116 protein-coding genes (2 of these 116 cut by a window edge) are annotated in these 115343 nt (G+C 42.9%); 84 read left to right on the top strand and 32 right to left on the bottom strand.

The window, feature by feature from the left end:
• A protein-coding gene (locus tag H539_RS0102670) for an ArsB/NhaD family transporter (protein ID WP_180321039.1) crosses the window boundary here: on the bottom strand, positions 1 to 736 show its 5' portion. 626 nt of this gene lie to the left of the window's left edge; 736 of the gene's 1362 nt are visible here — the first part of the coding sequence; it begins with the start codon at positions 734 to 736; its stop codon lies beyond the left edge, outside the window.
• Between the two features lie 501 nt (positions 737 to 1237).
• Here H539_RS0102670 and H539_RS0102665 point away from each other — a divergent pair.
• Together H539_RS0102665 and H539_RS0102660 are read left to right on the top strand one after the other, a co-directional pair.
• Positions 1238 to 1681, top strand: coding sequence for a MarR family winged helix-turn-helix transcriptional regulator (locus H539_RS0102665; protein WP_026692229.1), 444 nt, complete (start codon positions 1238 to 1240; stop codon positions 1679 to 1681).
• A 366-nt stretch (positions 1682 to 2047) separates the two neighbouring features.
• On the top strand, positions 2048 to 3742 hold the full coding sequence (locus H539_RS0102660; RefSeq protein ID WP_026692228.1) for a M3 family oligoendopeptidase: 1695 nt from the start codon (positions 2048 to 2050) through the stop codon (positions 3740 to 3742).
• A gap of 82 nt (positions 3743 to 3824) precedes the next feature.
• On the opposite strand, the gene H539_RS0102655 is transcribed toward H539_RS0102660, so the two are convergent.
• Positions 3825 to 4334 carry an ATP-binding protein gene (locus H539_RS0102655; protein WP_218970909.1) on the bottom strand — a complete coding sequence of 170 codons (510 nt, stop codon included), beginning with the start codon at positions 4332 to 4334 and terminating at the stop codon, positions 3825 to 3827.
• A gap of 143 nt (positions 4335 to 4477) precedes the next feature.
• Here H539_RS0102655 and H539_RS0102650 point away from each other — a divergent pair, with 143 nt between their 5' ends.
• Complete coding sequence (locus tag H539_RS0102650; RefSeq protein WP_026692226.1) at positions 4478 to 5533, top strand: YkvI family membrane protein; 1056 nt, start codon at positions 4478 to 4480, stop codon at positions 5531 to 5533.
• A gap of 18 nt (positions 5534 to 5551) precedes the next feature.
• Here H539_RS0102650 and H539_RS0102645 read toward each other — a convergent pair whose 3' ends face one another.
• A complete protein-coding gene (locus H539_RS0102645; protein WP_155889924.1) occupies positions 5552 to 6241 on the bottom strand; it encodes a hypothetical protein in 690 nt (229 codons plus the stop codon).
• Between the two features lie 577 nt (positions 6242 to 6818).
• A complete protein-coding gene (locus H539_RS0102640; protein WP_026692224.1) occupies positions 6819 to 7010 on the bottom strand; it encodes a YkvS family protein in 192 nt (63 codons plus the stop codon).
• Between the two features lie 251 nt (positions 7011 to 7261).
• On the opposite strand from H539_RS0102640, the gene H539_RS0102635 reads away from it, so the two are divergent.
• A complete protein-coding gene (locus tag H539_RS0102635; RefSeq protein ID WP_026692223.1) occupies positions 7262 to 7456 on the top strand; it encodes a hypothetical protein in 195 nt (64 codons plus the stop codon).
• On the opposite strand, the gene H539_RS27605 is transcribed toward H539_RS0102635, so the two are convergent.
• The gene (locus H539_RS27605; protein ID WP_051348411.1) at positions 7426 to 7947 is read right to left on the bottom strand and encodes a sigma-70 family RNA polymerase sigma factor; all 522 of its coding nucleotides are present in this window, start codon (positions 7945 to 7947) and stop codon (positions 7426 to 7428) included. The two genes, H539_RS0102635 and H539_RS27605, sit on opposite strands and share 31 nt — an antisense overlap.
• Positions 7948 to 8252: 305 nt before the next feature.
• Between H539_RS27605 and H539_RS0102625 the strand changes: the two genes are divergently transcribed.
• The gene (locus tag H539_RS0102625) at positions 8253 to 8990 is read left to right on the top strand and encodes an SDR family NAD(P)-dependent oxidoreductase (RefSeq protein WP_026692222.1); all 738 of its coding nucleotides are present in this window, start codon (positions 8253 to 8255) and stop codon (positions 8988 to 8990) included.
• A 98-nt stretch (positions 8991 to 9088) separates the two neighbouring features.
• Here H539_RS0102625 and H539_RS0102620 read toward each other — a convergent pair whose 3' ends face one another.
• Positions 9089 to 9454, bottom strand: coding sequence for a PilZ domain-containing protein (locus H539_RS0102620; protein WP_026692221.1), 366 nt, complete (start codon positions 9452 to 9454; stop codon positions 9089 to 9091).
• Positions 9455 to 9859: 405 nt separating this feature from the next.
• Between H539_RS0102620 and H539_RS0102615 the strand changes: the two genes are divergently transcribed.
• The 6 genes from H539_RS0102615 (at position 9860) to H539_RS0102585 (ending at position 17348) form a co-directional block, all read left to right on the top strand.
• A complete protein-coding gene (locus H539_RS0102615) occupies positions 9860 to 10126 on the top strand; it encodes a phosphocarrier protein HPr (protein WP_026692220.1) in 267 nt (88 codons plus the stop codon).
• Entirely contained in the window at positions 10126 to 11844 is a 1719-nt protein-coding gene (gene ptsP / locus H539_RS0102610) for a phosphoenolpyruvate--protein phosphotransferase (protein ID WP_026692219.1), read from the top strand. Before H539_RS0102615 ends, ptsP begins: the two co-directional genes overlap by 1 nt.
• Positions 11845 to 12719: 875 nt before the next feature.
• Complete coding sequence (locus tag H539_RS0102600) at positions 12720 to 13862, top strand: ABC transporter ATP-binding protein (RefSeq protein ID WP_026692218.1); 1143 nt, start codon at positions 12720 to 12722, stop codon at positions 13860 to 13862.
• On the top strand, positions 13855 to 15417 hold the full coding sequence (locus H539_RS0102595; protein WP_035321811.1) for a glycine betaine ABC transporter substrate-binding protein: 1563 nt from the start codon (positions 13855 to 13857) through the stop codon (positions 15415 to 15417). Before H539_RS0102600 ends, H539_RS0102595 begins: the two co-directional genes overlap by 8 nt.
• 138 nt (positions 15418 to 15555) lie before the next feature.
• Complete coding sequence (locus H539_RS0102590) at positions 15556 to 16341, top strand: SDR family oxidoreductase (protein WP_026692216.1); 786 nt, start codon at positions 15556 to 15558, stop codon at positions 16339 to 16341.
• Between the two features lie 128 nt (positions 16342 to 16469).
• Entirely contained in the window at positions 16470 to 17348 is an 879-nt protein-coding gene (locus tag H539_RS0102585; protein WP_026692215.1) for an NAD(P)-dependent oxidoreductase, read from the top strand.
• Positions 17349 to 17707: 359 nt separating this feature from the next.
• Here H539_RS0102585 and H539_RS0102580 read toward each other — a convergent pair whose 3' ends face one another.
• The gene (locus H539_RS0102580) at positions 17708 to 18856 is read right to left on the bottom strand and encodes an aminotransferase A (RefSeq protein WP_026692214.1); all 1149 of its coding nucleotides are present in this window, start codon (positions 18854 to 18856) and stop codon (positions 17708 to 17710) included.
• A 150-nt stretch (positions 18857 to 19006) separates the two neighbouring features.
• Between H539_RS0102580 and corA the strand changes: the two genes are divergently transcribed.
• The 3 genes from corA (at position 19007) to H539_RS0102565 (ending at position 21596) form a co-directional block, all read left to right on the top strand.
• Positions 19007 to 20005 (top strand): magnesium/cobalt transporter CorA, encoded by a 999-nt coding sequence (gene corA, locus H539_RS27600; protein WP_035321810.1) that lies wholly within the window; start codon positions 19007 to 19009, stop codon positions 20003 to 20005.
• An 86-nt stretch (positions 20006 to 20091) separates the two neighbouring features.
• Positions 20092 to 20988 carry a chemotaxis protein gene (locus H539_RS0102570; RefSeq protein ID WP_026692213.1) on the top strand — a complete coding sequence of 299 codons (897 nt, stop codon included), beginning with the start codon at positions 20092 to 20094 and terminating at the stop codon, positions 20986 to 20988.
• Between the two features lie 50 nt (positions 20989 to 21038).
• Entirely contained in the window at positions 21039 to 21596 is a 558-nt protein-coding gene (locus H539_RS0102565) for an HD domain-containing protein (RefSeq protein ID WP_035321809.1), read from the top strand.
• 65 nt (positions 21597 to 21661) lie between these two features.
• Here H539_RS0102565 and H539_RS27595 read toward each other — a convergent pair whose 3' ends face one another.
• Positions 21662 to 22168, bottom strand: a complete 507-nt coding sequence (locus tag H539_RS27595; RefSeq protein WP_051348410.1) for a YkyB family protein — start codon at positions 22166 to 22168, stop codon at positions 21662 to 21664.
• A gap of 497 nt (positions 22169 to 22665) precedes the next feature.
• On the opposite strand from H539_RS27595, the gene H539_RS0102555 reads away from it, so the two are divergent.
• Complete coding sequence (locus H539_RS0102555) at positions 22666 to 24780, top strand: sensor domain-containing protein (RefSeq protein WP_026692211.1); 2115 nt, start codon at positions 22666 to 22668, stop codon at positions 24778 to 24780.
• 64 nt (positions 24781 to 24844) lie between these two features.
• Here H539_RS0102555 and H539_RS0102550 read toward each other — a convergent pair whose 3' ends face one another.
• Positions 24845 to 25696: a metallophosphoesterase gene (locus tag H539_RS0102550; RefSeq protein WP_026692210.1), complete on the bottom strand. Its 852-nt coding sequence runs from the start codon at positions 25694 to 25696 to the stop codon at positions 24845 to 24847.
• Positions 25697 to 25849: 153 nt separating this feature from the next.
• Here H539_RS0102550 and H539_RS0102545 point away from each other — a divergent pair, with 153 nt between their 5' ends.
• The 3 genes from H539_RS0102545 (at position 25850) to fadH (ending at position 27597) form a co-directional block, all read left to right on the top strand.
• Complete coding sequence (locus tag H539_RS0102545; RefSeq protein ID WP_026692209.1) at positions 25850 to 26059, top strand: hypothetical protein; 210 nt, start codon at positions 25850 to 25852, stop codon at positions 26057 to 26059.
• A 111-nt stretch (positions 26060 to 26170) separates the two neighbouring features.
• Positions 26171 to 26656: a GNAT family N-acetyltransferase gene (locus tag H539_RS0102540; protein ID WP_026692208.1), complete on the top strand. Its 486-nt coding sequence runs from the start codon at positions 26171 to 26173 to the stop codon at positions 26654 to 26656.
• 176 nt (positions 26657 to 26832) lie between these two features.
• Positions 26833 to 27597, top strand: a complete 765-nt coding sequence (fadH, locus tag H539_RS0102535; RefSeq protein ID WP_026692207.1) for a 2,4-dienoyl-CoA reductase — start codon at positions 26833 to 26835, stop codon at positions 27595 to 27597.
• A 77-nt stretch (positions 27598 to 27674) separates the two neighbouring features.
• Here the strand turns inward: fadH and H539_RS27590 are convergent, their stop codons facing one another.
• On the bottom strand, positions 27675 to 28409 hold the full coding sequence (locus H539_RS27590; protein WP_051348409.1) for a C39 family peptidase: 735 nt from the start codon (positions 28407 to 28409) through the stop codon (positions 27675 to 27677).
• Between the two features lie 145 nt (positions 28410 to 28554).
• Here H539_RS27590 and H539_RS0102525 point away from each other — a divergent pair, with 145 nt between their 5' ends.
• Both H539_RS0102525 and H539_RS29980 read left to right on the top strand, forming a co-directional pair.
• The gene (locus tag H539_RS0102525) at positions 28555 to 29760 is read left to right on the top strand and encodes an EAL domain-containing protein (protein ID WP_026692206.1); all 1206 of its coding nucleotides are present in this window, start codon (positions 28555 to 28557) and stop codon (positions 29758 to 29760) included.
• 164 nt (positions 29761 to 29924) lie between these two features.
• Positions 29925 to 30611, top strand: coding sequence for a DUF3993 domain-containing protein (locus H539_RS29980; RefSeq protein WP_051348408.1), 687 nt, complete (start codon positions 29925 to 29927; stop codon positions 30609 to 30611).
• 59 nt (positions 30612 to 30670) lie between these two features.
• Here the strand turns inward: H539_RS29980 and H539_RS0102515 are convergent, their stop codons facing one another.
• Complete coding sequence (locus H539_RS0102515; protein ID WP_026692205.1) at positions 30671 to 30907, bottom strand: glutaredoxin domain-containing protein; 237 nt, start codon at positions 30905 to 30907, stop codon at positions 30671 to 30673.
• Between the two features lie 314 nt (positions 30908 to 31221).
• Here H539_RS0102515 and H539_RS0102510 point away from each other — a divergent pair, with 314 nt between their 5' ends.
• The 5 genes from H539_RS0102510 to H539_RS0102485 all read left to right on the top strand — a co-directional run bounded on the left by H539_RS0102510 (position 31222) and on the right by H539_RS0102485 (position 36216).
• On the top strand, positions 31222 to 31461 hold the full coding sequence (locus H539_RS0102510; RefSeq protein WP_026692204.1) for a YkuJ family protein: 240 nt from the start codon (positions 31222 to 31224) through the stop codon (positions 31459 to 31461).
• Positions 31462 to 31981: 520 nt separating this feature from the next.
• Positions 31982 to 32428, top strand: a complete 447-nt coding sequence (gene cbpB, locus H539_RS0102500) for a cyclic-di-AMP-binding protein CbpB (RefSeq protein WP_026692203.1) — start codon at positions 31982 to 31984, stop codon at positions 32426 to 32428.
• Between the two features lie 124 nt (positions 32429 to 32552).
• Positions 32553 to 33425: a transcriptional regulator CcpC gene (locus tag H539_RS0102495; protein ID WP_026692202.1), complete on the top strand. Its 873-nt coding sequence runs from the start codon at positions 32553 to 32555 to the stop codon at positions 33423 to 33425.
• Positions 33426 to 34292: 867 nt separating this feature from the next.
• Positions 34293 to 35003 carry a 2,3,4,5-tetrahydropyridine-2,6-dicarboxylate N-acetyltransferase gene (gene dapD / locus H539_RS0102490; protein ID WP_026692201.1) on the top strand — a complete coding sequence of 237 codons (711 nt, stop codon included), beginning with the start codon at positions 34293 to 34295 and terminating at the stop codon, positions 35001 to 35003.
• Positions 35004 to 35088: 85 nt separating this feature from the next.
• Positions 35089 to 36216 carry an N-acetyldiaminopimelate deacetylase gene (locus H539_RS0102485; RefSeq protein WP_026692200.1) on the top strand — a complete coding sequence of 376 codons (1128 nt, stop codon included), beginning with the start codon at positions 35089 to 35091 and terminating at the stop codon, positions 36214 to 36216.
• A gap of 46 nt (positions 36217 to 36262) precedes the next feature.
• Here H539_RS0102485 and H539_RS27580 read toward each other — a convergent pair whose 3' ends face one another.
• Entirely contained in the window at positions 36263 to 37093 is an 831-nt protein-coding gene (locus tag H539_RS27580; RefSeq protein ID WP_051348407.1) for a mechanosensitive ion channel family protein, read from the bottom strand.
• 433 nt (positions 37094 to 37526) lie between these two features.
• Here H539_RS27580 and H539_RS0102470 point away from each other — a divergent pair, with 433 nt between their 5' ends.
• The 3 genes from H539_RS0102470 (at position 37527) to H539_RS0102460 (ending at position 41929) form a co-directional block, all read left to right on the top strand.
• Complete coding sequence (locus H539_RS0102470; RefSeq protein WP_026692199.1) at positions 37527 to 39278, top strand: ABC transporter ATP-binding protein; 1752 nt, start codon at positions 37527 to 37529, stop codon at positions 39276 to 39278.
• Between the two features lie 14 nt (positions 39279 to 39292).
• The gene (locus tag H539_RS0102465; protein WP_026692198.1) at positions 39293 to 41113 is read left to right on the top strand and encodes an ABC transporter ATP-binding protein; all 1821 of its coding nucleotides are present in this window, start codon (positions 39293 to 39295) and stop codon (positions 41111 to 41113) included.
• A 159-nt stretch (positions 41114 to 41272) separates the two neighbouring features.
• Entirely contained in the window at positions 41273 to 41929 is a 657-nt protein-coding gene (locus H539_RS0102460) for a potassium channel family protein (RefSeq protein WP_026692197.1), read from the top strand.
• Positions 41930 to 42261: 332 nt separating this feature from the next.
• On the opposite strand, the gene rnjA is transcribed toward H539_RS0102460, so the two are convergent.
• From rnjA to H539_RS30570, 4 genes are all read right to left on the bottom strand, one after another.
• On the bottom strand, positions 42262 to 43929 hold the full coding sequence (gene rnjA / locus H539_RS0102455) for a ribonuclease J1 (RefSeq protein WP_026692196.1): 1668 nt from the start codon (positions 43927 to 43929) through the stop codon (positions 42262 to 42264).
• Between the two features lie 6 nt (positions 43930 to 43935).
• Entirely contained in the window at positions 43936 to 44145 is a 210-nt protein-coding gene (locus H539_RS0102450) for a DNA-dependent RNA polymerase subunit epsilon (RefSeq protein ID WP_026692195.1), read from the bottom strand.
• Between the two features lie 578 nt (positions 44146 to 44723).
• Positions 44724 to 45275 (bottom strand): peptide deformylase, encoded by a 552-nt coding sequence (gene def / locus H539_RS0102445; protein WP_026692194.1) that lies wholly within the window; start codon positions 45273 to 45275, stop codon positions 44724 to 44726.
• Between the two features lie 147 nt (positions 45276 to 45422).
• Entirely contained in the window at positions 45423 to 45566 is a 144-nt protein-coding gene (locus H539_RS30570) for a YjcZ family sporulation protein (protein ID WP_081415764.1), read from the bottom strand.
• 305 nt (positions 45567 to 45871) lie between these two features.
• On the opposite strand from H539_RS30570, the gene H539_RS0102430 reads away from it, so the two are divergent.
• The 7 genes from H539_RS0102430 to H539_RS0102395 all read left to right on the top strand — a co-directional run bounded on the left by H539_RS0102430 (position 45872) and on the right by H539_RS0102395 (position 53635).
• Positions 45872 to 46528: a YkyA family protein gene (locus H539_RS0102430; RefSeq protein ID WP_035321808.1), complete on the top strand. Its 657-nt coding sequence runs from the start codon at positions 45872 to 45874 to the stop codon at positions 46526 to 46528.
• Between the two features lie 750 nt (positions 46529 to 47278).
• The gene (pdhA, locus tag H539_RS0102420) at positions 47279 to 48394 is read left to right on the top strand and encodes a pyruvate dehydrogenase (acetyl-transferring) E1 component subunit alpha (protein WP_026692191.1); all 1116 of its coding nucleotides are present in this window, start codon (positions 47279 to 47281) and stop codon (positions 48392 to 48394) included.
• Between the two features lie 3 nt (positions 48395 to 48397).
• The gene (locus H539_RS0102415; protein ID WP_026692190.1) at positions 48398 to 49375 is read left to right on the top strand and encodes an alpha-ketoacid dehydrogenase subunit beta; all 978 of its coding nucleotides are present in this window, start codon (positions 48398 to 48400) and stop codon (positions 49373 to 49375) included.
• 116 nt (positions 49376 to 49491) lie between these two features.
• A complete protein-coding gene (locus H539_RS0102410; protein ID WP_026692189.1) occupies positions 49492 to 50844 on the top strand; it encodes a dihydrolipoamide acetyltransferase family protein in 1353 nt (450 codons plus the stop codon).
• A gap of 3 nt (positions 50845 to 50847) precedes the next feature.
• Positions 50848 to 52257 (top strand): dihydrolipoyl dehydrogenase, encoded by a 1410-nt coding sequence (gene lpdA, locus H539_RS0102405; protein ID WP_026692188.1) that lies wholly within the window; start codon positions 50848 to 50850, stop codon positions 52255 to 52257.
• Positions 52258 to 52487: 230 nt separating this feature from the next.
• Positions 52488 to 52733: a hypothetical protein gene (locus H539_RS0102400; RefSeq protein ID WP_026692187.1), complete on the top strand. Its 246-nt coding sequence runs from the start codon at positions 52488 to 52490 to the stop codon at positions 52731 to 52733.
• A gap of 29 nt (positions 52734 to 52762) precedes the next feature.
• Positions 52763 to 53635: a polysaccharide deacetylase family protein gene (locus tag H539_RS0102395; protein ID WP_026692186.1), complete on the top strand. Its 873-nt coding sequence runs from the start codon at positions 52763 to 52765 to the stop codon at positions 53633 to 53635.
• Positions 53636 to 54044: 409 nt separating this feature from the next.
• Here the strand turns inward: H539_RS0102395 and H539_RS0102385 are convergent, their stop codons facing one another.
• On the bottom strand, positions 54045 to 54470 hold the full coding sequence (locus H539_RS0102385) for a DUF1885 family protein (RefSeq protein ID WP_026692184.1): 426 nt from the start codon (positions 54468 to 54470) through the stop codon (positions 54045 to 54047).
• A 251-nt stretch (positions 54471 to 54721) separates the two neighbouring features.
• On the opposite strand from H539_RS0102385, the gene H539_RS30560 reads away from it, so the two are divergent.
• Positions 54722 to 54847, top strand: a complete 126-nt coding sequence (locus H539_RS30560) for a GapA-binding peptide SR1P (protein WP_081415763.1) — start codon at positions 54722 to 54724, stop codon at positions 54845 to 54847.
• Positions 54848 to 54916: 69 nt separating this feature from the next.
• On the opposite strand, the gene H539_RS0102380 is transcribed toward H539_RS30560, so the two are convergent.
• Positions 54917 to 56389, bottom strand: a complete 1473-nt coding sequence (locus tag H539_RS0102380) for an aminotransferase class I/II-fold pyridoxal phosphate-dependent enzyme (protein ID WP_026692183.1) — start codon at positions 56387 to 56389, stop codon at positions 54917 to 54919.
• 300 nt (positions 56390 to 56689) lie between these two features.
• On the opposite strand from H539_RS0102380, the gene H539_RS0102375 reads away from it, so the two are divergent.
• Together H539_RS0102375 and H539_RS0102370 are read left to right on the top strand one after the other, a co-directional pair.
• Positions 56690 to 57646: an NAD(P)H-dependent flavin oxidoreductase gene (locus tag H539_RS0102375; protein WP_035321806.1), complete on the top strand. Its 957-nt coding sequence runs from the start codon at positions 56690 to 56692 to the stop codon at positions 57644 to 57646.
• An 80-nt stretch (positions 57647 to 57726) separates the two neighbouring features.
• Positions 57727 to 57996, top strand: coding sequence for a UPF0223 family protein (locus tag H539_RS0102370; RefSeq protein ID WP_026692181.1), 270 nt, complete (start codon positions 57727 to 57729; stop codon positions 57994 to 57996).
• A gap of 109 nt (positions 57997 to 58105) precedes the next feature.
• Here H539_RS0102370 and H539_RS0102365 read toward each other — a convergent pair whose 3' ends face one another.
• Positions 58106 to 58726: a YktB family protein gene (locus H539_RS0102365; protein ID WP_026692180.1), complete on the bottom strand. Its 621-nt coding sequence runs from the start codon at positions 58724 to 58726 to the stop codon at positions 58106 to 58108.
• Between the two features lie 197 nt (positions 58727 to 58923).
• Here H539_RS0102365 and H539_RS0102360 point away from each other — a divergent pair, with 197 nt between their 5' ends.
• Positions 58924 to 59133 (top strand): hypothetical protein, encoded by a 210-nt coding sequence (locus H539_RS0102360; protein ID WP_026692179.1) that lies wholly within the window; start codon positions 58924 to 58926, stop codon positions 59131 to 59133.
• A gap of 219 nt (positions 59134 to 59352) precedes the next feature.
• A complete protein-coding gene (locus tag H539_RS0102355; RefSeq protein WP_035321805.1) occupies positions 59353 to 60144 on the top strand; it encodes an inositol monophosphatase family protein in 792 nt (263 codons plus the stop codon).
• 289 nt (positions 60145 to 60433) lie between these two features.
• Here H539_RS0102355 and H539_RS0102350 read toward each other — a convergent pair whose 3' ends face one another.
• Positions 60434 to 60616 carry a YlaF family protein gene (locus H539_RS0102350; RefSeq protein ID WP_035321804.1) on the bottom strand — a complete coding sequence of 61 codons (183 nt, stop codon included), beginning with the start codon at positions 60614 to 60616 and terminating at the stop codon, positions 60434 to 60436.
• 115 nt (positions 60617 to 60731) lie between these two features.
• Between H539_RS0102350 and typA the strand changes: the two genes are divergently transcribed.
• The 3 genes from typA to H539_RS0102335 are packed head-to-tail and all read left to right on the top strand — an operon-like array spanning position 60732 to position 63204.
• Positions 60732 to 62576, top strand: a complete 1845-nt coding sequence (gene typA, locus H539_RS0102345; RefSeq protein ID WP_026692176.1) for a translational GTPase TypA — start codon at positions 60732 to 60734, stop codon at positions 62574 to 62576.
• A 26-nt stretch (positions 62577 to 62602) separates the two neighbouring features.
• Positions 62603 to 62923, top strand: a complete 321-nt coding sequence (locus tag H539_RS0102340; RefSeq protein WP_026692175.1) for a YlaH-like family protein — start codon at positions 62603 to 62605, stop codon at positions 62921 to 62923.
• Positions 62920 to 63204: a hypothetical protein gene (locus H539_RS0102335; protein WP_026692174.1), complete on the top strand. Its 285-nt coding sequence runs from the start codon at positions 62920 to 62922 to the stop codon at positions 63202 to 63204. Before H539_RS0102340 ends, H539_RS0102335 begins: the two co-directional genes overlap by 4 nt.
• Positions 63205 to 63414: 210 nt before the next feature.
• Here the strand turns inward: H539_RS0102335 and H539_RS30555 are convergent, their stop codons facing one another.
• Complete coding sequence (locus tag H539_RS30555) at positions 63415 to 63615, bottom strand: YlaI family protein (RefSeq protein ID WP_081415762.1); 201 nt, start codon at positions 63613 to 63615, stop codon at positions 63415 to 63417.
• Between the two features lie 139 nt (positions 63616 to 63754).
• On the opposite strand from H539_RS30555, the gene H539_RS0102330 reads away from it, so the two are divergent.
• Positions 63755 to 64210 carry a pyridoxamine 5'-phosphate oxidase family protein gene (locus tag H539_RS0102330; RefSeq protein ID WP_026692173.1) on the top strand — a complete coding sequence of 152 codons (456 nt, stop codon included), beginning with the start codon at positions 63755 to 63757 and terminating at the stop codon, positions 64208 to 64210.
• 234 nt (positions 64211 to 64444) lie between these two features.
• Positions 64445 to 65773 (top strand): PhoH family protein, encoded by a 1329-nt coding sequence (locus H539_RS0102325; RefSeq protein WP_026692172.1) that lies wholly within the window; start codon positions 64445 to 64447, stop codon positions 65771 to 65773.
• 105 nt (positions 65774 to 65878) lie between these two features.
• On the opposite strand, the gene H539_RS0102320 is transcribed toward H539_RS0102325, so the two are convergent.
• Positions 65879 to 66379, bottom strand: coding sequence for a hypothetical protein (locus tag H539_RS0102320; RefSeq protein WP_026692171.1), 501 nt, complete (start codon positions 66377 to 66379; stop codon positions 65879 to 65881).
• 182 nt (positions 66380 to 66561) lie between these two features.
• On the opposite strand from H539_RS0102320, the gene H539_RS0102315 reads away from it, so the two are divergent.
• Positions 66562 to 66843 (top strand): Fpa/YlaN family protein, encoded by a 282-nt coding sequence (locus H539_RS0102315; RefSeq protein WP_026692170.1) that lies wholly within the window; start codon positions 66562 to 66564, stop codon positions 66841 to 66843.
• Between the two features lie 547 nt (positions 66844 to 67390).
• A complete protein-coding gene (gene pyc / locus H539_RS0102310; protein ID WP_026692169.1) occupies positions 67391 to 70831 on the top strand; it encodes a pyruvate carboxylase in 3441 nt (1146 codons plus the stop codon).
• A gap of 64 nt (positions 70832 to 70895) precedes the next feature.
• Here pyc and H539_RS27570 read toward each other — a convergent pair whose 3' ends face one another.
• Positions 70896 to 71855, bottom strand: coding sequence for a COX15/CtaA family protein (locus H539_RS27570; RefSeq protein WP_035321803.1), 960 nt, complete (start codon positions 71853 to 71855; stop codon positions 70896 to 70898).
• A gap of 625 nt (positions 71856 to 72480) precedes the next feature.
• Here H539_RS27570 and cyoE point away from each other — a divergent pair.
• The 8 genes from cyoE to H539_RS0102265 all read left to right on the top strand — a co-directional run bounded on the left by cyoE (position 72481) and on the right by H539_RS0102265 (position 80127).
• A complete protein-coding gene (gene cyoE, locus H539_RS0102300; RefSeq protein WP_026692168.1) occupies positions 72481 to 73422 on the top strand; it encodes a heme o synthase in 942 nt (313 codons plus the stop codon).
• Positions 73423 to 73539: 117 nt separating this feature from the next.
• Entirely contained in the window at positions 73540 to 74622 is a 1083-nt protein-coding gene (coxB, locus tag H539_RS0102295; RefSeq protein WP_026692167.1) for a cytochrome c oxidase subunit II, read from the top strand.
• 107 nt (positions 74623 to 74729) lie between these two features.
• Entirely contained in the window at positions 74730 to 76598 is a 1869-nt protein-coding gene (gene ctaD / locus H539_RS0102290) for a cytochrome c oxidase subunit I (RefSeq protein ID WP_026692166.1), read from the top strand.
• The gene (locus tag H539_RS0102285; protein ID WP_026692165.1) at positions 76598 to 77224 is read left to right on the top strand and encodes a cytochrome (ubi)quinol oxidase subunit III; all 627 of its coding nucleotides are present in this window, start codon (positions 76598 to 76600) and stop codon (positions 77222 to 77224) included. Before ctaD ends, H539_RS0102285 begins: the two co-directional genes overlap by 1 nt.
• Before the next feature lie 3 nt (positions 77225 to 77227).
• Positions 77228 to 77563, top strand: a complete 336-nt coding sequence (ctaF, locus tag H539_RS0102280; RefSeq protein WP_026692164.1) for a cytochrome c oxidase subunit IVB — start codon at positions 77228 to 77230, stop codon at positions 77561 to 77563.
• Between the two features lie 185 nt (positions 77564 to 77748).
• Positions 77749 to 78675 (top strand): cytochrome c oxidase assembly factor CtaG, encoded by a 927-nt coding sequence (gene ctaG / locus H539_RS0102275; RefSeq protein WP_026692163.1) that lies wholly within the window; start codon positions 77749 to 77751, stop codon positions 78673 to 78675.
• A 308-nt stretch (positions 78676 to 78983) separates the two neighbouring features.
• Positions 78984 to 79445, top strand: a complete 462-nt coding sequence (locus tag H539_RS0102270) for a DUF420 domain-containing protein (RefSeq protein ID WP_026692162.1) — start codon at positions 78984 to 78986, stop codon at positions 79443 to 79445.
• Between the two features lie 181 nt (positions 79446 to 79626).
• Entirely contained in the window at positions 79627 to 80127 is a 501-nt protein-coding gene (locus H539_RS0102265) for a hypothetical protein (protein WP_026692161.1), read from the top strand.
• A 54-nt stretch (positions 80128 to 80181) separates the two neighbouring features.
• Here the strand turns inward: H539_RS0102265 and H539_RS0102260 are convergent, their stop codons facing one another.
• Entirely contained in the window at positions 80182 to 80547 is a 366-nt protein-coding gene (locus H539_RS0102260) for a YugN family protein (protein ID WP_026692160.1), read from the bottom strand.
• A gap of 202 nt (positions 80548 to 80749) precedes the next feature.
• Between H539_RS0102260 and H539_RS0102255 the strand changes: the two genes are divergently transcribed.
• From H539_RS0102255 to H539_RS0102235, 5 genes are all read left to right on the top strand, one after another.
• A complete protein-coding gene (locus tag H539_RS0102255; protein WP_155889922.1) occupies positions 80750 to 81862 on the top strand; it encodes a CAP domain-containing protein in 1113 nt (370 codons plus the stop codon).
• A gap of 40 nt (positions 81863 to 81902) precedes the next feature.
• The gene (locus tag H539_RS0102250; protein WP_026692158.1) at positions 81903 to 82112 is read left to right on the top strand and encodes a phosphotransferase-like protein; all 210 of its coding nucleotides are present in this window, start codon (positions 81903 to 81905) and stop codon (positions 82110 to 82112) included.
• A gap of 79 nt (positions 82113 to 82191) precedes the next feature.
• Positions 82192 to 82584 carry a YlbD family protein gene (locus H539_RS0102245; RefSeq protein WP_026692157.1) on the top strand — a complete coding sequence of 131 codons (393 nt, stop codon included), beginning with the start codon at positions 82192 to 82194 and terminating at the stop codon, positions 82582 to 82584.
• 18 nt (positions 82585 to 82602) lie between these two features.
• Positions 82603 to 82842, top strand: a complete 240-nt coding sequence (locus tag H539_RS0102240) for a YlbE-like family protein (protein WP_026692156.1) — start codon at positions 82603 to 82605, stop codon at positions 82840 to 82842.
• Positions 82843 to 83093: 251 nt separating this feature from the next.
• The gene (locus H539_RS0102235; RefSeq protein WP_026692155.1) at positions 83094 to 83537 is read left to right on the top strand and encodes a YlbF/YmcA family competence regulator; all 444 of its coding nucleotides are present in this window, start codon (positions 83094 to 83096) and stop codon (positions 83535 to 83537) included.
• A 66-nt stretch (positions 83538 to 83603) separates the two neighbouring features.
• On the opposite strand, the gene H539_RS0102230 is transcribed toward H539_RS0102235, so the two are convergent.
• Positions 83604 to 83942, bottom strand: a complete 339-nt coding sequence (locus tag H539_RS0102230; protein ID WP_026692154.1) for a hypothetical protein — start codon at positions 83940 to 83942, stop codon at positions 83604 to 83606.
• A gap of 516 nt (positions 83943 to 84458) precedes the next feature.
• Here H539_RS0102230 and H539_RS0102225 point away from each other — a divergent pair.
• Positions 84459 to 84734, top strand: a complete 276-nt coding sequence (locus H539_RS0102225; RefSeq protein ID WP_026692153.1) for a YlbG family protein — start codon at positions 84459 to 84461, stop codon at positions 84732 to 84734.
• Positions 84735 to 84840: 106 nt separating this feature from the next.
• Positions 84841 to 85110, top strand: a complete 270-nt coding sequence (locus H539_RS0102220; protein ID WP_026692152.1) for an acylphosphatase — start codon at positions 84841 to 84843, stop codon at positions 85108 to 85110.
• 40 nt (positions 85111 to 85150) lie between these two features.
• On the opposite strand, the gene H539_RS0102215 is transcribed toward H539_RS0102220, so the two are convergent.
• The 5 genes from H539_RS0102215 to H539_RS0102195 form a co-directional block, all read right to left on the bottom strand.
• Positions 85151 to 86380 (bottom strand): MFS transporter, encoded by a 1230-nt coding sequence (locus H539_RS0102215; RefSeq protein WP_026692151.1) that lies wholly within the window; start codon positions 86378 to 86380, stop codon positions 85151 to 85153.
• Entirely contained in the window at positions 86377 to 87066 is a 690-nt protein-coding gene (locus H539_RS27565) for an ArsR/SmtB family transcription factor (protein WP_051348406.1), read from the bottom strand. The genes H539_RS0102215 and H539_RS27565 overlap by 4 nt, the downstream gene beginning before the upstream one ends.
• Positions 87053 to 87892 carry a YheC/YheD family protein gene (locus H539_RS0102205; RefSeq protein WP_026692150.1) on the bottom strand — a complete coding sequence of 280 codons (840 nt, stop codon included), beginning with the start codon at positions 87890 to 87892 and terminating at the stop codon, positions 87053 to 87055. Before H539_RS0102205 ends, H539_RS27565 begins: the two co-directional genes overlap by 14 nt.
• Positions 87885 to 88274 carry an aspartate 1-decarboxylase gene (panD, locus tag H539_RS0102200; protein WP_026692149.1) on the bottom strand — a complete coding sequence of 130 codons (390 nt, stop codon included), beginning with the start codon at positions 88272 to 88274 and terminating at the stop codon, positions 87885 to 87887. Before panD ends, H539_RS0102205 begins: the two co-directional genes overlap by 8 nt.
• Positions 88275 to 88451: 177 nt before the next feature.
• Positions 88452 to 88841 (bottom strand): DUF7147 family protein, encoded by a 390-nt coding sequence (locus H539_RS0102195; RefSeq protein ID WP_026692148.1) that lies wholly within the window; start codon positions 88839 to 88841, stop codon positions 88452 to 88454.
• A 174-nt stretch (positions 88842 to 89015) separates the two neighbouring features.
• Between H539_RS0102195 and H539_RS31285 the strand changes: the two genes are divergently transcribed.
• The 7 genes from H539_RS31285 to coaD all read left to right on the top strand — a co-directional run bounded on the left by H539_RS31285 (position 89016) and on the right by coaD (position 97812).
• The gene (locus H539_RS31285) at positions 89016 to 89243 is read left to right on the top strand and encodes a hypothetical protein (protein WP_155889921.1); all 228 of its coding nucleotides are present in this window, start codon (positions 89016 to 89018) and stop codon (positions 89241 to 89243) included.
• A 579-nt stretch (positions 89244 to 89822) separates the two neighbouring features.
• Positions 89823 to 91508, top strand: coding sequence for a GAF domain-containing sensor histidine kinase (locus H539_RS0102185; RefSeq protein ID WP_245602111.1), 1686 nt, complete (start codon positions 89823 to 89825; stop codon positions 91506 to 91508).
• On the top strand, positions 91483 to 92124 hold the full coding sequence (locus tag H539_RS0102180) for a response regulator (protein WP_026692146.1): 642 nt from the start codon (positions 91483 to 91485) through the stop codon (positions 92122 to 92124). Before H539_RS0102185 ends, H539_RS0102180 begins: the two co-directional genes overlap by 26 nt.
• A gap of 160 nt (positions 92125 to 92284) precedes the next feature.
• Positions 92285 to 93697, top strand: coding sequence for a S8 family serine peptidase (locus H539_RS0102175; RefSeq protein ID WP_026692145.1), 1413 nt, complete (start codon positions 92285 to 92287; stop codon positions 93695 to 93697).
• A 202-nt stretch (positions 93698 to 93899) separates the two neighbouring features.
• Positions 93900 to 96374 carry a S8 family serine peptidase gene (locus tag H539_RS0102170; RefSeq protein ID WP_026692144.1) on the top strand — a complete coding sequence of 825 codons (2475 nt, stop codon included), beginning with the start codon at positions 93900 to 93902 and terminating at the stop codon, positions 96372 to 96374.
• Positions 96375 to 96705: 331 nt separating this feature from the next.
• Positions 96706 to 97257: a 16S rRNA (guanine(966)-N(2))-methyltransferase RsmD gene (gene rsmD, locus H539_RS0102165; protein WP_026692143.1), complete on the top strand. Its 552-nt coding sequence runs from the start codon at positions 96706 to 96708 to the stop codon at positions 97255 to 97257.
• A 63-nt stretch (positions 97258 to 97320) separates the two neighbouring features.
• The gene (coaD, locus tag H539_RS0102160; RefSeq protein WP_026692142.1) at positions 97321 to 97812 is read left to right on the top strand and encodes a pantetheine-phosphate adenylyltransferase; all 492 of its coding nucleotides are present in this window, start codon (positions 97321 to 97323) and stop codon (positions 97810 to 97812) included.
• A gap of 86 nt (positions 97813 to 97898) precedes the next feature.
• Here coaD and ylbJ read toward each other — a convergent pair whose 3' ends face one another.
• Positions 97899 to 99122 (bottom strand): sporulation integral membrane protein YlbJ, encoded by a 1224-nt coding sequence (gene ylbJ, locus H539_RS0102155; protein ID WP_026692141.1) that lies wholly within the window; start codon positions 99120 to 99122, stop codon positions 97899 to 97901.
• Between the two features lie 186 nt (positions 99123 to 99308).
• Here ylbJ and H539_RS0102150 point away from each other — a divergent pair, with 186 nt between their 5' ends.
• Both H539_RS0102150 and H539_RS0102145 read left to right on the top strand, forming a co-directional pair.
• The gene (locus H539_RS0102150; RefSeq protein WP_026692140.1) at positions 99309 to 100106 is read left to right on the top strand and encodes a patatin-like phospholipase family protein; all 798 of its coding nucleotides are present in this window, start codon (positions 99309 to 99311) and stop codon (positions 100104 to 100106) included.
• Positions 100096 to 101115, top strand: coding sequence for a SepM family pheromone-processing serine protease (locus H539_RS0102145; protein ID WP_026692139.1), 1020 nt, complete (start codon positions 100096 to 100098; stop codon positions 101113 to 101115). The genes H539_RS0102150 and H539_RS0102145 overlap by 11 nt, the downstream gene beginning before the upstream one ends.
• Positions 101116 to 101182: 67 nt before the next feature.
• On the opposite strand, the gene H539_RS0102140 is transcribed toward H539_RS0102145, so the two are convergent.
• Positions 101183 to 102379: a nucleotidyltransferase gene (locus H539_RS0102140; protein ID WP_026692138.1), complete on the bottom strand. Its 1197-nt coding sequence runs from the start codon at positions 102377 to 102379 to the stop codon at positions 101183 to 101185.
• A 185-nt stretch (positions 102380 to 102564) separates the two neighbouring features.
• Here H539_RS0102140 and H539_RS0102135 point away from each other — a divergent pair, with 185 nt between their 5' ends.
• From H539_RS0102135 to H539_RS0102075, 13 genes are all read left to right on the top strand, one after another.
• Positions 102565 to 103089, top strand: a complete 525-nt coding sequence (locus tag H539_RS0102135) for a YceD family protein (protein ID WP_026692137.1) — start codon at positions 102565 to 102567, stop codon at positions 103087 to 103089.
• Positions 103090 to 103155: 66 nt separating this feature from the next.
• Complete coding sequence (rpmF, locus tag H539_RS0102130) at positions 103156 to 103329, top strand: 50S ribosomal protein L32 (RefSeq protein WP_026692136.1); 174 nt, start codon at positions 103156 to 103158, stop codon at positions 103327 to 103329.
• Between the two features lie 102 nt (positions 103330 to 103431).
• Entirely contained in the window at positions 103432 to 104190 is a 759-nt protein-coding gene (locus tag H539_RS0102125) for an enoyl-CoA hydratase/isomerase family protein (RefSeq protein WP_035321800.1), read from the top strand.
• A 93-nt stretch (positions 104191 to 104283) separates the two neighbouring features.
• Positions 104284 to 104925, top strand: coding sequence for an RsfA family transcriptional regulator (locus tag H539_RS0102120; RefSeq protein WP_026692134.1), 642 nt, complete (start codon positions 104284 to 104286; stop codon positions 104923 to 104925).
• Positions 104926 to 105225: 300 nt separating this feature from the next.
• Positions 105226 to 106107, top strand: coding sequence for a 2-dehydropantoate 2-reductase (locus H539_RS0102115; protein WP_026692133.1), 882 nt, complete (start codon positions 105226 to 105228; stop codon positions 106105 to 106107).
• Positions 106108 to 106497: a DUF3397 domain-containing protein gene (locus H539_RS0102110; RefSeq protein WP_026692132.1), complete on the top strand. Its 390-nt coding sequence runs from the start codon at positions 106108 to 106110 to the stop codon at positions 106495 to 106497.
• 104 nt (positions 106498 to 106601) lie between these two features.
• Positions 106602 to 108224 carry a bacillithiol biosynthesis cysteine-adding enzyme BshC gene (gene bshC, locus H539_RS0102105; protein WP_026692131.1) on the top strand — a complete coding sequence of 541 codons (1623 nt, stop codon included), beginning with the start codon at positions 106602 to 106604 and terminating at the stop codon, positions 108222 to 108224.
• Between the two features lie 205 nt (positions 108225 to 108429).
• Complete coding sequence (gene mraZ / locus H539_RS0102100) at positions 108430 to 108861, top strand: division/cell wall cluster transcriptional repressor MraZ (protein ID WP_026692130.1); 432 nt, start codon at positions 108430 to 108432, stop codon at positions 108859 to 108861.
• 58 nt (positions 108862 to 108919) lie between these two features.
• Entirely contained in the window at positions 108920 to 109876 is a 957-nt protein-coding gene (gene rsmH / locus H539_RS0102095) for a 16S rRNA (cytosine(1402)-N(4))-methyltransferase RsmH (RefSeq protein WP_026692129.1), read from the top strand.
• Positions 109877 to 109966: 90 nt separating this feature from the next.
• Positions 109967 to 110320 carry a cell division protein FtsL gene (gene ftsL, locus H539_RS0102090; protein ID WP_026692128.1) on the top strand — a complete coding sequence of 118 codons (354 nt, stop codon included), beginning with the start codon at positions 109967 to 109969 and terminating at the stop codon, positions 110318 to 110320.
• A complete protein-coding gene (locus H539_RS0102085; RefSeq protein WP_026692127.1) occupies positions 110320 to 112524 on the top strand; it encodes a penicillin-binding protein in 2205 nt (734 codons plus the stop codon). The genes ftsL and H539_RS0102085 overlap by 1 nt, the downstream gene beginning before the upstream one ends.
• A 276-nt stretch (positions 112525 to 112800) precedes the next feature.
• Positions 112801 to 114723, top strand: coding sequence for a stage V sporulation protein D (locus tag H539_RS0102080; RefSeq protein ID WP_026692126.1), 1923 nt, complete (start codon positions 112801 to 112803; stop codon positions 114721 to 114723).
• A 296-nt stretch (positions 114724 to 115019) separates the two neighbouring features.
• Positions 115020 to 115343: the start of a UDP-N-acetylmuramoyl-L-alanyl-D-glutamate--2,6-diaminopimelate ligase gene (locus H539_RS0102075; RefSeq protein WP_026692125.1), read on the top strand. 1137 nt of this gene lie beyond the right edge of the window; the window shows 324 of its 1461 coding nt (coding positions 1–324); its start codon is at positions 115020 to 115022; its stop codon lies off the right edge, out of view.

Here is a 115343-nt window from a genome sequence, read left to right as displayed (position 1 = left end):
GGATTCTCCACATAAGCTTTGAATGATCTTTTGCTGTACCATTCCTGGGTCCATCCCTAAGCGGGTGGTATGACGGCAGGGTGAGTCCTGAAACTCTTGTCGGGATTTTTTTCGGGAGGATGCCGCGAAAGCGGAGGAATAAAAGCACAACTAAGAACAGTAAGCCCAGCGTTGCAGGGACAAACATCATAGCTGTCTGCAAGTAAAGAGTCATATGCACGATGTTCAATGAAATCAAATTAACAATATTACTGACACCGATCGGTGCGCTGGATGCGGTCGCAATCAGCCCGCCTGACAACAAGTAGGGTATTTTTTGGTTGTTTTTTAATCCCATATTGTTTAATAGCATCACCAAAATGGGTGTGGTAATCAATATACTGCCATCATTATTGAAAAAGAGTGTCATGAGAAAACACAAGAGATTGACATACCAAAAAAGGCGTATCCCTGATCCTTTTGCTTTGGCGGCAAGCAGCTCCGCAATCCAGTGAAACAAACCAATGCTTTCTAAAACATTCGCCATTACAATAGTGGCCATAATCGTTATGGCTGCGCCGCTGATTGTTGATGCAATGACTCCCAAATCTGAAACCGTAACACTCCCGCTTAGCAGGACAATGATTGCACCGGCAGCGGCGGGTATTGCCTCGTTAAGCCCCCTTGGTCTCCATAGGATCAATATAAGTGTACCTATAAAGGATAAAATGGTTATCCAAACCATCGGTTCTAACATAATTCTCCCCTTTCTTTCCGGGTGGTTGTTCCAGATGTCACAAAATGACGAATACTTGCCTCGTCATGGAGGGTACTTGTCCACCCTCTGCATTTGTACTTTTGGTATTGCTGTACTATATATATATGGTCATGCGGAAGAAGTGCCTTAGGTTCGTCCCCGTTTTTTTATAAATCCGCTAGAAAAAAACAGCCCAAACAAAAAAGAGGTCACGACAATCTTCTAAAAGCTAAATGGTGATTGCAGCTTCTTCGAAATCTCTGAAGTGGTTTCACGGGTGAAGAAGTTTATTATAGGACTCAAAGAGCTATGGTTGACTTTAAGGCGTTAGGCTGAAAAAACAGGAGTCTAAATCTATAAAATCCGCGAGCAAAAATTGGAGCGCATCATTGATCGCTTAAATTAATAGATGGATTTGACAAAAGTAAACTATTTTTTTATAATAACCTTGAATTCAAGATAATCGAAATTTATTCTATTTTAAAAAAGGCGGTGAAATGCATGAGCAGAGAAAGCATTCAGCAATCGCTTAAATTGTTTATTGTATTATCAAGAGCACAGCGATCGATTAATGACAGGGTGAATAAATACATTGCAGAACAGGGATTGAATCCTACAGAGTTTGCTGTTCTGGAGCTTTTATACCATAAGGGAGACCAGCCCCTGCAGCAGATCGGCGGCAAGATCCTCCTGGCAAGCGGAAGCATTACGTATGTAGTGGATAAGCTTGAGAAAAAAGACTTCCTTGTCCGGGTGGCATGTAAAGAAGACCGCCGGGTCACGTTTGCGAGGATTACGGAAAAAGGAAAAGAGTTCATTGAATCTGTTTTTCCCGAGCATGAACAAGGAATCGATGAATTGACCAGCATTCTTACAGAAGAAGAAAAAATGACTGCCATTGATTTACTGAAAAAATTGGGCAAGCATGCAGACGGCGTTAAATAAGCTTCATGATGCTCCGAAACCAAGACCTTTCGAAAACCGCGGCTTCTCATCCTGAATGAGGGGAGCGGATGAAGGTCTTTTTTGTTGTTTTTTCTCTGAGATAAGATGGTTCCTTCTGGTTGGTGTATAATGGAAATGCAGGTGGGAGTATGCTGCAATCGGTTAGAAAAACTTACTTTCTGCCAGCGATGGTTTATATCCTTCGTTTATAGCATTCGGCATTATATGAGAAGTGAATCGAATACATATACGGGTAGATGAGCCAGGGAAGTTTTCAAGGAATGCTGGCAGGGTGTATGGAAGATATGAAGAGCGGGGATATAAGCACAGTTGAATAAATAGACGGATGGGAAGGAATTGTTTTTCTTGAAATTTGAACAGTTTGAATATAAACGCCCGGATATATCAGAAATCAAAGAAAGTTTAACTCTTGCAATCGAGGAATTCAGCCATGCATCTACGGCTGATGAGCAAAACGAATGCATGCAGAGAATAAACAAAATCCGTAACGATGTAGATACGATGGTTAATATTTGCTACATCCGCCATACCATTGACACAACGGATGAATTTTATAAAGCAGAGCAGGATTACCTGGATGAAATCGAACCAGAGCTTGAAGAATTTGTATCCAAGTATTATAAGGCACTGACTGAATCAGCGTTCAGGAGTGAGCTTGAGGAAAAATGGGGCATCCAGTTGTTTGCCCTGGCAGAATATCAGCTGAAGACATTTTCACCTGATATTATTCCTCTGCTTCAGAAGGAAAATAAATTGGTATCGGAATATAAGCAGCTTATGGCTTCAGCAAAAATCATGTTTGAGGGGGAAGAGAGAACCCTGATTCAGCTCCAGCCCTTCGCAGAATCAGAGGACAGGGAAATGAGAAGGAGGGCCAGTGACGCCAGAAGCGGCTTTATGGCGGAAAATGGAGATAAGCTGGATCAGATATATGATAATTTGGTGAAAGTCAGGAACGAAATGGCTGTAAAGCTTGGCTACGAAAATTTTGTTGAGCTAGGTTACTACCGCATGGCACGTACAGATTATAATGCCGAAATGGTAGCAGAATTCCGCCGGCAGGTAAAAGACTATATTGTACCCCTGGCTGTAAAATTGAGAGAACGCCAGCAAAATAGGATTGGCGTGGATTCCTTGAAGTTCTATGATGAAAGCTTCAAATTCAAATCAGGAAATGCCGCTCCAAAGGGCGAACCTGACTGGATCATTGAGAACGGAAGAAAAATGTACAATGAATTGTCTCCGGAGACAGAAGAGTTTTTCAATAAAATGGCTGATGAGGGACTCATGGACCTTGTAGCAAAGAAAGGGAAGACCGGAGGCGGCTACTGCACAATCGTACGTAATTATGGTGCGCCGTTTATTTTCTCTAATTTCACCGGAACTTCCGGAGATATTGATGTTTTAACCCATGAAGCAGGGCATGCTTTTCAGGTCTATATGAGCAGGGACTATGAGGTTCCGGAGTACACCTGGCCTACACACGAGGCGTGTGAAATTCATTCCATGAGCATGGAGTTTTTAACATGGCCATGGATGGAGCTGTTTTTCCAGGGAGACACTGACAAATATAAATATACCCACTTAAGTGAATCACTGTTATTCCTTCCTTATGGAGTGGCTGTTGACGAGTTTCAGCATTTTGTTTATGAACATCCGGAGGCATCCCCAGCGGAAAGAAAGACTGCATGGAGAAACTTAGAGAGAAAATACCTCCCGCATAGAGATTATGATGGTGACGAGTATTTGGAAGCTGGAGGGTTCTGGCAGCGCCAGGGGCATATTTACAGCACCCCTTTCTACTATATTGATTATACGCTTGCCCAGATTTGTGCGTTTCAGTTCTGGAAAAGATCCAGGGAAGATCAGAAAAAGACTTGGAAAGACTATCTTGACCTGTGTAAACAGGGAGGCAGCAAATCGTTCCTGGCCCTTGTAGAAACGGCTGGCCTGCAGTCGCCATTCGAGGATGGATGTGTACTTTCTGTAGCAAGTGTCATTGATGAATATCTGCAGTCAGTGGATGACCAGGCCCTATAATAGAGCACGAATAAAGAGAGAGCTGAATCCCAGCTCTCTCTTTTTCTATGATATTATCAGTCATATTCGCGGGCTGATCACTCTATACCGATTCCATATGAGCTGCCGGAAGGGTAATTTCTATGCGGGTCCCGGAATTCACATGACTGGTTATGGATAATGCTCCTTTATGCTGGTGAATAATGCGTTCAGAAATCATAAGCCCGAGTCCTGTTCCGTCATCTTTGGTAGTGAAGAACGGTTTGCCAGCATCTTTAAGAATATGCTCCGGCATTCCCATGCCATCATCCTCGATGGCAATCACCACCTTTCCATTCCCATTGTTGATATGAAAACGTATTTGACCTCCAGCCGGCATGGCTTCAAGGCTGTTCTTCATAAGGTTAATAAAAACCTGTTTTAAGGCATTTCCTTCACACATGACGGGCAGTAAATCCTCATCATAAGAATACTTAATGTCCACATTTCTGTAGTGTGCCTCTGACTGGAACAAGAGGATTACTTCATGCGCCAATCCTCTGATATTATGAATCTTCAAATTTGCTTCATGCGGTTTGGAAAGGATCAAAAACTCCTGAATAATGGAATTCATTCTGATGATTTCTGAATTGATAATTGAAAAATAGTGCGTATGTTCCTTGTCCTGTTCACTAAGCATTTGAATTTGGAATGATGCAAAGATAGCCTGTCTAAATAGCTTCCTCCTATCATAGATATATGAGAGGGGGTGAAGCAATGCGTGTAAAATGGTCCGGTGCTATTCAAATTTCTGCAGTATATATTGGGACGGTTGTAGGAGCGGGATTTGCTACCGGCCGGGAAATTTATGAATTTTTCACCAAATATGGATTTATAGGGTTATTGAGTATCCTGACAGCAGGCATTCTCTTTATATTTACCGGGACTAAGCTGATGACAATGGCACTGAAATCAGGAGTCAGGTCATATGAAGAATTTAATATATTTATCTTTGGAAAAAAGGCTGGCCACATATTGAATATCCTCTTTTTTTTCATGCTCCTTGGGGTGACTTCTGTCATGTTCTCTGGAGCAGGAGCTGTATTTGAAGAGCAGCTGGGGATGCCAAAAGCAGCTGGAGTGCTGATCACCATGGCGCTGGCTCTGGCAGTGCTGCTTGGAGGAATTAAAGGGCTGTTTGCCGTGAATGTATTTGTGGTGCCCATCATGATTTTTTTCAGCATCATGATGTGCCTAATGTCTTTAAAAGGAGGAGAGGCAGCTGCTGTTATATTTAATAGTCCTCCCTTGACTAATTGGTGGGAGCCGGCTATTTCACCATTTTTGTACACAGCTTTCAATCTGGCCTTATCCCAGGCTGTACTTGTTCCGGTTGCCAGTGATATTGGAGATGAAAAAACGATCAAGGCTGGTGCTATACTCGGCGGCGTTTTTCTGACCCTCATCCTTATTACGAGCCACCTATCTCTGATCAGCCTTCCTCAAATAGGGATGTATGAAATTCCCACCGCTGAAATTATGAAAAGATTTGCTGAGCATTTTTACTGGATTTATATTTTTGTTTTATATGGAGAAATCTTCACTTCTGTGATTGGCAATATGTTTGGCTTAGAACGGCAGCTGAAATCTTATCTTAAACTTCGTCCGCTGCTGATCTTTCTTTTATTATTTTTATCCGCGTATATTTTGAGTCTGATTGATTATGGCAGTCTCCTCTCATATCTGTATCCGCTGTTTGGAAAAATAAGCCTGGCCTTTCTGGTCCTGTTATGGATTCGTGAAAAAAAAATAATGAAAAAAACGTTCAGGTAAATACCTGAACGTACAAAGTTATTTTTTTTCAGGGCTGACCAGAACGGTATTGGCCATCTGAATGAAAGCAGAGCGATAATCGGCTCCTTTTTTGGTAAACATGGTCACTTTAAATGGTGTCTTATCATCTTTGACCAGAATACTGGTTACCACATCAGTGTTATTGGCTGCTTCGAATGCTGCTGCATTTTTAAATGGAAGCTTCCCTAGCGTTGGAGTGGAGATATCCTTTGAAACGGCTCCAAGCTGGGCTTTGATCATTTCTTCCTCCGTAGTGAGGTCTGCACTATCAGACAGAATTTCAACCCTCATGAAGACACTGTCATCACTTTTTAGGAAGATATTATCCTTACCGGGTTCCTCTGATGTTAATTCGAATTCGGGAAGTATATACAACGAATAGCTTTGATTATCACTCTTTTTAAGAAAAGCTGTTTCAGTTTTGGATGCTCCATTCAGCTGAAAAGTAAGATTTTGTTCCATGACTCTTACTCCGCTTTGTTCAGCTGAGCTATTATCAGCCGTTTTCCCGTCCGACTGGGAACCAGCACTGCCGGACGCTTGTTCCGTTTTACCTGAAGGCTGTGCCGACGTTTGCTCCGCTTTTTTCTCCGGTTTCTTCCCAGCATCATTTGAAGTCCCGCAGCCTGCGAGTCCGATACAGAGCAGACCGGTCCCAATTAATAATTTGCTATACTTAATCATCATGTAACCCCCTTAATATGCTCACCTGAGATGCGCTTTTGTTCTAGGGTTTTCAGGCAGCAATTTTTGTTGTCTTTTGTATAGACGGAATCCAAAGGCGATTAGTTACGAGTAAAAGACTTTTTTGCGAAATTTCTTGTTTTTTAGAAGGAATCACAAACAGAAGTCTTACCTATATTATAAGAGAAATACATAAATATAAAAGGGGAGAATGGAAAAATCGATAAATTTTACCAAAATCCGACTTAGCGTGGGATTTTTAGGGGCAAATAAATGGTTGATAGTAAGGAATTAGATTAACAGTTCAATTCTTAAAGATGTCAGCCGTTTTCCAGTGTAAAGTTATGAAATGAAGTACTTGAATTCAAATAAATGTCCTTGGGTATTACCTGCCGCTGCATGGTTTCCTCTTGTATAGATTGAATAAAAATTATTTTATGAACCTGCCCGAGCGAAGCGCCTGGAACGGAACTCGGGCGCATCCCCGTATGAATAAGAAAATAATAGCAAACAACAAAGGGCTTGGAATGAAACCATTCCAAGCCCTTTGTTTAATCAGACTGAGCTGCAAGATAAAAGTTTATGCTTTTTCAGTGACTTTGATGATTTTATAGTTTTTGTGGTTGACCACCGTTTTCTGCTCAAGCTCGAGTTCACGGTAATTATCCATAAAGGTAAGATCTACAATTACGGAATTTTCATTCACCTTTTCCACAATGCCCTGTAATCCATCGCGAAATTCAATAACATTGCCAACTTCTGCTCTTTTCATTTGATCACAACCTTCTGCCTTAATGGATATTCTTTTACAATTTATAAATATTTTGCAATAAATTTGGAAAATCGTAAAGGGTTTTTATTATTTAGTCAATTTAAATTACTATCTATTATACCACTCTGTTTTTAAAAGAATAGTAGAAAAAGAAAGCGGTTTACTTTTTATTTTCCCAGTCTTTTTTTTAATGCTTTTAAATAAAGAATGCCATGTTACAATGGTAGCAGGATATATAAAGGAGAATACGTATGGATAAGCAAATGGCAGAAGAATTATTGGATAACCTGGCTTCAAAAGGAATGGATGAAGTGCTGGTAACCAAAGAAACCTTTTTAATCTTCCGCGCCTGCCTTGTAAAACGGCCGGACTTTAAACATTTCAGGGGGATTGCCCGCCAAAATGGTGAGGTTATTTATAAATATTTGGATGAACCAAGAAGCTGATGCTTCTTTTTTTTGTTGTAATAATACCTCCATTTTTGGATAGCGCCCTTTCTCCAGGATTTTATAACTTCCTTTGAAACCTGATAGTACTGGGCGACATCTTCTATTCTCCTGCCTTCGAAAAGACAGCCAACAGCCCACTTTTTTTGATTATCCGTCAGAACGCTTAAACTTTCCTTAATTTCTTCGTGGGGAAAATAGAGATCAAACACTGCGTCTGACAATCGGTCAGCCGTATCATTGGATTCGATAAGCAGGTGGCTGTCCCATCTGCTCTGTGTTTTAAGATAGTTTAATATTTTGCCTTTTACCGTAGAATAGGCATAGGAAGTGTAGGCGCCTTTTGAATTGGTAAAATTTTGTTCAGCTTCCCATAATGCTATTAATCCTATTTGATAATATTCATCCTGATCCTTATAAATATGGAGTGAGCGGATGATGCTGTAAATCATAGGAGTATATCTTTCAGTGATTTCTTCGAAATTGTCCATTAGGCTTTCCCATTTCTATAAGCATGCTTACACAGATTTACCGGCTGCTTTCAGGATATAAAAAGAGAAAATGGAATACGAAGTGAAGAAAACAGGTTTTCGTCTCTAAAAAAAGCAATATAATATGGAAAGACTGCTTGAAAAGTATAATATTTAAGAGGAATTTGCATAAAAGACAAGTTTCTTTTATTTTGTTGAAAATTCAGAAAAATTAACAATGAGTTAAAAATAGGTTAGTAAACCATCTATTAAGGAAATAATTAATATCGCAGGCACATTGATAAAGATAACAGGGGGAAGCAGTAATGAAATTCAGCGGAAAAACTGTGGTTGTAACCGGAGCCGGAAGTGGAATTGGCAAAGAAGTTGCCCGTGCCTTTGGAAAAAACGGCGCAAATGTGGTTATAGCAGAAATAAACGAAACAGGTAAAGAAACAGAAAGAATCATTACGGAGGAAGGCGGAAGGGCAAGGTTCGTACAAACAGACGTCCGGAATGAGTCTGAAATCATTCATATGCTGAAGACTGCTAAGGAACTCTTTGGCTCTTTGGATGTATTGATCAATAATGCAGGTGTATCAAGCTTTAAGCCAATTTTTGAACTTTCTGTTGCTGAATGGGACAATATCCTTAATATTAATCTCAGGAGTATGTTCATTGCTTCCAAGGAAGCCGCTAAAATAATGGGGCGGGGAGGGAAAATCGTCAATATCACATCTACTAGAGCATTTATGTCAGAACCAGACTCTGAGGCTTATGCGGCATCTAAGGGCGGTATTGCGGCACTCACCCATGCAATGGCAGCAAGTTTTGCGCCTCTTGGGATCAACGTCAATTCAATCAGCCCGGGCTGGATTGAAACAGGGGATTATGACGATTTAAGGCAGGTTGACCATGAACAGCATTTCTCAAACAGGGTGGGAAGACCAGACGATATTGCAAAAGCATGCTTCTACTTATGCGATCCTGAGAATGATTTTGTTAATGCAGAAAATATCGTGGTGGATGGCGGTATGACGAGAAAAATGATTTACGAGCATTAAAAAAAGGCTTATACCTAAAGCCTTCAGGGTAAATCGACTATTAACTCCGGCATGTTCTGTAAAAAGCCGGATCTGCAGGAGCAAAGATTACGTAACTCTTACTTTTTAATATAAAGCTTCAGTTCAGAAATGATCTGCTGCCTGATTTTTTCTTTCAATGATTCAGGCCCTTGTACCATAAAACCGTAATGCCATCTTCCGAGATGAATCTTTTTCCAGACGATGGAACCCGGGAGTTCCAGCAGGGTAGAGTTCAGAGTGAAATGGACCAGGATCTGGATATTTTCATCTAATGGCAGATTAAGAGTTGAACTGAACTTTAATCCATTGGGACTTATATCAAGGATTTCAAGGGCGCCGTATTTATCCTGATGGGCCGCTCCTTTGCGGGAAATAATGGCGAATTCACCTGTCACAGGGACCTTTAATGAAAACCGGAAGGATTCCTCTCTTTTGTATATCATGTGTTTCCTCCATAAACTCTTTATTCTTATTATTTACTAGATATATAAGGGAATTTCAACATATTTTTATGGTTAATCCGAAAGGAATCGCTTTCATTTCAGAGGGGTCATTCCGTTCCTTTTAAAGCACAAAGTTTTAGAATGTTAAAAAAATTATAAAATGAATCATTAAGATTGTCACTATATCTCCAAAGTGCTATTCTTTAGGGAAAGGAGAGTTTTTCTCCTTTAAAATGCTAAAGAAGCAGGTTTTGCAACGAACAATAATTTTTTCCATATAGGATAAAAATGATCAACATAGATTTGATCAAAAAGGGAAACATCTAGAAGTAAAGCTTTTTGGCCGTTACCTGAAGATAGTTGCATATCCTATTCTTACTATTATTTAAAAGGAGTCGTTATCAAATGGCAGAAAAAACATTTACAGTTACAGCGGAAACTGGTATTCATGCACGTCCAGCAACATTATTGGTTCAGGCAGCTGGCAAATTCGATTCAGAAATCAACCTTGAGTATAAAGGAAGAACCGTAAACCTTAAATCAATCATGGGTGTAATGTCTCTAGGAATCGGACAAGGTGCAGAAATTAAAATCACGGCTGAAGGCAGCGATGAGCAGGATGCTTTAAATACCCTTGAAGAAACTTTAAAAAGAGAAGGCCTGGCTGAGTAATGTCAACCATGCTAAAGGGGATTGCCGCATCAAACGGTATTGCTATCGCTAAAGCATACCGTCTGATTGAACCCGATCTAAAGGTTGAAAAACAGACGGCAGACAACACTTCCGAAGAAACAGCACGTTTCCAGGAAGCTCTGAAAGTGTCGAAAGAGGAATTACAGGCCATCCGTGATAAAGCTGACAAAGACCTCGGTCCAGACAAGGCAGCGATTTTCGATGCCCATCTTCTTGTGCTGAGTGACCCTGAATTAATTTCACCTATTGAAGATAAAATCAAGAATGAACAAGTAAATGCAGAGTTCGCATTAAAAGAAACTGCTGACATGTTCATTATGATGTTCGAGCAAATGGACAACGAATATATGAAAGAACGTGCAGCTGATATCCGCGACGTAACCAAGCGTGTGCTTGCACACTTATTGGGAGTTCAGATACCGAATCCAAGCATGATCTCCGAAGAGGTCATTATCATTGCTGAAGATTTAACTCCATCCGATACGGCTCAATTAAACCGTACATATGTTAAAGGGTTTACAACCAATATCGGAGGAAGAACCTCCCACTCTGCCATCATGGCCCGTTCTCTTGAAATCCCTGCAGTTGTCGGTACGAAAGAAGCAACAGCTTCTATTCAAAATGGAGATCTTGTCATCGTAGATGGATTAAATGGCGAGGTGCATATCAATCCAACCCCTGAACTTGTAACAAAGTATGAGCAAATGCATGCAGACTATGAAAAACAGAAAGCCGAGTGGGCAAAGCTGGTTAATGAAAAAACAGTTTCTGCTGACGGCCATCATGTCGAATTAGCTGCAAACATCGGGACTCCTGGTGACTTGGAAAGCGTAAAAAGCAACGGCGGAGAAGCTGTGGGCCTTTACCGAACCGAGTTTTTATATATGGGCAGAGACCAGCTCCCAACTGAGGATGAGCAGTTCGAAGCATATAAGGCAGTCCTAGAGGGAATGGAAGGAAAACCTGTAGTTGTCCGCACCCTGGACATCGGCGGAGATAAAGAACTTCCATACTTAGATCTTCCAAAAGAGATGAATCCGTTCCTTGGATTCCGTGCGATCCGGCTATGCCTTGAAGAACAGGGAATCTTCAGGACTCAGCTTCGTGCTCTGCTTCGTGCAAGTTCTTATGGAAATCTAAAAATCATGTTTCCAATGATCGCAACCCTTGATGAATTTAGACAAGCTAAAGCCATCCTGGAAGAGGAAAAGCAGTCTCTTATTGAAAGCGGCGTTAAAGTAGCTGGCAAAATTGAAACTGGAATCATGGTGGAAATCCCATCCACTGCTGTCATGGCTGACACTTTTGCCAAAGAAGTCGACTTTTTCAGCATCGGTACAAACGACTTGATTCAGTATACAATGGCAGCTGACCGTATGAATGAACGCGTTTCCTATCTATATCAGCCATATAATCCAGCTATCCTGCGCCTGGTTAAAATGGTCATTGATGCTGCGCACAAAGAAGGCAAGTGGGCTGGAATGTGCGGAGAGATGGCAGGCGACGAAACTGCAATCCCGCTTCTGCTTGGATTGGGCCTTGATGAGTTCTCCATGAGTGCAACTTCTATCTTGAGAGCACGTTCTCTTATCAGGAACTTATCACAGCCTGAAATGGAAGAATTAGCAAACCGGGTTCTAAGCATGTCCACTGCTGATGAAGTAGTACAAGCTGTACAGGCTGCGGTAGCTAAATAAGACAAAAGAGTTCGGGATGTCCCATTCCGGGCTCTTTTTTTGTGGTTTACTGGCTCCGGAGAAGCTTATGGCCAGAGGCGGGGGTATGCCAAAATGGAACAGGCTGGGGTAGGATTAGACGGGGCTGTAGGTTATAATCCGGAATTTTGAGTAAATGATCCGCTTTTTCACTTTTATGATCCGTTTTATTCAACAAATGAGCCAAAATCACTTATTAATGATCCAAAGTATATGTTGAAGGCCTGGCCGTTTTGTTAATGATCCGATCTGCAGGGGAATGGTCCAGAAGGTGTCTGAATGAGTTTTAACCTGAGCTGAACCCAAATAAAAATAAAAAAATGGATAAAGATGTTTATGCGGTTTATATCAGGGTAAACAATGAATAGCAACAATTTGAATGTGATCTAGTTTATGCAGCTTACATTCTCATTTCCCCCCTTTACCAGCTAATCTAAAGATTAGCTGGTTTTTTTATTCCTAATCTATTGAAAATAGAAAAAAGGTTTAGGCACAGATTAGAAAGGGTATTCAAAAAAATATTATTTTAATATTTTAATTTGCAGGGTAGCTGCTGTTATTTTTGAGGTTCATTCATCAATGCATATATGTTTCAGATAATTTTTATTGGGATTGTACAAAATAACACTAACACTGGGGCTTTAGGGAATTGTTATAAAGTGATTCGGAGCTAAGAATGTCATTACATCGTATACAGGATTCAGTCTGATTATCCTTATTTCCATTCAACATATCTAAACATCCTTTCCTCACCTTTCCTCCAACTAAGCACCAGCTGATCATATGCCCGCATTATGCAAACATACAGCTAAAAATATTCCTGCAAATTAAAAAAATCTATGAAGGGATTTATGCCATTGATTACATTTAAGCATGTACAAAAGAAATATCCAGATGGATTTATTGCCCTCAAGGACATTAATTTTGAAATTGACGAGGGGGAGCTGGTTGCTCTGATCGGGCCAAGCGGCTGCGGTAAAACCACCACCATGAAAATGATTAACCGTTTAATGGAACCTACAAGCGGGACCATCTTGATTAACGGGGAGGATACATCAAAGACTGATCCTGTACACCTTCGTCGGAATATTGGGTATGTCATCCAGCAGATCGGTCTCCTTCCCCATATGACCATCGAGGATAATATTACGCTTGTTCCCCGTCTAAAGGGGTGGGAAAAGGAACGATACATAAAGAAAGTAGACGAGCTGCTTAATTTGGTAGGCCTAGATCCAGAGGTATATAAAACCCGTTTTCCAGGAGACTTAAGCGGAGGACAGCAGCAGAGGGTAGGGGTTATCAGGGCCCTTGCGGCTGAGCCGCCTATTATCTTAATGGATGAGCCATTCAGCGCCCTTGATCCGATCAGCAGAGAGCAGCTGCAGGATGAATTGGTACAGCTGCAGGAAAATATTAAGAAGACGATTGTTTTCGTTACCCATGATATGGACGAAGCCATTAAAATTGCTGACCGCATTGCCATCATGAAAGATGGAGAAATCATTCAATTTGATACACCAGAGAGAATCCTGCGGCACCCGGCAAATGACTTTGTCAGGGGCTTCATAGGAGAGGAGAGGCTGGACAGAGAGATTAATTCCGGCCCTGATGCAAGCGACCTTATGCTGAAGAAAGTGATAACCGCAAAGCCAATCAGAGGGCTTGCGCAGTCTCTTAAAACCATGAGGACATATAATGTGGACAGCCTCCTTGTAACCGACCAGGAAAATCGGCTGCTCGGAGTGGCAACCATTGATGATGTCGAGCAATATTATAATGATGAAACGAAAACACTGAATGATATCATGAGGAAGAACTTCCTATCTGTACAGGCGGATACCCCTTATTCAGAGGTGGCTGGCCTTTTTGCTGGAGGAGCAGTCTCCATCCCTGTCCTGTCAAATGGAAAACTTGCCGGGCTGATTACAAGGTCCTCCATGATGAGAGGGCTTGCGGGCATAAAACCGTCAGCTGGGGAAGGAGGAAGTATAAATGAATAAAGAAAGCTTTTGGGGTTCGCTTATTGATACATTTCGCACAAGATGGCCAGATATTTTAGAGGGTCTTCAGCAGCATTTGTTTTTATCCGTAGTTTCCATTGCTATTGCAACACTCATTGCCATTCCTTTGGGTATTTTTATTGCCAGGAGGAAACGGATTGCCAACGGAGTGATCGGTGTTGTGTCTGTGTTCCAGACAATCCCGAGCCTGGCGCTTTTCGGATTTCTTCTTCCGGTATTTGGGATAGGTAGTGTTACGGCTATCATTGCCCTTACGATTTATGCCCTTCTCCCGCTGTTGCAAAATACATATACAGGTCTGACAGGTGTAGACAAGTCAGCAGTTGAAGCAGGAAAAGGCATGGGAATGACACAGGGGCAGATCCTTCGGATGATTGAGCTTCCGCTGGCCATGCCGGTTATTATGGCCGGGCTTCGTACCGCCACTGTTTTAACGATTGGAGTAGCCACTCTGGCTGCCTTTATCGGTGCTGGAGGATTGGGAGATTTAATCTATAGGGGCCTTTCCACGACAAGGAATGAACTTGTGCTTGCAGGAGCGATCCCTGCGGCTGTCCTCGCTATCGTAATCGACCTTATATTAAAGCGCATTGAAGCATCGTCCAATCCGCTTAACAGAAGGAAGTCTGTGTTTACGTGGAAAAAAGCTGCCTATGTTCTTGTCCCTATAGCCGCAGTCCTTCTGTTCTTGGGGTTCAGGGGAGGAACCTCAGATGATACGGTGGTCATTGCGGGGAAAAAATGGACTGAGCAATACATCCTTCCTTACATCATTTCAGAATATGTGGAAAATAAAACGGATTATAAAGTCCAGGTCAGAGAGGGACTGGGAGAAACGCCGATTTTGACCCAGGCTATCAAAAAAGGCGATATCGATATGTATGTGGAATATACAGGAACAGGGCTGCTTACTATTCTTAAGGAAAAATATGATCCAACTGATTCAGCGGATGATATCTACAGAAAAGTAAAACAGGGGTATCATGATAAATATAACCTTGAATGGATGAAGCCTCTCGGTTTTGAAAATACATATGCCTTGACCTTGAATCAGCAGGCATACAAAAAATTGAATGTAAAGACGATTTCAGAGCTTGCTTCAAAATCTCCTGATGTGATTTTCGGTGCACCGACTGAATTTTACGAACGAGAGGACGGATATACCGCCTTTGCCAAAGCATATGATCTGAACTTTAAGGACAAGCGCAGCCTGGATGCCAACCTCATGTACACTGCGGTGAAGGAAAATAAGGTGGAGGCAATCCCTGCGTTTACGACAGATGGAAGGATTGTAAGATTCCATTTGAAGACTATTAAAGACGACAAAAAGTTCTTCCCTCCATATTATGCGGCTGCCGTTATCAGAGAAGATACACTGAAAAAATATCCAAAGCTTAGAGCTGCGGTCAATGAGCTTGCAGGTAAAATTTCTGAAGGGGATATGGCTGAAATGAATGCCCAGGTCGATCTGGATAAAAAAGAACCAAGAGACGTGGCGCGTGCATTTTTGAAAAAGAAAAAGTTAATTGATTAAGGGATCAAGCTGACTCAAATGCGGGTCAGCTTTTCTTCTTCTCACAGCCTTTCTGTTTCTTCAAGTCATCCGTTTTGTAACCCTATAAAATATCAAGTAAAATAAAGATATAACACAAAAGGGAAGAGGAGGCAGAACATGAATTATCATTTGTCAGGAAAAACCGCGTTAGTTGCCGCTTCCAGCCAGGGGCTGGGAAAAGCCATCGCTGAAGCACTCGTAAAAGAAGGGGCCAATGTGGCGATTACGAGCAGAAGCGAAGAAAAACTGATGCAGGTGCAAGAGGAACTCAGTCAGCTTCAAAAAGGCCGGGTAGTCTACATAGCCGGAGATATCACGTCATCCGAAGATATTGCCAGGATTGTAGAAAAAACGGTAACAGAATTTGGGACGCTTGATATTCTGATCAATAATGCCGGCGGACCTCCGGCAGGATCCTTCGAAAGCCTATCAGATACGGAATGGCAGAATTCTTTTGAACTGAATTTATTGAGCTATATCCGGCTGATCCGAGAAGCGCTGCCTCATATGAAGAAAAATGGCGGCAGAATTGTGAATATTGCCTCATCTTCTATTAAAGAACCGATTCCTGGTTTAATTTTATCCAATACCTTTAGAACAGCCATTGTCGGCCTCTCCAAAACCTTGGCAAGTGAGCTTGCACCTTATAATATATTAATCAATACAGCGGCACCCGGGAGAATCGCAACAGACAGGGTGCGCCACCTGGATGAGGTGAATGCAGAAAAGTCAGGCCAGCCGGTTGAAACAGTGGAAGAGAAAATGAAGGGACAGATTCCGCTGGGCCGATATGGAAGGCCGGAGGAATTCGCCAATGTGGTGGCCTTCCTGGTATCTGATGCCAATACATATATGACAGGCAGCTCTTTCCTGATAGACGGGGGAATGGTCAAGTCCATTTAAAAGGCTCTTTTCTAAAAGATTGTTGTTTTTTAAAGAGTTGAAAAGCGATCCCATTACCAACGCCCTTGTTCCAAAGCAACAAATTTTGTCAAAACAGCTATTTTAGAAAATATAAAGGATGATAATAAATGACAAACACTGAAAATCTAGCTATTGGTTTTATCGGGACGGGAGTCATGGGCAGCAGCATGGCTGGCCAGCTGCTGAAGAAGGGACACCCTGTAGTGGTTTATACAAGGACAAAAGAGAGAGCGCAGGAACTGCTGGATAAAGGTGCCCAGTGGGCAGAATCGCCGCGGGCAATCGCAGAGCAGGCGCAGGTTGTCATATCCATTGTCGGGTATCCAAAGGACGTAGAAGAAGTGTATCTGGGAGAAGATGGTGTTGTTACCAATGGCAGAGAAGGGACCTATCTAATCGATATGACCACATCCACACCAAGCCTTGCCCGGAAGATTTATGAAGAAGCACGGAAAAAGGGCATGCATTCCATTGACGCCCCTGTATCCGGAGGGGATGTAGGAGCGAAAAATGCCTCTTTGAGCATCATGGCAGGCGGCGATGAAGAGGACTTTGAATTCCTGAAGCCTATAATGGAAGCAATGGGTAATAATGTTCAGTATCAGGGAAAAGCCGGAGCGGGACAGCATACGAAAATGTGCAATCAAATCGCCATTGCCTCCAATATGATTGGAGTGTGCGAAGCCATCGTCTATGGAGAAAAAGCAGGTCTGGATCCGGAGCATGTCTTGAAGAGCATATCATCCGGTGCAGCCGGAAGCTGGTCCCTCTCCAATCTTGCGCCTAGAATGATCCAGGGGAACTTCGAGCCGGGATTCTATATTAAGCATTTTATTAAAGATATGAAGATCGCGCTCGATGAGTCAGAAAAAATGGGACTGGAGCTGCCGGGCTTATCGCTCGCCAAGTCCATGTACGAAAAACTGGCTGCCTCAGGAGAGGAAAACAGCGGAACACATGCCTTATATAAGTATTGGGCACAGTAAAATAAAAGGGTTAGGAATGATCAATTCCCAACCCTTTTTTATATTCAGTTTTATAGTGGACTAATACTTGTATGGTACCAGAGTAATGTCTCTTGAATAAATTATGCGGCTCATTCTGCTTAACTTTTATGTGGTCTGCAAAGCACCGTTCTCCGCTTTTCTAAGCGGGATTAGCGGGACAGATGAGACCCCGCAGGCCAAGCCGGGGAGGCTCACCGCCCGCCCCACGGAAAGCGAAGCGCCTGGAATGGAACTCAGTCAGCTCATTTTTAAAGCAAGACCCATAAGAAAGACTGTAGACCAATTGATATGTTACCAAACGGTCTACAGTCTTTAATTAAACATTTTTCTGGCTTTTCTTACCTGTTTTTAAGAAATTCCTCCATCCTGTTCATGGCTTTTTTCAGGGTATCCATTGAATAGGCATAGGAGATCCTGACGTATCCTTCTCCTAGGTCGGAAAATGCGTCTCCAGGAACGACCGCCACCCTCTGCTCTTTTAGCAGCTGAAGGGCGAATTCCTGTGAGGATGAAAAGCCTTCCGGGATTCTCACAAAAAAGTAAAAGGCACCATCAGGCATGGTCACATCAAAGTTTAATTCTTTAAGTCGCTTATAGACAAAGTCCCTTCTTACCCTGTATTCCTCGCGCATGGCTTTTGCATCATCAAATCCGGCAGTAACGGCCTCATAAGCTGCCTTTTGCGAAATAGAAGACGCACAGCTTACATTATATTGATGCACTTTTAAAATGTGCTTGGCGATCGTTTCGGGAGCAAATAAAAAGCCGATCCTCCAGCCTGTCATAGAATGGGATTTGGACAGTCCGTTTATTAGAATGGTTTGCTCTTTTAAGAATTCCGCTATCGAGCTATGCTTCTCGGAATAAAGGAGTTCGCTGTAGATTTCATCAGCCAGGATAAAAATGCCTTTTCCCTTTACAAGCTCAGCTATCTCCTTAAGTTCTTCTTTCGTTAAAGTGACTCCGGTTGGATTGGAAGGGTAAGGAAGGATAATGCATTTGGTTTTCCCAGTCATACAATTTTCAATCACATCAGCTGTCATTCTGAAGCCGTTCTTTGTAATATCAGCATAAATTGGCTTGGCTCCGGCAAGCTTTACCAATGGCTCGTATCCTGGGTAGACCGGGCTTGGAAGAATGACTTCATCTCCCTGTGTGAGGATCGTCCTAAGTGCGATATCGATTGCTTCGCTTGCCCCTGTTGTAACAATGACCTCGGATTCCGGGTTGTAGGATACACCATATTTTTTCTTCATATAGCGGGAAACTGCATCTCGGAGCTCAAAAAATCCTGCATTATGGGTATAGCCGGTAAAATCCTCTTGGATGGCCTTCACTGCCGCATCTTTGATGTGCTGAGGAGTAGGGAAATCGGGCTGTCCGATGGTAAGTGAGACAACATCTTCATATTGGGAAACCATATTGAAAAATTTCCTTATTCCTGATAATTCTATTTCTGTCACCAATGAATTTAAGTGTTCTTCCATTATGTAATCCTCCTAGAAATCCTTACGCTAAAAGTGCATAATAATATTCTAGCACTTTTAGCGGGCAAGCGAAAAACAACTGTTCATTTTTTTATGATACATTCATAATAAGAATACTCTTTAAGCTAGGCTGAGGCAGGAGTGGAATGCGTGATTAAAACATTTGCAATAACAGAAAAAGGGGAGGTTCTTGAAAACCTGTCCCTCGAGGAAACACGGAAAGAAGATATTAAATGGAGCTGGACAGATTTTTCTAATGCGTCCAGAGAAGAATCTTTGTTTTTGGAATCCTTTTTTCATTATCATCCCCTGGCGGTTGAGGATTGTATTGATGATTTCCTCCAAAGGCCAAAGATCGACTTTTATGAGAATTATCAATTCATTGTGGTACATGCACTCGATCATTCTACACTTGAGGCGGAGGAAATTGATTTATTTATCAATGGAAGGGATGTCGTCACCTTCCATAAGAAGCCGCTGCCTGAATTAGAAAGGATCTGGGAAGGATTTAAGGAAGACACCCATAACCAAAAGGGTCCCTTTTTCGTCGCTCATTCGATAATCGATAAAATCGTGGATAACTTTTTCCCCTTAATGATGGATTTAGAAGAAATGCTTTCTGATCTGGATGACAATCCAAGCAGGAATTCGACTTCGGATGTTATGGAGGAATTGTTTGATTTGAGAGGCGACCTCAATAAAATAAGAAAGACCCTCATTCCAATGAGAGACTTATTTTACAGGATTATCAATTCAGAACGATTAAGCTTCCTAAAGGATCAAAAATTGTATTTCAATGATATTTATGATCATCTCCTAAAATTGGCAGAAATGCTGGATTCCTTCAGGGAACTTTCGTCAGATATTAGAGACAGCTACATATCCATGAATTCAAATACAATGAATAACATCATGATGACGCTTACTGTCATAACCACGATTTTTATGCCATTGACCTTCATTGCAGGCATATACGGAATGAATTTCGATAATATGCCGGAGCTGCATTATAAATATGGCTATTTCATTGTGCTCTTGGTCATGCTGCTTATCGGATGCTGCATGTTTTATTTCTTTAAGTTAAAAGGGTGGCTTGGGACAAAAAAAATCAGGGTACCCAAAACCAGAAGAACGAACAACTCGAGGTAGCCAGAGGGAAACGAGAATTCCTGCTAAAGAAAGAGGCCAAAAGTTCCGATAAAAAGGATATAACATTTATTTAGGAGCGAAAGACATTGAAGCAAAATGGAATCCTGCTTGAAAGCGGAACAAATGAAATAGAAGTGGTGGAGTTTTTGATTGGCCAAAGTAAATTTGGCATTAACGTGATAAAAGTAAAGGAAATTATCAACAGAGTCCCTGTAACCTTCATTCCCCAGATTCATGAAACGATTGAGGGAATCATAGAGCTGAGGGGAGAAATCATGCCTGTAGTCGATACAGCAAAAGCGCTGGGGCTGCCTCCTTCTGAAAAACCTGAGGAGGATAAATTCATTGTCACAGAGTTCAATAAGCAGAAACTAATTTTTCATGTTCATAATGTTACCCAGATTCACAGGACATCCTGGGCTTCGATTGAGAAGCCGGAAGGAATCTACCAGGGATCTGCCAGCCAGCTTACCGGCGTCATAAAATTGGGGGATGAATTTATTTTGCTATTGGACTTTGAAAAGATGGTGGCAGACATTCATCCGGATTCTGCCATCCAGGCAGACGAAGTTGAAAGGATGGAAAGCGGTGAGCGGTCGAAAAAGCGGATCATTGCAGTTGAAGATTCATTGCTGCTTCAGGGCCTTTTAAAGGAAACTTTGCATAAAGCTGGCTTTCAGCATATAACATTCTTCAATAATGGCGAGGAAGCCCTGAATTATTTACACTCCCTGAACAAAGCGGAAATCACAAAAGAGGTACAGCTTTTAATAACAGATATAGAAATGCCAAAAATGGATGGTCATTATTTGACGAAACAAATCAAATCCACTGAAGGGCTGTCCGATATTCCGGTTATTATATTTTCATCTCTTATCACGGATGATTTGAGGCATAAGGGAAAAATAGTAGGAGCGGACGGGCAGGTCAGCAAGCCGGAGATTGTTGAGCTTATCAATCTTATAGACCAGCTTGTTTTATAATTTCCGCTCGGAATCTTTTGCATTTGAACAATGAAGGGGGAGTGCCTGAAATGGATAGTGGATCTGATTTGATCACGGAAGCCAGGGACTTTTCGTTACAAGCCCATAAAGGGCAGATAAGAAAGCTTGGCAGTCTGCCATATTTTCAGCATCCGGAGAATGTCGCTCAAATACTCAAGGAAGCAGGGTTCCGGGATGAGGTGATCGCTGCAGCATATCTTCATGATGTGGTGGAGGATACAGCTTTTTCTTCCGGGGATATCGCCTTAAAGTTCGGTCCGGAGGTTGCGGCCCTTGTGGCGGGAAACACAGAGAATAAGACACAGAGCTGGGAAGAAAGAAAAAGTCATACAATCCGCTATGCAAGGACGGCATCACTGGAAGTCAAGGCACTGATTGCTGCAGATAAGCTCGATAATCTGAGAAGTATCCTTGAGGGATATAACATTCAGGGAGCGGCTGTGTGGAATTTCTTTAAAAGGGGAAAGGACAAACAAGCCTGGTATTATTCCGAAGCGGCAGCAGCTGTTTTAGAAAACTTGGGAGAACCGGACATTCCCCCGTTTTTTTACGAGCTGAGCAGGCTGGCAGCTGATTTGAAAAAATAAAAAAGACTGGATGCTAAGGGGGAGGTTAGTCCCTTTTGGCGTCCGGTCTTTTTAATATACTCCTGTTATCTTTTATAAAAGTTCAAATCATTTCCAAGGAAAGAGGATGCAAAGCAGTCGGGTTTCTTTTTCCATTGATCCCGTTTCCTTTTTGGAAAATCCTTTTTATTCTGCTGCTCTGTGTTTTCAATGCCGAGATATTTTTGAATGATCGCTCTTGCCTTTGAAAGTGATACCTGAGCCTTCGGATTTCGTTTTTCTGTCAGCCGGTTTCCTAAATGAGGAAGTGAAGTTTTGTCCTCTCTTGTAGGCGGCAGATGAAAAATATATTCACCGCATTCCACAATGACATCGGATTGCTGCCGGGAGTTTTTTGGGTTATCGGAAAAATGGAGTCCAACCTTTTTGGCTTTTCCTTCTTTAATTAACTGATTTAATGCTTTTTGCTTGAGATAGTAGAGGCTTTGGGGCTTCAAGGCAGTCTTTGCATGCTTATTGACTACAAATATCGCTTGAGCGAGTGTGTGAACAGCAATTGGTTCATTTGCAATGCCCCTGCTGGGCTGATCCATAACAGGCTCCTTTCAATTAATACAGTTTCTTTTTTTGTCATGTACACAAAGCTCGAGGTCGTCAGGTCTGTGCGATTTTAAGTCGTTAGAGGTGTCCGATAAAAGAGCCATTAATAATTATATCACTATTGACTTTAGTAAAGAGAAATAAATTTTCATGATTTTTAAAGATAATTTTTTATCAAGTGGATAAAATCTGTTCCTTCTCGGTTTGCCCTATATGCATAAGTATTAAACACAATTCCAAAAATTTGCTTCAAAAGTAGGGAATAAAAGCTTCTATTTACTTAAAAATAGACTAAATCCGTAAACTTTCACTTCATTTGTAACTTGTATTTTATATTGTGGGAGACCTGAGGAATAGAAAAAATGGGTAAAAAGAACTATTTATCGATCTTCTTTAAAATTTTTTTCGATAATATAGGTATTATCTTGTAAAATGACTGTATACAAAAACTAACAAAATTCGGATAATATTCCATCCTAGGTGCTGAATGATGAATAACTTAAATGCGCGGTTAAAAAAAGAGATTGGTAATTTTTCAAATAGAGAAACCATCGAAAAAATTATTTTTGATATTGTATTTAAACATGTAAAAGATATGCTTTTTATTATGAAGGCAGAAGGAAAAGGCCAGTTCCGCTATTTGTTTGCCAATAAAGTTGGAATTGAAAAGGCATCGCTGGATGCCGGATGCGCAGGCATGCTGATCCAGGAGGTTCTTCCACCAGAAAAAGCCGATGAAATTATTTATTACTATAATCAAGTCATCGAAACGGGAAGCATTGTCAGCTTTAAAGATAATGCGGCGGCTATGGATGGCAGTACTTTTTTTGGTGAATCCATATTGACTCCGGTCAGGGACGACAGTGGTGAGATTCAAATCATTGTAAGTGTGACACGGGATATAACTGAAACCGTACATGAGAAGCATGCACTCATTGAAAGCCAGGAACGATTCAGATCCATCATTGATCATAACATGGATTCCATTTTTTCTCTGGATTTAAAAGGAAGCATACTCAGCACAAATAACTCCGCTTATAGTACGACAGGATATACAGAAAAAGAACTTCAGGACAGCGAAATTTTTCTGTATTGGAAAGACAGTGACCGCCAGAACTTTAACAACCTATTTGAGCAGTCTATTAAAGGAAAGGCGCTTGAATCCTCAGAACTGGCATTCACTCATAAAAGCGGGGAGAAAATCCAGGTTCATCTAAGGACCATTCCTATTATCATTTCCGAAACGGTCAAAGGAATATACCTCATCATGAGGAATATTTCCTCCCAGCTGCACAATATCGAAACGATTAAGTATATGGCCTTTCATGATCAATTGACCGGACTTTTAAACAGGCCGGCATTAATCAGGGACCTGGATGAGATGATAGCAGCAGAAAGACTTCAGGCTAAAAAGGAAATTGCAATCTTAAGCATTGACCTGGATCGGTTTAAACTCCTGAATGATTCTCTGGGCCATAATATGGGCGATATCCTGCTTCGTGATTTTGCTAATCGGATAGCCGGCATTCCGGGGTATGATTATAGAGTCTACCGTCAGGGAGGCGACGAATTCACGATCCTGATAAAAAATGTAAATAAAGCAGAAACGGAGGAATTCGCCGGGATCTTATTCAAATTATTAAAATTCCCTTTTGTGTTAAATCGCCAGGATTACTATATCTCTTCAAGCATAGGAATCAGCATGTACCCCGGTGATGGGTTCGACAGCGAATCGTTAATCAGGAAAGCAGATGGAGCACTGCGGCAGGTCAAGGAAAGGGGGAAATCGCATTATCAATTTTACAGCAAGGAAATTCTGCTTCATCAGCCAAACATCGTAGTGATGGAGTCCAATCTCCGGAGAGCGATTGATAAAAGAGAATTGACCCTGTATTATCAGCCGCAGGTCAACTTACTTACAAATGAAATTGAGAGTTTGGAAGCGCTTCTGAGGTGGCATAATCCCACCCTGGGCTATGTCTCCCCAGCAGAATTTATTCCCCTTGCAGAGGATACGGCTCTCATCGTCCCCATCGGGGAATGGGTATTTGAAGAGGTGTGCAGGCAGATGGTCGAATGGGATGAAAAGGGCCTTAACGAACTAAAGGTTGCCATTAACCTGTCACCAAAGCAATTCTTACAGCCTCAGCTTGTGGATAAGATCAAGGTTACGATTGAAAAATACAGGATCCGCCCTTCAAGGCTGGAAGTGGAAATAACAGAAGGGGCGATCCAGGACATATCGGAGAGCCTGACCATTGTTAAAAGACTAAAAGAAATTGGATTGTCCATTTCTGTCGATGACTTTGGCACCGGCTACTCTTCTTTAAGTTATTTAAAGCAATTCCCTCTTGATACACTTAAGATTGATCAATCCTTTGTAAAGGAAATTCTTTCTGATCAAAAGGATGCAGCCATTACCACCACGATTATCCATCTTGCCCAAAGCCTGGGGCTGGAGGTCATTGCAGAAGGGGTAGAACTTCCGGAACAGGCAGGCTTTTTAAAGGATGCAAACTGCCAAAAAGTTCAGGGTTTTTTATATTCCCGGCCGCTGCCTCCAGCAGAAGTGGAGAAATTATTAAACCGTACAATCGCTCTTTAGATGAAGCCCGGAAGCTGGTCCAACTGTGGATCAGCTTTCTTTATCATAATAAGATGTTTTTGGTTCAGGCATTATGCAGCTCGAAAATGGAAATTTCCGGTCGTGATAAAAAACGGTATGGAAGCCGGGTGGTTCCCAGTCCTCTATTAACATAGAGCTTCAGTGACCTGATGTCATAAAAACCTTCAGGGTATTTTTTTCCGAATGGGGGAGTGACCAATGCCCCGTAAAAAGGGAGCTGCACCTGGCCGCCATGGCTATGTCCGCTGAGCTGGAGGTGTATATCATAGCTTGAAATTTCATCTGCAAGATCTGGAGCATGTGAAAGGATAATTTTATACTCATTTCCTGTCCCCTTTAAGGCGGCAGCAATATCGGGCTTTCCAAGCATGGCGTCGTCAATGCCCGCAATGATGATTTTGTCGGATGTCGGAAGGACAAGCTTTTCATGCTCATTTCTCAGCATAGTAAAACCGGACCCTTCCATGATATTCCTGTATACATCCGTTCCATAACCTCCATGGTCGTGATTTCCGTAAATGGAGTATTTTCCTTTTGCCTTAAGTTTACTTAAGACAGGAATGATTTCACTGCTGTTTTTATATTGATCCGGAGCATCCATGAGGTCACCCGTAAAAAAAATCAGGTGTGGCTGAATTTTATTTATTTCATCAATAATCGCCTTTAAATCTTTTAGCTCAAATTGAAATCCAAGGTGTGTATCACTGAACTGCACAATTCTGAGGCCGTTGAATCCTTCAGGGATAAGAGGATGGAATATTTTAAATAAGTTTGTCTCAAGCAAGTAGGGTTCTACACTCTCAGCGTAGTATCTGCCCCCGAGACCTGCTCCGGCCAGTGACAGCAGAGAACCGGCACCTGTTTTTAAAAAAGATCTTCGAGTGATTTTTTTCATTCCTATCAACCCAGCTACTTCGTATTTTCTTCTTTTTTAAAGACTAAAAAATACAGTTGAACATATACAGAAATAACCTCCGGATTTCCGGCCCTTTAGTTTTTATGGGAGACAAAAGGGGAAAAGGAATCAAAAAAAGTACCGGAGGAAGCTATGAGGAATCTTGATTATAAGGAATTGCTGCTGGTGCCTGCCAATATCGGCTTATTAAGATTCCACATCTATGGATTTGAGAGACCTGGTTATCCTGGGGAAGTATGTCTGTGCTATAAGGGATATTCCATTACCGTGAAAGGTGAGAATAAAAAATGGACGCTCACCCTTTCTCTATTAACATTAAATCAAATCCTTTCTAAAAAGTAGGATTGCATTATTTCTGGGATTCCCTGCAGAATTGAGGTAAAATAAATGAGCAGGAAGCGGTTCACACCTCTTTTCTGCTTTTTACTACTATACATAATTGCGGGTGGATTTATGTTAATTCGAACAGGTTTAGAAAAAGATTTACCTGCTCTGCTTGATATCTACAATGATGCCATTCTGAACACAACAGCAACATTTGATTTAGTCGAACAGGATATTGAGGAACGAAAAAAATGGTTCTCTAAATATGGAGAAGAATTTCCTTTGATTGTTGCCGACGTTGAGGGAGAGGCTGCAGGTTATTGCTGTTTATCTCCATTCAGGGATAAAAAGGCTTATCAGAAGACTGTGGAAATTTCCATATATGTATCAAAGCATCATAGAGGTAAAGGACTGGCAAGCAAGCTGCTGGCTGCCATCATTCCGATAGCAAGGGAAAAGGACTACCACGTGATCATGGCAGGCATTACTGCCGGCAATGATTCTAGTGTGTCGCTGCATAAAAAATTTGGTTTTGAGTATGCTGGATGTTTTAAGGAAGTGGGCTTTAAATTCGGAGAATGGCAGGATGTTTTATTTTACCAGCTGACTCTGTGAACGATTCCTTACAGCTTATAGAAGAATTGTGATACTACAGACTGCGGGCGGATTCGGTGAATACGGGTTTGCCTGCAGTCTTTTTTTTGCATTGTTTTGTTAGAAAATTTTGTTTTTAGATGATAAAATAGATAAATGAATAGTCATTCATTTTTTAGGGAGCGAGGAGAAGCTATATGAAGGATAAAGTGATCATCATAACCGGCGGTTCAAGCGGGATGGGAAAATATATGGCCCGGAGGTTTGCCAGTGAGGGGGCAAAGGTAGTCATAACCGGCAGGAATCCGGATAAATTAGAAGCAGCCAAAGAAGAGATGAATTCCCTTCCCGGCCAAATACTGCCCATTCAAATGGATGTTAGGGAAGTGGAGCATGTAAAGCATATGGTCCAGAGAACACTCGAAGAATATGGAACCATTGATTCTTTGATCAACAATGCAGCCGGAAATTTCATCTGTCCTGCAGAGAAGCTGAGTCCGAATGGCTGGAAGTCGGTCATTGATATTGTTTTAAATGGAACCTTTTATTGCTCTAGTGAAACAGGGAAGTACTGGATTGAAAATGGAATCAAGGGAAGCATCATCAACATGGTGGCTACATATGCCTGGAATGCGGGGGCAGGCGTCATCCATTCTGCAAGCGCCAAAGCGGGAGTGCTCTCAATGACGAGGACTCTTGCTGTTGAATGGGGAAGCAAGTATGGAATCAGGGTGAATGCCATTGCACCTGGTCCCATCGAAAGGACAGGCGGGGCTGAGAAACTTTGGGAATCCGATGAAGCCGCCAAAAGGACGCTGAACTCTGTTCCTTTAAGAAGACTGGGCACACCGGAAGAAATTGCAGAGCTTGCCCGGTTTCTGCTTTCTTCAGGTGCAGGCTATATAAATGGTGAATGTATTACGATGGATGGAGGCCAATGGCTGAATACGCATCCTTTTTAATCCGCATGCCCTCCACTTTCAAGGAGTATGTCTTCGAAAGTGGAGATTCTTTTTTTCTTCTTGCCTAAAACGGTGAGTTACTGATAGCTGACCGCTCTGCATCCAAGTGCTTTCCAGGATTGAATAAATACAGATTTTGGTACAGAAAGGCTTTTTTGTCCTGACAGCGGGTCATTCAGATACAGATACTGACTGTCATAACCGCATACGACCACTGCGTGGAGATCCATAGGAGTATGAATGATTTTATTTCCATGCTTCCATGATTCAGGGCGGTCCGGAACTCTGTAATCGCCGGTGGTCCAGGTAATGACCGGCGATCCATTCGAAAGGTGAAACAGGATGCTGCTGAAATCATTTTTGGTCAAATTAACCGTGCGTCCGGGCAGATACCGCTCCATCAGGTCCACAATGGGTTTATCATACACGGCATACCCTCTTTTGCTTACTCCCGTCATATCCCCGACAAACCCTTTTTCAGGATCTCCCCATCTGAGGATATTTCCACTCTTTGAAGTGATTAAGGGGTCGTTTTCTATTTTTATCTGCCGGGACAGGGTCATTTTATCCACATGGATTCCTGCGTACTGTAATACCATGGCCAGGCTGGTGATTTCACACCCGTATTTTAATTCAGGATTTTGTTTGACTAAAGGAACATCCAGCTTGACCGAGTTTTTTAAGGCCTGCTTTTTGGGGGAACCCTGCTCCATCACATTCATCCTGCTTCCTTTATGGGGGCTGCTGCTATGGTCCGGGCTGCATGAGCCTAATATAACTGCCGCCAGCAGAATCGAAACGGTATATCTCATTTAGTACTCCTCCATTAACCGCATTTCTTGTTAGGGTTTCACTGCAGGTGCTGCGTAATGTTTGGTAAGAATGGGTAAGTGCATTCTCTTTTGACCGATTTAAATGGTAAAATAGAAAACATCATTGGAGGGTGGGGGAGAGAATATGGATGCAGTTGAGGTTTTAACAAATATGGATAGAATTAAACCCTATTTTCAACCAATATTCAGTGCGGATGAACATCTTGTAATCGGATATGAACTATTAGGCAGATTTCAGGAAGAAGATGAGATAAGAAGCCTTGGCCCCTTTTTCTCGGATGGTTCCATACCAGAGGAATATCGGCTTGAGGTGGATAACTATCTTCTAAGGCTTGCCCTTGGGAAGTTTAACGAGCAACAAGACGATCCCTTTATGTTATTTATCAATCGGGATCCTAACCTTCTAATGCTGGATCATGGTGAGGAATTTTTGCGGATATTGCAGGAGTATGTTCCGCAAGAGCAATTAAACAGAATCGTGATCGAAATATCTGAAGCTGCTTATAAGGGAGAACTGGATCCCTTGTACCATATGCTTACATACTTCAAGACTTATGGCATTAAACTTGCGATCGATAGGCTGGGGGAAAACAGCCACATGGATAGAATTGCCCAGCTTTCCCCGCATATTCTGAAAATTAATCTGAAAACCCTGCAAAACTCTGGGGATTCTTCCCGGGATATTCTTTATTCACTTGGGATGCTGGCGCGAAAAATGGGGGCCATCCTCCTGTATGAATATATAGAAACAAATTATGGGATGCATTATGCATGGAAGAACGGCGGAAGGTATTATCAGGGCCATTATTTGCTGCCCCCAGAGGGCCAGTTTGTACCTAGGAATTTATTAAGAGACCAATTTAAAAAGGAATTCCACCAATTCATTCTTCTTGAAAAGGAAAAGCTTGAGGCTATATACGACCTCACTGCCAAATTCCATACCCATCTTCAGGAACTCCTTGCCAGGCATAGGAAGCTGCCATTCGGAACAAGTCTTCTTAAAATACTTGGGACAGAACTGCAGTTCATGTGTTTCAGATTATATATTTGTGATGAGGAAGGGTTTCAAAAATCCCCAAATCTCTTTTATAGCGGAGGAGAATGGAGGATACAGGAAGAATATGTCGATAAAAACTGGAGCTGGAGGCCTTATTTCCTAGAAAATATTATTAAGATGAGACATGAGAAAAAAGGATTTCTTTCCGATTCGTATAGCGATATTGAGACCGGGGAAACAATACGAACATTTTCATTCCCTTTAAATGATCAAAAGTATTTATTCCTGGATTTATCCTATTCGTATTTATACGAAAATGATGTTTTATTATAGCCGTGGTCCCAAATGGGTTCCATGGCTTTTTTCTATATATTAAGAAAAGGAAAAAGCTTTAAATATGGAGAATGACGTTTTTGTATGTCTGTGCGGGGTATACCTTGATTAACAAACCTTGCATTTATATTAGTCATTTGGAATTTTATTGAAGGAGTGATAGTATGAAGAAGTTTTTTTGTTCATTCCTCGGTGCACTTTTTATAATGGCAGGAAGCAGCGGCCTGGCAAGTGCAGACACTGGATTGGATAAGGAGTCGGCAAATAATCTATTAATCGAGGCTTTTGCAGCGCAGGTATCCCTCAGTTATGAAGGCCAGAGTTTAACGGCAGTAAAAGAAAGGCTGCAGCCCTATTTTACAGAAAAGTTCATCGATGTTTTTATGAAGGAAAATATAGTGAAAATTAACGGTACATATCAGACACTTGGATCAGATACAGCGCATTATTATATCCCCTTTTTTGATTATGACAATCATACAAAGGTTATCCCAAAAAAGGATTCCACGATCGTGACACAGCACTTCGAAGCTCAAAATGGCGGTCCTGTCAGCTATGAAGCACATGATGAAAGCGTGGTGCTGATCAAGGATAAAGATGTGTGGAAGATCGATAAAATTACGAATAGCGCTATTCCTGAAGATGAACCTGCTGCAGCGGACAGCACTCAGAAAGCAGCAACTGAAAGTGAAGAAAACCATGTGAATGCAGAAAAAAAAGGAAATAAGCCATTCTTCAGCTGGGCGGAAGAAGCTCCGCGGAAGTCTTTTGAAGGGACAAACCTTGCCATGATAGACTTCAGCTTCTTAAGTGAGGGATATGACACCATGCAAAAGCTCCTTCTTAAATGAGGGAAAATTAAAGTGTCTTAGGAAGGGGGATTCCTTCCTAAGACATTTTTTATAGACCGTTAAATATTCAATACCGCTTTAATCTCATCGAACTGGGCGGCGGTATAAATCGTTTGGTCAATCAAGATTCCGGGAGTAGAAAAGATCTGATATGTTTTTGTCAGTTCTTGTCGAGCCCTGGAATCTTTTTTTATGTCTTTTTCTTCAAAAGGAATATTATTTTCCTTAAAAAATAACTTTATAAATTCACACGGCGGGCAGTCCGGCTGTGTGTAAAGGATGATAGTTGGCTGCATGCTTTCACTCCTATCGGCAAGACTTCAAGCTCTGATTATAGTTTTATCCTGAATGATCCCAGACGACAAATAGTTCCGGTCCTATTTTCTATTTTATATAAATAATCCGTCCTTGCAACTCATATAGAATTTTTGCAAAACATTTAATTTTTCTATATTGAACAATTATTATGTACAAATTTGTCACATTAATTTATTCTGATTATATGGGCATGGTTACTAAATTGTGAATTTGGACATGCAGCAAGTGATTAGAATCTTAAAATTTGTGAACCCTATTTTTAAGGTCTTACATAATGGAAAGGAGTGAGCACATGTCTCAGTTGCAGGGAATTCTGACAAGATTAAAAAATCTTCAGGATCAAGCGAAAGAAACTGAACAAGCTCAGCGTTTTTTTGAAGTAGATGGAGTAAGAGTATGCCAGGTTACTTTCTTCAATAAGACGGAAACATTCGAACTTGAAGTTTTCAACGATAAAAGCAAATCATCCAAGTATCAATTCGACAATATCGATATGATCGCAATTGAAATTTTTGATTTACTGCTTCCATAAAAAGAGCCCTTCCAGGGCTTTTTTTTATTGGCTATTCCACACACTGCGGATAGGCACCTGATGTTCTATTGTATTCCTCGAAGGGAAGCCATCAGTCATTTTTAGGATTGTGGACTGCCGGGCCACAGAAAGGATTAGGTGGAGTTCCTGCCGCATATGATGGTACAATAAAGAGGGATCAGCCTTCTTTCCTTTGTTTTAAGAAGGTTCAATTGGATATTATTTTATTGGAGCCGAGAGGATTTTCTGGTATATTCCCGCCCCGTTCCTGCACTCTACTAATAAGGAGGAATGGGATATGTTAGATTTTCCTATAGTCAGGTGTCCGAAATGCAGCACGGAAGCTGAGATGGACAGCCGGGTGTTAACAGCCCAATCTAATCAGAATATCATTTATAGATGTCCTTCGTGCGATTTCATAAAAAAGAATATAGAAACAAATAAAGGATAACCGCCCATGCTGCGATGGGATTAACCCAGTGAGCAGCGGGCATTATCCGAAGGGTGAGGAGATACAAACATGATTAGCCTTCATAATGAAGATATACTGGAAGTGGAAATAAAAGATTTTCTTATTCCATCAGAACGGGTGGCACACGTTCAAGTGTCAAATAATTTAGAACATGCCTTATTGGTATTGACCAAAACAGGATATACAGCGATTCCAGTTTTGGATCCGCAATACAAACTCCACGGTCTATTAAGCACACCCGCTATCTTAGATTCCATATTGGGACTGCAGAGAATTGAGTTTGAACAGCTTGAGAACAAGAAAGTTCATGAAGTAATGAACAGCAGCATCCCGAGGCTGAAAATAACAGACCGGCTGAAAAAGGGCCTGGATCTGCTCATTGACCATCCATTTATCTGTGTGGAAAATGAGGAAGGAATATTCGAAGGAATCCTGACAAGAAGGACTCTGCTAAAAAAATTCAACCAGGCCATCCATCAGCAAAAAAAGCAATAAGCTCCCAGATGGGGTGCTTATTGCTTTTTTTGCTTGGCCATCCCTTCCTAAGAGCATGGCTTGTGTTGTCTATACTGTTAATAGATAATAAAAAGGATAAAGATAAACTTGAAGGAGAATAAAGGTGGCATTTACGGAATTTCAGCTTTTATCAGTATTGGCACAGGAAATGAATATGAGGAAGGCGGCAGAAAGGCTGTTTGTTTCGCAGCCTGCCTTATCACAGCGCCTGCAGTCCATTGAAAAAGAGTGGGGGGCCAAGCTGTTTTTACGGTCACAAAAGGGGTTGACTTTAACACCTGCTGGAGAATCTGTCGTAAAGCTTGCCAATGAATTTTTAGAAAAGGAAGAAAGGATTAAAGAGGAAATCCAAACCCTTGATTCCAAGGTCCATGGAACGCTAAAAATCGCATGTGCCTCCATTGTTGGCTTAAATTGGCTGCCAAAGGTGTTAAAAAAATTTCTGAACAAATATCCGCAGGCAAAAATATCTTTGATCACCGGCTGGAGCAGCGAGATTCTGAAAACCTTATACGAAGGACATGTACATATTGGAATTATTAGAGGCACGCCCGATTGGAAGGGAGTCAAAAAACATCTGTTCAAGGATCCATTATTTCTGGTGGACACAGAAATGAATCAATTAGAGCAGGTCACAGATACTGACAGGCCCTTCATTCAATTTAAAAGCGATTCCAGCTATCATCAGGAAATCCATGACTGGTGGCACCGCCAATTTCAGTCAACACCCAAACGGACCATTGTCGTTGACCAAATTGAAACATGCAAACAAATGGCGATGAATGGAATCGGATATGCAATCCTTCCCGCAATCACCCTAACCGAAAATGAGAGAAATATATACAAAATCCCCCTTCTGGATGAATTCCAGCAGCCGATTGAAAGGGACACCTGGCTTTTGGGTTATGATTCCGCCTTTGAGCTAAAACAAGTAAAGGCATTTGTGGAGGTAGTGCAGGAGTTTCTGCAATCATAGGATCCAGCTTTCTGTCTGGACCTCCTGGGGAGGAAGAAAGCGCAGCTTATTCAGTCAGGATGCGGCCCAAGGAAGAAAGTGACCGAATGAGGATGCTGCTATTCGGACAGGTTTAGCCGCAGGGGAAGAAAGCAGTCCGAATAGATTGCCTGTGGATAATGGATCTATTTATCCAATCAGGTGTCTGCTTTTCAATTAGTATTGTTTTTAAAATAACCTGAATTTCATCAAAGTGCTCCAAAAATTTCTGTTTTGAAAAGCACCGTTCTGCGCTTTTAATGATATCCAGCTCCGAACTCCCTTCCTTCCGTCATAAGCCAGGCCGTCCATGGGAAGGAAGGGCACTTCCCATGGACGGCCCGTCTTATGCTAGTCGGAAGGCTGCTTTTCAAATAGTATTATTTTTTAATAGATGATCTGCATCAAGGTTCTCCGAAATTTTCTACTTTGAAAAGCACCGTTCTGCGCTTTTAATGATATCCAGCTCCAAGCTGAGACCCTCGAGTCATAAGCCAATCAGTCCATGGGAAGAAAGGCGCTTCCCACGGCCTGCTCGTCTTATGCTTGCACTAAAGTATAAGTGCGACTAAGCTTCTGTCTTCGCTATCGCTCGCCTATCAGCAAGTCTTCTTTATCGGGTCTCTGCCTTCCATTTAAGGTAGGATATTCTAATAAGTTGATGAAAACATGGAGCTATAATAAAGTATAGAGAAGGAAGGCACCGCTTTCCGCTTTTAATTGTTGAATTTACCTTTTTAGTTTGTTAAAGTAAAAAAATGATAGGCTTGTGGAGTGAGGCTGTTTTGGTTTTTTGGGGCAGCCGGTCCAGGGGCGAAATTTGGATACATATTAGGAGGAAGTTGTAGAGTGAAGATGATGGACGCTAATGAAATTATTTCTTTTATTCAAAATAGCAAGAAGTCTACGCCTGTTAAGGTTTATATAAAGGGAGATCTTGAAGGGATTAATTTCGGGGAAGCTTCCAAGGTGTTTGTGACCGGAAATACGGGAGTTGTATTTGGTGAATGGGCTGAGATCCAGGAAGCAATCACTGCGAATGAGTCTAAAATTGAGGATTATGTGGTAGAGAATGACCGCCGCAATTCTGCGATTCCTCTTCTTGATATGAAAAATATTAAGGCGCGCATTGAGCCGGGTGCGATTATCCGTGACCAGGTTGAAATCGGGGATAACGCAGTCATTATGATGGGTGCATCCATCAATATCGGTGCAGTCATCGGTGAAGGTACCATGATTGATATGAATGTGGTTCTAGGCGGCCGTGCTACTGTAGGAAAGAACTGCCATATTGGTGCAGGCTCTGTCTTGGCTGGTGTTATTGAGCCTCCTTCTGCAAAGCCAGTGGTTGTGGAGGATGATGTAGTAATCGGCGCCAATGCTGTTGTATTAGAAGGTATTACTGTTGGTAAGGGTGCGGTTGTTGCAGCTGGTGCGATTGTCATTGAGGATGTTCCTCCATACACAGTCGTTGCCGGTACTCCAGCACGAGTCATCAAAGAAATCGATGAGAAAACCAAATCTAAAACAGAGATCAAACAAGAGCTTCGTCAGCTGTAATTTAGATTTTCTTAATGGGGCCGGCTCCTTTTAGAGCCTGGCCCTTAATATTTTGAAGTAGGAACGAAATGGGGAGGCAGCGGCTATGGAAATGAATCCTTTTGTTGCAATTAGGAGAGAGCTTCATATGATTCCTGAACTTGGGTTTCAGGAATATAAGACACAGCAGTACCTTCTTAATTACCTTGGAACCCTTCCGGCAGATCGGATGGAGATCGAGACCTGGAAGACGGGTCTTTTTGTAAAAGTAAAAGGACAGAACCCCGGGAAGCTTATTGGTTATCGGACAGATATGGATGGCCTTGCCATTACGGAAGAAACAGGGCTGGAGTTTGCCTCCTCCCATGAAGGCAGAATGCACGCCTGCGGACATGATTTTCATATGAGTATTGCACTTGGAGTTTTGACTCATTTTGTGCATCACCCTGTACAGGATGATCTGCTTTTCATCTTTCAGCCTGCAGAGGAAGGACCAGGCGGTGCCCAGCCCATGCTTGAATCGGACATCATGGCCAGATGGATGCCGGATATGATATTTGCCCTTCATATAGCTCCTGAATATCCAGCCGGTACAATCGCTGTTAAGGAGGGCATCTTGTTTGCCAATACCTCTGAATTATATATCGATCTTAAAGGGAAAGGCGGCCACGCAGCATACCCGCATCTCAGCAATGATATGATCGTGGCTGCCGGCCATCTGATCAGCCAGCTCCAGACTATCATTTCCCGCAATGTAGATCCTCTTGATTCTGCTGTTATTACACTTGGCAGGATTTTGGGAGGTACTGCGCAGAACATAATAGCTGAATCGGTCCGTCTGGAAGGAACAATCAGGACGTTTTCTGATGAAAATATGAAAAAGGTTAAACAAAGGATTGAACAGATTCTCAAAGGAGTCGAGGAGGGCTTCCAATGTACTGCCTCCCTTGACTACGGTGCCATGTATCACCAGGTCTTTAATGAGGAGAAGCTGACCAGGGAGTTCATGGATTTTGCCTCTAATCAGGAAGGAATCCATGTGCATGAATGCCGGGAAGCAATGACAGGAGAAGACTTCGGCTTCATGACCGCAAAAATCCCGGGATTCATGTTTTGGCTTGGAGTAGATTCCCCATTTGGCCTTCATCATTCAAAGCTTAATCCTAGAGAAGAAGCAATTGAAAAGGCTATAGGACTTGCGGTAAATTACCTGGAGTTCAAAGCCAATCAATAACATGCACAAGGCTGTCTCCTATGATGCGAGACAGCCTTGTGCATGTTTATTGTATTTCATTTTGATGGGTCTGCAGTGTTTCATGGAGAAGCTGTAAAAGCTTTTCCTTTATTTCATTCCTCTGGCCGCTGACCACTCTTGCGAGGATTCTCAGGCTGTTGTCCGACTTGCCTGGAGTCTCTTCTGCAATGACACTTGGCCCGTCCAAAATCGCCGTATTTTCGTTCTTATAGTCATTAAATACTTTTTGGACAAGCTCCTGGGCAGCATCCAAGTTATGCCGGCAGGGGACTATGACATCTATGACATCCTTCATATTGGCTCTGGAATGGTTGCTTACGTTTGTGATTCCCCGGTTTTGAACGAAATACAGGGTGCCGTCGAAGCCCCTGATAAGAGTGGTCCGAAGTCCGATCTGCTCGACGATCCCTGTGAAATTCCCGATGGTGACATGCTCTCCGACCTCTACCTGCCTCTCAAGGAGCAAAAAGAAACCTGTGACCACGTCGCTGACCAGCCCCTGCGCCCCGAATCCGACTGCAAGGCCAACTACCCCTGCTCCGGCCAGCACAGCAGTTGCTTTAATTCCCAGTACTTGCAGGATGGTTACAATCAAGATAAAAATAAAGACATAGCCGGCTACATTCTGTGTCAGGCTTTCTAAGGTTCTGACCCTTGCGGCAGATACCTTTTTTCCGGACTGAAGCGTGCGGAAGCTTTTATGTATGATTTTTAAAGCAATTGCCCTGACTGCATAAAGAATAATAATGATCGCCAGGATCTTGAGTACCATCACCCCGAAACTAATGGCCATTGCTCCGTAATCAAATTTTTCAAGACCTTGTATGAAATGGTTCCCCTGTGCGTAATCCAGCATAAAATCTTATCACCTTTCTTCAGCCCATTAAGCTATTTAAAACTCTTAGTTATTAACGTACATCAACATGGTAAAAAAATTCAAGGACCTTTATGCGCAGCAGATAGCCCAATTTTATACTTTTCCGGAAAGAAATGCTTTTTCCGGCTGATCAGTCAGACATGCATCATCGAGAGATTGATAATACATTCTACTATACCTAAACATAGGCAATCCTGGCAAAAACAAAGCAGATTTCAGCTGGAAAAATATATGGTTCGCCAGAGGGAATCAAATTTATTCGGATTATCTCCAGAAAAAAGCATATTTTTAAAAAATAGGGAAAATTTCAAAAAAACAGTGGAAAATTATTTCGAAACTCGTTATATTTAGTATTACGCGTTCATTGAAATAGGCCGTGAATGCCTGCTTATAAATGAAAGGGGGAAACTGTTTGGAAACCTTTAAAAGGCTGAAACAGTTTTATTGGCCGTACAAAAAGTATTTTATTATTTCGCTTACCTTTTTACTCCTGGTTACGGGCATCACAGTCCTGTATCCAATCCTTCTTCAGATTACGATTGATGATGTAGTGATGGATAAAAAGTACAACTGGATTCCAATCTTGGCTGTATCCTTTATTGCACTTATGGCTGTAAAGGGCTCTGCAACATACATAAATCAATACTTTGGGGATATATTCGGGATTCTATCCGTCTATAAACTTCGAAACTCCCTGTATGAAAAACTTCAATATCTTCCTTACCGCTATTATGATAACGCCAAAACCGGGGATTTGATGTCAAGACTGACGGCGGATGTTGAGGGCTTTCGCTTTTTCCTTTCCTATGGCTTTTCTGAATTGCTCCGGTTCTTTTTATTGATAGGAATCAGTCTCGGAGTCATGTTTTTTTATTCTGTCCCGCTCACGCTTGTCACGATCCTTTCACTTCCTTTTTTAGTGATTGTCGTTTATAAATTCGATAAAGCCGTTCACCCGGCTTTCAGGGGAATCAGAAAGTCCTTTGGAAGATTGAATACCAATGTACAGGAAAATATAAGCGGTATCAATACAGTGAAATCTCTCTCCCGTGAAGAATTTGAAATAGGGAAGTTTAACTCATCCAATCGCGATTATAAAGACCAATACCTGGCTGCCTCCAGCATCTGGGCAAAGTATTTTCCCTTAATGGAGTTTCTGGGCAATTTATCAGTGGTCCTGCTCCTGTCCTACGGCGGCTATCTTGTGATCAGCAGCTCCCTGCAGCTGGGGGAATTAGTCGCCTTTTACAGCCTGGTCTGGTATATCATCTGGCCGATCGTCAACCTGGGTTTTGTCATTAATATGTTTTCCCAGGCAAAGGCGTCAGGTGAAAGGCTGCTGGAGATCCTTAGTAAGAAACAAGAAGTTACAGAAGCTTCCGAGCCAATCAAGAAGGGTACGTTGAATGGAGAAGTAGAATTCCAGAATGTTACTCTCCGATACACGGAGGAAGATCAGCCCGCCTTAACGAATATCAGCTTCCATGCAGAGCCTGGCAAGGTAATCGGCCTGATTGGACCTACCGGAAGCGGGAAGACCTCAATTACGCAGCTCCTAACCCGTTTTTATGAACCGCAGGAGGGAAAGATCCTCATCGATAAAAAGCCGGTCACCGATTATTCCGTCGAAACCCTAAGGCGCAGCATAGGTTTTGTCCTGCAGGAAACATTCTTATTTTCTTCTTCTATAAAAGCTTCCATTTCTTACGGCAATCCGGACGTGTCTATGGAAAGAATCGTAGATGCAGCCAAAAGGGCACAGGCACATGATTTTATTATGGAGCTGCCTGATGGGTATGATACGATTCTGGGTGAAAGGGGGATGGGCCTTTCTGGAGGACAGAAGCAGAGGCTTGCGATTGCGAGGGCCATATGCATCAATCCAAGCATTTTGGTATTGGACGATGCTACCAGTGCCGTGGATATGGAAACTGAGTTTAAGATCCAGGAAGCGCTGCAGGAGGTCATGACGGGACGTACCACCTTTATCATTGCGCACCGCATTTCGTCCGTTAAGCATGCAGATGAAATATTGGTCCTCGACAGCGGAAAAGTGGCTGAACGTGGGACTCATTCAGAGCTTCTGGAAAAAGAGGGGCTCTACCGAAGAATCTATAATATACAGTATCAGGATAGAGAAAAGATCCTGCTTGAATCCAGATAAGAGGGAGGGGCAATATGAAGGAAAAACGGGTAAATCCAAGGGTGCTGGAACGGTTTCATTATTCTACAGAGGAATTGATTGAAAAGCCCTTTAACTGGGAACAGATGATACGGCTCCTTGGCTATATCAAGCCGTACTCAAAAAATCTTCTGCCGCAGGCCATTTTTATGGTGCTGCTGACAACGGCTGTCAAATTGATCGTACCGACATTAATAGGGGTATATACACTGGATCATGCCTTAAAGAATAAAGACATGAATCAGTTGATAGGATTGGTGAGCCTTTTAGCCTTCCTGTACATTCTCTCCTATATCGCCAATATTTACAGGGTGAAATGGATGAATCATCTTGGGCAAAATATCATTTATGACTTGAGGAAAGCGTTGTTCACACATGTACAGACGCTTTCACACCGATTTTTCGATCAGCGTTCGGCCGGCTCCATCCTGGTCAGGATTATGAATGATATCAATTCCCTGCAGGAGCTTTTTACAAACGGAGTTATAAATTTAATGATGGATATGGTTTTATTGCTGGGAATCATCGTGATTCTTTTTACGCTAAGTCCTCAGCTTACCCTGGCCATCATGGTGATTCTTCCCATTATGTTCTTTATCTCCACGAGCCTCAGAAAGAATATCCGGAGGAGCTGGCAGATTGTAAGGCTGAGGCAGTCCAAGCTCAATTCTCACCTGAATGAAAGCATACAGGGAATCAGAGTGACCCAGGCTTTCACACAGGAGCCTGAAAACATGGCTTTTTTTGATGAAGTGAACAAAGAAAACTATGAAAGCTGGAAGTCAGCCTCGAGGAAAAATGCCATGTTCCGTCCCCTTGTTGAAATGACCAATGCAGTGGGGACGGTCGTACTCATTTGGTATGGGGCAAGCCTCATTCAAAATGGAACCATTTCGCTAGGTATTTTTGTTTCGTTTGCTTTTTACCTCGGTATGTTTTGGGACCCGATATCCCGTATGGGCCAGGTCTATAATCAGCTGCTGATTGGTATGGCTTCATCTGAACGGATCTTCGAATTTCTGGATGAGAGGCCGCTGGTATCGGAAAAGGAAAATGCACGTGAATTGGGCGAAATCAAGGGGCATATCGTATTTAGGGATGTAGAGTTTTCGTATGATAAAAAGAGAACCGCATTAAATAGGATTTCACTCGAAATGAAGGCCGGTGAAACGATTGCGCTCGTCGGTCACACGGGCTCCGGCAAAACTACCATCGCCAATCTGATCAGCCGGTTTTATGATCCAACAGGAGGAGCTGTTTCCATCGATGGGTATAATTTAAGGGATGTGAGCCTGTCCAGCCTCAGAAGGAATATCAGCATCGTCCTGCAGGATACATTTATTTTTTCTGGTACCATCATGGAAAACATTAGGTTCGGAAATCCGGAGGCGACCGATGAAGAAGTTCGATCAGCGGCCAGATCAGTCGGTGCTCATGAATTTATTGAAAGGCTGCCAAATGGATATGAAACAGAAGTCCAGGAAAGAGGGAACATCCTGTCAGTAGGAGAGAGGCAGCTTCTATCTTTTGCAAGAGCGCTGCTTGCAGATCCAAGAATCCTGATCCTTGATGAGGCAACTGCCAGTATCGACACGGAGACTGAGATGAAGATCCAGGAAGCCCTAAAAACACTTCTTCATGGAAGGACATCCATCATCATTGCACACAGGCTTTCAACCATCCGGGATGCAGATAAAATATTTGTCTTGAAATCGGGAAGCATCCTGGAGGCAGGAAGCCATGAACAGCTCATGAACCATAAAGGTGAATATTATAAACTGGTGAAAGCACAGTTTAATATGCTGGATGCCGGATAGGCTAACCAGCAGCCGCTCTTATTTTCGAAGAGCGGTTTTTTTCTTTGTACCCTATTGTTTTGTTCCTTTCTGGCAGACAGGCTCATATTTTGTGTAAAATAAGAAGGCGGCCATATAGCCTGGGATAGAATACGCATCGATTCGGGAGGAGATCATAAATTGAAGAAAGAGTTTGCCATTATCGGCCTGGGGCGCTTCGGAGGCAGCATCTGCCGGGAATTGTCCGAACAGGGAATGAATGTACTTGCAATCGATATAGATGAAGAAAGAGTCAACGAATTCGCCAATATTGCCTCGCATGCCGTAGTCGGCGATACTACGGATGAAGCAGTGTTAAAGAGCCTTGGCATACGCAATTTCGATCACGTAATTGTAGCGATCGGAGACAATATCCAATCCAGCATACTAACCACCCTTATCCTCAATGAGCTTGGAGTCTCAAGTATAACGGTCAAAGCACAGAATGATTATCATGAAAAAGTCCTGAAAAAAATCGGTGCACACAAAATTGTCCACCCTGAAAGGGATATGGGCAAAAGAATTGCCCACAGCATGGTCCACACAAGTGTCCTTGACTATCTTGCCGTATCTGACGAACATTCCATCGTCGAAATCAAAGCAGGAAAGAAAATCGCCGGCCATTCCATAGTAGAAATGAATGTTCGGGCACAATACGGCCTTAATATCGTTGCCATCAAACGAAACAAAGATATCATCGTCTCCCCAAGCGCCGAAGATTACATCCAGGAAGAAGACATCCTCATCGTAATCGGAGCCGACAAAGACATCACCGCATTTGAAAAAAAAGTGAATTAAAGCGAAAAGCGAAGAACGGTGCTTTTCAAATTAAAAATATATAGAGAACATTGATGAAGTACAATTAATTTAAAAGCCCGTCTTATTGAAAAGCAGAGACCCGACAAGCATAAGACGAGCAGAACGTGGGAAGCGCTTTTCTTCCCATGGTCTGATTGGCTTATGACTCGAGGGTCTCAGCTTGGAGCTGGACACCACGAAAAGCGGAGAACGGTGCTTTTCAAATAATTGAGGAACTATGAAAAATCAATCTTAATAGCCAATTGGACTAATTGAAAAGCAGACACCTTACATGCAGTAAAAGACCCCCATCTACTGATGGGGGTCTCCTTTTATACTTCCATAATAATAGGAAGGATCATCGGTCTGCGCTTTGTTTTTTCATAAAGGAACGGAGCAAGCGTGTCAGTTATTTCATTTTTAATTTCTGACCACTGTGTTGTTTTTCTTTCCATTACTTTATTCAAGTGTTTGGCAATAAGGCTCTGGGCGTCATTGATTAGATCTCCAGATTCCCTCATATAGACAAATCCTCTGGAAATGAGATCAGGACCGGCAGAAATCTTAAAGTCTTTCATATTGATGCTCACGACAACCACTACAAGGCCTTCCTCTGAAAGAATACGGCGGTCTCTTAATACGATGTTGCCGATATCTCCAATTCCGCTTCCATCGATATAGACATTTCCGGAAGGAATCTTTCCTGCGACGGCTGCTTTATCCTCGCTGAGGGCAAGGACTTCGCCGTTATCCATAATAAAGCAGTTTTCCTCTTGGACTCCGCAGTCGACAGCAAGCTTTACATGCATTTTCTGCATTCTATACTCACCGTGGATCGGCATGAAAAATTTCGGCTTGATCAGGCGAAGCATCAGCTTTTGCTCCTCCTGGCCGCCATGCCCTGAAGTATGGATGTCACTAAGAGGACCATGGATGACTTCCGCTCCTGCACGGGAAAGCATGTTAATGGTACGGGAAACACTGATATTATTCCCTGGGATAGGTGATGATGAAAAGACGACTGTATCTCCAGGAATGATTTGAATCTGACGGTGTGTGCCATTAGCGATCCTTGAAAGAGCCGCCATCGGCTCACCCTGGCTGCCTGTACATAAAATGGTCACCCTGTTTGCGGGCAGACGGTTTATGGATGCAGCATCAATAAAGGTATCCTTCGGGCAATTGATATAGCCAAGGTCCTGACCAATATCGATTGCGGCTTCCATGCTTCGTCCGAAAACGGCGACTTTGCGTCCATGCTCCACAGCAGCCTCAATAACCTGCTGAAGGCGGTGTATATTGGAAGCGAACGTAGCAAAAATAACACGGCCGTCTACTTTACGGAAGATATCCTGAATGCTGTCCCCAACCCGGCGCTCGGACATGGTGAAATTAGGAATTTCACTGTTGGTGCTGTCTGAAAGGAGGCACAGGACGCCTTCTTTTCCGATTTCAGCCATTTTGGTAAGGTTGGCAGGTTCGCCAACAGGAGTGAAGTCAAATTTGAAATCTCCTGTATGGACAATTTGTCCGTTTGGTGTTTTTACAACGATCCCGTAAGAATCTGGAATGCTGTGAGTGGTCCGGAAGAAGGTAACAGAAGTTTTACGGAACTTGATTACATCGTCTTCCTTGAACTCAATCAGCTTGGTCTGCCTGAGCAGGCCGTGTTCTTCCAGTTTATTTTTTATCAGGCCAAGGGCCAGCTTGCCGCCATAGACAGGAATGTTGATCTGTTTCAGGAGATAAGGAATCCCCCCGATGTGGTCTTCGTGCCCGTGCGTAACAAATAGTCCTTTAATCTTATCTTCGTTTTTAACCAGGTACGTATAATCAGGAATCACGTAATCGATTCCAAGCAATTCGTCCTCAGGAAACTTTATACCTGCATCTATCAATATGATTTCATCCTGGAATTGAACAGCATATGTGTTTTTTCCGATTTCACCCAGTCCGCCTAAAGCGAATACAGCTGTCTGGTCATTTTTTACAAATTTCATAAATCATCATAGCTCCAATACTTTAAAATCTTCATTCTGCTTTTCATAATTAAGATAATTTCCGCTTATCTCTTCGACAAATTGAATATTATGGTTTCTTTCAGATATCTTACGGATGACTTCCCGCTTAGATTCTCCCTCTACATAAAGAGTTTTTGTCATTTCACGTACAGGAACCTCACTTGCTGATTCTTGATAGTATACTTTAAAAATCATTTCCTTCTCTCCTAACATCCTTATTTTAATATATTTAATAAATATTATTTGCTTCGTACCGTCATTTTCTTCCCTCATGCATCAGGGGAGAACCCAATTTTTCCGAAACTCACATCATTATGTATATTATATAGAAAAAAAGGGAATTTTTCATGTTTTACAATTATTTTCACTGCGAAAATATTTAAACGCAGAATTTTATATATACTAAAGTACTTTACAATAAGGAAAGAGCCCTTCGCAAGTTTTGAAGGGCTTTTTTTTAAAAAGTTTTATGCAATTGTTTTTTTTCTAAGTAAATCCTTCCACTGTTCGGCAAGCTTTCTGCGCAATCGTTTTAGCATGGCGGATCACTCCTTACTTATAATATTACCTGATGTATCCACGGAATTAAACAAAACTTTTTACTTGAGGGGAAATAATAGAGTCATTTCTAGTATGTTATGCGTTCTGGCATAAAAATAATAAGGATGTTTTTGGAATTTATAAAAGAGTGAACATTCAAAATTGGGAGGGGAGGGGCAGGATGGAAATCCAAAAAAAGAGGCCCCCGGTAATTATGGGGGCCGAAGATACCATTAGCGCTCGATCGCAATGCCATCGATAGCTGCAAATGGATTGGACGGATTTATATGATCGTAGAACATAATTCCATTTAAATGATCAATCTCATGCTGGAAGCAAACAGCTGGCAGGCCCTTTAGGCGGAGTTTTATTTTTTCCCCTTCAAGGCTGGTTCCTTCTACTGTGATGCGGGCATATCTTGGAACATAGCCAGGAATTTCACGGTCAACGGACAAGCAGCCCTCACCGGAGGTTAAGTAGCTCTTTTCCACGGAATGGCTTACAATCTTTGGGTTGAACAGAGCCTGGCTGATGACACCGCCTTTCTCGTCGGGTACCTTCACGGCAATCATTCTTTTGCTGACATTGATTTGCGGAGCTGCAAGACCAATGCCTGGACGGAGTCCGTACTTTTCAGCAGTTTCAGGATTTTGGCTGTTTTCTATATATTCCATCATTTCCTTTAGTGTAGCTTTATCTTCTTCAGAGGCAGGGAGCTCTACGTTTTTTGCGACTTCTCTAAGCGCAGGATGCCCTTCCCTGATGATGTCTTTCATTGTAATCATTTTGTTCCCCCCTAAAACTAAGGCAAAAATATGTAGTAATAGTGTAGCAAATAAATTTGTAAAAGTTAACCGATTAAGAGGTTTAAAAGCGTATGCGGTCCGAGTAATGACTCTCGGACCGCGCATGATTATTGTAAATGAGACTTATTAAAATGGGAAGCATGCACCCACGATGATCAGCAATATAAATAGAACTACAAGTAAAGCGAAGCCTCTTCCGAATCCACCGCATCTTCCATAAGCAACCGGATAGCAGCATCCGCCATATCCATATCCGCCAAAACCGTACATAAGAAATTCCTCCTGTCTTTTTATCGCCTGATCATTGATTCTTTGCCTTCATCCAGGTTTAAATGAGGCTGATTCAAGGAATAGAGAGCTATGAATCATCATCAGGTTTACTATAGCCTATGCACGTATAGTCCTTATGTGCAGGCTATCGCCCAGTAAAAAGGATGTCCACCTAATTTTTATCTGCGGAATGCTATAATAGGGCTGAACCTAAAAAGATTACCTTGGAGTGGATCTTGGGTGCAGCATCATACATAATGACGGGTACATAATTCGATATTTAAATGACAGGGAGGGAAAGGGGCATGCAGAAAAAAACTTTAAAAAGCATAACGATTGCCTTGACGGCAGGATTGCTCCTCAGCGGATGCATGGGCGGTGGAAATGCTGAGGAGAAGGTCCATGAGGCGTTTGGGAAAATCCAATCTGCTGAAAGCGGGTTTTCAAAGGAACAAAGTACACTGGCAGATTTAGAAAAAAAGGAAAACGGCCTCTATAATCAAATTATACAACTAGACATGAAGGATTATGCCGCGATTACAAAGCTGTCGGATCAGGCCCTCGACAATCTTTCACTTCGCAGAAAAGAGATTGACAAGGAAAACAAGATGTTCGGCAAGTCGCAAAAGGAGTTTGAAAACCTTAAGGAGAACAAGCCGCAAATGGAAGACAAAAAAATCAAGAAAAATACAGAGCGTGTATTCACGCTAATGAAGGACAGGTACATGAGCCACAGCAGGCTGGTGCAAGTTTATAAGGAAAGTTTATCCCAGGATGAGACACTTTATAGGATGCTGAAGAAAAAGGATTTAAAAGCAGAAGAACTGCAGTCGCAGATCCAGAAAAATAATGGATTGTATGACCAGGTAAAACAGGAGAATGAAAACTTCAACAAATTAACGGCCGATTTCAACAACAGCAGGGATGATTTGCTTAAAGCCATCGAATCTAAGAGCAATTGATGTGCCCTGAAAATAATCCAAAAAAGGTTCGGAATATACTGATTCCGAACCTTTTTGATTTGATCACTCCTTTTCTGAAATGGATGACGGGAACTTGTCTATTGAAGCCATATAGATTATTTATCAAGAGAGAATTGCGGCCCTGCAAAGCTGCCTGGGAGGCCTGCAGGCCTCCCTGGGAAAGCAAAATACCAGGAACCGAAAACGATTCCCGGAACGACATTTCGCCTTACATTGTGAGTAATGGAGCTCACTTGAATAGGGGTTAATTTTTCTGCGATAGGAAAAATTAGAAGAGTATGGTATAGAGCCTAGATTGCAGGGAATCTTCCGGCATTTTTATCCTTTTAACGAGTTCCTGTCGGTGACCGGACAATATTTTCAGGAGGGGATCTAATATAGTACAGTTGTTAATCTGATATGAAACAGATGTGTGGACATTCGATGTAAAATGAGTCCTTAAAAGATAGTTATTGTTTTAAATTCAAGTGTTTGACTAGATCAAATAAGTTGTTGTACACTGTTATAGGAAATAAAGCATTGTATCATTCTTTTATATAATTCTATAGATACAGGGTAATTTCAAATGCGAGATTAGAAGCGGTAATGTTTCGGTCCTTACTATGGTGGAAAATAGTGTAATGGCACTGTACGGATAAGGAATACGGATTTCCGGTTAGTCTTGTGAAAGTCTCATAAAAAATGCTTTATATTATAAAACCTTTTAATTTGAAAGGATAGGTGACACAGATGGCTGGTAAAGCTCAAAAAGCTCAGTTTGATGTCAAAAAAACGCTTAAGGCTGTTGAAGAGCAATTTGAAACGCTTCAAATTCTCAATGAAGAAGGAGAAGTAGTCAATGAAGCCGCTATGCCTGAATTAACAGATGATCAGCTTCAAGAACTTATGACGCGCATGGTGTATACCCGTATACTTGACCAGCGATCCATTTCATTAAACCGCCAGGGGCGCCTTGGATTCTATGCACCTACTGCTGGACAGGAAGCGTCACAGCTGGCTTCTCAATTCGCTCTTGAAAAAGAAGACTTCATTCTTCCAGGATACCGTGATGTACCTCAATTAATCTGGCACGGACTTCCTCTTTCACAGGCGTTTTTATTCTCGCGCGGACACTTTAAAGGGAACAAGATTCCTGAAGGTGTAAACGTTATCTCTCCTCAGATCATCATCGGTGCACAGTATGTTCAGTGTGCGGGCGTTGCTCTTGGGATGAAGAAAAGAGGAGCCAAATCCGTTGCGATTACATATACAGGGGACGGCGGTGCTTCACAGGGTGATTTCTACGAGGGAATCAACTTTGCGGGCGCTTTCAAAGCTCCGGCGATTTTCGTTGTTCAGAACAACCGATTCGCAATCTCCACTCCGGTTGAAAAGCAGTCTGCTGCCAAAACAATTGCCCAAAAAGCGGTTGCTGCCGGAATTCCAGGAATTCAGGTAGATGGTATGGATCCACTTGCCGTATATGCTGCAGTCCGCGAAGCACGCGAACGCGCTGTAAACGGGGAGGGTCCTACATTGATTGAAACCCTTACTTACCGCTACGGCCCTCATACCATGGCTGGTGATGATCCTACCCGCTACCGTACTTCAGATCTTGATAATGAGTGGGAAAGAAAGGATCCGTTAGTCCGTTTCCGTAAATTCCTTGAAGGCAGAAATCTTTGGAATGAAGAGATGGAAAATGAAGTGATCGACCGTGCTAAGGAAGATATCAAGAACGCTATCAAAGAAGCGGACGATACACCGAAGCAAAGGGTTACTGATCTTATGGAAATTATGTATGAAGAAATGCCGGCTCACCTAGAAGAGCAGTATGAAATTTACAAAGCAAAGGAGTCGAAGTAAGCCATGGCTCAAATGACAATGGTTCAAGCAATCAATGATGCATTGCGCAATGAACTTAAAAACGATCCGAATGTATTATTATTTGGGGAAGACATCGGAGTTAACGGTGGTGTATTCCGGGTAACTGACGGACTTCAGAAGGAATTCGGAGAAGATAAAGTTTTTGATACCCCGCTTGCAGAGTCTGGAATCGGAGGACTTTCTATCGGTCTTGCCCTTCAAGGATTCCGTCCTGTACCTGAGATCCAATTCTTTGGATTTGTATTCGAAGTAATGGATTCCATTGCAGGCCAGATGTCACGTATGCGCTATCGTTCAGGCGGACGCTACAATATGCCTATTACTGTCCGTTCTCCATTTGGCGGCGGTGTTCATACACCAGAATTGCATTCAGACAGCCTTGAAGGACTTATGGTCCAGACACCAGGCCTGAAAGTGGTTGTGCCATCAACACCTTATGATGCAAAGGGACTTCTCATTTCATCCATCCGTGATAACGATCCTGTCATCTTCCTTGAGCACTTAAAGCTGTACCGTGCTTTCCGTGAGGAAGTGCCTGAAGAAGAATATACCATTCCATTAGGCAAAGCAGACGTCAAGCGCGAAGGTACCGACCTTTCGATTATCACTTATGGCGCAATGGTCCATGAATCTTTAAAAGCTGCAGAGGAGCTTGAAAAAGAAGGGCATTCCGTTGAAGTCATTGACCTGCGCACTCTAATGCCCCTTGATGTGGATACAATCGTGGCATCTGTTGAAAAAACAGGCCGTGCAATTGTAGTACAAGAAGCACAGCGCCAGGCAGGCGTTGCAAGCCATGTCATTGGAGAAATTATGGAGCGTGCAGTATTAAGCCTTGAAGCACCGGTATTGCGTGTGGCTGCTGCTGATACCGTGTATCCATTCTCCCAGGCGGAATCCGTATGGCTTCCTAACTACAAGGATGTCATCGAAACGGCCAAAAAGGTTCTTACTTTTTAATTTAACCAGTAAAAAGCTCTCTGAAACAGAGAGCCTTTTACATGAAAATTATATATAGTCAGACTTTTTTATTTTCTTTAATGCGAAATTTACGATAATATGAGGAGGTTAAATCCATGTCATTTCAATTTAAACTTCCGGATATCGGTGAAGGTATTCATGAAGGCGAGATCGTGAAATGGTTTGTAAAACCTGGAGATAAAGTTCAAGAGGACGATGTTCTTTGCGAAGTACAAAATGACAAAGCAGTCGTTGAAATCCCATCTCCTGTAGAAGGAACAGTGGAAGAGATTAAAGTGGAAGAAGGCAGTGTGGCTGTAGTAGGCGATGTTCTTATTACTTTTGATGCCCCTGGCTATGAAAACATTCAATTCAAAGGCGATCACAGCGAGGACGAAGGGAAACAGAAGACTGAGGAACAGGTACAGTCCACAGGTGAAGCAGGAAAAGCTCCAGAAGCTGCAACTGCGCAAGAATCTGCTCCTGCTCCAGAAGCCATTGCTCCAGCTGGAAATCAGCCGAAGACCGATGTGGATCCTAACCGCCGCATCATTGCGATGCCATCCGTGCGTAAATATGCGCGTGAAAAGGGTGTAGACATCCGCCAGGTAGCTGGATCGGCTGATCATGGCCGCATCCTGAAAAGCGATATCGATGCTTTTGCACAGGGCGGACAAGCGGCACCTCAAGCAGCCGAAGCTCCAGTTCAGGAAGCAGCTGTACAGGAAGAAAAAGCTCCGGCAGCACAGGCAATTCCGGAAGGAGAATTCCCAGAAACCCGCGAGAAAATGAGCGCTATCCGCAAAGTGATCGCTAAGGCAATGGTGAATACCAAGCACACTGCTCCTCACGTAACCTTGATGGATGAGGTAGATGTAACCAGGCTTGTTGCACACCGCAAGAAGTTCAAGGAAGTGGCAGCAGAAAAAGGAATCAAACTTACATTCCTTCCTTATGTAGTAAAAGCATTGACTAGTGCCTTGCGTGAATTCCCGGCACTCAACACATCCTTTGATGAGGCAGCAGGGGAAATCATCTACAAGCATTACTACAATATTGGAATCGCAGCGGATACTGAAAAGGGTCTATTAGTTCCTGTTGTTAAAAACGCAGACCGCAAATCAGTGTTTAGCATTTCAAATGAAATCAATGAACTTGCAGGCAAAGCGCGTGAAGGTAAATTGGCTCCTGCAGAAATGAAAGGTGCTTCTTGCACAATCAGCAATATCGGTTCAGCCGGCGGACAATGGTTCACACCGCTCATTAACCAGCCTGAGGTTGCAATCCTTGGAATCGGCCGAATTGCAGAAAAGCCTGTTGTACTGAATGGGGAAATTGTTGCTGCACCAGTACTTGCCTTATCTTTAAGCTTTGACCACCGCATGATTGACGGAGCTACTGCTCAAAACGCATTAAATCATATAAAACGTCTATTAAACGATCCAGAACTATTGTTAATGGAGGGGTAACAAATGGTAGTTGGAGATTTCCCAATTGAAACAGATACTCTTGTCATCGGTGCAGGCCCTGGCGGTTATGTAGCCGCTATCCGCGCAGCACAATTAGGACAGAAAGTTACAATCGTTGAAAAAGCAAATATGGGCGGCGTGTGCTTGAATGTCGGCTGTATTCCATCAAAAGCATTGATCACGGCTGGACACCGCTATGAGCATGCGCTTCATTCTGAAGACATCGGTATCACTGCGGAAGGCGTAAAAATTGATTTCTCTAAGGTGCAAGCCTGGAAATCAACTGTCGTCAACAAGCTTACAGGCGGAGTGGAAAGCCTTCTAAAAGGAAACAAAGTGAATATTGTCCGCGGTGAAGCTTACTTTGTGGATGAAACCAGCATCCGTGTAATGGATGAAAATTCTGCACAGACTTATACGTTCAAGAATGCAATCATTGCTACAGGTTCAACTCCAATTGAACTTCCAGCATTCAAATATTCTAAGCGTGTCCTTAATTCTACAGGAGCTCTTGCGCTTCCAGAAGTTCCTAAGTCATTGGTAGTCATCGGCGGAGGCTACATTGGTACAGAGCTTGGCGGAGCATATGCTAACTTTGGCACAAAAGTGACAATCCTTGAGGGAATGGACGATATTCTTGCTGGATTTGAAAAGCAGATGTCTTCACTGGTTGCCAAGAACCTTAAGAAGAAAGGTGCCGAGATTGTTACCAAGGCACTGGCTAAAGGCGTGGAAGAAACTGAAAATGGTGTAGTCGTTACTTATGAAGCAAAAGGTGAAACTAAAACAGTTGAAGCTGATTATGTACTTGTAACGGTTGGACGCCGTCCAAACACGGATGAGCTTGGTTTGGAGCAGGTCGGCATCAAGAAGACTGAAAGAGGCCTTATTGAAATCGACAAGCAGTGCCGTACAAGCGTTAAAAATATTTTTGCAATCGGCGATATTGTTGAGGGACCTCCTCTTGCCCACAAAGCTTCTTATGAAGGAAAGATTGCTGCTGAAGCAATTGCGGGCCAGCATGCAGAAATCGATTACCTTGCCATTCCGGCTGTAGTATTCTCAGATCCAGAATTGGCGTCTGTAGGCTATACGGAAAAGCAGGCTAAAGATGAAGGCATTGAAATCACAGCTGCTAAATTCCCATTTGCCGCCAACGGCCGTGCACTGTCTCTTAACAGCACAGACGGCTTCATGAAGCTCATCACTACAAAAGAAGACGGAGTGGTCATCGGCGCACAAATCGCTGGAGCAGGCGCTTCTGACATGATTTCTGAGCTTGGTCTTGCCATTGAAGCTGGTATGACTGCTGAGGACATAGCGATGACAATCCATGCTCACCCAACTCTTGGGGAAATCACTATGGAAACTGCAGAAGTTGCTCTTGGACTTCCGATCCATGTTATGAAATAATCTTTAAAATACAAGGCTGGCATTCTGCCAGTCTTTTTTTATGCTTAAAACAGGCAAGAAAAGGGTAGTACGTATAAGTGGAGAAACGAACTGGGGATTTATTGGAAGGAGGACAGGGTTATATTCATTAGGGAAAAAGGCAGGCTTAAAAAAAGAAGGACAGCCTTTCATGAATCTCGCTGGCCAAAAATATATTTTTAGTAAAGCCTTCAGATTGGAGCTGGATTCCCATGAAAACCTATATTGTTTTTCTTTTTCAAACCATGGTCTGGAGCGGTTATTCTTTGGCAGAATGGCTGTCGAGTCATGACCGGATCATTTATAAGACGACCATGTTCATCATTTTTTGTTATCTGGCGCTGATGATAGGAAAGACCATCTTAAAATCCAATAGAAGAACATTGTTGATCACCTGTTTGAGCCTGGTCAGCTATGGGATGATCACCCTTTGCCTCAGCAGGTTTATTCCGGTATAGCACTTAATTGTTATGAAAGGAGAAGAAGAATGCTAAAGAAATTCCTTTACATACTCTGTATGGCAGCCTTCATTGTCTCAGCGGGCTGTTCAGGTACTGGAACAAAAGAAGCAGCAGATCACATACATAAGGAAGGGACTCAGGCTAAAAAAGCAAAGCCACAGACAAAGGAAGCGCAGAAAGAACCCGAAGTGAAGAATCAGGATACCCATGGAACTGAAAATAGTCCAGACGCCCAGAAGGCCGATCCCGTGGTAAAACCGATCACTCCCCAATATCGCATCAATCCAAATAACTGGTCAATCGTTCCGTTGGAGAAATCGGATAAAAAAGAAGTTCTTCTTACCATTGATGATGCTCCCGACAAACATGCAGTTGAAATGGCTAAAACCTTAAAAGGTCTCGGCATCAAAGCCATCTTCTTTGTGAATGGGCATTTTATCGATTCTCCTGAAGGTCAGGCCAAACTGAAGGAACTTCACGATCTCGGCTTTATAATCGGCAATCATACCCAAACTCATGCAAACCTGACTCAAATACCAGAAAGCCAGCAATATAAAGAAATTGTGCCGCTGAACCAGAAGATTAAAGCGGTTACAGGGGAAGCCCCGAAATTCTTCAGGGCCCCGTATGGTGCCAATACAGCTTATTCCAAAAAGCTTGCAGCACAAGAAAAAATGGCAATCATGAACTGGACTTTTGGATACGATTGGGTGAAGGAATACCAAAATAAAGACGCACTTACCAAGATTATGATAAGCTCTCCCTATCTCTCAAATGGTGCCAATCTGCTCATGCATGACAGGACGTGGACGATGGAAGCCCTCCCCGGAATCATAAAAGGCTTTCAGGATAAAGGATACTCCTTTATTGATCCTGCCTTGATCGAGGTACCGAAGTAAGAAGGACCGGAGAGATGCCGGTGTTTTTTTAGCAGAAGTAAATCATGGTTCGTACATCCACAATTAAAATGTTTGATGATAATAAGTTCTTCTTTCCCTGAATTCAAATATTTTTTTTAACATCCTGGCTGAATGACAGACTCTCTCCATGCTTTTGTAATTGGAGGAAGACTTAATGATGCTGGACGGGCTGCTGATTATAATCAGAGTTCCACAGGGAGCGAGGGATACCCAATTGAATGGAGCCAGGAAACGCCAAACTCCCATATGATTGCAGAGATCACTTCTATCTCTTAACTTTGCATCGCGCCAGCCCAAATCGCCTCTGTAATACCAAAATGCCTGCTGGATTATATGAAACCCACTGATATCATTTTCATTTAAAAAGCCGCAGGGCACCCCCGCAGCCTTACCGTCTAGGATAATAATACATAACCCGGCCATTAAAGAGGTGCAGCTCTCCTTTTAATTTTTTTGCGAGGTATTTGCAGAATTCATTTGCTTTTCCTTTGTCTCCGTATGTAGAGCTTTCTGGAAGGGTGACCTGTATATAAGATTGGATTTTTTCGGATTCGTCATCTAGGGTGATTTTTTCTTTGGATATGCCGAGGATGATATGATTGTATTTGTCGTGGGATGAGGATAAGTAAAATCGGTCGTGTGCCATTTCTTTAATGTCATAAGGAAATGCTTTAACACTGTAATCCCAGTTCAGCTGGTCTCCAGTTTTGGAAGTGATTTGCTTGTAATAGTGAAACAATTCTTTCAGATCCCCGAGAGTCAGGGTCTGGCGGTCGGAACCTTCGACAAGCTTGATATACGCATTTTCAGACAAGCCACAGTCCTCCTAATAGATATTTTATTTTATAGTACCACTGCCGGGAAGATATGCACAGGCAGAAGTATTGTATTATATGTCCTTATTCATCTTACAAGCCAATTAGAACTGAAAAAGTAAAAGTGAATTTAAATGTTACATACAATTTATGGTTGATAAATTAAATGTGTTATATTATTATAGAGTATACAAAGGATTAAAACGCTTTCAATAGCGGACACAAAACTTTATTAAAGGAGTTTGAAAAAATGGGGACTATTGTTTGTCAAACTTGCAACAGCACGATTGATCATTTTGATGATGAAAAGGTAAATGTTTTGTATTCCACTAACTGCGATTGCTGCAGTGATGAGGGCGTTCAAGAACAGAGATAATCTAGGCAGGCTTTGGGGGTAAATATAGATAAAAAAAACCTTGTCAACCGGACAAGGTTTTTTACTGTGCTAGATAATGGCCTTATGTTCTTTAATGACCCGCAGGTGCTTTAAATCATAGTCTTCCGGTCCCTGGACAGGAAGGCCGGCCTCAAGGTTTTTCTTAATATAGTAAAGATTTTCCCTGGTAATGATCTCACCCGGTATGAAAATTGGTATCCCTGGAGGATAAACCATGATGAACTCTGCTATGATCCGTCCCTCGGATTCTTCAAAGGGGACGGTTTCGGTATCTGCGTAAAAAGCATCTCTCGGAGTCAATGCAAGTCCCGGGATCTCGGGAAGCAAAACAGGTGTTTCTTTGTGCTCTTCCGAATAGTGCTCGAATTCCTGGGCAAGACCCCGCATGGCATGAATTAAAGCATTGGCATCCTGAAGCGTATCGCCAGGTGTTATAATACAAAGGATATTATATAAATCAGAGAGCTCAACCTCGATATTGTGTGTTTCCCGAAGCCACTTTTCAACATCATATCCATTAAGCCCAAGCTTCTTAATTGAAATAATCAGCTTGGTTGGATCATAATCGTAAGTAGCCTTGCTTCCCAGAATTTCTTCTCCGACACAATAAAGCTTTGGAATGGCATTGATTTCCCTGCGGATATAATTGGCCAAGTCTATCGTCTTCTCTATCAGTTCTCTTCCTTGTGTGGCCAATCTTTTTCTCGCTACATCAAGGGAAGCAAGAAGGATATAGGACGTAGACGTAGTGGTCAGCATGCTTAGGATGGACTTCACCCGGTTTACGGAAACCAGTCCTTCCCTTACATTCAGGATCGAGCTTTGTGTAAGAGAACCGCCAAGCTTATGAACGCTTGTGGCGGATAGGTCCGCACCAGCCTGCATGGCAGACATCGGGAGCTTTTCGTGGAAATGGATGTGCACCCCATGGGCCTCATCGACAAGGACTGGAACACTGTAAGAATGAGCAATTTCCACAATCCTTTTCAGGTCTGCCGAAATACCAAAATAAGTTGGGTTAATGACCAAAAGTCCTTTAGCATCCGGATGCTGATGAAGGGCCTTCTCCACAGAATCCGTTGTAATCCCGTGAGAAATCCCGAGGTTATGATCAATCTCAGGATGGATAAAAATCGGCACAGCTCCTGCAAAAACAATCGCTGACATGACTGATTTATGGACATTCCTCGGGACGATGATTTTATCTCCAGGTCCGCAGACAGACATAACCATGGTCATGATGGCTCCGCTTGTGCCCTGGACAGAAAAAAAGGTGTGATCAGCACCAAATGCTTCAGCAGCAAGGACGTGTGCTTTATGGATCATACCTTTTGGAGAGTGCAGATCATCAAGCGGTGCAATATTTATTAAGTCAATGGAGAGCGCATTTTCTCCAATAAATTCTTTAAATTCCGGATCCATTCCCTGTCCCTTTTTATGGCCGGGGATATGAAATTGAACAGGATTACGCTTCGCATGTTCAAGCAGTCCGGTAAAAAGGGGTGTTTCATTCTGTGTCAATTGCTTTAACACCTCTTTACTCATTGATTTTGATATCATTTATAGTATTAACAAAACAAAAGAATTATAGCATTTGTAGCATGCTTTGCAAAGGGAAGAATGTGCATTATAGCCATTTTTATTCAAGGCTGTTTTTGAAGTATGTATGACTTTGGAGCAAACAGGCTGATTTTAGCTCAAAATGTCTCGACACTTACGCTCCAATCAATCTGTTTTGACAACAGAATCACCTCATATGAATCATTAAAAATAGCGAACATTGAGGCATAACGTGGATATTAAATAGAGGAGGTCCAAAACATGTGGCAGACGAGAGTATCTGAGCTGCTTACGATTAAGTACCCGATCATACAGGGCGGACTGGCTTATCTCGCCTATGCGGAGCTTGCAGCCGCTGTCTCGAATTCCGGGGGACTTGGTCAGATTACAGCTATGTCCCTGAAGAATCCAGATGAATTGAAGAAGGAAATCAGGAAGGTCAAACAGTTAACGGACAAGCCTTTTGGAGTAAACTTCGCAATCGGCCAGAATGGCAGACCATTTGAGCATTTTGTGGAGGCGGCACTGGAGGAAGGGGTATCCATCATGTCTGTTACCGGAGGCAATCCAGCCGGGTTCTTCAGCATGCTTGCTGGTACGAATGTGAAAAAATTGGTACTTGTGGCTGCAAAAAGACAGGCTCAAAAAGCAGAAGAGCTCGGAGCCGATGCTGTAATGGTTGTGGGTCAGGAGGGAGGCGGCCATCTTGGTAAAAATGATATCGGGACCATGGTGCTGATTCCCCAGGTAATCGATTCTGTGTCTGTCCCGGTAATCGCCTCAGGAGGAATAGGGGACGGCAGAGGAATGATGGCTGCATTCTCACTTGGAGCTGAAGGGATAGAAATGGGTACCCGTTTCATTGCAACGAAGGAATGTGTCCATGCCCATCCATTATATAAGAAGGCTTTGATTGACGGGACAGAAAATGATACAGTGGTGATTAAACGTTCATTAGGGGCACCGGCAAGGGCAATTTCCAACAGCTGGACAGAGAAGCTCATCAGACTTGAAAAGGCTGGGGCCGGATATGAAGAGCTCAAAGAATACATAAGCGGTGAAGCCAACAAAAAGTATATTTATGAAGGAGAGCCTGATAAGGGATTTGCATGGGCTGGGCAGGTCATGGGCATCATCCGTGACGAACCGTCCGTGGATGAACTTTTTAGGGAAATGATCCTGGAAGCTGAAAATATCAGAAAAAAATGGGCACTTTAAAGGTATAGATACATTAGCTTTTTTTAACAAAAAGATTCTTAGGAACAGCAGACTGCAAGGTAAAGGAAGGGGCAGCGGAGATGGATTATCAATATCCGATTGATTACAGCTGGGAGACAGAAGAAACAATTGATGTATTAAAGTTCTATGAATGCATAGAGCAGGCATATGAAAAAGGGATACAAAAAGAAAAACTGACAGCGGCTTACCGTCGTTTTAAGGAAATCGTACCAGGTAAGGCGGAGGAAAAGAAGCTGACGGCAGAGTTTGAAGAGATCAGCGGATATTCTGCTTATCGTGTGATCCAAAAAGCAAAAAATGAAGAAACAGAAGCGCTTATCACCATGTAAGTGCTGATTGCCTCATGAGAAAAAAAGGCGGTTCCCTGGATTGAGGAAAAACAGAGCCCGGCACGAAAAAGACCGTTTATGGTCCCAATTTGTGCCGGGCTTCCTGTGTTTAACTTAATTTATAAAGGGGTATTAATTTTTCAAACACATTATAAACAAGCTCTACTAGTTTTTCAGCAGGCATGCTGATAGCCTCATCCCGGGTAAGATGATATCCGCAAAGGATTTCGGCACTTTTTACGGACTGCATCCTCTGAAATAAATGTAAAAGCTTTTCAGGAACGAGGTCCTTATGTGGTGCAGCTTCAGGAACAGTATGATCTTCTGACCATACAAAGTCAGCGGGAATGGATGCAGTTATCTCGTCAAGGTTTTGTTCCAAGGCTTTCCCGATTGCTTCTTTATTGGGTGCCTCATAAATGACTGCAAACCAGATGAACAGATGCGTCTCCCACAAGCCGATCTGGAAGTGAGGAACCATCTTATATCCTCTTTTGTTAGCCGCAAACGCTACCCACGTATCGTTTGGAGGATTTTTGGTCCGCCGGGCATGTTTGGCAACATGATAAAAAATTTCTTCGCCTGTTAAATGGGACAGCTCTTTTGAAAAATGCTGTCCGAGGGCTTCTAATTTCGGCCTGATTCGTTCTTGTAATGCAGACATCCTGTCTTCCAGGCCATTTATTTTAAATACATTAAAGTCGGAAGCTGTAAATCCGTTAAATTCCAATCCGAGTCCTCCTTGCAATGCTGTTTGCAAGTTATTTTACCATAGCAGCCAAAAAATCTAAAAGGCTTGGCTCCGGGAGGATGAGAAGCTGGGTTCTTGCACAATTTAGTTGCAGTTTTTTCTAAAGAAACATATTATAGTAAAAATAATATCTGAAAATTTAAATAACTTTATTATTTAAGAAGGGGTGTCCTTTTATGAAGCAGGTTATGAATCAGGCTTTAAAAGCGAAAGAAGTCGAGAAGCATAGAACCGCTGTCTTACGGCTGGAAATGGATTATGAGCTGGCGACTCTTTATGAAGCGATGGCAGAACAAAATGACGAAAAGAAAAATAGATGCAAGCAAAGGTTAGAAAGAATCCGCCAGGAGCTTCTCCGGTTAAAAGGTTTTGCAGCAGCGAACTAGAATAGGAGTCATATTTGAATAAATGGATAATTTAAATACCTTGCAAAAGAAGAATCCTTAGCGGGCTTTGATGGAATAATTTTATCGGAGCCCGTTTTTATCATTTTGCCTGATCAACACCGGGTGGAAAAACTTGAATGATTATAAAGGTTGTCATAAGCTAAAATAAAAAGTGATTTCCAATAAGTACAAGCAAACTAGAGTATGGAGGGAGCTTCAATGAACTGGAAGGAAATAGATACATACGCTAAACACTGGATTAAAGAAGCAGGAGAAAGAATCAGGGCATCTTTTGGATTGGAGCTCACCGTTGAAACAAAGTCCAATGCAAATGATTTGGTCACAAATATGGACAAGGCTACGGAAGAATTTTTTTATGAAAAAATTAATCAGCAATTTCCAGAGCATAGAATTCTCGGTGAAGAGGGAGTAGGCGAAATTATCCAAGATTTGAAAGGGATTGTCTGGATCATTGACCCAATAGATGGAACCATCAACTTTGTCCATCAGCAGCGGAACTTCGCCATCTCTATTGGGATTTTTGAGGATGGGGTGGGTAAAATTGGCTTGATATATGATGTTGTGCATGATGAACTCTACCATTCCTTTAAAGGCGGGGGAGCCTTTATGAATGGTATCAGGCTGCCGGATCTGAAGCCGGTCCCCGTGAAGGAAACAATCCTCGCAATCAATGCTTCCTGGATTAATTCCAATAAATTAATTCCAAAGGAAAAGCTGATCAAGCTGGTATCCGATGTGCGGGGAACACGTTCAACAGGATCCGCAGCTTTGGAGCTTGCCTATGTGGCTGCCGGAAGGTATGACGCTTATGTAACGCTAAGATTGTCTCCATGGGATTATGCTGCCGGCCTGCTTCTGGTCCAAGAGGTCGGTGGAGCTGTGACTGATGTTTATGGAAATGATATCGACTTCTTGAAGAAAAGCTCCATTTTTGCTTCACGCCCAGGACTGCATGAGGAAATGATTGATACGTATTTTAAGAACGAGTGATAAGGAAGAACGCCTGGGCAGAATTCTGGCCAGGCGTTCTTGTTGTTCAGCTGTTTCATTAAAGCTGTAAATTTTTTTACATTCTTTACTAAAAAGAGGAATGACGTGAGAAGCATAGGGGGAGATTGTAATATACTCACTTTCAAATGAACGCATATTCTTAAGGGAGCTTGCATCAGGAGACTGGGCGGATGTTCATAATAGTGTTTTGGAGCATGAATGGCAATAGCTAAAAGCTCCTGCAAAAGGAAAGGGAACCCGCCATATCTACGAGTTCCCTCCATGCTTTCTATAATTCTCCCCGTTCTCTAAGCCTTCTTTTAAGGCTGAATCCAGAGCCCATAATGACCACCAAAGCCACGATGCAGAAAACGACAGCAAGGATGCTTTCTTCCGCAATGGAAATTCCGATTCCTGCAATGCTGGAAGCAGCAAGTATGGATAATAATATAAATATTCCCTTGTGTTTCATCAATATCACCTCTATACTTCCTATTGTACTTAATTTCAAATTTTGTTTCTACAATCTTTGTGATATAATATGTAAGTTAATGGTTGAATCTAAATATAACTAGGAGTGAAAATTTTTGAATCTTCGCAGTGATATACGTAATATAGCAATTATCGCCCACGTTGACCATGGTAAAACTACGCTGGTTGACCAATTGTTGAAGCAATCTGGGACGTTCCGCTCAAATGAGCACGTTGAAGAAAGAGCAATGGACTCTAATGATCTAGAGAGAGAACGTGGAATTACCATCCTGGCAAAAAATACTGCCGTTTCATATAAAGGTACTCGCATAAACATTCTTGATACTCCTGGACATGCCGACTTCGGTGGTGAAGTGGAACGTATCATGAAAATGGTAGATGGCGTGGTTCTTGTTGTCGATGCCTATGAAGGCTGCATGCCTCAGACTCGCTTTGTATTGAAAAAAGCATTGGAGCAAAAAATTGCCCCAATCGTAGTTGTCAATAAAATCGACCGTGACGCTGCAAGGCCGGAAGAAGTTGTGGATGAAGTTCTTGACTTGTTCATCGAGCTTGGTGCAGAAGAAGATCAGCTAGAATTCCCGGTTATCTATGCTTCAGGTATCAATGGAACAGCAAGTGTGGAACCAGATCCAGCAAAACAGGAAGAAACAATGGAACCGCTTTTTGAAGCGATTGTTGAAAACATTCCAGCACCGGTCGATAACCGCGATGAGCCGCTTCAATTCCAAATCGCTCTTCTAGACTATAATGATTATGTTGGAAGAATTGGTATTGGCCGTGTATTCCGCGGAACGATGAAGGTAGGGCAGCAGGTTGCGCTAATGAAATTGGACGGAAGTGTAAAGCAATTCCGTGTATCCAAAATCTTTGGTTTCACTGGTTTAAAGCGTGTTGAGATTGAAGAAGCCTTTGCTGGTGACCTTATTGCTGTTTCTGGTATGGAGGATATCAACGTAGGTGAAACAGTTTGTCCATCTGATGCACAGGAAGCACTGCCTGTTTTACGAATTGATGAACCGACTCTTCAAATGACTTTCCTTGTTAACAACAGTCCTTTCGCCGGCCGGGAAGGCAAGTATTTGACTGCGAGAAAAATTCAGGAAAGATTGGACCTTCAGCTTCAGACTGATGTCAGCCTTCGTGTTGAAAATACTGACTCTCCAGACGTTTGGATTGTATCAGGACGCGGGGAGCTGCACCTTTCCATCTTAATTGAAAACATGAGAAGGGAAGGCTATGAGCTTCAGGTTTCTAAGCCGGAGGTAATTGTTAAGGATATTGATGGAGTACGCTCTGAGCCTATAGAAAGAGTCCAGATCGACGTACCTGAAGAGCATACTGGTGCTATCATGGAGTCTTTAGGAGCAAGAAAAGGTGAAATGGTTGATATGATCAATAACGGAAGCGGCCAGGTTCGTATGATATTCATGGTTCCTGCACGCGGATTGATCGGCTATTCAACTGAATTCCTGACTCTTACACGCGGCTACGGTATATTGAACCATACTTTTGACAGTTATCAGCCGATGGCACAGGGCCAGGTAGGCGGACGCAGCCGAGGTGTACTTGTTTCTATGGAATCAGGTAAAACTTCTCAATACGGAATTATGCAGGTTGAAGACCGCGGTGTCATCTTTGTTGAGCCGGGAACTGAAATTTATGAAGGCATGATTGTCGGCGAGCATAACCGTGAAAGTGACATCACTGTCAATGTCGTAAAGATGAAGCAGATGACAAATATGCGTTCTGCAAACAAAGATCAGACAACGACCATGAAAAAACCAAGAATCATGTCTCTTGAGGAAGCTCTTGAATACTTGAATGATGATGAGTACTGTGAAGTTACTCCAGAGTCCATTCGTCTTAGAAAGAAAATCCTGGATAAGAACGAACGTGAGAGAATGGCTAAAAAGAAAAAATACGCTGAACAAAACTAACCAGCGAGTATAGGGGAGGGGACCATATGGATGGGATGGAGCACTTAAGCCCTGCGACAAGACTGTTTGTTGACCTGTTTGGTACAAAAGCCGGGACTGATGTTCTATACTTTGTTATTGTGATTCTTTCTGTATTAGTTTACAATTTAGGCTTTGCGAAGAAATTACCAATACTGAAAAATATAGTCATTTACGTACTCCTTGCTCTAGGATGCCTAATCTTGACCATACTGGCCATACAATTGCCTGTTGTAGAATCCCTCCTTGTGGCGACCTTTATCCTGGGGATTTATAAGATCAGGCTTCATCAGCAAAAAAGGAATGAAGCGGCGGACAGCCGCTCATGAGATCACTCCAGGATGCCCTATATAATTGGCTGTCCATTAAGGTGGTTTGTGATGCAAGGCCTGAAGACACAGCAGCACAGGAAACACAGCAGCTGTTTCATGCCATGCTTGTCGAAGACCATAACATCAGCTCCATCGAAATCAGCAGGGAAGAGCCCATGTATTATCTAACTTATGATAAAGACGGCGAAACTCATAAAACACGATTTCCAATTGAGCTGATTGATGCCATGCTCAACCAAATTGAGCAGGAACCTGAAAGATATAAAAATTTCAGCTAAAAAAGGCTGAATAAGACCGTAGATTAACTCTGTATGAAACTGAGTTTGTCTGCGGTCTTTTTTTGCTGGCGACAAATATCATAGAGTGAGTTAGTTTATGAGTCTGAAAGGGGCCGTTGATTTCCGGTTCAGGCACTTAATTCAGCCTCCAAAAAAACAGAAAAAGAGCCGGTTTTCCGGCTCTCCTGCTTTTTGTAAAAGTATATCTGCTCACCAATCATCTGATTTTTTTGGAGTCCGGTACAGTTTGAAATTACCGGTAGACATTCTCTCCTGGGTACGCAGTTCGATACGGTCATAGCAGTCCTGGCACATATATGTATGGATCGGCCGATTGCGCAGCCGTTTTGCCAGCAGTGTATCACTATTTAAATTTTCTATTTTTTCACAAAGTACACATTTTACTTTCATACGGCACCCCACTAGCCAATCATATTCACATTACCAGTATACCATCTTTTAAAAGGAAGGAATAATTGAAATAAGGAACTCCGAGCCATATAATGGAGTTAACATGGAGGGCTGAACTCAGTTGAAGGAGGAATGAGAGATGGCTAATGAGGTTGAAAGTGAACTGGTAGGACCATTATTTGAGGCTCTCCAGAAGGAGCGTTTTTGTTTTTTATCAACTGTTGATTATGAATCAGGAGGGCCGAATACTGCCGCGCTTTCCTGGCTGCTCGCTGCAGATATCAGAACCATCCGCTTTGTAATTGAGCAGAAATCGAGGGCCTTCCATAATGTACGGAAAAACCAGCAGGCCTCCATAACCGTGATGATGAACGAGTCGGCGTATTCCATCACCGGCAAAGCTTTTGTAAAGGATGAGCAGATCCCGGGGATCCCGCTGAAGCTCTCCCTTATAGAACTGAAAATAGCCGAGGTAAGGGATATCATGTTCTATGGAGCAAGGATCATTAAGGAACCTCAATATGATAAAACGTATGACAAAAAGGCTGCTGACAAACTTGATCAGCAGGTAATGGATGCTTTAAGGATGGCCTGAGACGATAAGTCATGGACCTATTTCCTACTGTGAAATTTCTTTGTTCGAAGGCGGCAGACCAGACTCCGTTCTCTGTTTTTCCTGCCCCGCTTAAACCTCTGATTTTTAAAAGAGCATATTTCGACTTCTATCCGGGTGCCATAGGTCATATATTTTAGCAACGGTCTTGTCCTTTTCATAAACTAATATCAAAGCACCCTTTAGCTTTTGATATCTTAGGCAGGAGGCACCCAATTGACGAAAATCTATATTTTGGATACCAATGTACTATTGCAGGATCCATACGCGATATTTTCTTTTGAGGATAATGAGGTCGTGATTCCCGCAGTGGTCCTTGAAGAAGTGGATTCAAAAAAGAGATACATGGATGAAATAGGAAGGAACGCGAGGCAAGTATCAAAGCTGATTGACAGCTTTCGCGAGAAAGGCAAACTGCATGAGAAAATCCCGCTCCATAATGGAGGCAGCCTGCGCATAGAGCTGAATCACCGTTCCTTTCAGCAGCTTCAGGAAATATTTGTAGAAAAGACAAATGATAACCGGATCCTGGCCGTTGCGAAGAACCTTTCCATTGAAGAGGAGACGAAACAAAATGGGAAGATCGTAATTTTGGTGAGTAAAGACGCTTTGGTAAGAGTGAAGGCTGATGCGATAGGTTTAAATGCGGAAGATTTCCTTAGCGACAGGGTCATTGAGACAGATCATATATACAGCGGTTTTCAGACGCTTTTTTTGTCTGCTGAGCAAATGAATCATTTTTATCAAAAAGGTGAACTTGGACTCACAGATGTTTCATCCGCAAAATTTTATCCCAATCAATTCCTTATTATGAAAAATGCACTTGGCGGATCTTCCTCAGGTATCGGTATGGTGGATTCAACAGGGAAACGGGTAAAAAAACTCGCATGCGATTTGGATCATGTCTGGGGAATCAAACCAAGAAATGTTCAGCAGACCATTGCTTTCGAACTCCTTCTCAGGCAGGATATCCCCCTGGTCACACTTATTGGGAAAGCGGGGACAGGTAAGACGCTCCTCGCATTGGCTGCCGGCCTGATGCAGGCGGAGGATATGGGGATATATAAAAAGCTTCTGGTGGCACGGCCGATAGTGCCGGTAGGGAAGGACCTGGGATTCCTTCCGGGAGAAAAAGACGAAAAACTGCGTCCATGGATGCAGCCGGTTTTTGATAATCTTGAATTTCTTTTTAATACGAAAAAACCAGGGGAATTAGATGCAATTTTAGCGGGGATGGGTTCCATTGAAGTAGAGGCACTGACTTATATCAGGGGAAGGAGCATCCCTGACCAGTTCATTATCATTGATGAAGCACAAAATCTAACAAAACACGAAATTAAAACCATTCTTACCCGGGTTGGTGAAAGAAGCAAGATCGTCTTGATGGGAGATCCTGAACAGATTGACCATCCATATCTTGATGAATATAATAATGGTCTTACCTACGTCGTTGAGAAATTCAAAGACCAGCAAATTGCGGGGCATGTAAAATTAATCAAGGGAGAGAGATCGGGGCTGGCCCAGCTGGCTGCAGACTTATTATAATCAAGCTTTTGCGATTAGGCACCAGGGCATTGGTTTGAAATAAGTATTCCACAACTAAAGCAAAAAATAAAAACGGCAAATCGCTGCCGTTTTTTTATGGGCTTCCTATTCTACATAAAAACCCTGGACATTCTTGATTGGATCAGTATAGTTGGAACCATCTTTGAAGTAGACATATATGGGCCCATCCTCTTTTAGAGGCTTCCCATCCTTTGAAAATCCTAGTATGAATCCGAAAGCATCCTCCAGGCTGAAACGGAGGGATTCATCCTTCGTTTCAATAATGAAATGCCCTGCTTCCTCCAAAGGAATGGCATTTGTCAAAAAGGGACGGAGTTCAATTCCGAATGTTCCCGTAAGAACTTTCTCTTTTTCATACTTCTTTTCGGTTTTTAATGTAGGCGGAAAGATTGCGCCCTCTGTAATTTCTCGATCCCAATGCTTTGAAGCGCTTTTTGTGTATTCTTCCAGCTCGTTCTTAGCCTGTTTACCGCCAGAGGCGAAAAACTCATCCAGGTCTAGCTTGCGGTCGTCGAAGATCCAAACACCCGGATCGAGTGTAATGGGGAATTTGACTCTTCCTTTAATCAGTATGATTGATTCCAAAACAATACCTCCTATTTCCTGCTGTCTCTTTCTAGTATAAACCTTTTTTTTACTTCGCGCCGAGCTAATGAATGTTTCCTTTGAAAATAGTGAAGTTCTGCTCATTGCCTTGCTTTTTTGATGAACTAAAGGTAGAATTTATAGATAAGATTGTCAATCGCTCTGAAACGGGGGATTCTAGAATGGCTTCAGATATGCTGGTAAATTATCGCGATAAAGCATTTACTTTGTTACAGGCAGATGCTGACAAGATATTAAAATTGATAAAAGTGCAGATGGATAATTTGACTATGCCTCAATGTCCTTTGTACGAAGAGGTTTTAGATACACAAATGTTCGGTTTGTCACGAGAAATTGATTTTGCAGTTCGTTTAGGCCTTATTCCTGAGCAGGAAGGGAAGGCGCTGCTTGATACTCTTGAACGGGAGCTGTCAGCATTGCATGAAGCTTTTTTAAGGAAATGAACTGCTTCACGCTGCAGCCCCAAAAGGCAGAAACCAGTTATTATATTTTGGTAAGAAGGCTCCGGTGCAGTCCGGGGCTTTTTTTATTTTGGTTTTAGAGCTCGAATCTGTATAAAAAAAGGATCTAGTTTCTTCCGGACTGTCATGGCGGGGATGCATATTCTTTGCTAGCTAAGAAGAGTCTATTGTTATCAGTAGAAATTAAACTTTCGGGACAGTAAATCAACCTGGATGAGCCCATATATGGATACCCAGGAAACTTTACCTTGGCAGCAGGTCTTTTTTTAGTAACACAAAAAGTGAGGAATCAAAGTTTGTAATAAAAAGCAGCAAGCTTTACAAAAAAATAGGTCTTTTTTGAAGCTTCTTTAATGAAGTGATATAGTAGTATAGTGTAAGAATATACGAGTTTATTCTTCCGTCTCATCTTCGAATAGGAGGAAGTTCCTGCCAATATTTGTCGGAATTTTTCAACAATGATGGTTATTGGAATGAAAGAGCGGATTTTCGCTCTTTTTCAAAATACATAGGTTAGAGGTGCTTTCAATTGAACAGACGAATTACTAAGGTTCTTGCTGCGAACCGCGGCGAAATAGCAATCCGTGTCTTTAGGGCCTGTACAGAGCTTAATATCAGGACTGTAGCTATCTATTCCAAAGAGGATTCAGGGGCCTACCATCGTTATAAAGCGGATGAAGCCTATCTGGTTGGAGAAGGAAAAGGTCCTATAGAGGCTTATCTTGATATTGAAGGTATTATTGCAATAGCTAAAAAGAGCGGAGTAGATGCCATCCATCCTGGATATGGCTTTCTGTCCGAGAATATTGAATTTGCAAGAAGATGTGAGGAGGAAGGCCTGATTTTTATCGGACCTGAAACCAGACATCTGGATATGTTTGGAGACAAAGTAAAAGCCAGGCATCAGGCTGAACTTGCCGGAATCCCGGTTATTCCAGGCAGTGACGGACCTGTTTCAAATCTTGCCGAAGTGGAGGCTTTTATCGAAAGAGAAGGATATCCAATCATCCTAAAGGCTGCCCTTGGAGGCGGTGGCCGCGGAATGAGGATTGTAAGGGGGCAGGAAGAGCTTTCCGAATCCTTTGATCGTGCTAAATCGGAAGCAAAAGCAGCGTTTGGCAATGATGAAATTTATGTGGAAAAGCTGGTTTTGAATCCCAAGCATATTGAGGTTCAGATCCTGGGAGATTCTGAGGGAAACATTGTCCATTTATTTGAGAGGGATTGTTCCGTTCAGAGACGCCATCAAAAGGTAGTGGAAGTAGCTCCATCTGTTTCGCTTCCTGATGAATTGCGCAATGATATATGTCATGCGGCAGTCACGCTAATGAGAAACGTAGATTATTTAAATGCTGGTACAGTAGAATTCCTCGTGTCCGGCAATAAATTTTACTTTATAGAAGTCAATCCAAGGGTGCAGGTTGAGCATACCATCACCGAAATGATAACAGGGATCGACATCGTGCAATCCCAGATTTTAATTGCCTCAGGTGAAGGCCTTCATGGAGATAAGGTGGCAATTCCGAGCCAGCATGAAATTAAAACTCATGGCTTTGCCATTCAATCAAGGGTAACGACGGAGGATCCTTTGAATAATTTCATGCCTGATACCGGGAAAATTTCCGTATACCGCTCAGGAGGCGGCTTTGGGGTAAGACTGGATGCCGGGAATGGGTTCCAGGGGGCTGTCATCACCCCATACTATGATTCTCTGTTGGTTAAGCTGTCCACCCATGCGCTCACGTTTGATCAGGCCGCAGCCAAGATGGTAAGGAATTTGAAGGAATTCAGGATAAGAGGCATCAAGACAAATATCCCTTTCCTTGAAAATGTGGTGAAGCATGAAAACTTCCTGACAGGAAAATATGATACAGGATTTATTGACAATACTCCTGAACTGTTCTTATTCTCTTTAAGGAAAGACCGCGGGACAAAGATGCTGAATTATATCGCCAATGTAACGGTGAACGGTTTTCCGGGAATCGAAAAAAAGAAAAAGCCAGTGTTTGAGAAAGCGAGAATCCCATCCGTTACAGAGGAGTATTTTCATGGAAGCAAGCAAATCCTCGACAATGAAGGCCCAGAGGGTGTTGTCAACTGGATAAAAGCCCAGAAGCATGTCCTCCTGACAGACACCACCTTCAGGGATGCCCATCAATCGCTTCTTGCCACCAGGGTCAGGACTGCCGATCTGCTTAATATAGCTAAACCGACCTCAGAGATCATGAAGGATTTGTTTTCGCTTGAAATGTGGGGCGGAGCAACATTTGATGTGGCATACAGATTCCTAAAAGAGGATCCATGGGATCGCCTGCTGAAATTAAGAGAGCAAATTCCAAATCTTCTATTCCAGATGCTTCTGCGTGCTTCCAATGCCGTTGGATATAAAAACTATGCAGATAATGTAGTGAGGGAATTCGTCAATCAATCTGCCTCTGCCGGCATTGATGTGTTCCGTATCTTTGACAGCCTGAATTGGGCAAAAGGCATGGAAGTGGCCATTGATGCAGTAAGGCAGTCAGGAAAAATTGCCGAAGCCGCTATCTGCTACACGGGTGATATCCACGATCCATCCAGAAGAAAGTACAATATAGATTATTACAAGAACCTTGCCAAGGAACTGGAAAACCAGGGAGCCCACATACTGGCCATCAAGGATATGGCGGGCTTGTTAAAGCCTGAAGCTGCCTATAGGCTGATCTCGGAGCTGAAGGATACTACCAGCCTGCCGATTCATCTTCATACGCATGATACAAGCGGAAATGGCATTTATATGTATTCCAGAGCGATTGAAGCCGGGGTGGATATCATTGATACGGCTTTGGGATCCATGGCCGGATTCACATCACAGCCAAGCCTGAATTCCTTGTATTATGCCCTGGATGGAAAAGAGCGCCGTCCAGAGATCAATATCGCAGGGATGGAGCAGCTGGGCCATTATTGGGAAGATATAAGAAAGTATTATAGTGATTTTGAATCAGGAATGAATGCCCCCCACTCTGAAGTATACAGACATGAAATGCCTGGCGGGCAGTACAGTAATCTAAAGCAGCAGGCAAAAGCGGTCGGACTGTCTGATAGATGGGAAGAAGTTAAGGAGATGTACCGCAGGGTCAACTATTTCTTTGGGGATCTGGTAAAGGTGACTCCTTCATCCAAGGTTGTAGGGGATATGGCGCTCTTCATGGTACAGAATGACCTGGATGAAGAGGCTGTTCTCGAGAGAGGAAGCACCATTGATTTTCCCGATTCTGTGATAGAATTTTTTGAAGGATATCTGGGGCAGCCCGAAGGAGGATTCCCGGAGGAATTACAGCGTGTGGTCCTAAAAGACAAAAAACCGATTACAGTCCGGCCTGGGGAATTAATTAAACCGGTGGATTTTAAAGCCCTGAAAGAGGAGCTGTTCAATGAATTGGGCAGACAAATCACTTCGTTTGATCTGATGGGATACGCCCTGTATCCTAAGGTTTTCCTCGAGTACTCGGCCATGTTTGATTCGTTTGGGGATATTTCCCCTTTGGATACACCGACTTTCTTATACGGCATGAGGCTGGGGGAAGAAATCGAGGTGGAAATCGAGACTGGAAAAACACTGATTGTGAAGCTCATTTCCATCAGCCAGCCGCAAAATGACGGCACCCGCGTGGTATACTTTGAGCTTAATGGCCAGCAGCGTGAGGCTGTGGTGCGGGATGAAAGCATCAAGTCTGCTGTTGCGGCCAAACTGAAGGCAGATCCGAAAAATCCAGAGCACATTCCAGCCACAATGCCAGGAACAGTCGTGAGGGTATTAGTTGAAAAAGGAGAAAAAGTAGAGCGGGGCGACCATATCATGATCACAGAAGCCATGAAAATGGAAACTACTGTACAGGCTCCTTTTACTGGAACAGTGAAAGAAATCCTGGTCTCTAACGGTGAGGCTATTCAAACGGGGGACCTTCTGCTGGAAATAACAAAAAACTCATAAAAAAGAGGCCGGCCCAGTTCAACTGGACCGGCCTTGACTGTGTTTACAGAGATGGCACTGGGTATTAAATGACAGAGTCCATCCTTCCTGCTGCTGCTTCCCTCTCAGCCCGATACATGATTTCATTCTTCCGGCTTCTAGAAGCGAGGATGGATAAATAGCTGAGTATTCCGAATAAACAGGATATAAATAATGCATGGGAAAGAGCGACAAATAAATTCAGCTTAGTCAGAATAATAAGGGCCCCGGACAGCACCTGCAGAGAGGCGAGGGTGGCAGCGGCAAACCAGGTCCAGACCACGACCTTTTGCTCTTTATAATTCCTCCACGCTCTATTTGCAGCATAAAGGATCCAGATGAATAGGAGCCCTGCAGCCGTTCTGTGCCCCATTTGCACCCACTGGTACATATTGGCGGGAAGACTGAAATCGCCGTTTTTGCACATCGGCCAGTCTGAGCAGACCAGGCTTGCTTTAAGATGCCTGACAAGCGCTCCGGAATAGACAATTAGGAAGCTGTATGTAATGATGCCATAAATATGGAATTTCATGTCCTTTTCGATTATTACCTTCTCAGCCTTGAATTTTTTATCTACTTCAAATATCAGAAGTGTCAGCAGAAAAACAGCAGCAAAGGAAATCAAGGAAATACCAAAATGGAGTGCAAGGATAAAGTCGGATTGGCCCCACTTTACAGCCGCAGCCCCAATGAGGCCCTGCAGAACCAGAAAGAAAAACGCCATGAAGGATAAAAACTTCGATTCACGAATATGACCGATATTTTTCCAGCTCCAGATGGAGAGGAGCAGGATCAGGATTCCCACTGCTCCCGAAACAAGCCTGTGGGCCAGTTCGATGGCCAGAGCAGGAGTGATCTGGGTCGGCATGAATTGTCCATTGCAAAGCGGCCATGTGCGGCCGCAGCCCATGCCAGAGTCGGTTTTAGTTACCAATGCACCTCCAAGCAGGACAAGAAGCATCCCTGCCGTGGAAAGTACAGCAAGCCATTTAATTCTTCGCTGCAATTTTCTCACCCTCTTTTTTAAACTTCGGTGTTTGTAAGGATTGCATATTCCAAGGGCCCTTAAGTCAAAAGCACAAAAAAAGAGAAGGCTTACAAAAGGGTGTGCGGCAGGATGAAATACAAGTTTTTTGAATACAAAGTGATTTTAAAAAGTATATGTAATAGTATAGCAAAAAATTTAGTATGACACGCACTCGATATTACACAATTCTGCCTTTTTTTACAAGAAGAAGAAAGATAATTTTGAAAATAGTTGAAACTTAACTCGTAGTCTGATAGAAATATAGAGGATGAATATGGCATTACTTATAAAAAAAGGAACAAATCATCCTTTTTCCTTCCTCCTCCAAGTATTCTGAAAATTATGGGTTTTGTGATACGGAATCTGTTCTGGAAATAGACTGTATGGAAACCATAAAATGGCAGACATTCACTAAAACGTCAAAAGTTAGCCAAAAAAAGTTCACCAAAAACTAGGAAGTTATGTTTTAATAGACAGAGAATAGACTATTTTTCAGTCTTAAATCAACTCTTGAATTCAGGTGGACAACCACTGAATGGAATATAGCTAGTTGGTTATACAGAGTGTCTAGAGTGTTTGGAAAATGCAGGAGGAGGAATACATTATGTCAAATTCAAGGGCTCTAGCAGATGCTGATCTTAAAGACAGCGATACAGGCCTTCAAGATACTGCCGAACAACAAGTGTCAGTCTGGAAGGATTTTCTTTCCGTTATCAAAATAGGGATTGTCAATTCAAATGTTATCACAGCATTTACAGGTATCTGGCTGGCACTCCATTTTACAGGCCAGGGATTTCTGACCAACCTGGATACCGTGCTGCTGACGATTGCAGGATCTGCTTTTGTTATTGCGGGCTCCTGTGCCTTAAATAACTTTATAGATATTGATATTGATCCGCTTATGGAGAGCAAAAAAGAAAGGCCAACTGTAACCGGGCGCTTCAGTCCAAAAGTGGTGCTTTCGTTAGGGATCTTCTTTCTTGCTGCGGGGCTGATTCTGTTAGCTTTTACTACTTTGACAGCAGCTGCAATTGGTGCTTTCGGTGCATTTGCCTATGTGGTGATCTACTCGATGTGGGCTAAACGAAAGCTGGTTTCGAATACAATCATCGGCAGTTTTTCTGGTGCTGTCCCTCCGCTTATTGGATGGGCTGCTGTGGAACCTAAGCTTTCTGTGCTGGCATGGATGCTTTTTTTGGTTATGTTCATCTGGCAGCCGCCGCATTTTTATGCGCTGGCTATGAAAAGATGTGAAGAATATAGAGCTGCAGGGATTCCTATGCTTCCAGTGGTCAAGGGATTTAAAGCCACTAAAAGAAGCATGATGCTTTGGGTAGCTGCACTGCTTCCGCTTCCATTCTTTATGATGGATCTTGGATATTCTTTTGTCATTCTTGCGACTATCCTTAATATCGGCTGGCTGACTCTGGCCATCAAGGGTTATAGATCAAAAGATGATCTAAAGTGGGCAAGGATTATGTTTGTGTATTCTCTGAACTATTTAACGATTCTTTTTGTTGCTATGGTTATTGTAACTTCTCTGTAGAGTTCTATTAAGGGGTGGAATTCTTTCTTTTTTTTAAAGAAGTTTATATATAGAGAGAATTGAAGCAGTTAAACTGCTGCAAACAAGACATTTTACGAAAGAGGGGTTTCATTAGCTATGAGAAAACGGCTTCACAAATGGCGTCTGATTTCGATTTTTGCAATCCTGGCGCTTGCTCTGTCAGGCTGTGGAAAACCATTCCTGTCAACCTTAACACCGGCTGGTGAAGTTGCACAGAAGCAGTATGACCTAACGATTTTGAGCACAAGCATCATGGTTTTGGTCATCATTGTGGTAACTGTCATTTTCATCTATGTAGTTACCCGTTTCCGCCGGACAAAGAAAAACGAAAACAAGATTCCGAAACAGGTGGAAGGGAATCACACTTTAGAAATTATTTGGACTGTTATACCTATTCTTTTATTATTAGTCCTGGCTGTACCAACGGTATCCTACACGTTTAACCTGGCGGATGTAGGGCCGATGAAGCAGAAGGATAAGCAGGGGAAAACAAAGGATGCTCTTGTGATCAATGTGAGGGCGAACCTGTATTGGTGGGAGTTTGAATATCCTGATGAAAAAATCATCACGAGCCAGGACCTTGTTGTTCCTACAGACAAGAAAGTATACTTCAATGTTAAATCTTCAGATGTAAAGCACTCCTTCTGGATTCCTGCTGTCGGGGGAAAGACCGATACGAATCCTGAAGGAGAAAATCAATTCTGGCTTGAGTTTGACAGTAAAAGCGCTGCCAAAGTCAAAAACCAGTTTTATGGAAAATGCGCTGAGCTTTGCGGACCTTCACACGCTTACATGGATTTTAAGGTAAGAACGATGTCTCAGGATGATTTTTCAGCATGGACAAAAGAGATGCAGAATGTGAAGAAGCCTGTGGCACAAGGGGATTTGGCCAAAGAAGGCGAAGCGATCTTCAATAAAAGCTGTATCGGCTGCCATGCTAACACACCTAACGACAGCAGGCCGGAAAAAGCACGTACGGCTCCTAACCTGGCCACTTTTGGCGATAGGGAAAGAATAGCAGGGATTCTTCAGCATAACGAAGAAAACCTTAAACGCTGGCTGAGAGATCCTGAAAAAGTAAAGCCAGGGAACTTAATGACTGGTAAATACCAAAAGCTAAGTGAAAGCCAGCTCGACGCGTTAACCGCTTACTTAATGGGGCTTAAGGTTGAGCAATAAAAAACAGACATCAAACAGCGATATAAGTCGCATAGAGTTTCTGCAGCATAAGAGAGTCATTGATTACATAAAAGGCGGCTTTACGATTTACAAAGGGAGGTTTAAACGTGAGTACGATTGCTCAAAAAAAGGGGTTTGGCGCAACCGTATGGGATTACTTAACCACTGTAGACCATAAAAAAATCGCCATTCTATACCTGATGGCCGGGGGAATTTTCTTTTTGGCCGGTGGTTTGGAAGCGCTTTTCATCCGCATCCAGCTGGCAGTGCCAAACAATGATTTTGTCAGTGCCGGTCTTTATAACCAGATTTTAACCATGCATGGAACCACTATGATATTCCTGGCAGCCATGCCTCTGATTTTCGCTTTTATGAACGCGGCTGTCCCTCTTCAGATCGGAGCGCGGGACGTTGCGTTTCCATTCGTCAATGCTTTGGGATTCTGGCTCTTTTTCTTCGGCGGGATCTTCCTGAATTGTTCCTGGTTCCTTGGCGGAGCACCTGATGCAGGCTGGACTTCATATGCCTCGCTTACATTGAACGCGAAGAGCCATGGTGTCGATTTTTATATCCTGGGTCTTCAGATTTCAGGTATCGGTACACTAATTGGGGGCATTAACTTCCTCGTTACCATTGTTAACATGAGAGCACCGGGTATGACATATATGAGGATGCCATTATTCACCTGGTCATCATTTGTAACGTCTGCACTCATCTTATTTGCTTTTCCTGCTCTGACAGTAGGATTATTCCTCTTGATGTTTGACAGGATGTTCGGCGGCAATTTCTTTGATGTTTCAGCAGGGGGGAATACAATCATCTGGGAACACCTCTTCTGGATATTTGGTCACCCTGAAGTCTATATTCTTATACTCCCAGCTTTCGGCTTATTTTCCGAAATATTCGCAACTTTTTCGCGCAAAAGGCTGTTTGGATATTCTTCCATGGTTTTTGCAACTGTGCTGATTGGATTTTTAGGATTCATGGTCTGGGCCCACCACATGTTCACGGTCGGTATGGGGCCGATTGCTAACGCTATATTCGCTGTCGCTACTATGGCCATAGCCGTGCCGACAGGTATCAAAATTTTTAACTGGCTGTTTACGATGTGGGGAGGAAGCATTAAATTCACCACTCCCATGCATTATGCTGTAGCCTTTATTCCGTCATTTGTTGCCGGAGGAGTTACCGGGATCATGAATGCAGTCGCAGCAGCCGACTATCAGTATCATGACAGCTACTTTGTAGTAGCCCACTTCCATTATGTTATTGTCGGCGGTGTAGTATTGGCGCTTCTTGCAGGTACACATTATTACTGGCCGAAAATGTTTGGAACCATGCTCAGTGAAGTCCTGGGGAAAATTACGTTCTGGCTCTTCCTGATCGGTTTCCATTTGACCTTCTTCATTCAGCATTTCCTTGGCTTGATGGGGATGCCGCGCCGTGTATTTACATATCTGCCTAACCAGGGCTGGGATACAGGAAACATGGTGAGTTCAATTGGTGCCTTTTTCATGGGAATCGCAGTTATTATTATGCTTATCAATGTTGTAGTAACCCAGGTCAAAGGTGTGAAGGTAGGAAATGATCCATGGGGAGACGGACGTTCTCTTGAATGGTCCATCCCATCTCCGCCGCCATTCTATAACTTTAAGCAGCTTCCTCTCGTGCGCGGTTTAGACCCATTCTGGATTGAGAAGATGGAAGGGAAGAAGGGCATGACGCCTGCTGAACCGCTTGGTGACATTCATATGCCGAATGCTTCATTCCTGCCTGTCACTATTTCGTTCGGTTTATTCGTTGCAGCATTTGGGATTCTGTTCCATGTGGATGACAAGCCATGGGCACTTCCAGTGATGATTATAGGGCTTGGCATTACTCTGGTATCCATGCTTATCCGTTCTGTGAAGGACGATCATGGATTCCATATTCATAAAGAAGATCTTGAGAATGAGGACAAGGGGGTTAAGGCATAATGCAAGCAGAGGAAAAATTCACTGAAATGACATGGCCTGCCTCGCCTGAAAAAGCAACCCTTGAAGCAAAAAATAAATTTTTGGGCTTTTGGTTTTTCCTGGGCGGTGAAACGGTACTTTTTGGCTCTCTTTTCGCAACCTATCTTGCCTTAAAGGATAAGGTGCCTGATTCCAGCCATCCGCTGGCAAAGGATCTCTTTGAAATGCCCCTAACTTTCTTGGCTACCATGTTTCTATTGGTCAGTTCGCTGACTAGTGTGTATGCGATGTATCATATGAAAAACTACAGCTTTCAGCGGATGCAGGCATGGCTTCTGATCACTGTGTTCCTGGGAGCCTGCTTCCTGGGTCTGGAGGTTTATGAATTTAGAAATTATGTCCATGAGGGGCATACCTTTACCTCGAGTGCATTTGGCTCTGCCTTTTATGCGCTGGTAGGCTTCCATGGAGGGCACGTGGCCTTTGGTTTGTTATGGATCCTCTCGCTCATGCTTCGGAATGCAGGCAGGGGGCTCAATCTGTATAATGCACCAAAATTTTATGTAGCAAGCCTTTACTGGCATTTTATCGACGTTGTATGGGTATTTATCTTTACTGTAGTATACTTAATGGGAATGGTGGGATAACTCATGGAGAATACTAGGCAGACTTCAGCAAACCCAAGAATCGACCTGAAATACAGACGCAAAAAAAATGCGGAGGAAATGAGATATCAGATCATCTCGTTTGCCCTGATGATCTTCCTTACGCTGATTGCGTTTGGAGCGGTTTATTATGAAGGATTTTCTCACTGGTTTGTAGTGCCGTTTATCATGCTTCTGGCAGCGATACAAGTAGTCTTTCAGCTGTTCTACTTTATGCACATGAGCCATAAAGGGCATGAAACACCAGCGCTTTTCCTATTTTCTGGCTTGACGGTTGCATTGATCACGATTCTGACGTTTTTGACCATTACCTGGATTTAAGAGATCCAGGGCACAAAACCAGACATTGCCGGGCTAAAAAAACCCGCAGCGTCTGGTTTTATCATTTCCCGGCATAAGTTTAAACAGCCGGACATTTATGAGGTGTAAATGGGAATTGCATGGGAAACGTGAATGACTTCATGTATAATGGTAGTAACACTAAACACGAGCTTGGAGGGAGTAATTTGCTGCTGGATATGTTCAGTTTCCGGGCTTTATGGAATCCTTTTTTTATGCTGGCCCTTATAATAACCGCTCTTATCTTTTTTGGACTGGCACTCAGATACAGATCTTTATTTCCTGGTGAAGAAAAGCTCACAAAAAAACAGTCTGTTCTTTTTATATCCGCCATTCTGATTCTTTATATCATTAAAGGCTCTCCTTTTGACTTATTAGGGCATATCATGTTCAGTGTCCACATGACACAAATGGCACTGCTTTATTTACTCGTTGTTCCTATGCTGGTTGCTGCGGTCCCTTCTTGGATGTGGAGCAGGATTCTGAAGCCGGCATTCATTAATCGGCCATTTCTGTTCTTTACAAAGCCGCTGATTGCGCTTTTAGTATTCAATGTCTTTTTCTCGTTCTATCATATTCCATTCGTATTTGACTTTCTAATGAAGAATATGCTTTATCACAGTCTATCTACCGTGTTCCTTTTTATCACGGCAATCTTTATGTGGTGGCCGGTCATTCAGCCGGATGGAAAGGATAAAGAGCTTTCAGGTTTGCAGAAAATAGGATATATTTTCGGGAATGGAATCCTGCTGACACCAGCTTGTGCACTTATCATTTTCACCAAGCATCCTTTGTATGGGACTTTTAGTGACCCAGCATCCTGGATGCAGATGATGTCGATGTGTGTTCCAGCTTCATCCTTAAAAGGCATGGGAATCAGCGGCCCTGAACTGCTTAATTGGCTGCCGCTGCTTGAGGATCAGCAGCTCGGCGGAGTGATTATGAAGATCATCCAGGAAATTGTGTATGGATCCATGCTCGGCTATATCTTCTTTGACTGGTACAAAAAAGAAAATAAAAAATCCAGCGAAGAAACAGAAAACCTGTACGAACCGCGTGAAGGCTACTTTCAGGCAGGATCACAAAAAAGCTGATAGATCTCCATAAGGGTGCCTGCGAATAGGCACCCTTTAATTTGACCATTACTAATTAAGCTGGTGCGGGAATCAACCTCCTTGTTCCAAGGCAATAAAGGTAATACATATAGGCCGATAAAAAATCTAACATTGAATTTAATTGTGTCAGCTTTCAAACAATTGGCATTTAAGGCAGGTTATTCTGCTGCTATATGTTGAAAATTAAAGGCTCCTTTTATACAATTACGGTATTGATTCATTCAGATGGTGGTTCATTCTTTATGAATCAAGCTGGGAAACTACTTATATTAGAGAGGAATTTTTTTATGTCGCTACCTGTATTGCCCACAATCAGCACAAGCTTTATAGTACTAAGTGCAATAACCGTTGCAATTGGCTGGGGGCAGATTAAGCAAAGAAAAATAGAAGCTCATAGAAAAACAATGTTTTTGGCGGCTATTTTTGCAATAGTGTTTTTTACCATTTATGCTACTAGAACTGTTTTTATAGGTAATACCTCATTTGGTGGTCCTCACAGCATAAAGATTTTCTATACAATCTTTCTGGTTTTTCATATTACCCTCGCTACAGTGGGAGCGGTTATGGGGATCATTTCTCTTTGGACCGGCTATAAAAATAGACTTTCAATACATAGGAAGCTGGGGCCGGTTACAAGTATTATCTGGTTTTTTACGGCCATTACAGGTGTAGCGGTTTATCTGCTTTTGTATGTATTTTACAAAGGTGGAGAAACGACATCCTTAATAAAGGCCATTCTCGGCTTTTAGAATCAAAATAAGTGTTAGAGGATTAATTATCTTTGCTGCTGAATACAATGTATAAGCAGCATTTTTTTTGCATTCACACTCGCCTAGAGCGAGTTTTCTTATTATAAATTTTATTGTTCAGAAATCCGGCAGAAATACTAATAAAATTGGCAGCAAGGATGCCAAATGGGAGGTACTGCCTGTGGATGATTACAAAACGAATAAAGTAATCGTAATGACCTGTTCCCTTGATTTGGCCAAATCTCTGGTGCTATACAGGGATGAGCTGATTAAACGTTCGCCCATTGTCATGCCTCATTCCTGGCCGTCAAATTTATTCAAGGGATTCCTGCCATTTTATATCGAGGAGTTAGAAACCGATAAAAAAGAATACAGATTCTGGCTTGTGGCGGATTTGAAATTAAAGAAGATGATCGGGGATTTTATTCTGCAAAAAGTTAATCAAAGCACTGGCTATCTTGCCATCTCCTATATAAATCAGGAGGCAGAAATAGAGTATATGGAAGAAAGTTTATATATTTTTATGAAATATACAGTAAAGGCATTTCCTGAACAGATCAAAACGATTGTAGTAGATTGTCCCGAAAGCAAAACCTATCAAATGAGTGTGCTAAAAGAACTGGGATTCCTAATGGAGGAGGAGGACAGCCGCTATGTGCGTTGGGTATTCAACTATACCTGAAGGAGTTCAGGAAGCACAAAAAGAACGCATGCCGCTCATGCGTCCCGCTTCGTCTTATTCATTAATTGCGAACGTTTTCACTTCTTCTTTGATTGTATCGATAATATTTTCGCATTGCTTGACCAAAGAGGCAGGGAAGGATTCGCCTTCTCCATATTCAACGCCGTGCGGATAATAATGTTTTCCCAGGATAGGGGCCATCAGCTGTATATCGGCCTTATTGGAACCTACATCGCCTTCCACCGCATATCCCTGGATGCGGAAATAGAAAACGCCTTCTTTTAACTCGAATTTACGATCATAATTGACTCGGTCATAGTCCCATTGCTCCGAACGGTAAAGCCGGTTCTCATGCATCACAGAATCAAGACGGCCAAGTTCGGCTATGTATTTCTCAATGCCTGTTCCTTCAAATCTCATCTTTATTCCCTCCGATGTTGTCTGGTCTTTATTGTGAATATGGTTCACTTTATATTCCAGATAGAATAAAATACACAATTTTCCTCCTTTTTTATAATAGTACGAATTAATCGTTCTTGCAATGAATTGCAAAATTATTTTGTGAATTCGGATTATGTAAACAAAAACAAACCCTGCAAAAACTGTTTCAGTTAATGTTATAATGAAATACATATACTTCGGAAAACGATGCAGGGAGGGAGGCAGTCCTCTGAAAGTACTGATCAGAGTCATAATTATCGCAGCTGTGTTCTTTTCAATCAGCATTTATTTCAACTTCGGAGAAAAATCCCAAAAAAATAAGGTGCTGAATGGTGAAAAGAACATTACTCAAAAGGAAGATCCGGAAACCACTTCCAGCGGAGGCAGTCTGCAAAGCGGTTCAAAGCTGGCTATGCCGAAAGAAGGACTGGCTGGCATTATCGGGCAGGATACCAAAGACATTATTAAAACATTTGGCAATCCTATCCGTAAAGATATGTCTGCCTATGGGTATGAATGGTGGATTTACAATCAAAATCAAGAGAATTATATCCAGATAGGTGTACAAGGAAGCAAGGCTGTTACGGCTTATGGGACCGGAGGACAGGTGAACGTGGCTCCGTTTAAGATTGGACAGCCGATCAATGAAATTTTTAGCAAGGTGACTATGCCATCATCCATTAATATACAGCAAAATGGGACAACCTATCGATTTGAATTATCTGAAGATGATATGAACACAAGGCCAATCGTTAAATTGGGAAACATCTACGCCCAAATCTATCTTGATAAGTTCACGGGGAGTGTTTCCAGCGTCAGATACCTTGATTCACAGACGCTGGTCAGCCAGAGGCCTTATGAATTGATTTACAGAGGCGAATTGGCACAACCGAAAGAACCTGATGAAAATCATTGGCGGATGATTGAAGAAGGAAATGAAAGACAAATCTATGATCTGACGAATATTATACGGAGCAGATTTGAGCTGAATACCCTGGAGGGCCTTCCAGATGTTTCACAGGTGGCTTTCCTCCATAGCAAGGATATGATGACAGACGAATATTTTTCCCATACGTCCCCTACAAAGGGAGAGTTGAAGGATCGTCTGAAAGACGGGCACATTACCTATACGATTGCAGGAGAAAACATTGCGGCCAACTACGTGGATGGCATTGAAGCAGTAGAAGGCTGGCTTAACAGCAAGGGGCACAGAGATTCACTGCTGAATGATGAATACACAGGGATTGGAGTAGGTGTGTACCGCAAGTATTATACACAGGATTTTATTAGATAAGGGTAAAAGACTTTAGGGGCTCAGGGGAGGGCCTCTTTTTTTGCCGAAAAAAGGGACGCGGGCGAGGCCAAAGACCTGGGGGGGGGGTAGGAGGTCAGGGAGATCCAGCATTGCTTCCGTTAGACAAAACACATTTGAAGGTGCATGGATGAACCTGGGGGCGGATAGGTTCATGCAGATGACACCTGGAAACTATATGCCTGGGATAGGGCTGCGCCCAGAAGTTGATCGCCCCCTGAGAATACTATAGTGGAACTGAGGCAACAAAATCGCCTCACATGCATAGACTGCAATAGGCATATGTCATCCGTATGTGAGGTGGTGCAAAAATGACAGAAAGAAATGAGTCCATCGAGCAATTTAAGCTTTTTGTAAAAAAATACCCCGGCCTTGTTCAGGAAGTGAGAAAAGGCAGGCAGACCTGGCAGGATATTTATGAGGAGTGGTTCTTACTGGGAGAAGAGGATCCTAAATGGGATGAGTATTCGGCAGCTCCGGCCAAGACATCAGCGAAGGAGGAAAAGGATTCGAAAAGTGATCTGGTTTCAACGCTTTTTTCTGCAATCAAAAATATGGATATGGAACAGATCCAAACCCATATCTCCTCTTTAAGCCAGGCAATTTCAGCTGTCCAGGGAATTCTGACCCAGTTTCAAAGCAATCCTGAAAATGCAGAAAAACCCAAGCAGCCTCCAAATCCGTTTGCATTGCGAAAAGATTAGAAAGGAGGCAGCAGCCTTTTGAGGAGCGATATTCTAAGTGTTTTAGAGGGAAATCAAGATTTAAAAACGTATCTCCGGCTTCAGCCTGTGTGGTACAGGAGACTTACCCGCAATCCAAGGGAAATCAGAAAAATGGAAACGGAAGCAGTTTATTTCTATAAAAAATCCATCCCAGACAGAGTTGCCCAATTAACAAATGGAGTACAAATGGCTTCAATGATGCTGTCCATGTTTCAATCCATGAATACAGGTAAATAAGAAGGCTGGCTCAGAAGATAGTTGGGGGCCGGCTTTTTGTCCATTCAAGCCATTGGAATTATCTAAGCAGTTTTGTTGATTTGGGTGAAAGTTTATATTCTGCTTCAATAAATCTCTATACATAGAACAGCTTTAAACAACAATTTTTAAGAAAGAGGCATAATAAAAAGAATTCAAATACTGGTTTCCAGGATTTTCTCATTCGCATTTGTTCAAGGAAAATGCTAAAATAAGGATGGAGGTGGGCTTTTGTGCTTGCTACTATAGAAAGTATGGAAATTCTTGATTATGCAGAGCATATTGCAAGAGCAGTCATTGAATCAGATATTGGTGAACAATATTTCTTGAGTTTATATAAAGTGCAGGCGGACAAGCTTGCACAGGAAAAAATAAGGAAGTTTACTGCTATTAAGGAACTTTATGAAGAAGTTCAGCGGTTTGGAAAATATCATCCGGACTATAGCGAGATTTCCTTAAAGGCAAGGCAGTTAAAGCGGGAAATGGATGTGCACCCGACTATCGCAGAATATAAATTTGCAGAAACCGAGCTGCAGAATCTTCTGGATGAAGTGAGTATGCGGGTGGGAAGTGCAGTATCCAAGCATATCAAGGTCCCTACCGGCAATCCCTTTTTCGACAGCGGTTCTAGCTGTTCTGGGGGCTGCGGGAGCGGTGGAAGCTGCGGCTGTTCTTAATCCATAAATCATTGAGGCTGGCTCAAGTCAGAAGGAATCAGGATTCTCCTGGTACTTTTCTGTGAGTCAGCCTTTTTTCCATTCTGATTCAAAACGGATACAGTCAGGGCATAAATTTCCACAGCAGAACATTTTGCGCTGGGGAACATAAAAACGGTGCCTATAGACCAGGATGCCGCTCTGCTGTCGCACAAAAGCCGTTTTGCTATGAAGCTGCCTGTCTTTGATTACGTCTGCGGCGGCATTTTTTATAACATTTTCAATTACCTCTTTTTCCATCTGCCAATCCTTAACGGATATATACAAAAAGGGAGTTCCTGCAATTTTTTTATAAAGAACAGAAATGATGGCCTCATTCAATAGGAGCTTTTCTATAAATTCCTTCCATATGGTTTCTAAATCCATGATTCCTTCCAGCCTCCCTGGATTGTGTTCTTGGCATTCTATATACCATACCCCGAAAAGGTGGAGAAAAGACGGGATTTATCTAATGACCCTTTTGTTTTAACTCTATTCTAAAAGATTGTTCCTTTCTAGGACGAGGAGTCCATTATAAAAACAGGTTGATTGGAGCGGAAGGTGCGAGACTCTTGCTGGCTAAGCGGGACAGGTGAGACCCCGCAAGCGAAGCTGAGGAGGCTCACCGCCCCCCCACGGAAAGAGAGCATCCTGGAGCGGAAATCACCTCTATGTTCAAATACCACAAAGCTTGTGATAGCCTTTCTGAAAGATTGGTGCTCTTTGAGTTCCCGGGACGATTACATTATAAAAAACAAGTGGTTCGGGCGGGCATCCTGGAATAAATTCAGATTCTTAGTTTCAAAGCCGCAGGGTTTGGGGAAACCTGCAAGCGTTTTGATATTGATATAAAAGAAATTCATGTGCTACACTACATGTAAAGCGTTTATAAGGAGATCTGCTATGTTAGGTTCGAGGCAAAGTATAATTATCTGGATGCATTCCCTGAAACAAGTAAAAATGCTTCGGCGATTTGGGAATATCCATTATGTTTCTAAAAAGCTGAAATATGTTGTTTTATATGCCGATATGGAAGATGTTCCTGCCATATCTGAGAAGTTACAAAGCTATTCATTTGTGAAAAAGGTGGAATTATCCTATAAACCTTTCCTGAAGGTTGAATACGAAAATTCAAAGCCTGATAAAGCAAAGGAATATGATTATAAAATGGAATTATGAAGGTGGAATTTCTTAAGGGAATTCTGCCTTTTCTCTTACTTAGAAGGTACTTAAAAAGTGTACGGCTCTTAACTCTGGTACTAAATAAAAAAATAGGAGTGGAAGCATGGGGCAATATCGTATTGTGGTTTCCGGCAGGGTTCAAGGAGTAGGTTTCCGCTATTTTACTTTATCAAAAGCTCTTGAATTCGATATCAAGGGCTGGGTCCGAAACCGGGAGGATGGGACCGTTGAAGCATCTGCATCAGGTACTGAAAGCCAGCTCAGTGACTTTATTGCAAGCCTTAGAAGAGGGACTCGATTTTCATTAGTGGAAAATCTGGAAATCACACCTGAAGAGGACAGAGGAGAATATGCAGGCTTCAGAATCAAATAATCTTTTAGAACGGGAGGGGCAAAGGCCCTTTCCCGTGTTTTTAGCTTTCTTTATGCTGGTCTGCTGCCGGGGTAAATTCTTTAGCCTTTTGAACGGATTTGATGCAGTAAAAGATACCAGGGAGTACAATCAAACTTCCTGAAGTGAAGTAAATATTACGTGCAGTCAGGTGAATAAAGTCTGCAGATGCAAACAAAAGCCCAAGCGGCATGGTCACCCTCAAAAATAACAGACGGACCGAACTTAGCTGGGGAAGCCGTTCCTTTGGGGCTTCCTGCTGAAAAAGGGAAGCACTGTTTGCATTGAATAAAGGAAAGATAAGTCCCCCTGCAAGTTCACATAAACAAGCTGCATAAACAGAGTGCACAAAGGAGAGCAGTACAAAAGAAAGGCCGCCGCCAGCTAAACCTGCATACATAATGATATTGGTTTTAGGCAATTTGGCTAAGAGAATCATTCCGAGTGTATAGCCGATGGGGAAGGAACCTGAAAATAAGGCGTACTGCCAGGACTCCCCTCCGAGCTCACCTTTAATAAACGGGACGCTTAGAACCATAGACGCCCCTACGGCAAACTGGACAGCAGATGAGAGGAAGGTGAATTTCCGGAGAGCCTTTAGTGTAAAAAAGGTTTTGTAGCCTTCCTTCAATTCCTGCCACCAGAATTTTTTTGACCAAATCTGAATGGCAGTTTCCTCATGTTCCGGGCGGATGAGTAAAAGAGATAGAAAGCTTAATAAGAACATTGCACAGGTAAATATGTATAGGCCCTGCATAGGAAGTGCCATAAGCAGCAGGGAGGCTGCGCCTGGAGCTAAAAAATTCATCAGCCTTAATACTCCATCAATCAGTCCGTTTGCATCGGCAAGCTGAGATTTACTGCAGATATCTGGCAGCAGGGAAAAGGATAGGCTTGCATACAGCGGCTGCAAAAGGCCTAATATGCTTTGCAGAACCACCAGCCCTGCAATGGCTGCAGCATCACTGCCTGAAAAATACCCGGCAAAAGGAAAAAGATATGCCAGGCCCCGGATCAGCTGGATATTGCGAAGTGCTTTCCCCTTTTTAATCCTGTTTAAGAACGGGGCACCGAAGAACTGCAGAGCTAATGAAGGAATAAAATATACGAGCCAGACAGCTCCCAGCCATTCTCTGGAACCTGTTATATCATATAACAGCAGTCCATTGATAATCCCGCCGGCCGTTCCTCCGAATTCTGATACAATTTCACCCGCCAATAGGGCTTTAAAGGATCTTGAATAGCCCGTCATGGCCTTTTCTCAAAGAAGAGGGCTAAGCTTTTATGAAAGGACAGGATTTTAGGCAGATCAGCTGTGTAAATTCCCTTGTCCACTTTTACAAACTTAGCGGCCTTCAGCAGGGAGAGCTGATGGTGCAGGGTTGTTTTGGAAATATTGAATTGGACACTCAGCTCCTGAAGGGCAAGAGGTCCTTTTGTAAGCTGGTAAAGCAGTTTGAGGCGCAGGGAGTCACTCAATGCTTTATGTCCGCGGACCAATTCCTGGGCCGGCTGCCCGGGCTCCAGCAGATATTCCTCTTTCACAGGATAAAACAACAGGAATGTATCTTTTGTCCGAAGCTTTAAGATCCATGGTGAATAGCAGATGTGAGGGATCAGCTTGATAGTCCAGATGGAAGGCCCCGGGATATATCTTATTCCCCCAGTGATTCTTTCTATCACTGACACAGGATTCTCCAGGTCCAGATCTTTATTTTGCTTTGCTTCAAATTCGAGGATATCCATCCATTTTTGCCAGCTTCCATTCCTGCTGGCAAAGGTTTCCCAGCCGGTTAAGGCATTTTTATATAATTCCTTCACTTCCGTAATGCCCAGACGGGAAAGCTGAAGAATGTATGTAAGAAGCCGAGGCAGATTAGATACGGTCCTTCTAAATTGGGCGCCATGGAATTCTGGCACCCTGTTAATTGGGATCATTCATTTCCTTTACATATTTTTGATACTCCCTAAATAGTAGAGTGGCAGCCTGTCTGCTGATCCGTTCACTGTTTTTTAAAATTCCTAGATACAGGGACTGGTCGGGAAGCATGGCGAATAACTGCTGTGCCGGCCCGCCATATAAGTCATCTGTATTGACCTCGATCAGCCAGAGACTTCCATCCGCATCGATTCCAAAATCAATCCCGATATCGAGAAAGCTATGATATTTATCCAGAATACCGCAGACCTGCAGGGAGGATGCCAGCAGCCTTTGCTGTATAAGTGAGGTTTTTCCCTGTAAGAGTTCTGTAAGGATCTCCTCGGTAGGCTTCACTTCCCCAGAACTAATGGCTACATTCGAAACGATCGAACCCTGTCCGCCAATCCGGACGAGGTCGCCTGCGTAGAGCCAGCCTTCCTCAAGATCCTTTTGAAGATGTGTGCGGATATCAAACGGCCGGCCCCTGCAGGATAAGAGAGGGGCAGTCTGCTGGACGAGACATAATTCTTCCTTATAATAGCTGGCTAAATCATCATACAGTTCTTCTATATTCTCCTTTATTCTTGGAGTGTCTCCTTGGATAGACAGCGAAAAGGAGGATTCCCCGCAGACGATCCTACCGACTTTACTGCCGCCCCAGGAAGATACACTTTTAATATAGATGTCTTTATATTTATTTAGCAGGATAGAAAATGAGTCACGGGAGAACAGGAGTGTCTCGGGCAGGAAGAAGGGAAGATCCCTTTCTGCCTGCAGCAGCTTATGCATATTCCATTTGTTAATAAAGGCTCTTTCTGGGTCAAGGGGGTATCCTTCAGCCATCCCGCCATTCCTCCATTAACTCATTAACGTTCACACGGACAATCTGATTATTTTGGTCTACATATACAATCCTTGTCTTTAGGGAAGCAAGCTCCTCTTCGTCATATAGACCGGTGCTTAGTATAATGACCAAGTCGCCCTTTTGGAATAAGCGGGCTGGAGGACCGTTCAAGCAGATTACCCCTGAATGTCCTTCGCCTGGTATGGCGTACGTTTTCCATCTTGCTGCGTTGCGCAGGCAGGTAACCTGAACGATTTCGTAAGGAAGTATATCAGCTTTTTTCATCAGCTCTTTATCAATGGTTATGCTGCCCGGATAGTCTAATTCTGCTTCTGTAACCGTGGCCCTGTGAATCTTCCCTTTACACATATACCTTTTCATAAAGCCTCCCAGATTAATTGTTTCATTTTTAGCTGCTTTATACGTTACACCATATGTAGCGGCAGAAGTATTGTTGCAGAATGGCCGGAAGAAATGAAGCCGGATACGGAAAAAAGCAGACTTGAAAAAAGCCTGCTTGCGTAACAATATCCGTAATATACCAAAAGTCACCTCCCCTTACTGCAGAGGAGGGAGATATTTATTCATCCGCATAATGCCGATGAGGTATTGGAAATAAAGCTCTTTTTCTGCAAAATCGGAGGAGGGCTTAACCTCCAGCTCAATGATCTGCTTTTCAAGTGAGTCTGCCAAATCTTTGAAAAGCTCATATCGTTTATTTGGAGTATGGTGGGGGTTCGGTATTCCTTCCCTGCAAATATAGATAGGCAGAAAATCACCAGGATGGGTAGGTTCCATCGAAATGGCAAGCGAAGTAGCGGGTTTATTGTTCTTAATGGTGTGGAGAGCAAATAACCTGCGGGTCCTATTTCCTGCAGACTTACCCAAAGAAAGCAGTTCGTAAAGATCGGAATAACCTTCACCAAGTTCAATAAATCTTTGAATCATGAAAACACCTCTTTTTCGTATCATATCAGCAAATTATACTCTATCATGCCACGTATCATAAGGGAAGGAACTGCAGATAGAAATAAAAAAACCTGCAGAACATTCTGCAGGCCCCTTCTATATCCCTTAACAGGAAAGAAGGCAAAGGGAGAGGAGAAACCGGAGGAAGAACTTATGGGGAAACGTAAGTCTTCTCCGCGGTTGGCAACAACAATCTCGGATGAGATGCTGTTACTAGTAAGTATGGCCAATTCGCCAGCTTCTATTCATGGGAAGAGAAATTTTTACTCGGATACAGGTCCGGCATTTTTCCAGGTAATTGCGGCAAAATATATAGGAATTGCGTCTTTTCACACCATCATTGCATCAAAATTAGGTTTATTGCGTCAGACTTTTAGATAATTGCGTAGTTTTGAAGGCACCGTTCTCCGCTTTTCGTGATGTCCAGCTGCGAACTGAGACCCTCGAGTCATAAGCCAAGAATGCCAGGAGAAGAAAAGCGCTTCTCCCGGCATTCCCGTCTTATGCTTTTCGGGTCTCTGCCTTCCAATAAAATTGAGTTAAGCTTGATACATTGAGAACACCAAAGAATTATATAATACATTAGCACTACACAAATAGTCCGTTTGATGAATAGTCACCATATAAGCCTTCTGCCATAATAAACCTTAACAAAGTCCATATAGGGGCTTGGCCCTGCACTGGTTAGTGGTATCCATTCGACTAGTGCGGGGTTTTTTATTTGAGTTTTATTATGTTAAACCATAAAATGTTAAGTACAGAATATTCAGATAAGGGGGTGTCTTAGTGGCCAGGCTGGATTTTCAGACTAGGGAAAAATACTCGAAGGTTTTTCTTTTTTTTATTACGTTTATGGGATGGTTGTCCATATTCTATTCAGCTCTCACTCTTACTGTTCGTGACAAGCCGTCATTTATACTATTGTTCATACTGTTTCTCTTTATAAGTGAGTATTATCCAATGCCGGTATGGAAAGGGTTCACGGCTATCTCATTCCCGTTAGTATATGTTCTTTATATCTTATTTGGCACTCATTATACTGCACTTTGCTATGCGTTAGTTGTGCTAGTTGTTAATCTGCTGCATCGGCGCCCTCTGAGAATTATTCTTTTTAATCCGGCTCAACTGGCTTTAAGCATTATCCTCAGTACTGCTATGCTTTCTTTATTTAAACCTATGGCCGAAGCTAGTTTACAGTCAACTGTAAAGACCGGTATTGCCGAGTTTTCAATTTTATTATTCTTCTTCTTCCTCTTTAATAATTTAATAGTTGACTTAGTACTGATCATTCGTCCTCAGCCCTATTCCCTCAAGATGTGGAAACAGAAAACGATAACCGAACTCAATAATACGTTAATTTCTTTAGCGTATGGAATCCTGCTTTACATATTGGGCAGCCAGAATCGCGGTGAAATTGATGTGTTTTCATACTTTTTCTTCTTTTCTCCTCTTGTGGGACTTAGTTTATTAAGTTCAACAATCGCCAGGCTTAAACTGGAGAAGAAAAAGCTGAAGGCGTTGTTTTCAATTACTACCGAACTAAATCAGATTGTTCCTAAGTCAAAGTGGAATTCAACTTTAAAGGAGAGTTTCTTTCAATTTATGAATGTGGAAGCAAGTATCTTATGGATAAAAGAAAATGGGATATGGCGGCATAGATATCAAGAAGGAAGGACTTCCTTGTCGCATTCGCTTTCAGCAGTGGTGTACGATCAATTCGAGTCGATGAAGCACCCTATAATTTATAACGACCGAAAGACAAATGTCGGTATTGCTGAAGACTGTTTCGACAGGGATCTCAAATCTTTTGTGTACTCTCCTCTGGTTGTGGATCACGAAACGGTGGGTATGTTTATTGTTGCTAGAAGTAGAACAAAAAGTTTTACAAATGAAGATGTGCAGTCACTGGCAACTCTTTCTAATCAGCTTGCAGCCGTAATCAAAACGCAGATGCTTCTTTCTGAAAAAGAAAAACGCTTAATTCTGGAGGAAAGGAACAGAATAGCACGAGAAATCCATGATGGAATCGCCCAGACATTGGCCGGTGCAGTTATGAAACTGGAGACAGCAGGGAAAATTTATATGAAAAAACCGGACGAAACGTTAAAGCTAGTGAACGAAAGTGTCTTCAGACTAAGAGAAAGTTTAAAGGATGTACGGGAATCTATATATGCCCTTAGGCCGTACCCGACCGAAAAAGCGGGACTTGTAGCGGCAATCTTTAGGAAAATAGAAGATCTCAAAAAGGAATACAAACAAGACATACAATTTGAAAAGAGAGGTACAGACTTTGTTCTAAGTCCAATGGCAGAAAAAGTGCTGTACGATTCTTTTCAGGAAAGCATCCAGAATGCAATAAAACATGCAGAAGCTTCTAGGATTGAAGTTTTACTAAGCAATCAGGCTGACCATATTCTGCTCAAGGTAAAGGATAACGGGAAAGGATTTTCGCTCTTCCAGGCGATGATCAAAGCTCAAAAGCAGCCGCACTTTGGCATCATGCAAATGAATGATGCCGCCGAAAAACTTAATGCATCACTTCAAATAGACAGTAAAGAGGGTGAAGGAACAAAAGTATTAATAATGGTTCCAAAAATGGGTTTTGAAGGGGAGGAGATTCATGATCAGGCTCATGCTAGTGGATGATCATGCAGTTTTAAGGGATGGTCTAAAAAGTATATTGGAAATGGAGGACAACATAGAGGTTGTAGGAGAAGCCGTCTCTGGTGAAGAGGCGTTAATGCAGGTTCCGGTCTGTAAGCCCAGTATGATTTTAATGGATATCAATCTACCTGAGAAGAGTGGTGTTGAAATAACAGGTCTCCTTAAGAAGCAATATCCTGATATCAAAGTCTTAATCCTTACTATGCATAGCCATGAAGAATATTTTATGTCTGCTATCAGGGAAGGGGCTGATGGTTATTTGTTGAAGGATGCTCCTTACGGTCAAGTTATCGAAGCAATTCGTTCGGTTGCCAAGGGAGAATCATTCATCCATCCCTCTATGACTAAAAAGCTGCTATCCTTTCATAAGCAGGCAAAGCCTGAAGAATCTACTTTGACAGAGAGGGAAAAGGAAGTCCTGCTCTGCCTGCTTGAAGGCTTAAGCAATAAAGAAATTGCAGCAAAATTATTTATCAGCGATAAGACTGTCAAAATACATGTTAGTAAGATCATCAGAAAATTGAATGTAAAGAGCAGGTCACAGGTGGTTATTTATGCGGTACAGAACCAGCTTGTTCCTATACCTCCGGGTTCCTGAAAAGGAACCCTCTTTTTGTGCCCTGGGTATGGAACCGATTAGGATACTACTTTAGTAGTAAGCTCGATAATACTACAGTATATCTACCCTTACACCTTATGCAGAATAGTGGTTTTTGATTAATCATGAGAAAATACAAAAAAGCATAGGAGATGAAAAAATGAAAATAAAGGCTTTGATACTTTCTGCATCCCTATTAATAGTAATGTTTTTCTTACCCGTTGCAAAAGCAGAGGAAGCTGGCGGCGCATTTATCGACCCTGATTTGAGTCAAGTATTAGTGGATGCGGTGAAACCAGTTGAGGTAATTATTACGTTTAAAAACGAAGAAAAAGTCTCACCCAAATCACTGCAGCTGCTTAAAGATGTGGGTATAACTAAAGGAATTACTTTTAACAAGCTGCCGATTGCCGGGGCTCTAGCTACGAAAGGACAAATAAACAAACTCGTCACCGGGGAAAATATTTTATCAATTTATCTAAATAAAACACTTCAATATGAAAATGAAGAAGGCACCGAATTGACCGGCGTGGATAAAGTGAGGACAAATGAAACCATAAGATCCCTAAACGGGGGACTTCCCGTTTCGGGAAAGGGCATTGGGGTGCTCATTAACGACAGCGGGGTGGATGGAACGCATAAGGATTTACAATTTGGACAGCATCTTGTCCAAAATGTATTGGGTGCAACGAATCTTCACGCCATAGATACATTATTACCTGTTTCGTATATTGAGAATGTACTGAATACCGATAATAACTCCGGCCACGGCACCCATGTTGCTGGAATTGTCGGTGGAACAGGGGCGATGTCAGGAGGCAAATATGAAGGCGCCGCACCTGGATCTAATCTAATTGGCTATGGCTCAGGTGCAGGACTTGCAATGCTTGATACCATTGGCGGATTTGATTACGCACTTACCCATCAGCAAGCCTATAACATTCGTGTAGTTACAAATTCCTGGGGCGATACCAGCGACTCGGGAACAGCGTTTGATCCGTTCAACCCGATCAATGTTGCTACTAAAAAGCTGTATGATAGAGGAATTACAACCGTTTTCTCAGCAGGGAATTCCGGGCCAGGTGAATCCACGATCTCCGGTAATTACAAAAAAGCCCCGTGGGTAGTCACAGTGGCGGCAGGCGACATGTCTAGGAATCTCGCAGATTTTTCTTCCAGGGGTAAAAAAGGTTTCGGAGGAATGGTAACTGTGGACGGACAAACTTGGATGTGGGAAGACAGTCCCACAGTTACATCACCTGGAGTTAATATTATTTCAACAAGAGTATTGGCACCAATCCCGCTTTTAGGAGCAGCGGATGATGTGCAATTTATCCCGCCTGCATATATTCCATATTACACCACCATGAGCGGTACATCTATGGCTGCACCTCATGTGGCAGGAATTATTGCCTTAATGCTTGATGCTGACATGGAGCTTTCTCCTGCTGAGATTAAAAGTATTCTTAAATCCACGGCTACCCCGATGACAGGCTATGAGACCTGGGAAACAGGAAGCGGTTATGTTAACGCCTTTGGGGCAATTGAAAGGGTTTTTCACATAGGACAATAATCTTTTGATCAGCAGGGCTGACTCACACTCGAGTCAGCCCTGCTTGCAGTTACATAGGTACTATATTCCCTATATCCTTTGTATTATATCTGAATACTCCATCCGGAGATTCAAAATAGAACCTTTGCGGAATAGAAAGATTCCCAAATTTTAAGGATAATCAGACTAAGATTTTCAATATTTCGAAAATGGAGGAGAGCAGATGAAACGCTGGATTTATGTGTTTTTAGCCCTGTTATTATTTTTACCACAATTTGGAGCCAGGCAGCAGGAGGCATACGCTGCTGACGAAACGAAAGGAATTGTAGATCCGTTAATAGAAAGAGCTCTTGAAACAGCAACCTCTCTGCAGGTTATCGTTTCTTTCAAAGGGGACGGCCCTCCGACTGCATCTCAGCTTGGTCTTCTAAAAACCCTCGGTATAAAAACAGGGGTTTCTATGAAATCACTTCCGATTGCAGGTGTGATTGCCACCAGATCACAGATTGAAAAACTCTCAGAATCCGGAGAAGTGCAATCTGTCTACCTTAATAAAAAGCTGAGCTATTTTAACGAAGAAGCTACCAACGTAACCGGAGTGGATAAAGTAAGAACCGATCAAGGATTTCAAAAAGTCAATAATGGCCATCCGGTAACAGGTAAGGGCATAGGGGTAGTTATAAATGATAGTGGAGTCGACGGTACTCACAAGGACATTGAACTTCATAAAAACCTGGTTCAAAACGTACTGGGTTCCACAAACCTTAATGCACTTGAGCCATCGCTTCTTCCGGTTACATACCAGGAAAACGTTCCGAATACGGATACAAATTCCGGACACGGGACTCACGTTGCTGGAATTGTTGGAGGCACGGGAGCCATGTCTTCCGGCAAATACGAAGGTGCAGCACCAGGGGCAAACTTAATTGGATACGGTTCAGGAGCCGCGTTGTTTGTCCTGGATGGCATCGGTGGTTTCGATTATGCCATCACACATCAGACTCAATTTGATATTCGAGTGATTACAAATTCTTGGGGATCAAGCGGCGCTTTCGACCCTAATGATCCGATTAACATAGCAAGCAAAAAAGCATTTGATAGAGGGATCACTGTATTATTTGCTGCTGGTAACGAAGGGCCTGGAGAAAACACACATAACCCTTATGCAAAAGCGCCTTGGGTAATCTCCGTTGCGGCTGGTGAGAAAAATGGAAAATTGGCTGAATTTTCTTCACGGGGAACAAAAGGAGTGGGAGGGACTTTCTCTGCGGATGGCCGGGAGTGGACATGGAAGGATGAACCGACGATAACTGCTCCAGGTGTAGATATTGTATCAACAAGAGTTATTGGACCTGTATCCACCTTAGCCGCTGAACAGGATGCACAGACCATTCCGCCTGCTTACCTTCCATATTATACGACTATGAGCGGAACTTCGATGGCAACACCTCATGTAGCTGGAATAGTCGCTTTAATGCTTGAAGCAAACCCTTTACTTTCTCCATCAGAAATAAAGGATATCTTGCAAAAAACCGCGACAAACATGCCAGGCTATGAAACCTGGGAAGTGGGATCAGGATATGTAAATGCCTATGCGGCAGTGGATCGGATATATAACGGAAAAGAGTACGGAAAAACGGTCAATGCATCTCAAACTTTTAACAGTAACGTTCAATCATCAACTGAACGCAAAGAATTTTCGGTCGATTATAATCCAGTTACATCCCTAACCACCAATCAATATGAATTCACAGTTGAAGCAGGATTATCTAGCCTTGTTGCGAAAGTGGACGGCAAGGGATTGCTTGAGGAGACCGGCAACCCTATTAACCTCGTCCTTATTGCACCAGATGGAAAAGAATTTAGTTCAGGGGTAAGTCTATTATTCCCGCTATATACAGACCGCACCGTTTCCGTTTTATCTCCGGTTTCCGGTCAATGGAAAGCTGAAATTAGGGGAATCAGGGGAGATGAAGCAAATCCAATTGGAATTGGACTACCCGAAACAGTGAAGGGTTCCTTAGCCTTTACGAAGGTTACCGGCTTCACCGGTTTAAGTGATATAGTCGGCCATCCTGCTTCAGAAGCAATTAAAATGGGTGTGAGTGAACGCTTATTTGACGGCTATACAAGCGGAACATTTAAGCCGTCTTCCCTATTAACCCGTTCCGAACTATCAAGGTATCTAGTGATGGGAGCGGAAATCCGTCAATCACTGCCAGCAGCGGGACAGAATTCATTCACTGATGTAGAAGCAGCGGACCTGCCATTTGCAGAGGCAACAGTAGCAAAAGGCTCAGCATTCAGGGACCAGCAGCAAATCCAAAAAGGAGTAATTTTAGCTAAGGGCCCTGGTAAATTTGCGCCTAAGGACGGAGTCACAAGAGCAGAACTCGCATACTCTTTAGTACAAAGCTTAGGCTTACAGAAGGATGCTGAGAACTTTACCGGGCAGGTTACCGTTCAATATAAAGATGAACGAATAAATATTGAAGATGCTGGTAATATCCCTGCTGAGTTAAAAGGGTACGTACAGCTGGCTTTAGATCTTAATATACTTAACGCTTCATTCTCTATAACACAGGGTCCGTATGATTTAAAACCGGTAGTAAAAGCAAACTTCAATCCTGATAGCAAAATGACAAGAGGTGATTTTGCAATTGCTATGACAAGATATTTTAGCGCTTTTCTGAAATAGTTGATGTGGAGCGAGGCAGTATTATTTAGCTGTCTTGCTTTTTTTATGGTTTAAAACAATAGTTTGTAAGGTTGAGTGAATACTGAACTCAAGCAGGGGCCTTCGAGTCTCAAGCCAATCCGTCTATGGGAAGGAAAGCACTTCCTACACCCGGATCGTCTTATGCTTTTCGGGTCTCTGCCTTCCAATGAGTCTCCTTTGTTTAACAAGGGTGAGATTCATGGGTGTTAAATTTAATTTAAATTAGGAAGGCACCGTTCTCCGCTTTTCGTTATCCCCGGAATGTGGTAGGATAGGGTAGAAAAATTTTAGTGATGATTGTGGTGAGGTCATGAGGGTTGTATCAGGCAGTTGTAAGGGAAGGCCTTTGAAGGCGGTTCCTGGTAATCAGACTCGTCCGACGACGGATAAGGTGAAGGAGTCTATTTTTAATATCATTGGCCCTTATTTTGAGGGAGGCAGGGTCCTGGATCTGTTTGCCGGCAGCGGCGGCCTTGGAATTGAGGCGCTGAGCAGGGGGATGGAGCAGGGGATTTTTGTCGACCGGGACCAGAAGGCTATACAGACCATTAAAGCCAATCTTGAAGCATGCGGTTTTGCAGGGCAGGCAGAGGTCTATCGAAATGAATCCGAGCGGGCTTTGAAAGCTATTATAAAAAGAGAACTTTCATTTGATCTTATCCTTTTGGATCCTCCTTATAAAAAGCATGTCCTTGAAAACTTGCTTGAGAGTATTATCGAAAACCGGCTCCTGGCTGAAAATGGAGCAATCGTTTGTGAATATGCCTCTGAATATACTCTGGATAAAGAATTCGAGGAACTGGAGATCTGGAGGCAGGAGGTCTATGGAATTACCGCGGTGACCATTTTCAGACATAAATAGCTTTTGAAGCGTTGAAATGTTAGTTTGTAAATACATACGGTTAAGACAAAGAGGAGAATATCAATGGGGAAAATAGCGGTATGTCCAGGCAGTTTTGATCCGATTACGAATGGACATCTTGATATCATTCAAAGGGGCGCCAAGGTTTTTGATGAGGTGTATGTAGTGGTTTTAAACAATTCCTCCAAGAGTCCGCTTTTTACGGTGGAGGAGAGGATGGAATTGATCAGGGAGGCGACAAAAAGCATTCCCAATGTAAAAGCAGGTTCTTTTCAGGGGCTTTTGGTCGATTATGCCAAAAGCATTCATGCGGATGCCATTATAAGGGGATTAAGGGCAGTATCCGATTTTGAATATGAAATGCAGATTACTTCCATGAACCGGTTATTGAATGAGCAGATCGAAACCTTTTTTATTATGACGAATAATCAATATTCCTTCCTGAGTTCCAGTATTGTGAAGGAAGTGGCTAAATATGGGGGAGACATTTCCGAATTAGTCCCGCCGATTGTAAAGGAAGCGCTCTTAAATAAATACACCAGTAAGCCAAATTAAAACCACAGGCTGTCTCATGAGATTAAACACCGCTCTCTTCATAGTGAAGACAGCAGATCAGTTTATCTGTGAGACAGCCTGTTTTTTTACAGGAGTTTCTTTGGATCTCGATTTATGCTTCGAAAAGCAATCAGAATATAAATAATGAGTGACCCCAGTGTAATCAAAGGCCCCAGCTTGGGCAGGCCGGAAATAAAGGCCGAAAGTATGGAGAAATGTCCGTCTCCGCCAGGAAGGGAACTGCTTGGCCGCCCTTCGAATACTTCGGGATAAAGCGGCTTCCATAGCAGCAGTGTGTATATGCCGGCGAAGATCCCCTGCATAATCCGTGCAAGGAAGAAGGGAAGAAATCGAATATCGGTCTCTGCAAGAATACTTGCTACCTGTGCCTGGACACTGAAGCCGCTGAAAGCCAGAATAAAGCTTGTGATGACAGCTTGCTGCATAAGAGCGGCATCCTGAACCTGGCTTGTCATCTGCGCCCCCAGCGTTATTTCAAAAATGCCTGCAATAAAGGGAATACTGAGTCCCTCGGATAGATGGAGCAGGCGGAGGACATCTTTAACGAATAGTGCCAGAAATCCTGTAATCCCCATCTCAAAAAGGAGTTTATTGACGACGGAAAATAAAATGATAAAACCCCCGATCATCAGGAGAGTATTAATGGAGGAAAGGACTGCATCACCGAGCATCTTTCCAATCGGCCTGTTATCTTTAATTCTTGTTCGGTGAAGAGCTGCAAGGGCTGCCCTGATTGAAACTTTCTTTTTCTTTTCCTTTGTATTCCCCTTGGATTCTTTTCCATAAAACCTCATAATAAGTCCTACGGTGAAATTCCCTAAATAATGGGACAAAGCCAAGATGATGCCTAAGCTCGTATTATAAAAGAAACCGATTGAGACAGCGCCGAAAATAAACAAGGGATTGGAGCAGTTCGTAAACGATACCAGCCTTTCAGCTTCTATGCGGGAAAGCTGCTTTTCCTGCCGCAGCCTCGCGGTGAGTTTTGCCCCCACAGGAAAGCCGGAAGCCATTCCCATGGCCCATACAAATCCCCCGACTCCAGGAACACGGAATAAGGGCCTCATGAAGGGCTCCAACAACACCCCTAAAAAACGGACAACACCAAAACCAATCAACATTTCTGAAACGATAAAGAAAGGCAGGAGGGAAGGGAAGACAATTTCCCACCACATATTTAGCCCCCTGATGGAGGCGTCAAAGGCCTGCTGGGGAAATTTGATTAGGGAAGCGGCTAGAAAGACAGCCAGGGAAGACAATATAACAGTTTTAAGCCTGGATTTAATCAATACTTGTCCCTCCATAAAGAACTCATACTCTGTAAGCACGAATTGAAGAATAAACATATACTTTTATATGAACTTTTTTCTAAGCGAAGCTTTGAAGCTCTTCTTGTCCTTATTTACACCATATACGGAAAGAGGGAAAATTAGACCAGTTGTTTGAGGCAGAATATAAATGAAAGGGGCGGCGGTATGAGAGAACCTAAGATCGGGCTCGCCTTGGGCTCTGGAGGTGCAAGGGGGTTTGCCCATCTCGGAGTTTTGAAGGTACTGAGCGAAGAGAAGATACCGGTGCATATGATTGCGGGAAGCAGCATGGGCGCGCTTGTGGGGTGCTTTTACGCAGCGGGGCAGGATCTTGAGTGGCTGTATAAGTTATCAAAGGCATTTAAGAGAAAATATTTTCTGGATTTTACTGTTCCGAAGATGGGGCTGATTTCGGGAAAGAAAATCAAGGATTTTATCAGGATTTTTACATATGGAAAACAGCTGGAGGAATTGTCGATCCCCGTTTCCGTTGTAGCAGCAGATATTAAAACCGGAGAAAAAGTACTTTTCACTTCTGGTCCGATTGCTGAAGCTGTCCGTGCGAGCATCTCAATACCTGGTATCTTTGTGCCTGAGGTGATTGATGGGAGAATGCTGGTTGATGGAGGTGTAGTGGATCGTGTCCCGGTTTCTGTTGCCCGGGACATGGGGGCGGACATCGTGATTGGAGTGGAGGTCGCCCACTTTAAGCAGGATATTGAAATTCAGTCTATTTATGATGTCATCCTGCAAAGTCTTGATATCCTTCAGCTGGAGATCGTGAAGAATAGGGAGTTTGAATCGAACGTGATGATCCGGCCAAGGGTAGAGGCATTCAGTTCGCAAGCATTTACAAATATAGAAGAAATGATTAGTATTGGAGAAGAAGAGGCCAGAAATAATCTGGACAAAATTTGTGAAGAGATCGAAAAATGGAGGGAACTAAATAAGAATGAGCCGTAAAGCGAAGTTAAGCTCGTTCATTTTCGTACTAATCTTAATACTTGCTTCCACTTTTATAACCCTGCCCTACTATGTAACCAAGCCGGGCATGGCAGAGGAATTGGATCCTGTCGTAAAAGTGGATGGCGGATATCATTCTAAAGGTGAATTTATGCTGACGACCGTCAGGATGGGAAAAGCCAATATTTATTCCTATCTAATAGCTAAAGCAAGTAAGTACCAGGAGTTATACCCTGCCAAAGAGATTCTGAGCGATAATGAAACGGACCAAGAATATAATTTCAGACAGCTGAATATGATGGAAGGCTCTAAGGAAAGTGCCATGGAAGTCGCCTATAAAAATGCCGGGAAACCTTTCAAAAGCATTTTTAAAGGCATTTATGTGATGCATGTCGAGGAAAAGATGCCTGCGGCCGATATATTGCAATCCGGAGACAGGATTGTAAAACTCGACGGAACTGCCTTCCAATCCTCCAAGGATTTCATTCATTATCTGAGCGGGAAAAAAGCCGGCGACCAGGTTGAAATCACCTTCGAACGAGGAAGCAGCCATTATACGAAAAAAGTGAAGCTTGCAGAACTTCCTGGTGAGAAGGGCAGGGCAGGCATAGGAATTACGCTGATTGATGACAGGGATGTGAAAACGGAGCCGAAGGTATCGATTGATTCAGAAAAGATCGGCGGCCCGTCAGCAGGGCTTATGTTCTCCCTCGAAATCTATGATCAGCTGAACAAGACGGATATGACCAAAGGATACAAGATTGCCGGAACAGGCGAAATTTTCCCGGATGGTACAGTAGGGCCGATCGGGGGTATACAGCAAAAGATTGTCGCTGCGGATAAAACGGGAGCCGAAATCTTTTTTGCTCCCAACGAAAAGGGCATTAAGGGCTCCAACTACCGGGAGGCGCTAAAAGCGGCAAAGGATATCAAAACTTCTATGAAGATTGTTCCTGTGGACTCATTTTCGGATGCGGTTAAGTATCTGGAACATCTAAAGGGAAAATGAGCTGAAAGAAGAGACTGGAAAAGGTAATTGTCCTTTTGACAGTCTCTTTTTTGCTTTCTAAAAAGATCTAAACTAATACTGGCTGTCGGTATTCTCTGTTCATAAAAGCATGCTGTGCAGCATGATTAAGCGGCAGTGAATAAATGACGGACACCTGGATATCCTTTTGCAGCCCCTCCTTAAAGGAAGAGGTTTTGGAAATCAAGGGCAGTCCAAACTTCTTTTTATTCTGATTCAAGTATTCCCTTCCTTTTTCGGTGGCGCCCAAAAGCCTTATGTATTCAGGCGTACTGGGCCAATGGCTTTTTTTTGTGTTTGTCAGGATATGAACAGAAGCCCTCTGCAGCCTTGTCCAGGTATATCTTTTGGTTTTCATGCGTTCCATAAAGTCGTGGAAGGAGCGTGCTTCAAGGGCATGTTCCATAAACCGGTACTCCAGACCTTCTTCCATTTCGCGTATTTCACGGAGCTCATCCGGGGAGGAGGAGAGGATCCGGTACTTAAGAAGATTCCAATAAAGCTCCCAATGATGAAAAACACCAAATTGGTTAAAATAAGATGTAAGCTCTTCGAGGGCTGCTTCGGGTATCTGCTTCAATATGGCATGCAGGCTGCCTTGGTTTTCAAACAATGCCTTTCTGATACTTGTGGCACTTGCGATAGCATGGCTTCCGAGAGAGGTGTCATGGTAATCTGCCTGAATCCTTTGAATGGTGCAGGGTTTGATATGGAAGCCGTTCTTTAAGGCAGCCAGCACATATTGAAGACCTAGAATGTTATTGGGTCTGCTTAAGTCGAGCATCTCCCTGCCTTCAGAAAGTTTATGAAAAGCCTGGCCCCTGGCTCTTGGGTAGCTTAAGCCTTCTTTGCTGTATTCCTTGAACAGGCTGTTGAATTCTTCCCTGTGGATGTCCATGAAGTGGGCTGCATCGAGAAAAGGCTCTATCGTCCCTTCTTCACTGCCGAAACAGACCGTTTCACAATTTGCGGCCTCAAGGATAGATACTGCACCGGCTGCGAATCGATCTGCCTGCTGGACAGAAAAGTCGTATGGCAGTTCAAAGACGATATCTGCTCCCGAGCGGAGAGCCATGGCGGCCCTCGACCATTTGCTTACAATGGCGGGTTCGCCCCGCTGAAGAAAGCTCCCGCTCATAACTGCAATGACAAGATCGGCTCCTGTCTCTTTAATGCTTTCCTGGATGTGATAGGAATGGCCGTTATGAAAAGGATTGTATTCAACCACAATTCCAAGTGCTTTCATGGTCCACCTCTTTATTTTTTATAAATCCATATAATTTGCCATTTTGATATATCATGTTAAAATGTATGTACTTTATAGAAGGAATTTCTTTGCTTTTTTTCTCTATTATAGTGTAAAGAAAAAATATTGACAAACGGTTAAATGACCGATATAATTACTTTTGTTGCTCACCCGAGGTGATTCATTTGAAATGGACAATTACCCAACTTCAGAAGTTCCGGGACAAAAAGCTTGAACTTGATGAATATGTAGATGTATCAGACATTAAAGAACTGGATACCCAAATCCGTGATGCATCACCTATGCATATCACCGGAAGAGCGGATATCAGCTCTTCGAAAGTGACTTTTCATCTTCATATAAAAGGAAAGCTGATTCTTCCTTGTTCGCGGACTCTAGTTGATGTAGAATTTCCAATCGATATTGAAACGATCGAAACTTTTCTTTTAAATACTGCTTACGATGTTTCCGATGCGGAAAATGCTTTTGCAGTGGAAGGCGACACTATTGATTTATTGCCTGTTATTAAAGAAAATATTCTAATCGAAATACCGATTCAGGTATTTTGTGATGATACAGATTCAGAGGATGCGGCTCCGCAGTCTGGGAAAGATTGGGAAGTTGTAACTGAAGAAGATCAAAAGAAGAAAATTGACCCTCGTTTAGCAAAACTGGCAAATTTCTTTAACGATGAAAACAACAATTCGTAAAAGTGCGAAAGATAACCTGTAACAAGGTTTCTTAGCCTGTTAACTCTTTTTAAGGAGGTGGGAATAATGGCTGTACCATTTAGAAGAACTTCTAAAACTGTAAAAAGACAACGTCGTACACACTTTAAACTCCAAGTCCCAGGTATGGTAGCATGCCCTAACTGCGGTGAAATGAAACTAGCTCACCGAGTTTGTAAGGAATGTGGAACATATAAAGGTAAAGAAGTTATCAGCAAATAATACATTTGCGGCACAGAGAATTATTTCTCTGTGCTTTTTTTGTATTCTTTGTTGCTTTTTTTAGAGTTTTGGAGGATGAATTTATATGGATGGAGGAGTTTGATGGGGGAGGCAATTGAGAGTGTTCTGGAAGACGGGGGGCTCCTTGTTCTGAAAATCAACCGGCCTGAGAGAAGGAATGCCATTAGTCATGAGGTGATGGAGAGGCTGGATGAAGCCCTGATTAGAGCGGCCGGGGACCCGCTTGTAAAAGTGCTGATGATTACCGGGGCGGGAAATCAGACTTTTTGTTCCGGAGGAGATTTAAAGGAGTTTCAGCATCTCTATTCAAAAGAAGAAGCTCTCTCTATGCTCTCTAAAATGGGAGGGATTCTATACCGGCTCCTTACCCTGGAAAAACCTACTATTGCCTATCTGAATGGAACTGCAGTGGGAGGTGGATGTGAACTTGCGGCTGCCTGTGATCTCAGGGCAGCTGTCCCTTATGCAAAAGCAGGCTTTGTTCAGGCGAATCTAGGGATCACTACAGGGTGGGGTGGAGGGTCCATTCTTTATGAAAAGCTTTCAGTCAGCTCCGCCCACACGTTTCTCTTAAGCGGAAGCTTATTCAGCGCTGCAGAAGCCAAAGGGCTGGGGTTTATTGATTTTATTGATGATGAAAGCGGGAAATGGGATGCTTTTCTTACCAGGCTGTTGAAAAAGGAATTAGGAGTGCTTACAGCTTATAAAAGGATTGTGGCGGGAAAATGGGAAGCATCCGGATTGAAAGGTAGAATGGACCAGGAAATCCTCCAATGTGCAAAATTATGGGCAGAACCAGCTCATCATGAAGCGGTAAAAAGGTTCCTGAAGCAAAAATAAAAGGAAAAGAAAAGTGATTTATCCGGTCTTTCTTCTTCTATCTTTTCTAGCAAGTGCATATGTATGAAGTAAAACTTGCAAGGAGTGAAGATGATGTCCATTGCCCGACAGGATGCCTGGTCACAGGATGAAGACCTTTTGCTTGCAGAGGTAGTTTTGCGTCATATAAGAGAAGGCAGCACCCAGCTAAAAGCTTTTGAGGAGGTAGGCAAGAAGCTTTCCCGCACTTCTGCGGCCTGCGGCTTTAGATGGAATTCATATGTAAGAAAGCAATATAAATCGGGGATTGAGCTTGCGAAAAAGCAAAGAAAGCAGAGTAAGAAAAAGAATCTGGAAGCACCCGTCCAGGCTGCCGTCCAGATTCAGCTCGAGAAGCATAATCATCCTCCTGAAGAGACGGCTATGCCTGCCCGTCCTGGATTTCTTCAGGATCCGCCGGCCAATCTTCATGATGTGATTCAGTTTTTGGTCCAATACGACCAGGATTATGGGAGTGGCGCGGAAAATGACAATATCAAGCAGGAGCTGGCGGCATTAAAGGCAGATTATGAGAATGTGGTCAATATCAATAAGCAGCTACAAGAAAAATTGCAAACTGTAGAAGAAGATTACAGGGCGCTGATCGGAATTATGGAAAGGGCGAGAAAGCTGATTTTTCTAGAGGAAGAGTCTAAAGATTCGAATGTGAGGTTTCAAATGGATAAAAACGGTAACCTTGAAAGAGTTAAAAAGTAGACGGTTGAGGCTGTCTCGGGAAGGCGGCATCAGAATCTTCATGGCGAATGATAAACCCTGAAGAAGCCATGCGAAACTGATGCCATAATAATGAGACAGCCTGACTATGAGTTTATGAAATGATATGCTACCCCCGTATTTCTTTAAACAAACCCCACCCCTAATTAAAAACATGCCATCTCTCCTTTATGGATCCCCCGTTTTCTTAAAGCCGTTTCCGAAACTTTTCTGTTATTCTATTTCCGTTATACTTTATGTTTGTTAATATGAAGAGAAAAGTATTACCAGGAGACGTTACGAATGAATATAGGTGTCATTGGCGGCGGGTCCATCGGCCTGCTTTTTTGCTCGTATTTATCAAAAGATTATCATGTTACTCTTTATACCAGGACCGAAAAGCAGGCAGCTGCCGTCAGGGAGAATGGTATTGTTTTAGAAGCGGAGGGACATTTCTCCGTCATCCATGTTGAATCCCTGCCCGTGAGTGAGCTTTCCTCGGGGGAAGATCTGCTCCTTGTATGCGTGAAAGAATATCATTTGGACAGTGTGATGCCTTATATAGAGAAAGCCGGATGTCCAGTGTTATTCATGCAGAATGGCATGGGGCATCTCACAAGGCTGCAGCATTTGAGCACAAAGAATATAGGAATAGGAATCACTGAGCACGGAGCGCTGAAGAAAAGCGCAAATCATGTTCAGCATACTGGCATCGGGGTAACCAGGACAGCCATATTCCGTGGCGAACCATCCGAATTCGATCTGAATGGGGACGAAAAAAATTTTCGTTTCGTCAGGGAGAAGGATTATTATAATATGATGTTGAAAAAACTTATAGTGAATGTCTGTATTAATCCCTTAACTGCCGTCCTGGGAGCAGCGAACGGGGAGCTTTTGACCAACTCTCATTTTCATAGCTTGTTCCTTGCCTTGTTTGATGAAGTTATGAATGTTTTGGAAATAGAGCACAAAGAGGAGCATTTTGATCATATTGTCAGCGTATGCAAGGCAACCGCCGGAAATAAATCCTCCATGCTTCGTGATATAGAAGAAGAAAGACAGACAGAAATTGATTCAATCCTGGGGTATGTACTGGGAGTAGGGGAAAAAAAGAGAATAGAGCCGGCCCTGTCAAAATATTTATACAGCATGATAAAAGGGAAGGAGCTTAAGGGGAGGAAATAGATGGCGACCATAGTGTCCATTCTGGCTGCTACGCTCATTACGGTGCCGCTTATCAGCTACATAATCAGTTTTACCGTTCTGAAACAAATCACTAAAAACCATCGCAGGTCTGTACAGACTTCTGCTGATATTACTGTTCTTTTCCTGGTGTTGTCTGTGCACTATCTCATTAAGGTGATTTGGGGCGTCTCTTTTACCGGATTTCTATGCATCGTGCTGCTCGCTGTAGCCGCAGCAGTTACGGTCATGAATTATAAATACCGGAAGGAAATTGATTTCAGCCGGATTTTCAAGGGTTTTCTCAGAATGAATTTTTTATTTTTCTTTATTGCGTATGTAGTTCTGGTCCTATATGGGACGATTCAAAGAATAACGGTAATGCTTATTTGAAGAATTTCCTTCCAAACCTCCCGTTTTTGGGACTGTTTTTTTGTTTTAAGCCAGGCTGGGTGATATACTTTTAAAAGGTAAGTTAGAGAGAAAGGAAGTACTCTATGGAAATTAAGGATCTTGTCTTGCCTTCAATCAATCAATTTGCATCTGATTATACCAGCGGCAGGCTAAAGACGGATAATTTTTTTCATTATGACTTGAATGATGAAAAAGTTTATGAAAAAAGATATAGCGAGTTAATGAACCGCCAGTTTTATAGAACTGAGCTTTCAGAAGCAATCCGGGAGTTCATGCGCCCGCTTGAAATAAATGAGCGTGTTCATCAAAACATAGAAGCTTTAAAAGAGGCTGGGACGGTAGCTGTGGTAGGCGGCCAGCAGGCAGGACTTTTAAGCGGGCCTTTATATACCATACATAAGGCTATATCCGTTATCTCCCTTGCCAGACAGCAGGAGAAGGCACTGAATAAAAAGGTGGTCCCTGTATTCTGGATCGCGGGGGAAGATCATGATTATCAGGAAGTTAATCATGTGTATATCCTGAAAAACGGCAGGCCGGAGAAAACCTCATACCCTTATTATTCAGCCGGGAAACCGATGGTATCTGATATAGGGCTCGACTATGAAACGGCAGTCTCCTGGGTAGAGCGTATTTTTGAGAGCTATGGAGAGACCGACCATACCAATGCGTTGATTTCTGGAATGAAAGAAATACTGAAGAATTCACGCAATTTTGTGGATTTCTTCGCAAGGCTGATGCACGAATGGTTTAAAGAATATGGCCTGCTGCTTATTGATGCCAGTGATATCAGGCTTCGCGGGCTTGAAAGCGGCTATTTCACAACCATGATCAAAAAAGCTCCGGAAATAACAGCAGCTGTTCTGGAGCAGCAGGAATTCATTGCTTCAGAAGGGTATAAAAAAGCCATTGAAATGTCTGGAAATGCAGCCAACCTGTTTTATTATGATTTGACCGATAAAGAAAGATCCCTGTTAGAACTGGACGGCAGAGGAGGCTTTACCGCACCTGGCCAGTCTTTCACAGAAGCGGAGCTTTTGCATATAGCTGAAACAGGGCCGGAAGCTCTCAGCAACAACGTGGTGACGAGGCCGTTGATGCAGGAATCTGTTTTCCCTGTGCTTGCCTTCATTGCCGGTCCGGGAGAAGCGGCCTATTGGGCCGAATTGAAGAAGGCATTTGAGCTGTTTGAGATGAAAATGCCTCCGATCGTTCCCCGGCTGAATTTCACTCTTGTTGAAAGACCGATTGCGGCCGATCTAGACGATCTCGGCTTGAGCCTGGAGGATGTTTTAACAGGGAAGACAGATGAATCCCTGCAGCAATTCATTGAAAAAATAAAAGATGAGAATCTAGAAAATCTCTACCAGCATATGCTGGAAAGTGTCCAAAAAGCTCATGCCGATTTTTCCAGCCATGCCTTGACCATTGATGCTGCCCTTGAGCCGCTGCTTAAGAAGAATCAGGAATTGATCCAGAAGCAGCTGGAATTCATACACGACAAAGCGGACGGCGCAAACAGAATGAAGTATTCGATCATTATCCGTAAATATGAGCGTGCAGCAGCATCCCTTTATCCTGGGAATTCTCCTCAGGAGCGGATCTGGAATCCATTTTATTTCCTTAATAAATATCCTGACCTCGTGCAGAAGCTTGCTGAAAAGGATTATGAATTTAATAACAAACATAAAGCTGTCTATTTATAAAGGGCAGAAAGGATTCGGGATGAGATCATTCCGGATCTTTTTTTATTTCTCGGGGACCTGTAAATATCTCCTCTTCCTGGGATGGTTTTGAAGCATTTCCATGTCTATATTAAAAGTTTTTTACAAACTGGTTTTCATCTATAAAATTGTGGTGAAAAGTGGGGGGATGTGGTACATTGAGAATAGAAAGTGGGGGTAGTGGCAGATGTTCATGGGCGAATACCATCATAACATTGATATCAAAGGCAGGATCATCGTGCCTGCCAAGTTTCGTGACAGCCTGGGAGAAGATTTTGTGCTCACCCGAGGACTTGATCAATGTTTGTTTGGCTATCCCAAAGAAGAGTGGAAATTGCTTGAAGAAAAACTAAAAGCTCTGCCGCTTACCAAGAAGGATGCGCGAGCTTTCACCAGGTTCTTTTTTTCAGGAGCCACCGAATGTGAACTCGATAAACAGGGACGCATCAATATCCCTTCGCCGCTGACCGCTTACGCCCATTTAGAAAAAGAATGTGTGATTCTCGGAGTTTCCAATCGAATTGAGATTTGGAGCAAACCTCTTTGGGAAGACTATTTTACAAATTCCGAAGATTCTTTTGCAGAAATCGCTGAAAATATGATTGGCTTTGATATCTAGTGTTCAGCTTTTTTCGCAAAATGATTATGTTCATTCGATTGGATGTGGATTTATGTCAGTGTTTCAACATACTACCGTTCTGCTGAAAGAGACGGTGGAAGGCTTGAATATTAAGCCTGATGGAATTTATGTGGATTGTACCATGGGAGGAGCGGGCCATAGTGAATACCTATTGTCCATGCTCTCGCCGCAGGGAAAGCTGTATGCATTTGACCAGGATGAAACAGCAGTGGAAAATGCCCGAAAAAAACTTGAGAGATATGGGGAACAGGTAACCATTATCCAAAGAAACTTCAAGCACATTGCTGAAGAATTGGAAGCCCGCGGCGTACATAAGGTTGACGGGATCATCTATGATCTGGGAGTTTCCTCCCCCCAGCTCGATACCCCTGAGAGGGGATTCAGCTATCATCATGACGCACCGCTTGATATGAGGATGGACTTAAGTGCAAAGTTTTCAGCGTATGATGTAGTCAATACCTGGACCTTTCAAGATTTGACCCGGATTTTCTTCCAATATGGAGAGGAGAAATTCTCTAAGCAGATTGCCAGGAAAATCGAGGCTGCCAGGGATATCAAACCTATTGAAACTACTTTTGAATTGGTAGAACTGATTAAGGAAGGAATACCGGCTCCCGCAAGAAGAAAAGGGGGACATCCAGCTAAGAGGATCTTTCAGGCAATCCGGATTGCGGTGAATGATGAATTGGGTGTTTTTGAGGACTCCCTTCACCAGTCCATCGGCCTTCTGGCCCCGGGCGGAAGAATATCCGTAATCACCTTTCATTCCCTGGAGGACAGGATTTGCAAAACAGTGTACAAGAAGTTAGGTGAAATCCCTCCGCTGCCTCCTGGACTGCCAGTTATACCGGATGAATACAAGCCGATCATAAAAATCATTACAAGAAAGCCTGTCATCCCAAGTGAGGAAGAGCTCGGACAAAATAACCGTGCCCGTTCAGCGAAGCTTCGGATAGCTGAAAAGATGCAGGAAATTTTCCCTAAAAAAATGTAAAGTTTCTGGTGCAGAAGCCGATATATCTTGCAGATAAACCTTCTAAAGAAGGATACAACCGATAGAAAAAGATTTTGAGGGGGGACAAAGATGAGCACCGTTGCAAAAAAAGTTCAGGAACAGCAGCAGGAAGCACCAGCGAAAAAGGTGCAGAGGGTCATCCAGAAGAAAACTGGGATTACCTTTGGGGAAAAAATCCTGCTTGTGGTTTTTGCTTTACTGGTTGTTGGAGCTGGAGTTAAAATAATAGCCAATCAATCTTCAATCTATAACGAAAACAAGGAAATACAGCAGGTTGAGGGAAAGATAGACAATCAGCAGAAAGTGAATAACGACCTGAAGGTCCAGGTAAGTGAATTAAGCACCTATGAAAGAATCTGGAAAAAGGCGAAAGAATTGGGCCTTAAATTAAACCAGAACAATGTTAAGGTTGTGCAGGACTAATGCAGAACAAGCAAAAAAATATTTCTACAGGGGCAGTATTCCTATTCTTCATATTTGGGCTGCTCTTTTTTATTTTGGCAGGCAGGTTTTTGTATATCCAGGTGACAGAGGAAGCAGGCGGAACGGCTCTGGGGAGGAAGCTTGAAACGAAATACCTTCGGGAGGATATTCTTGAAGCCCACAGGGGGAGCATTGTAGACCGGAATGGAGAGGCGATCGCCGAGGATACGGTCTCCTATAAGCTGACCGCCATTCTTGACCCCTCGGTGACATCATCCCTGAAGCATCCAAAACATGTGACAGACCCAAAGAAAACAGCAGAAGAGCTGGCGCAGTACATAAACATGGATGAGGAAGACATTTATAAGAGGCTGACCAAAAAGGGAGTATTCCAAGTTGAGTTTGGAACAGCGGGAAAGGACATTTCTCATCAGACAAAAAGCAAAATCGATGCATTGAAGCTCCCGGGGATCATGTTCCAGCGCGATTCTAAGAGATTTTATCCAAATGGGGTATTCGCCTCTCATGTTATTGGCTTTGTTGAAGGCAAATACAATGAAGAGACCAAGAAGACGGACTACACCGGCAAAATGGGCTTAGAAAAGACGATGGATAAATACCTCAGGGAAACAGACGGCATCATGAAATATGATAGTGACCGCTGGGGATTCCTGCTTCCTAACTCAAAGGAACAAATTAAGGCTCCTAAAGATGGAGATACGGTCGAGGTCACGCTTGACAGTAAGATTCAGACATTTCTTGAAGATTCATTAAATACAGTCCAGCAGCAATATCATCCAGAAAAAATGGTGGCAGTCGTGGCTGATCCAAAGACAGGGGAAATTCTGGCCATGAGCCAAAGACCTTCCTTCCATCCGACAACAAGGGAAGGAATTGAGGATGGCTGGCAGAACCTTGCTGTGTCGGATTCATATGAGCCTGGTTCGACCATGAAAACTTTTACTCTTGCGGCGGCAGTGCAGGAAAATGTGTTTGATCCGAACGCCACTTACAAATCGGGAACCTATTATGTGAATAATAATAAAGCGAGTAAAGTCCCTGATCACAACGCCGGACAGGGCTGGGGAACGATTTCGTATCTGGAGGGCCTCCAGCGCTCATCCAATGTGGCGTTTGCAAAAATTGCGATGGAGCAGCTCGGGCCGGAGAGATACCGGACGTATCTGACTAAATTCGGCTTTGATAAGCCTACCGGAATTGATCTTCCGAATGAAGTTTCAGGAAAAATTCTCTTTAAATGGCCAATTGAAAAAGCGACTACTGCATTCGGACAGGGTACTGCGATTACCCCTATCCAGCAGATACAGGCCGCAACGGCTGTTGCCAATAATGGAAAAATGATGCGTCCATATGTAATCAAGGATGTGATCGATCCAGCGACGAAAAAGGTTGTAAAGAAAACGGAGCCGACTGTTGTTTCGGAGCCAATATCAGCAGAAACGGCAAAAAAAGTCAGGGACTACCTGGGTACAGTTATAACAGCTGAGAATGGCACCGGGCACAGGTATAAAATACAGGGGTATGATGTAGCAGGAAAAACAGGTACTGCACAAATGCCGGCTCCGGCTGGCGGCTATTTAACAGGCAGCTCCAATTATATTTTTTCTTTCCTGGGCATGGCCCCGAAAAATGACCCGGAATTGCTTATGTACGTGGCTGTCCAGCAGCCGAAAGTGGAAAATTATGCGGATGGTTCGATACCGGTTTCTATGATTTTCGATACGGTCATGGGAAACAGCCTTCAATACCTGAATATCCAGCCATCCAATAAAGCTGTGAAAAAATCCTATGTCATTAATGACTATGAAGGGCAGTCAGTGTCTGATGCAGCTGAGGAGCTAAAGGCCCAGGGTTACCAGGTTTCCATTCTTGGTAAAGGAACACAGGTTGCCGCCCAGGATCCCAAGGCGGGAACCAAGCTCCTCGCAGGGGAAAGGGTGGTTCTGCTGACAAATGGCAAACCGACTGTACCTGACATGAAAGGCTGGTCGCTGAGAGATGCCATGAAAGTGGCTAAGGTGATTGGCATTAAACTGCAGCCTGTAGGCAGCGGATATGTGGTGAAACAAAGCATTCAGCCAGGCACAACCGTTTCATCAAAACAATATTTAATTATCCAAATGAAAACTCCGGAAGACATGCACAAAGTCGAACCGGAAAAAACGGGCGAAGTGCATGACTGATAAGCTAAAGAGGCTGACTCATAGATAAGAGGAGAGACTGCGTCGAAAGAAGTGTGGATGACCAATAACTCCCTAAAATAAAGCAGGTGGAGAACGAAACGTTTTCTCCATCTGCTTTTTGTTTTTGTCCAAGCTCATTTTTAAAATTAAGCAAAAGCTCTAAAGAGGCAGCTTTTTCTCTTTACGATTATCGACACGTGTCCCTGGACTTGTTCTGATTGTGAATGTACAAGCATACATTCAGAGTAAGAGCATTAAGATGGGGGTGCATGGACTGTGAGGGTCTCTAATGTTACGGTGCGTAAGCGGCTTATTGCCGCTTTGATAGGCGGTCTGCTGGTTTTTTTTGTGATTGATGTAAGGCTGGGATATGTACAGTTCCTCCTTGGTAATTCACTGACTGAGCGTGCTAAGGACTTATGGAGCCGTAACCTGCCTTTTGAGCCTAAGCGGGGGGAAATACTGGACAGGAATGGAGTAGCCCTTGCTACCAATATCAGCGCACCGACTGTATATGCGGTTCCAAGGCAGATCAAGGATCCGGCTGGGACTTCTGAAAAGCTTGCCACAGTACTGGGGATGGATCGTCAAAAGGCGTACAAGCTGTTAACGTCCCCTGAGTCGATGGTGAAGTTCCCCGAGGGCAGAAAGATCTCCCATGAGAAAGCCAAAAGCCTGAGGGCTTTGGGTATGAAAGGGATTTATATCGCAGAAGATTCAAAACGCCATTACCCCTTTGGAAAATATCTCTCCCATGTTCTTGGTTTTGCGGGCATCGACAATCAGGGACTGATGGGGATTGAGCTTTCCTATGATAAGGAGCTCAAAGGAGAAAAAGGGTATGTTAAATTTTATGCGGATGCGAAAGGCAAACGTATGGAAAATATGGCGGACGATTATAAGGCACCAAAAGACGGGCTTGACCTGAAGCTGACCATTGACAGCAAAATACAGACCATTGTGGAACGGGAGCTGGATAATGCTGAAGCAGCCTATAATCCTGACGGGATCATTGCGATTGCCATGAATCCGAAGACGGGAGAAATTTTGGCCATGTCCAGCCGCCCGACCTTTGATCCAGCAAAGTTTAAGGATGTCCCTCAGGAGATTTATAACCGCAATCTGCCTGTCTGGAGCACGTATGAGCCCGGATCGACTTTTAAGATTATTACTCTGGCAGCAGCACTCGAGGAGAAAAAAGTGGATTTGTTAAATGACCATTTTTATGATTCGGGTTCTGTAGAGGTAGGAGGCGCGCGGCTTCATTGCTGGAAGCGGGGAGGGCACGGGTCAGAAACCTTCCTGGAAGTCGTGCAGAATTCGTGCAATCCCGGATTTATAGAATTAGGGGAAAGACTGGGGAAAGAAAAGCTGTTTTCCTATATTAAAAATTTTGGCTTCGGGTCTAAAACCGGCATAGACCTTCAAGGTGAAGGAAGGGGAATCCTGTTTAACCTGGATCGGGTGGGACCTGTTGAGCAGGCTACAACAGCTTTTGGACAAGGGGTATCTGTAACGCCGATCCAGCAGGTTGCCGCTGTATCAGCGGCTGTCAACGGAGGGACGCTTTATACCCCATACATCGCCAAAGAGCTCATAGACCCTAAGACGGGCAAAACGGTCATGAAGAAAACGCCTGTAAAAAAAAGGAAAGTGATTTCTGAAGACACCTCGGCTAAAGTCAGACAGGCCCTTGAATCTGTCGTGGCCCAGGGGACAGGGGGGAAAGCCTTTGTTGAAGGATATCGTGTGGGAGGGAAAACCGGAACCGCGCAAAAGGTTAAGAATGGAAGGTATATGGAAGGCAACTACATTGTGTCCTTCATCGGTTTTGCACCTGCTGACGACCCGCAGATCGTTGTATACACCGCAGTTGATAATCCTAAAGGAACAGTCCAATTCGGCGGCACGGTAGCTGCCCCTATTGTAGGGAAGATCATGAATGATTCCCTGAGATCCATGGGTGTAAAACCACGGAAGGACCAAATCGATAAAAAAGTAAACTGGCTTGATCCTGTGATGGTGGAGCTTCCCAACCTGAAAGGAATGAAAGTAAAGGATTTGCAAAGCCAGCCTTTTAATATCAATCTCGATGTATCCGGATCCGGACCCAAAGTCATTAAGCAGTCCCCCCCTCCGGGAACCAAGGTTAAAGAAGGGTCTACCATCAGAATTTATCTTGGCGAGAAGGCTGAGTAACGATAAAATATAACTGTTTAAAAAGCGGCTGAGTTTAAACCAGCCGCTTTAAATTCTGTTTTGCGCAAGTGTTCTGAATTCTAAACTTCCTATAATTTTATGCTTATTTGATTAGCAGAAGCCTTCGTTTTCGTATAAAATAGAGGTTAGTGTTAAAATGGCTCTTTGGCTGTATTTTTAAATAAACGGCCATTGTTCTTTCTTCATCAGAAGGAAGAACTGCTAAAAGAGCCTTGAAGCCGGCTTTGTATTTTGGAAAGTCAGGTGTAAAAAAGATTGTGAGGAATGAAAAAGTCATGAAGTTACATAGTTTGGTAAGCTGCCTGCATTTACTGTCTCCCCTTCCAGAAGAAAATCCGGAAATAACTTCTGTAGAAAATGATAACAGGCAGATCAAAGAGGGAAGCCTGTTCATTTGTATCAAGGGATACACGGTGGATGGACATGATTTCGCTTCCGATGCAGTACGTAAAGGGGCAAAAGCTGTTATTGCTGAAAAAGAACTGGAACTGCCCGTACCCGTAGTGGTTGTAAAGGATACAGCCAAGGCGATGGCTGTGATCGGTGATGCTTTTTATGGCCATCCAACCCAAAAGCTGCGTTTAGTCGGCATAACAGGA

The sequence above is a fragment of the Peribacillus kribbensis DSM 17871 genome, from assembly GCF_000430765.1.
Lineage (GTDB): Bacteria > Bacillota > Bacilli > Bacillales > DSM-1321 > Paraperibacillus > Paraperibacillus kribbensis.
The sequence above is the reverse complement of the archived record's forward strand: the minus strand, read 5'-3'. Positions and strand labels throughout refer to the sequence as shown.

What these genes read in the sequence shown, in the direction of transcription:
- H539_RS0102665 (WP_026692229.1), top strand. Translation starts at nt 1,238, where the DNA reads ATGAGCAGAGAAAGCATTCAGCAATCGCTTAAATTGTTTATTGTATTA.
- H539_RS0102655 (WP_218970909.1), bottom strand. Translation starts at nt 4,334, where the DNA reads ATGAATTCCATTATTCAGGAGTTTTTGATCCTTTCCAAACCGCATGAA.
- H539_RS0102650 (WP_026692226.1), top strand. Translation starts at nt 4,478, where the DNA reads ATGCGTGTAAAATGGTCCGGTGCTATTCAAATTTCTGCAGTATATATT.
- H539_RS0102645 (WP_155889924.1), bottom strand. Translation starts at nt 6,241, where the DNA reads ATGATGATTAAGTATAGCAAATTATTAATTGGGACCGGTCTGCTCTGT.
- H539_RS0102640 (WP_026692224.1), bottom strand. Translation starts at nt 7,010, where the DNA reads ATGAAAAGAGCAGAAGTTGGCAATGTTATTGAATTTCGCGATGGATTA.
- H539_RS0102635 (WP_026692223.1), top strand. Translation starts at nt 7,262, where the DNA reads ATGGATAAGCAAATGGCAGAAGAATTATTGGATAACCTGGCTTCAAAA.
- H539_RS27605 (WP_051348411.1), bottom strand. Translation starts at nt 7,947, where the DNA reads ATGGACAATTTCGAAGAAATCACTGAAAGATATACTCCTATGATTTAC.
- H539_RS0102625 (WP_026692222.1), top strand. Translation starts at nt 8,253, where the DNA reads ATGAAATTCAGCGGAAAAACTGTGGTTGTAACCGGAGCCGGAAGTGGA.
- H539_RS0102620 (WP_026692221.1), bottom strand. Translation starts at nt 9,454, where the DNA reads ATGATATACAAAAGAGAGGAATCCTTCCGGTTTTCATTAAAGGTCCCT.
- H539_RS0102615 (WP_026692220.1), top strand. Translation starts at nt 9,860, where the DNA reads ATGGCAGAAAAAACATTTACAGTTACAGCGGAAACTGGTATTCATGCA.
- ptsP (WP_026692219.1), top strand. Translation starts at nt 10,126, where the DNA reads ATGTCAACCATGCTAAAGGGGATTGCCGCATCAAACGGTATTGCTATC.
- H539_RS0102595 (WP_035321811.1), top strand. Translation starts at nt 13,855, where the DNA reads ATGAATAAAGAAAGCTTTTGGGGTTCGCTTATTGATACATTTCGCACA.
- H539_RS0102590 (WP_026692216.1), top strand. Translation starts at nt 15,556, where the DNA reads ATGAATTATCATTTGTCAGGAAAAACCGCGTTAGTTGCCGCTTCCAGC.
- H539_RS0102585 (WP_026692215.1), top strand. Translation starts at nt 16,470, where the DNA reads ATGACAAACACTGAAAATCTAGCTATTGGTTTTATCGGGACGGGAGTC.
- H539_RS0102580 (WP_026692214.1), bottom strand. Translation starts at nt 18,856, where the DNA reads ATGGAAGAACACTTAAATTCATTGGTGACAGAAATAGAATTATCAGGA.
- H539_RS0102565 (WP_035321809.1), top strand. Translation starts at nt 21,039, where the DNA reads ATGGATAGTGGATCTGATTTGATCACGGAAGCCAGGGACTTTTCGTTA.
- H539_RS27595 (WP_051348410.1), bottom strand. Translation starts at nt 22,168, where the DNA reads ATGGATCAGCCCAGCAGGGGCATTGCAAATGAACCAATTGCTGTTCAC.
- H539_RS0102555 (WP_026692211.1), top strand. Translation starts at nt 22,666, where the DNA reads ATGAATAACTTAAATGCGCGGTTAAAAAAAGAGATTGGTAATTTTTCA.
- H539_RS0102550 (WP_026692210.1), bottom strand. Translation starts at nt 25,696, where the DNA reads ATGAAAAAAATCACTCGAAGATCTTTTTTAAAAACAGGTGCCGGTTCT.
- H539_RS0102545 (WP_026692209.1), top strand. Translation starts at nt 25,850, where the DNA reads ATGAGGAATCTTGATTATAAGGAATTGCTGCTGGTGCCTGCCAATATC.
- H539_RS0102540 (WP_026692208.1), top strand. Translation starts at nt 26,171, where the DNA reads ATGTTAATTCGAACAGGTTTAGAAAAAGATTTACCTGCTCTGCTTGAT.
- fadH (WP_026692207.1), top strand. Translation starts at nt 26,833, where the DNA reads ATGAAGGATAAAGTGATCATCATAACCGGCGGTTCAAGCGGGATGGGA.
- H539_RS27590 (WP_051348409.1), bottom strand. Translation starts at nt 28,409, where the DNA reads ATGAGATATACCGTTTCGATTCTGCTGGCGGCAGTTATATTAGGCTCA.
- H539_RS0102525 (WP_026692206.1), top strand. Translation starts at nt 28,555, where the DNA reads ATGGATGCAGTTGAGGTTTTAACAAATATGGATAGAATTAAACCCTAT.
- H539_RS29980 (WP_051348408.1), top strand. Translation starts at nt 29,925, where the DNA reads ATGAAGAAGTTTTTTTGTTCATTCCTCGGTGCACTTTTTATAATGGCA.
- H539_RS0102515 (WP_026692205.1), bottom strand. Translation starts at nt 30,907, where the DNA reads ATGCAGCCAACTATCATCCTTTACACACAGCCGGACTGCCCGCCGTGT.
- H539_RS0102510 (WP_026692204.1), top strand. Translation starts at nt 31,222, where the DNA reads ATGTCTCAGTTGCAGGGAATTCTGACAAGATTAAAAAATCTTCAGGAT.
- cbpB (WP_026692203.1), top strand. Translation starts at nt 31,982, where the DNA reads ATGATTAGCCTTCATAATGAAGATATACTGGAAGTGGAAATAAAAGAT.
- H539_RS0102485 (WP_026692200.1), top strand. Translation starts at nt 35,089, where the DNA reads ATGGAAATGAATCCTTTTGTTGCAATTAGGAGAGAGCTTCATATGATT.
- H539_RS27580 (WP_051348407.1), bottom strand. Translation starts at nt 37,093, where the DNA reads ATGCTGGATTACGCACAGGGGAACCATTTCATACAAGGTCTTGAAAAA.
- H539_RS0102465 (WP_026692198.1), top strand. Translation starts at nt 39,293, where the DNA reads ATGAAGGAAAAACGGGTAAATCCAAGGGTGCTGGAACGGTTTCATTAT.
- rnjA (WP_026692196.1), bottom strand. Translation starts at nt 43,929, where the DNA reads ATGAAATTTGTAAAAAATGACCAGACAGCTGTATTCGCTTTAGGCGGA.
- H539_RS0102450 (WP_026692195.1), bottom strand. Translation starts at nt 44,145, where the DNA reads ATGATTTTTAAAGTATACTATCAAGAATCAGCAAGTGAGGTTCCTGTA.
- def (WP_026692194.1), bottom strand. Translation starts at nt 45,275, where the DNA reads ATGATTACAATGAAAGACATCATCAGGGAAGGGCATCCTGCGCTTAGA.
- H539_RS30570 (WP_081415764.1), bottom strand. Translation starts at nt 45,566, where the DNA reads ATGTACGGTTTTGGCGGATATGGATATGGCGGATGCTGCTATCCGGTT.
- H539_RS0102430 (WP_035321808.1), top strand. Translation starts at nt 45,872, where the DNA reads ATGCAGAAAAAAACTTTAAAAAGCATAACGATTGCCTTGACGGCAGGA.
- pdhA (WP_026692191.1), top strand. Translation starts at nt 47,279, where the DNA reads ATGGCTGGTAAAGCTCAAAAAGCTCAGTTTGATGTCAAAAAAACGCTT.
- H539_RS0102415 (WP_026692190.1), top strand. Translation starts at nt 48,398, where the DNA reads ATGGCTCAAATGACAATGGTTCAAGCAATCAATGATGCATTGCGCAAT.
- H539_RS0102410 (WP_026692189.1), top strand. Translation starts at nt 49,492, where the DNA reads ATGTCATTTCAATTTAAACTTCCGGATATCGGTGAAGGTATTCATGAA.
- lpdA (WP_026692188.1), top strand. Translation starts at nt 50,848, where the DNA reads ATGGTAGTTGGAGATTTCCCAATTGAAACAGATACTCTTGTCATCGGT.
- H539_RS0102400 (WP_026692187.1), top strand. Translation starts at nt 52,488, where the DNA reads ATGAAAACCTATATTGTTTTTCTTTTTCAAACCATGGTCTGGAGCGGT.
- H539_RS0102395 (WP_026692186.1), top strand. Translation starts at nt 52,763, where the DNA reads ATGCTAAAGAAATTCCTTTACATACTCTGTATGGCAGCCTTCATTGTC.
- H539_RS30560 (WP_081415763.1), top strand. Translation starts at nt 54,722, where the DNA reads ATGGGGACTATTGTTTGTCAAACTTGCAACAGCACGATTGATCATTTT.
- H539_RS0102375 (WP_035321806.1), top strand. Translation starts at nt 56,690, where the DNA reads ATGTGGCAGACGAGAGTATCTGAGCTGCTTACGATTAAGTACCCGATC.
- H539_RS0102370 (WP_026692181.1), top strand. Translation starts at nt 57,727, where the DNA reads ATGGATTATCAATATCCGATTGATTACAGCTGGGAGACAGAAGAAACA.
- H539_RS0102360 (WP_026692179.1), top strand. Translation starts at nt 58,924, where the DNA reads ATGAAGCAGGTTATGAATCAGGCTTTAAAAGCGAAAGAAGTCGAGAAG.
- H539_RS0102355 (WP_035321805.1), top strand. Translation starts at nt 59,353, where the DNA reads ATGAACTGGAAGGAAATAGATACATACGCTAAACACTGGATTAAAGAA.
- H539_RS0102350 (WP_035321804.1), bottom strand. Translation starts at nt 60,616, where the DNA reads ATGAAACACAAGGGAATATTTATATTATTATCCATACTTGCTGCTTCC.
- H539_RS0102340 (WP_026692175.1), top strand. Translation starts at nt 62,603, where the DNA reads ATGGATGGGATGGAGCACTTAAGCCCTGCGACAAGACTGTTTGTTGAC.
- H539_RS0102335 (WP_026692174.1), top strand. Translation starts at nt 62,920, where the DNA reads ATGAGATCACTCCAGGATGCCCTATATAATTGGCTGTCCATTAAGGTG.
- H539_RS30555 (WP_081415762.1), bottom strand. Translation starts at nt 63,615, where the DNA reads ATGAAAGTAAAATGTGTACTTTGTGAAAAAATAGAAAATTTAAATAGT.
- H539_RS0102330 (WP_026692173.1), top strand. Translation starts at nt 63,755, where the DNA reads ATGGCTAATGAGGTTGAAAGTGAACTGGTAGGACCATTATTTGAGGCT.
- H539_RS0102315 (WP_026692170.1), top strand. Translation starts at nt 66,562, where the DNA reads ATGGCTTCAGATATGCTGGTAAATTATCGCGATAAAGCATTTACTTTG.
- cyoE (WP_026692168.1), top strand. Translation starts at nt 72,481, where the DNA reads ATGTCAAATTCAAGGGCTCTAGCAGATGCTGATCTTAAAGACAGCGAT.
- coxB (WP_026692167.1), top strand. Translation starts at nt 73,540, where the DNA reads ATGAGAAAACGGCTTCACAAATGGCGTCTGATTTCGATTTTTGCAATC.
- H539_RS0102285 (WP_026692165.1), top strand. Translation starts at nt 76,598, where the DNA reads ATGCAAGCAGAGGAAAAATTCACTGAAATGACATGGCCTGCCTCGCCT.
- ctaF (WP_026692164.1), top strand. Translation starts at nt 77,228, where the DNA reads ATGGAGAATACTAGGCAGACTTCAGCAAACCCAAGAATCGACCTGAAA.
- H539_RS0102270 (WP_026692162.1), top strand. Translation starts at nt 78,984, where the DNA reads ATGTCGCTACCTGTATTGCCCACAATCAGCACAAGCTTTATAGTACTA.
- H539_RS0102260 (WP_026692160.1), bottom strand. Translation starts at nt 80,547, where the DNA reads ATGAGATTTGAAGGAACAGGCATTGAGAAATACATAGCCGAACTTGGC.
- H539_RS0102255 (WP_155889922.1), top strand. Translation starts at nt 80,750, where the DNA reads ATGAAATACATATACTTCGGAAAACGATGCAGGGAGGGAGGCAGTCCT.
- H539_RS0102245 (WP_026692157.1), top strand. Translation starts at nt 82,192, where the DNA reads ATGACAGAAAGAAATGAGTCCATCGAGCAATTTAAGCTTTTTGTAAAA.
- H539_RS0102230 (WP_026692154.1), bottom strand. Translation starts at nt 83,942, where the DNA reads ATGGATTTAGAAACCATATGGAAGGAATTTATAGAAAAGCTCCTATTG.
- H539_RS0102225 (WP_026692153.1), top strand. Translation starts at nt 84,459, where the DNA reads ATGTTAGGTTCGAGGCAAAGTATAATTATCTGGATGCATTCCCTGAAA.
- H539_RS0102220 (WP_026692152.1), top strand. Translation starts at nt 84,841, where the DNA reads ATGGGGCAATATCGTATTGTGGTTTCCGGCAGGGTTCAAGGAGTAGGT.
- H539_RS0102215 (WP_026692151.1), bottom strand. Translation starts at nt 86,380, where the DNA reads ATGACGGGCTATTCAAGATCCTTTAAAGCCCTATTGGCGGGTGAAATT.
- H539_RS27565 (WP_051348406.1), bottom strand. Translation starts at nt 87,066, where the DNA reads ATGATCCCAATTAACAGGGTGCCAGAATTCCATGGCGCCCAATTTAGA.
- H539_RS0102205 (WP_026692150.1), bottom strand. Translation starts at nt 87,892, where the DNA reads ATGGCTGAAGGATACCCCCTTGACCCAGAAAGAGCCTTTATTAACAAA.
- panD (WP_026692149.1), bottom strand. Translation starts at nt 88,274, where the DNA reads ATGAAAAGGTATATGTGTAAAGGGAAGATTCACAGGGCCACGGTTACA.
- H539_RS0102195 (WP_026692148.1), bottom strand. Translation starts at nt 88,841, where the DNA reads ATGATTCAAAGATTTATTGAACTTGGTGAAGGTTATTCCGATCTTTAC.
- H539_RS31285 (WP_155889921.1), top strand. Translation starts at nt 89,016, where the DNA reads ATGGGGAAACGTAAGTCTTCTCCGCGGTTGGCAACAACAATCTCGGAT.
- H539_RS0102185 (WP_245602111.1), top strand. Translation starts at nt 89,823, where the DNA reads ATGCCGGTATGGAAAGGGTTCACGGCTATCTCATTCCCGTTAGTATAT.
- H539_RS0102180 (WP_026692146.1), top strand. Translation starts at nt 91,483, where the DNA reads ATGATCAGGCTCATGCTAGTGGATGATCATGCAGTTTTAAGGGATGGT.
- H539_RS0102175 (WP_026692145.1), top strand. Translation starts at nt 92,285, where the DNA reads ATGAAAATAAAGGCTTTGATACTTTCTGCATCCCTATTAATAGTAATG.
- H539_RS0102170 (WP_026692144.1), top strand. Translation starts at nt 93,900, where the DNA reads ATGAAACGCTGGATTTATGTGTTTTTAGCCCTGTTATTATTTTTACCA.
- rsmD (WP_026692143.1), top strand. Translation starts at nt 96,706, where the DNA reads ATGAGGGTTGTATCAGGCAGTTGTAAGGGAAGGCCTTTGAAGGCGGTT.
- coaD (WP_026692142.1), top strand. Translation starts at nt 97,321, where the DNA reads ATGGGGAAAATAGCGGTATGTCCAGGCAGTTTTGATCCGATTACGAAT.
- H539_RS0102150 (WP_026692140.1), top strand. Translation starts at nt 99,309, where the DNA reads ATGAGAGAACCTAAGATCGGGCTCGCCTTGGGCTCTGGAGGTGCAAGG.
- H539_RS0102145 (WP_026692139.1), top strand. Translation starts at nt 100,096, where the DNA reads ATGAGCCGTAAAGCGAAGTTAAGCTCGTTCATTTTCGTACTAATCTTA.
- H539_RS0102140 (WP_026692138.1), bottom strand. Translation starts at nt 102,379, where the DNA reads ATGAAAGCACTTGGAATTGTGGTTGAATACAATCCTTTTCATAACGGC.
- rpmF (WP_026692136.1), top strand. Translation starts at nt 103,156, where the DNA reads ATGGCTGTACCATTTAGAAGAACTTCTAAAACTGTAAAAAGACAACGT.
- H539_RS0102125 (WP_035321800.1), top strand. Translation starts at nt 103,432, where the DNA reads ATGGGGGAGGCAATTGAGAGTGTTCTGGAAGACGGGGGGCTCCTTGTT.
- H539_RS0102120 (WP_026692134.1), top strand. Translation starts at nt 104,284, where the DNA reads ATGTCCATTGCCCGACAGGATGCCTGGTCACAGGATGAAGACCTTTTG.
- H539_RS0102115 (WP_026692133.1), top strand. Translation starts at nt 105,226, where the DNA reads ATGAATATAGGTGTCATTGGCGGCGGGTCCATCGGCCTGCTTTTTTGC.
- H539_RS0102110 (WP_026692132.1), top strand. Translation starts at nt 106,108, where the DNA reads ATGGCGACCATAGTGTCCATTCTGGCTGCTACGCTCATTACGGTGCCG.
- bshC (WP_026692131.1), top strand. Translation starts at nt 106,602, where the DNA reads ATGGAAATTAAGGATCTTGTCTTGCCTTCAATCAATCAATTTGCATCT.
- mraZ (WP_026692130.1), top strand. Translation starts at nt 108,430, where the DNA reads ATGTTCATGGGCGAATACCATCATAACATTGATATCAAAGGCAGGATC.
- ftsL (WP_026692128.1), top strand. Translation starts at nt 109,967, where the DNA reads ATGAGCACCGTTGCAAAAAAAGTTCAGGAACAGCAGCAGGAAGCACCA.
- H539_RS0102085 (WP_026692127.1), top strand. Translation starts at nt 110,320, where the DNA reads ATGCAGAACAAGCAAAAAAATATTTCTACAGGGGCAGTATTCCTATTC.